At 63.7% G+C, this 114343-nt stretch carries 105 protein-coding genes, 2 tRNA genes, 1 other RNA gene and 1 pseudogene; 63 read left to right on the forward strand and 46 right to left on the reverse strand.

What is annotated here, in order from left to right; all coding sequences use genetic code 11:
* Positions 1-125 precede the first annotated feature (125 nt).
* A complete protein-coding gene (locus ISS97_RS05725) occupies positions 126-1280 on the reverse strand; it encodes a hypothetical protein (RefSeq protein ID WP_379987206.1) in 1155 nt (384 codons plus the stop codon).
* Between the two features lie 150 nt (positions 1281-1430).
* On the opposite strand from ISS97_RS05725, the gene trpE reads away from it, so the two are divergent.
* Entirely contained in the window at positions 1431-2906 is a 1476-nt protein-coding gene (gene trpE / locus ISS97_RS05730) for an anthranilate synthase component I (RefSeq protein ID WP_379987205.1), read from the forward strand.
* 34 nt (positions 2907-2940) lie between these two features.
* Positions 2941-3636 carry a hypothetical protein gene (locus ISS97_RS05735; RefSeq protein WP_379987204.1) on the forward strand — a complete coding sequence of 232 codons (696 nt, stop codon included), beginning with the start codon at positions 2941-2943 and terminating at the stop codon, positions 3634-3636.
* 588 nt (positions 3637-4224) lie between these two features.
* Here ISS97_RS05735 and ISS97_RS05740 read toward each other — a convergent pair.
* Together ISS97_RS05740 and ISS97_RS05745 are read right to left on the reverse strand one after the other, a co-directional pair.
* Positions 4225-4638: a DoxX family protein gene (locus ISS97_RS05740; RefSeq protein ID WP_379987203.1), complete on the reverse strand. Its 414-nt coding sequence runs from the start codon at positions 4636-4638 to the stop codon at positions 4225-4227.
* Between the two features lie 175 nt (positions 4639-4813).
* Positions 4814-5827 carry an alpha/beta fold hydrolase gene (locus ISS97_RS05745; protein ID WP_379987202.1) on the reverse strand — a complete coding sequence of 338 codons (1014 nt, stop codon included), beginning with the start codon at positions 5825-5827 and terminating at the stop codon, positions 4814-4816.
* Positions 5828-6044: 217 nt separating this feature from the next.
* Between ISS97_RS05745 and ISS97_RS05750 the strand changes: the two genes are divergently transcribed.
* From ISS97_RS05750 to ISS97_RS05770, 5 genes are all read left to right on the forward strand, one after another.
* On the forward strand, positions 6045-7763 hold the full coding sequence (locus tag ISS97_RS05750) for a type IV secretory system conjugative DNA transfer family protein (RefSeq protein ID WP_379987201.1): 1719 nt from the start codon (positions 6045-6047) through the stop codon (positions 7761-7763).
* Positions 7760-8119 carry a hypothetical protein gene (locus tag ISS97_RS05755; RefSeq protein ID WP_379987200.1) on the forward strand — a complete coding sequence of 120 codons (360 nt, stop codon included), beginning with the start codon at positions 7760-7762 and terminating at the stop codon, positions 8117-8119. Before ISS97_RS05750 ends, ISS97_RS05755 begins: the two co-directional genes overlap by 4 nt.
* Before the next feature lie 93 nt (positions 8120-8212).
* A complete protein-coding gene (locus tag ISS97_RS05760) occupies positions 8213-8776 on the forward strand; it encodes a hypothetical protein (protein WP_379987199.1) in 564 nt (187 codons plus the stop codon).
* Positions 8777-8793: 17 nt separating this feature from the next.
* Complete coding sequence (locus ISS97_RS05765) at positions 8794-11157, forward strand: phospholipase effector Tle1 domain-containing protein (RefSeq protein WP_379987198.1); 2364 nt, start codon at positions 8794-8796, stop codon at positions 11155-11157.
* Positions 11064-12284 (forward strand): XVIPCD domain-containing protein, encoded by a 1221-nt coding sequence (locus tag ISS97_RS05770; protein ID WP_379987197.1) that lies wholly within the window; start codon positions 11064-11066, stop codon positions 12282-12284. The genes ISS97_RS05765 and ISS97_RS05770 overlap by 94 nt, the downstream gene beginning before the upstream one ends.
* A gap of 70 nt (positions 12285-12354) precedes the next feature.
* Here ISS97_RS05770 and ISS97_RS05775 read toward each other — a convergent pair whose 3' ends face one another.
* Genes ISS97_RS05775 through ISS97_RS05805 form a run of 7 tightly spaced genes read right to left on the reverse strand, consistent with a single transcriptional unit; the run spans position 12355 to position 22772 of the window.
* Complete coding sequence (locus ISS97_RS05775) at positions 12355-13398, reverse strand: serine hydrolase domain-containing protein (RefSeq protein ID WP_379987196.1); 1044 nt, start codon at positions 13396-13398, stop codon at positions 12355-12357.
* A 9-nt stretch (positions 13399-13407) separates the two neighbouring features.
* On the reverse strand, positions 13408-14091 hold the full coding sequence (locus tag ISS97_RS05780; protein WP_379987230.1) for a M15 family metallopeptidase: 684 nt from the start codon (positions 14089-14091) through the stop codon (positions 13408-13410).
* Positions 14092-14125: 34 nt separating this feature from the next.
* Entirely contained in the window at positions 14126-15667 is a 1542-nt protein-coding gene (locus ISS97_RS05785; protein WP_379987195.1) for a serine hydrolase domain-containing protein, read from the reverse strand.
* Positions 15654-16880, reverse strand: coding sequence for a dipeptidase (locus ISS97_RS05790; RefSeq protein ID WP_379987194.1), 1227 nt, complete (start codon positions 16878-16880; stop codon positions 15654-15656). The genes ISS97_RS05785 and ISS97_RS05790 overlap by 14 nt, the downstream gene beginning before the upstream one ends.
* The gene (gene lysA / locus ISS97_RS05795) at positions 16877-18163 is read right to left on the reverse strand and encodes a diaminopimelate decarboxylase (RefSeq protein WP_379987193.1); all 1287 of its coding nucleotides are present in this window, start codon (positions 18161-18163) and stop codon (positions 16877-16879) included. The genes ISS97_RS05790 and lysA overlap by 4 nt, the downstream gene beginning before the upstream one ends.
* Positions 18164-18212: 49 nt before the next feature.
* The gene (locus ISS97_RS05800) at positions 18213-21239 is read right to left on the reverse strand and encodes a TonB-dependent receptor (protein WP_379987192.1); all 3027 of its coding nucleotides are present in this window, start codon (positions 21237-21239) and stop codon (positions 18213-18215) included.
* Positions 21240-21296: 57 nt separating this feature from the next.
* A complete protein-coding gene (locus tag ISS97_RS05805) occupies positions 21297-22772 on the reverse strand; it encodes a transglutaminase-like domain-containing protein (protein WP_379987191.1) in 1476 nt (491 codons plus the stop codon).
* Between the two features lie 180 nt (positions 22773-22952).
* On the opposite strand from ISS97_RS05805, the gene ISS97_RS05810 reads away from it, so the two are divergent.
* From ISS97_RS05810 to ISS97_RS05875, 14 genes are all read left to right on the forward strand, one after another.
* Entirely contained in the window at positions 22953-24104 is a 1152-nt protein-coding gene (locus tag ISS97_RS05810; protein ID WP_379987190.1) for a DUF819 family protein, read from the forward strand.
* A gap of 26 nt (positions 24105-24130) precedes the next feature.
* Positions 24131-25558, forward strand: a complete 1428-nt coding sequence (locus tag ISS97_RS05815) for a C40 family peptidase (protein ID WP_379987189.1) — start codon at positions 24131-24133, stop codon at positions 25556-25558.
* A 25-nt stretch (positions 25559-25583) separates the two neighbouring features.
* Positions 25584-26681: a dipeptide epimerase gene (locus ISS97_RS05820; protein WP_379987188.1), complete on the forward strand. Its 1098-nt coding sequence runs from the start codon at positions 25584-25586 to the stop codon at positions 26679-26681.
* 270 nt (positions 26682-26951) lie between these two features.
* Positions 26952-27797, forward strand: a complete 846-nt coding sequence (locus ISS97_RS05825; protein WP_379987187.1) for a MurR/RpiR family transcriptional regulator — start codon at positions 26952-26954, stop codon at positions 27795-27797.
* Positions 27798-27872: 75 nt separating this feature from the next.
* Entirely contained in the window at positions 27873-28604 is a 732-nt protein-coding gene (locus tag ISS97_RS05830) for a L,D-transpeptidase family protein (RefSeq protein ID WP_379987186.1), read from the forward strand.
* The gene (locus tag ISS97_RS05835; RefSeq protein ID WP_379987185.1) at positions 28601-29836 is read left to right on the forward strand and encodes a dicarboxylate/amino acid:cation symporter; all 1236 of its coding nucleotides are present in this window, start codon (positions 28601-28603) and stop codon (positions 29834-29836) included. Before ISS97_RS05830 ends, ISS97_RS05835 begins: the two co-directional genes overlap by 4 nt.
* Entirely contained in the window at positions 29833-30957 is a 1125-nt protein-coding gene (locus ISS97_RS05840; protein WP_379987184.1) for an NAD(P)/FAD-dependent oxidoreductase, read from the forward strand. The genes ISS97_RS05835 and ISS97_RS05840 overlap by 4 nt, the downstream gene beginning before the upstream one ends.
* 85 nt (positions 30958-31042) lie before the next feature.
* Positions 31043-31222, forward strand: a complete 180-nt coding sequence (locus tag ISS97_RS05845) for a type II toxin-antitoxin system HicA family toxin (RefSeq protein WP_379987183.1) — start codon at positions 31043-31045, stop codon at positions 31220-31222.
* A gap of 24 nt (positions 31223-31246) precedes the next feature.
* Positions 31247-31684 (forward strand): type II toxin-antitoxin system HicB family antitoxin, encoded by a 438-nt coding sequence (locus ISS97_RS05850; RefSeq protein WP_379987182.1) that lies wholly within the window; start codon positions 31247-31249, stop codon positions 31682-31684.
* 83 nt (positions 31685-31767) lie between these two features.
* The gene (locus tag ISS97_RS05855; RefSeq protein ID WP_379987181.1) at positions 31768-32364 is read left to right on the forward strand and encodes an anthranilate synthase component II; all 597 of its coding nucleotides are present in this window, start codon (positions 31768-31770) and stop codon (positions 32362-32364) included.
* A complete protein-coding gene (gene trpD, locus ISS97_RS05860) occupies positions 32361-33416 on the forward strand; it encodes an anthranilate phosphoribosyltransferase (RefSeq protein ID WP_379987180.1) in 1056 nt (351 codons plus the stop codon). Before ISS97_RS05855 ends, trpD begins: the two co-directional genes overlap by 4 nt.
* 104 nt (positions 33417-33520) lie before the next feature.
* Complete coding sequence (gene trpC, locus ISS97_RS05865; RefSeq protein ID WP_379987179.1) at positions 33521-34315, forward strand: indole-3-glycerol phosphate synthase TrpC; 795 nt, start codon at positions 33521-33523, stop codon at positions 34313-34315.
* A 5-nt stretch (positions 34316-34320) separates the two neighbouring features.
* Complete coding sequence (locus ISS97_RS05870) at positions 34321-35025, forward strand: haloacid dehalogenase-like hydrolase (protein WP_379987178.1); 705 nt, start codon at positions 34321-34323, stop codon at positions 35023-35025.
* Between the two features lie 117 nt (positions 35026-35142).
* Complete coding sequence (locus tag ISS97_RS05875) at positions 35143-36111, forward strand: bifunctional helix-turn-helix transcriptional regulator/GNAT family N-acetyltransferase (RefSeq protein ID WP_379987177.1); 969 nt, start codon at positions 35143-35145, stop codon at positions 36109-36111.
* Positions 36112-36183: 72 nt separating this feature from the next.
* Here ISS97_RS05875 and crp read toward each other — a convergent pair whose 3' ends face one another.
* Positions 36184-36879: a cAMP-activated global transcriptional regulator CRP gene (gene crp, locus ISS97_RS05880; RefSeq protein ID WP_090449252.1), complete on the reverse strand. Its 696-nt coding sequence runs from the start codon at positions 36877-36879 to the stop codon at positions 36184-36186.
* A gap of 281 nt (positions 36880-37160) precedes the next feature.
* Between crp and speD the strand changes: the two genes are divergently transcribed.
* On the forward strand, positions 37161-37946 hold the full coding sequence (speD, locus tag ISS97_RS05885) for an adenosylmethionine decarboxylase (protein ID WP_090449251.1): 786 nt from the start codon (positions 37161-37163) through the stop codon (positions 37944-37946).
* Between the two features lie 54 nt (positions 37947-38000).
* On the opposite strand, the gene coq7 is transcribed toward speD, so the two are convergent.
* On the reverse strand, positions 38001-38642 hold the full coding sequence (coq7, locus tag ISS97_RS05890; RefSeq protein WP_379987176.1) for a 2-polyprenyl-3-methyl-6-methoxy-1,4-benzoquinone monooxygenase: 642 nt from the start codon (positions 38640-38642) through the stop codon (positions 38001-38003).
* Positions 38643-38653: 11 nt separating this feature from the next.
* Complete coding sequence (locus tag ISS97_RS05895; protein WP_379987175.1) at positions 38654-39853, reverse strand: (Fe-S)-binding protein; 1200 nt, start codon at positions 39851-39853, stop codon at positions 38654-38656.
* A 131-nt stretch (positions 39854-39984) separates the two neighbouring features.
* On the opposite strand from ISS97_RS05895, the gene rplM reads away from it, so the two are divergent.
* From rplM to ISS97_RS05915, 4 genes are all read left to right on the forward strand, one after another.
* Positions 39985-40413, forward strand: coding sequence for a 50S ribosomal protein L13 (gene rplM / locus ISS97_RS05900; protein WP_379987174.1), 429 nt, complete (start codon positions 39985-39987; stop codon positions 40411-40413).
* A 9-nt stretch (positions 40414-40422) separates the two neighbouring features.
* Positions 40423-40815, forward strand: coding sequence for a 30S ribosomal protein S9 (gene rpsI / locus ISS97_RS05905; protein ID WP_379987173.1), 393 nt, complete (start codon positions 40423-40425; stop codon positions 40813-40815).
* Between the two features lie 57 nt (positions 40816-40872).
* Positions 40873-40946, forward strand: a tRNA-Gln gene (locus ISS97_RS05910).
* A 303-nt stretch (positions 40947-41249) separates the two neighbouring features.
* Positions 41250-41537 (forward strand): hypothetical protein, encoded by a 288-nt coding sequence (locus ISS97_RS05915; protein WP_090449245.1) that lies wholly within the window; start codon positions 41250-41252, stop codon positions 41535-41537.
* Between the two features lie 48 nt (positions 41538-41585).
* Here ISS97_RS05915 and rpiA read toward each other — a convergent pair whose 3' ends face one another.
* The 6 genes from rpiA to ISS97_RS05945 all read right to left on the reverse strand — a co-directional run bounded on the left by rpiA (position 41586) and on the right by ISS97_RS05945 (position 44175).
* Positions 41586-42227, reverse strand: coding sequence for a ribose-5-phosphate isomerase RpiA (gene rpiA / locus ISS97_RS05920; protein WP_379987172.1), 642 nt, complete (start codon positions 42225-42227; stop codon positions 41586-41588).
* A 28-nt stretch (positions 42228-42255) separates the two neighbouring features.
* The gene (locus ISS97_RS05925) at positions 42256-42708 is read right to left on the reverse strand and encodes an EVE domain-containing protein (protein ID WP_379987171.1); all 453 of its coding nucleotides are present in this window, start codon (positions 42706-42708) and stop codon (positions 42256-42258) included.
* Complete coding sequence (locus ISS97_RS05930; RefSeq protein ID WP_379987170.1) at positions 42705-43325, reverse strand: 5-formyltetrahydrofolate cyclo-ligase; 621 nt, start codon at positions 43323-43325, stop codon at positions 42705-42707. Before ISS97_RS05930 ends, ISS97_RS05925 begins: the two co-directional genes overlap by 4 nt.
* Positions 43326-43427: 102 nt before the next feature.
* A non-coding RNA gene (gene ssrS / locus ISS97_RS05935) (6S RNA) lies at positions 43428-43614 on the reverse strand.
* A 7-nt stretch (positions 43615-43621) separates the two neighbouring features.
* The gene (locus ISS97_RS05940) at positions 43622-43927 is read right to left on the reverse strand and encodes a cell division protein ZapA (RefSeq protein ID WP_379987169.1); all 306 of its coding nucleotides are present in this window, start codon (positions 43925-43927) and stop codon (positions 43622-43624) included.
* An 8-nt stretch (positions 43928-43935) separates the two neighbouring features.
* Positions 43936-44175 (reverse strand): TIGR02449 family protein, encoded by a 240-nt coding sequence (locus ISS97_RS05945; protein ID WP_090449236.1) that lies wholly within the window; start codon positions 44173-44175, stop codon positions 43936-43938.
* A gap of 102 nt (positions 44176-44277) precedes the next feature.
* Between ISS97_RS05945 and ISS97_RS05950 the strand changes: the two genes are divergently transcribed.
* Positions 44278-44847: a UPF0149 family protein gene (locus ISS97_RS05950; protein ID WP_379987168.1), complete on the forward strand. Its 570-nt coding sequence runs from the start codon at positions 44278-44280 to the stop codon at positions 44845-44847.
* On the forward strand, positions 44844-46154 hold the full coding sequence (locus tag ISS97_RS05955; RefSeq protein WP_379987167.1) for an aminopeptidase P N-terminal domain-containing protein: 1311 nt from the start codon (positions 44844-44846) through the stop codon (positions 46152-46154). Before ISS97_RS05950 ends, ISS97_RS05955 begins: the two co-directional genes overlap by 4 nt.
* A gap of 59 nt (positions 46155-46213) precedes the next feature.
* On the opposite strand, the gene cydX is transcribed toward ISS97_RS05955, so the two are convergent.
* The 11 genes from cydX to rph all read right to left on the reverse strand — a co-directional run bounded on the left by cydX (position 46214) and on the right by rph (position 57159).
* A complete protein-coding gene (gene cydX / locus ISS97_RS05960) occupies positions 46214-46345 on the reverse strand; it encodes a cytochrome bd-I oxidase subunit CydX (protein ID WP_379987166.1) in 132 nt (43 codons plus the stop codon).
* Between the two features lie 15 nt (positions 46346-46360).
* The gene (gene cydB / locus ISS97_RS05965) at positions 46361-47491 is read right to left on the reverse strand and encodes a cytochrome d ubiquinol oxidase subunit II (protein ID WP_379987165.1); all 1131 of its coding nucleotides are present in this window, start codon (positions 47489-47491) and stop codon (positions 46361-46363) included.
* 10 nt (positions 47492-47501) lie between these two features.
* Positions 47502-49055 carry a cytochrome ubiquinol oxidase subunit I gene (locus ISS97_RS05970; RefSeq protein ID WP_449757860.1) on the reverse strand — a complete coding sequence of 518 codons (1554 nt, stop codon included), beginning with the start codon at positions 49053-49055 and terminating at the stop codon, positions 47502-47504.
* Positions 49055-49279, reverse strand: coding sequence for a cytochrome oxidase putative small subunit CydP (gene cydP / locus ISS97_RS05975; RefSeq protein ID WP_379987163.1), 225 nt, complete (start codon positions 49277-49279; stop codon positions 49055-49057). Before cydP ends, ISS97_RS05970 begins: the two co-directional genes overlap by 1 nt.
* A gap of 658 nt (positions 49280-49937) precedes the next feature.
* Positions 49938-50297: a hypothetical protein gene (locus ISS97_RS05980; RefSeq protein WP_379987162.1), complete on the reverse strand. Its 360-nt coding sequence runs from the start codon at positions 50295-50297 to the stop codon at positions 49938-49940.
* Between the two features lie 86 nt (positions 50298-50383).
* Complete coding sequence (gene pepQ / locus ISS97_RS05985; protein ID WP_379987161.1) at positions 50384-51706, reverse strand: Xaa-Pro dipeptidase; 1323 nt, start codon at positions 51704-51706, stop codon at positions 50384-50386.
* Between the two features lie 221 nt (positions 51707-51927).
* The gene (locus tag ISS97_RS05990) at positions 51928-52290 is read right to left on the reverse strand and encodes a PilZ domain-containing protein (RefSeq protein ID WP_379987160.1); all 363 of its coding nucleotides are present in this window, start codon (positions 52288-52290) and stop codon (positions 51928-51930) included.
* On the reverse strand, positions 52287-54533 hold the full coding sequence (locus tag ISS97_RS05995) for a DUF1631 family protein (RefSeq protein ID WP_379987159.1): 2247 nt from the start codon (positions 54531-54533) through the stop codon (positions 52287-52289). Before ISS97_RS05995 ends, ISS97_RS05990 begins: the two co-directional genes overlap by 4 nt.
* Before the next feature lie 75 nt (positions 54534-54608).
* Positions 54609-55775, reverse strand: coding sequence for a radical SAM family heme chaperone HemW (hemW, locus tag ISS97_RS06000; RefSeq protein ID WP_379987158.1), 1167 nt, complete (start codon positions 55773-55775; stop codon positions 54609-54611).
* A gap of 2 nt (positions 55776-55777) precedes the next feature.
* Entirely contained in the window at positions 55778-56377 is a 600-nt protein-coding gene (gene rdgB / locus ISS97_RS06005) for an RdgB/HAM1 family non-canonical purine NTP pyrophosphatase (RefSeq protein ID WP_379987157.1), read from the reverse strand.
* 50 nt (positions 56378-56427) lie between these two features.
* A complete protein-coding gene (gene rph, locus ISS97_RS06010) occupies positions 56428-57159 on the reverse strand; it encodes a ribonuclease PH (protein WP_379987156.1) in 732 nt (243 codons plus the stop codon).
* 84 nt (positions 57160-57243) lie between these two features.
* Here rph and ISS97_RS06015 point away from each other — a divergent pair, with 84 nt between their 5' ends.
* The 7 genes from ISS97_RS06015 to ISS97_RS06045 all read left to right on the forward strand — a co-directional run bounded on the left by ISS97_RS06015 (position 57244) and on the right by ISS97_RS06045 (position 62512).
* On the forward strand, positions 57244-58104 hold the full coding sequence (locus ISS97_RS06015) for a YicC/YloC family endoribonuclease (RefSeq protein WP_379987155.1): 861 nt from the start codon (positions 57244-57246) through the stop codon (positions 58102-58104).
* Entirely contained in the window at positions 58101-58742 is a 642-nt protein-coding gene (gmk, locus tag ISS97_RS06020) for a guanylate kinase (protein WP_379987154.1), read from the forward strand. The genes ISS97_RS06015 and gmk overlap by 4 nt, the downstream gene beginning before the upstream one ends.
* 212 nt (positions 58743-58954) lie before the next feature.
* On the forward strand, positions 58955-59788 hold the full coding sequence (locus ISS97_RS06025) for an ABC transporter ATP-binding protein (RefSeq protein WP_379987153.1): 834 nt from the start codon (positions 58955-58957) through the stop codon (positions 59786-59788).
* Positions 59785-60558 carry a lipid asymmetry maintenance ABC transporter permease subunit MlaE gene (gene mlaE, locus ISS97_RS06030; RefSeq protein WP_379987152.1) on the forward strand — a complete coding sequence of 258 codons (774 nt, stop codon included), beginning with the start codon at positions 59785-59787 and terminating at the stop codon, positions 60556-60558. Before ISS97_RS06025 ends, mlaE begins: the two co-directional genes overlap by 4 nt.
* A gap of 48 nt (positions 60559-60606) precedes the next feature.
* On the forward strand, positions 60607-61479 hold the full coding sequence (gene mlaD / locus ISS97_RS06035) for an outer membrane lipid asymmetry maintenance protein MlaD (RefSeq protein WP_379987151.1): 873 nt from the start codon (positions 60607-60609) through the stop codon (positions 61477-61479).
* Between the two features lie 53 nt (positions 61480-61532).
* Positions 61533-62204, forward strand: coding sequence for an MlaC/ttg2D family ABC transporter substrate-binding protein (locus ISS97_RS06040; protein WP_379987229.1), 672 nt, complete (start codon positions 61533-61535; stop codon positions 62202-62204).
* The gene (locus tag ISS97_RS06045) at positions 62204-62512 is read left to right on the forward strand and encodes an STAS domain-containing protein (RefSeq protein ID WP_379987150.1); all 309 of its coding nucleotides are present in this window, start codon (positions 62204-62206) and stop codon (positions 62510-62512) included. Before ISS97_RS06040 ends, ISS97_RS06045 begins: the two co-directional genes overlap by 1 nt.
* 52 nt (positions 62513-62564) lie before the next feature.
* On the opposite strand, the gene ISS97_RS06050 is transcribed toward ISS97_RS06045, so the two are convergent.
* The gene (locus ISS97_RS06050) at positions 62565-63395 is read right to left on the reverse strand and encodes an MlaA family lipoprotein (protein WP_379987228.1); all 831 of its coding nucleotides are present in this window, start codon (positions 63393-63395) and stop codon (positions 62565-62567) included.
* A gap of 200 nt (positions 63396-63595) precedes the next feature.
* On the opposite strand from ISS97_RS06050, the gene rpoZ reads away from it, so the two are divergent.
* The 7 genes from rpoZ (at position 63596) to ISS97_RS06085 (ending at position 71755) form a co-directional block, all read left to right on the forward strand.
* Positions 63596-63886, forward strand: a complete 291-nt coding sequence (gene rpoZ / locus ISS97_RS06055; RefSeq protein ID WP_090449213.1) for a DNA-directed RNA polymerase subunit omega — start codon at positions 63596-63598, stop codon at positions 63884-63886.
* A 133-nt stretch (positions 63887-64019) separates the two neighbouring features.
* Positions 64020-66188 (forward strand): RelA/SpoT family protein, encoded by a 2169-nt coding sequence (locus ISS97_RS06060; protein WP_379987149.1) that lies wholly within the window; start codon positions 64020-64022, stop codon positions 66186-66188.
* A gap of 74 nt (positions 66189-66262) precedes the next feature.
* Positions 66263-66646 carry a RidA family protein gene (locus ISS97_RS06065; protein ID WP_379987148.1) on the forward strand — a complete coding sequence of 128 codons (384 nt, stop codon included), beginning with the start codon at positions 66263-66265 and terminating at the stop codon, positions 66644-66646.
* Positions 66647-66745: 99 nt separating this feature from the next.
* Positions 66746-68848: an ATP-dependent DNA helicase RecG gene (gene recG, locus ISS97_RS06070; protein WP_379987227.1), complete on the forward strand. Its 2103-nt coding sequence runs from the start codon at positions 66746-66748 to the stop codon at positions 68846-68848.
* Between the two features lie 88 nt (positions 68849-68936).
* On the forward strand, positions 68937-69869 hold the full coding sequence (locus ISS97_RS06075; protein ID WP_379987147.1) for a nucleoside hydrolase: 933 nt from the start codon (positions 68937-68939) through the stop codon (positions 69867-69869).
* Between the two features lie 94 nt (positions 69870-69963).
* The gene (locus tag ISS97_RS06080) at positions 69964-70209 is read left to right on the forward strand and encodes a type B 50S ribosomal protein L31 (RefSeq protein ID WP_379987146.1); all 246 of its coding nucleotides are present in this window, start codon (positions 69964-69966) and stop codon (positions 70207-70209) included.
* Positions 70210-70459: 250 nt separating this feature from the next.
* The gene (locus tag ISS97_RS06085) at positions 70460-71755 is read left to right on the forward strand and encodes a citrate synthase (protein ID WP_379987145.1); all 1296 of its coding nucleotides are present in this window, start codon (positions 70460-70462) and stop codon (positions 71753-71755) included.
* Positions 71756-71830: 75 nt separating this feature from the next.
* Here the strand turns inward: ISS97_RS06085 and ISS97_RS06090 are convergent, their stop codons facing one another.
* Together ISS97_RS06090 and ISS97_RS06095 are read right to left on the reverse strand one after the other, a co-directional pair.
* Complete coding sequence (locus ISS97_RS06090) at positions 71831-72505, reverse strand: hypothetical protein (protein ID WP_379987144.1); 675 nt, start codon at positions 72503-72505, stop codon at positions 71831-71833.
* A gap of 103 nt (positions 72506-72608) precedes the next feature.
* Positions 72609-75137, reverse strand: a complete 2529-nt coding sequence (locus ISS97_RS06095) for a penicillin-binding protein 1A (RefSeq protein WP_379987143.1) — start codon at positions 75135-75137, stop codon at positions 72609-72611.
* A 266-nt stretch (positions 75138-75403) separates the two neighbouring features.
* Here ISS97_RS06095 and ISS97_RS06100 point away from each other — a divergent pair, with 266 nt between their 5' ends.
* The 11 genes and pseudogenes from ISS97_RS06100 (at position 75404) to ISS97_RS06150 (ending at position 87790) form a co-directional block, all read left to right on the forward strand.
* Positions 75404-76462 (forward strand): pilus assembly protein PilM, encoded by a 1059-nt coding sequence (locus tag ISS97_RS06100; protein WP_090449204.1) that lies wholly within the window; start codon positions 75404-75406, stop codon positions 76460-76462.
* Positions 76462-77226 (forward strand): PilN domain-containing protein, encoded by a 765-nt coding sequence (locus tag ISS97_RS06105; protein WP_379987142.1) that lies wholly within the window; start codon positions 76462-76464, stop codon positions 77224-77226. The genes ISS97_RS06100 and ISS97_RS06105 overlap by 1 nt, the downstream gene beginning before the upstream one ends.
* Complete coding sequence (pilO, locus tag ISS97_RS06110; protein WP_379987141.1) at positions 77223-77876, forward strand: type IV pilus inner membrane component PilO; 654 nt, start codon at positions 77223-77225, stop codon at positions 77874-77876. The genes ISS97_RS06105 and pilO overlap by 4 nt, the downstream gene beginning before the upstream one ends.
* Positions 77873-78414 (forward strand): annotated as a pseudogene (locus ISS97_RS06115) (pilus assembly protein PilP). The gene pilO and the pseudogene ISS97_RS06115 overlap by 4 nt, the downstream one beginning before the upstream one ends.
* 56 nt (positions 78415-78470) lie before the next feature.
* Complete coding sequence (pilQ, locus tag ISS97_RS06120; protein WP_379987140.1) at positions 78471-80621, forward strand: type IV pilus secretin PilQ; 2151 nt, start codon at positions 78471-78473, stop codon at positions 80619-80621.
* A 161-nt stretch (positions 80622-80782) separates the two neighbouring features.
* Entirely contained in the window at positions 80783-81778 is a 996-nt protein-coding gene (locus ISS97_RS06125) for an AAA family ATPase (RefSeq protein ID WP_379987139.1), read from the forward strand.
* Positions 81775-82719, forward strand: a complete 945-nt coding sequence (locus ISS97_RS06130; RefSeq protein ID WP_379987138.1) for a DUF58 domain-containing protein — start codon at positions 81775-81777, stop codon at positions 82717-82719. The genes ISS97_RS06125 and ISS97_RS06130 overlap by 4 nt, the downstream gene beginning before the upstream one ends.
* A 2-nt stretch (positions 82720-82721) precedes the next feature.
* The gene (locus ISS97_RS06135; protein WP_379987137.1) at positions 82722-83222 is read left to right on the forward strand and encodes a DUF4381 domain-containing protein; all 501 of its coding nucleotides are present in this window, start codon (positions 82722-82724) and stop codon (positions 83220-83222) included.
* Entirely contained in the window at positions 83215-84201 is a 987-nt protein-coding gene (locus tag ISS97_RS06140; protein WP_379987136.1) for a VWA domain-containing protein, read from the forward strand. The genes ISS97_RS06135 and ISS97_RS06140 overlap by 8 nt, the downstream gene beginning before the upstream one ends.
* Positions 84198-86102: a VWA domain-containing protein gene (locus ISS97_RS06145; RefSeq protein WP_379987135.1), complete on the forward strand. Its 1905-nt coding sequence runs from the start codon at positions 84198-84200 to the stop codon at positions 86100-86102. Before ISS97_RS06140 ends, ISS97_RS06145 begins: the two co-directional genes overlap by 4 nt.
* Before the next feature lie 2 nt (positions 86103-86104).
* On the forward strand, positions 86105-87790 hold the full coding sequence (locus ISS97_RS06150) for a BatD family protein (protein ID WP_379987226.1): 1686 nt from the start codon (positions 86105-86107) through the stop codon (positions 87788-87790).
* On the opposite strand, the gene ISS97_RS06155 is transcribed toward ISS97_RS06150, so the two are convergent.
* Complete coding sequence (locus tag ISS97_RS06155) at positions 87777-88298, reverse strand: O-acetyl-ADP-ribose deacetylase (protein WP_379987134.1); 522 nt, start codon at positions 88296-88298, stop codon at positions 87777-87779. The genes ISS97_RS06150 and ISS97_RS06155 overlap by 14 nt on opposite strands.
* 65 nt (positions 88299-88363) lie before the next feature.
* Here ISS97_RS06155 and ISS97_RS06160 point away from each other — a divergent pair, with 65 nt between their 5' ends.
* The 3 genes from ISS97_RS06160 (at position 88364) to ISS97_RS06170 (ending at position 93265) form a co-directional block, all read left to right on the forward strand.
* Entirely contained in the window at positions 88364-88822 is a 459-nt protein-coding gene (locus tag ISS97_RS06160; protein WP_379987133.1) for a MarR family winged helix-turn-helix transcriptional regulator, read from the forward strand.
* Positions 88823-89028: 206 nt separating this feature from the next.
* Complete coding sequence (locus ISS97_RS06165) at positions 89029-90156, forward strand: efflux RND transporter periplasmic adaptor subunit (RefSeq protein ID WP_379987132.1); 1128 nt, start codon at positions 89029-89031, stop codon at positions 90154-90156.
* A gap of 4 nt (positions 90157-90160) precedes the next feature.
* Positions 90161-93265 (forward strand): efflux RND transporter permease subunit, encoded by a 3105-nt coding sequence (locus tag ISS97_RS06170; RefSeq protein WP_379987131.1) that lies wholly within the window; start codon positions 90161-90163, stop codon positions 93263-93265.
* Between the two features lie 455 nt (positions 93266-93720).
* Here the strand turns inward: ISS97_RS06170 and ISS97_RS06175 are convergent, their stop codons facing one another.
* The 3 genes from ISS97_RS06175 to ISS97_RS06185 form a co-directional block, all read right to left on the reverse strand.
* Positions 93721-95163: a M20/M25/M40 family metallo-hydrolase gene (locus tag ISS97_RS06175; RefSeq protein ID WP_379987130.1), complete on the reverse strand. Its 1443-nt coding sequence runs from the start codon at positions 95161-95163 to the stop codon at positions 93721-93723.
* A gap of 160 nt (positions 95164-95323) precedes the next feature.
* Complete coding sequence (gene mscL, locus ISS97_RS06180; protein ID WP_379987129.1) at positions 95324-95731, reverse strand: large-conductance mechanosensitive channel protein MscL; 408 nt, start codon at positions 95729-95731, stop codon at positions 95324-95326.
* An 84-nt stretch (positions 95732-95815) separates the two neighbouring features.
* Positions 95816-96502 (reverse strand): fumarylacetoacetate hydrolase family protein, encoded by a 687-nt coding sequence (locus tag ISS97_RS06185; protein WP_379987128.1) that lies wholly within the window; start codon positions 96500-96502, stop codon positions 95816-95818.
* 251 nt (positions 96503-96753) lie between these two features.
* On the opposite strand from ISS97_RS06185, the gene ISS97_RS06190 reads away from it, so the two are divergent.
* From ISS97_RS06190 to ISS97_RS06205, 4 genes are all read left to right on the forward strand, one after another.
* Positions 96754-97998 carry an efflux RND transporter periplasmic adaptor subunit gene (locus tag ISS97_RS06190; RefSeq protein WP_379987127.1) on the forward strand — a complete coding sequence of 415 codons (1245 nt, stop codon included), beginning with the start codon at positions 96754-96756 and terminating at the stop codon, positions 97996-97998.
* A gap of 65 nt (positions 97999-98063) precedes the next feature.
* Entirely contained in the window at positions 98064-98750 is a 687-nt protein-coding gene (locus ISS97_RS06195) for an ABC transporter ATP-binding protein (RefSeq protein WP_379987225.1), read from the forward strand.
* A gap of 10 nt (positions 98751-98760) precedes the next feature.
* On the forward strand, positions 98761-99921 hold the full coding sequence (locus tag ISS97_RS06200) for an ABC transporter permease (protein ID WP_379987126.1): 1161 nt from the start codon (positions 98761-98763) through the stop codon (positions 99919-99921).
* Positions 99922-99932: 11 nt separating this feature from the next.
* Entirely contained in the window at positions 99933-101252 is a 1320-nt protein-coding gene (locus tag ISS97_RS06205; RefSeq protein WP_379987125.1) for an ABC transporter permease, read from the forward strand.
* A gap of 134 nt (positions 101253-101386) precedes the next feature.
* Here ISS97_RS06205 and ISS97_RS06210 read toward each other — a convergent pair whose 3' ends face one another.
* Positions 101387-102829, reverse strand: coding sequence for an MFS transporter (locus tag ISS97_RS06210; RefSeq protein ID WP_379987124.1), 1443 nt, complete (start codon positions 102827-102829; stop codon positions 101387-101389).
* A gap of 111 nt (positions 102830-102940) precedes the next feature.
* Between ISS97_RS06210 and ISS97_RS06215 the strand changes: the two genes are divergently transcribed.
* Positions 102941-103816, forward strand: coding sequence for a LysR family transcriptional regulator (locus tag ISS97_RS06215; RefSeq protein ID WP_379987123.1), 876 nt, complete (start codon positions 102941-102943; stop codon positions 103814-103816).
* 47 nt (positions 103817-103863) lie between these two features.
* On the opposite strand, the gene ISS97_RS06220 is transcribed toward ISS97_RS06215, so the two are convergent.
* The 3 genes from ISS97_RS06220 to ISS97_RS06230 all read right to left on the reverse strand — a co-directional run bounded on the left by ISS97_RS06220 (position 103864) and on the right by ISS97_RS06230 (position 106943).
* Positions 103864-105276: a short-chain fatty acid transporter gene (locus ISS97_RS06220; RefSeq protein ID WP_379987122.1), complete on the reverse strand. Its 1413-nt coding sequence runs from the start codon at positions 105274-105276 to the stop codon at positions 103864-103866.
* A gap of 147 nt (positions 105277-105423) precedes the next feature.
* Positions 105424-106344: a drug/metabolite exporter YedA gene (gene yedA, locus ISS97_RS06225; RefSeq protein ID WP_379987121.1), complete on the reverse strand. Its 921-nt coding sequence runs from the start codon at positions 106342-106344 to the stop codon at positions 105424-105426.
* Positions 106345-106673: 329 nt separating this feature from the next.
* Positions 106674-106943, reverse strand: coding sequence for a hypothetical protein (locus tag ISS97_RS06230; RefSeq protein WP_379987120.1), 270 nt, complete (start codon positions 106941-106943; stop codon positions 106674-106676).
* Positions 106944-107021: 78 nt separating this feature from the next.
* Between ISS97_RS06230 and ISS97_RS06235 the strand changes: the two genes are divergently transcribed.
* Positions 107022-107363 carry a Rieske (2Fe-2S) protein gene (locus ISS97_RS06235; RefSeq protein ID WP_379987119.1) on the forward strand — a complete coding sequence of 114 codons (342 nt, stop codon included), beginning with the start codon at positions 107022-107024 and terminating at the stop codon, positions 107361-107363.
* A 4-nt stretch (positions 107364-107367) separates the two neighbouring features.
* Here ISS97_RS06235 and ISS97_RS06240 read toward each other — a convergent pair whose 3' ends face one another.
* The 5 genes from ISS97_RS06240 to ISS97_RS06260 all read right to left on the reverse strand — a co-directional run bounded on the left by ISS97_RS06240 (position 107368) and on the right by ISS97_RS06260 (position 114007).
* The gene (locus ISS97_RS06240) at positions 107368-109185 is read right to left on the reverse strand and encodes an SLC13 family permease (RefSeq protein ID WP_379987224.1); all 1818 of its coding nucleotides are present in this window, start codon (positions 109183-109185) and stop codon (positions 107368-107370) included.
* Between the two features lie 401 nt (positions 109186-109586).
* The gene (trmB, locus tag ISS97_RS06245; RefSeq protein ID WP_379987118.1) at positions 109587-110288 is read right to left on the reverse strand and encodes a tRNA (guanosine(46)-N7)-methyltransferase TrmB; all 702 of its coding nucleotides are present in this window, start codon (positions 110286-110288) and stop codon (positions 109587-109589) included.
* Between the two features lie 183 nt (positions 110289-110471).
* Positions 110472-111272: a thiazole synthase gene (locus ISS97_RS06250; RefSeq protein WP_379987117.1), complete on the reverse strand. Its 801-nt coding sequence runs from the start codon at positions 111270-111272 to the stop codon at positions 110472-110474.
* Positions 111273-111317: 45 nt separating this feature from the next.
* On the reverse strand, positions 111318-111518 hold the full coding sequence (gene thiS / locus ISS97_RS06255; protein WP_379987116.1) for a sulfur carrier protein ThiS: 201 nt from the start codon (positions 111516-111518) through the stop codon (positions 111318-111320).
* 77 nt (positions 111519-111595) lie between these two features.
* Complete coding sequence (locus tag ISS97_RS06260; RefSeq protein WP_379987115.1) at positions 111596-114007, reverse strand: DUF6600 domain-containing protein; 2412 nt, start codon at positions 114005-114007, stop codon at positions 111596-111598.
* A 260-nt stretch (positions 114008-114267) separates the two neighbouring features.
* Between ISS97_RS06260 and ISS97_RS06265 the strand changes: the two genes are divergently transcribed.
* Positions 114268-114341 (forward strand) — tRNA-Gly (locus ISS97_RS06265).
* Positions 114342-114343: the final 2 nt, after the last annotated feature.

The raw sequence follows: 114343 nt of genomic DNA on the forward strand, positions 1-114343 counted from the left end.
GGTGACGGGCTCGCTTCGCATCGCCCAGCAAAGATTAAAGAAAGAGCGGCTCCCTCTCCCCTCTGGGGAGAGGGTTGGGGTGAGGGGTGGGTGCTCGCGACGGCGTCGCTGAGGGGCGCTCTTGCCTACGGCGTCGGCAACGCCGCCCGTTTGATGATCCAGCCGCCTGCGTCATGCAGCAGTTCTATCTGCTTGATGTTCGGGGCTCCACAGTCACCTGCTTTTTCATGGCAGGCGGCGAGAGATACGCGCAGGTGTTGGTCGTCGCTGAGTTCGAAGTCGTTGAGGTGGGTGCTGGCCTGGCTGACGGCGTTTTCCAGGGCGGTGCCGATGAAGACGCCGCGGCGGAAGATGTAGAGCTGCAGGTTGTCGGGGTGGCAGGCGCTGTCGTGGCCGGAGGCGGCTTCGGCGACGTAGGTGTCGCCTTTGCGTTGGGCGCGGCCGGTGAGTTGGCGCTGGCCGCCGGTGAGCAGGAAGCGATCTTCGTCGTTGCGCGGTGTGGGGACCGCGGCGGGGCACTGTGTGGTGTCGGCGCGGACGGCGGTGGCGTCTTGTGCCGGCTCGGTGTGCAGTGGCTGCAGCGGGCGCGGGACATAAGGCTGTTGCGCCAGCTCGGTGGGAGCGGCGGCGGGGTGGTGCAGCCATAGTGCCAGCGCGGCGGCGCCGATCAACAGGCTTGTTGCCGCCCAGCCTCGGCCGCCAACCGTGGGGTGCCGCAGCAGCCATAGCAGGATGCCCAGTCCCAGCAGCAGGGCGATCGGTGCGAGAGCGTGCCAGAGCAGGGCGAGTACGGAGAGGCAGACGGCGGCGATGGCCCAGCGCGAAACGGCTGCACGCGAGTTGACGGGCAACGGTGGTGGCGTCGCCGCGGTGGTCGGCAGAGGTGGCGGCAGCGGGGCTTCGTGCGTGGCGGACGCGCCCTCCCACGGGAACCATTGCTGTCCGCCGTCGTGGCACCACTGGTCGCCGGCATGGGCATAGCGGGACAGCGCTGACTCGGGCAAGGGACCGCGCAGCTGACCTTCGCGCAGCAGCCAGACTAGCGGTGCGTCGTCGGGAATGACGTGGGCTTCGACACCCATCTGTTCCAGCTGGGTGGCCTGGGTCTGCGCGGTGGCTTCGTCCAGTCCGCGCCGGATCAGCAGCGGCGCGCGCTCGAATACGCGCTGGCGGAAGTCGGTGCCTTCCATGCCGAAAGCCGCCGCCATGCGTGCCTGCACGCTGGCGGAATCCTGGCCATCCAGCAGGCGGCCGGTAAGCACGAGGCAGTAAACGGTCATGCAGTTCCCCCAGGGCGCCGCATCCTGCGCCGATGCCACAAGGGTAGGTGTGGCATCGGGGACACACAAGCCGGATTTCGGTTCGTGGCCGGGGTATGCCTAAAATGGCTCTCTCAAGCTTCCCCGATTGGCTTTCTGGATCTCCGCTACGTGATCTCCCGAGACGAATTCGACGCGCTGGCTGCCCAGGGGCACACGCGCATCCCGCTGGTGCGCGAGGTATTTTCCGACCTCGATACTCCGCTGTCGGTGTACCTGAAACTGGCCGATGGCCCGTACACCTTTCTGTTCGAGTCGGTCGAGGGCGGCGCCACCTGGGGACGCTATTCGATCATCGGCCTGCCGGCGAAGCGCGTGTACCGCCTGCGCGGGCATGAGCTGGAGGTGGAGGACTCAGGCGAAGTCACCGAGCGCCGTCATCTCGACGATCCGCTGGGCGAGATCGAAAAGCTGCGCCAGCAGTACGACGTGCCGCGCCTGCCGCAGCTGCCGGCCTTCAGTGGCGGCCTGGTCGGCTACTTCGGTTTCGAGACCATCGGCTACATCGAGCCGCGCCTGGCGCGGTGGGATCGCGCCGACGAGCTGGGCACGCCGGACGTGCTGCTGATGCTGGCCGAAGAAGTGGCGGTGTTCGACAACCTCAAGGGCCGCCTATACCTGATCGTGCATGCCGATCCGTCGCAGCCGCATGCCTATGCCGAAGCGCAGCGCCGGCTGGATGCGCTGGTGTATCGCCTGCGCCAGGGCGGTGCCTCGTATCCGCAGCTCACGCAGTCCATCGCGCTGGATGAGGGCGACTTCAAATCGTCCTTCACCAAGGAAGAGTTCGAGGCGATGGTGGAGCGCGCGAAGGAATACATCCGCGCTGGCGATATTTTCCAGGTCGTGCCATCGCAGCGCCTGAGCATCGGTTTCCACGCGCGGCCGGTGGATGTGTACCGCGCGCTGCGCGCGCTCAATCCGTCGCCCTATATGTACTTCGTCGATCTCGGCGACACGCAGATCGTCGGCTCCTCGCCGGAAATCCTCGCCCGCCTCAAGGATGGCAAGGTCGTGGTGCGTCCACTCGCCGGCACGCGCAAGCGCGGCGCCACTGAAGAAGAAGACCAGGCGCTGGAAGCGGAGCTGTTGGCCGATCCGAAGGAACGCGCCGAGCACGTGATGCTGATCGATCTGGGCCGCAACGACATCGGCCGCATCAGCGAAACCGGCAGTGTGGAAGTGAGCGAATCCTTCGTCATCGAACGCTACTCGCACGTGATGCATATCGTGTCGCAGGTACAGGGCAAGGCGCGTCCCGGTCTCGGCTATATGGACGTGCTCAAGGCAACGTTCCCCGCCGGCACACTCAGCGGCGCGCCGAAGATCCGCGCGCTGGAAATCATCCAGGAGCTGGAGCCGTACAAGCGCAACATCTATGCCGGTGCAATCGGCTGGATCGGCTGGTGGGGCGATGCGGACACCGCCATCGCCATCCGCACCGCGGTGATCCAGGATGGCCGCCTGCATGTGCAGGCCGGCGCCGGCATCGTCTACGACTCCGATCCCTCGGCCGAGTGGGAAGAGACCATGAACAAAGGACGCGCGCTGTTCCGCGCGGTGGCACAAGCGGCGAAGGGGCTGTGACCGGAAGGTCCGGCCCGACTACAGGGATGACATCGTGAGCCTTTCCATCATGCGGTACGGCATCGTTGCATTGCCGTTGCTGTGTTCCCTCACCGCGAATGCGCGCGAACCCGTCGAGGTGCGCTGGACGGACGATCCGCTCAGCCGCCTCAAGGCGATGGCGATGCTGCAATCGCTCAATGCCGATCTGCTCAGCCATCCCAGCGCCACGCTGACGCTGGAGCGCTGGTGTGGCGCGCATCATCTGGCGCGCGACGCCAAGGTAGTGGCGCGGCTGGTGAAGGGTGTCGACAAGCCTTTGCCGGAAGGCGCGCGTGAGCAGCTTGGCATCGGTGCCGACGAAGCGGTGCGCTATCGGCAGGTGCAGTTGGTATGCGGCAATCTGGTGCTGTCCGAAGCCGACAACTGGTACGTGCCGTCGCGGCTCAGCGCGGACATGAATCGCGAACTGGACAGCACCGATGTGCCGTTCGGCAAGGTAGTGCAGTCGCTGCATTTCCGGCGCCAGACGCTATCGGCGGAGTTGTTGTGGTCGCCGTTGCCGCAGGGTTGGGACGAAGGGGCGGTGTTGCCGCCGGGTACGCATCGGCCGCTGGCGATTCCGGCCCATGTGTTGCAGCACCGGGCGGTGTTGGTGGGGCAGGATAATCGGGCGATCAGTCTGGTGGTGGAGAGTTATACGTCGAATGTGTTGGCTATGCCTTCGGCGGTGTTGGCGCCTACGCCTTGAGTTTTTCTTCCCTCTCTGGGGGAATGGGTCCGCTCTAGCGACATCCTTTCCTATTCGTCATCCCTGCGTAGGCAGGGATCCAGTGGCGTTGTCGCTGGGTTTTAGCGTCTGCGTGTTCTTGTCCGCCTGCGGCGGGGCTTCGTCTCGCTGCCGCGAGCCGAGTTACTTTTCTCTGCTTGCCCAGAGAAAAGTAACCAAAAGAGAGGGCACCCCTCTTGCGCGCCCTCCGGCTTCGCCTGCGGGTCCGTGAGGGTCGGCCGGGCTTTTCGACACGACATCCCTGTCGTGTCGAAAAGGCGCAGGCGTCCTGCCTGCGCCCCCTTCGGGGCCTGATCGTCCAACCCTCACCGCTCCACAGGGGACCCGGTTACGGGCTCGCTTCGCATTGCCTTTCAAAGCGAAGGAAGAGCAGCTCCCTCTCCCCTCCGGGGAGAGGGTTGGGGTGAGGGGTGGGTGCTCGGTCCAACGGTGCTATTGGCGGGTTTTTCTATAAGCGTGGGCTACAAAATTCCCGAATGAATGCCCCGGAGCATTCATTCGGCGCCATGGTGTCCGGCGCTGCTGCGCCTTACTTAGAGATGTGCGGCGTCAGCGCTTGTCGAGGGAATAACTTCCCGGTCCGGTCACACACAGCAACAGCAGTGCGCCCACGATGCTGATGTTCTTGTAGAAGTTGATCATCGCCATGTACTGGATGTCTCCCGACATGTTCCAGTACGGGTGGCCGATGAGTGCCGTGGCGAAGGTGTAGATCGCGAGGATGAGCGCCAGTGGCCGGGTGAAGTAGCCGAGCACCAGCGCGATGCCCACCGCGAACTCCATCACGATGGCGATGATCGTCGATAGCGTCGGCGCCGGCAGGCCGGCCGAGGCCATATAGGTCACGGTGCCTGAGAAGCCGATGATCTTGGACCAGCCGAACTTCACGAACAGGATCATCAGGAGAATGCGGGCGACGAGGATGAGCTCGTCCTTGTGTTTCTCGAATAACGTGTAGCGCATGATGTTCTCTCCAAGCCGTCGAAGTCGGTGCTGTGGATAGACATGCTGCTCGTCTGGGTTCGCCGGGCCCATCGTGGCGAAGCATCTGTCGAGGGCGTTGCCCCTCGATGGTGATGGTACGTCCGCGCGAGGTGAGTTTTCCATCGCTGGACGATGGATTTCGCTATGAGTTGGATCAGTTGCCCAAAGCGTCATCCAGCGCCCGGTAGAACCGGTCCGGTGCTTCCAGCATCGGCGAGTGGCCCAGACCGTCGAGCGGGACCAGGCGGGCGCCGGGAATCGCCTGCGCAGCCTGCTTTCCCAGCACTGGATAGTCACCCAGCGTGGCGGCGACGGCGGGTGGGGCGATATCCCTGCCAAGCGCAGTGCGGTCGCGCTGGCCGATGATCAGCACCGTAGGCACTTTGATCTGCGGGAACTCATAGATCACCGGCTGGGTGAAGATCATGTCGTAGGTAAGTGCGCCCGCCCAGGCGGAGGTCTCGCGACCTTCGCCTTCGTACTGCCCGGCCTGCAGGTTCACCCAGCGGTCGTACTCGGGTTTCCAGTGGCCGTCGTAGTAGCTCTTGAGCTGATAGGCCTCGATGCTTGCGGCGCTGGTCTTGAGCTCATTGCGGTACCAGTCGTCCACGCTGCGCCAGGGCACCCCTTTGGCCTTCCAGTCTTCCAGGCCGATCGGATCGACCAGGATCAGTTTTTCTACCGCCTGCGGAAACATCAGCGCGTAGCGCGAGCCGACCATGCCACCCATGGAATGCGCAATCACGATCACCTTGTCCAGGCCGCGGCTCGATAGCAGGGCATGGGTGTTCGCCGCCAGCTGGTGCAGGCTGTATTGATAGCCGCGCGGTTTGGAGGATTTGCAGAAGCCGATCTGGTCCGGCACCACCACGCGGTAGCCGCGATCGCGCAGGCGTTCGGCGGTGGCCGTCCAGTACGGCGCGCAAAAGTTCTTGCCGTGCAGCAGCACGACGGCGTGACCGTTGGGCTTCGCTGGCTGCAGATCCATATAGGCCATCTGCAGGGACTGGCCCTGGCTCTCCATCGCAAACCAGTGCACCGGGTAGGGATAGTCGTAACGCTCCAGGCGCGCGCCGAGATCGGCCACCTTGGGGGCGTTCTCCGCGTGGCTCGCCGAAGCGGCCGATAGCGCGGCGATCAGTGCGGCAGCGACAAGGGCGCGATGCATGGCGATGCTCCTGTGGGGACAGGTGATCGAGCGTAGCGCAAAGACCATTGCCATCCACGGATGTTGGTTGTCAGTTGGCGTGATCGTTATCAGCAGAATCCTTGCGAAAGTGGCGCGTTGCATCTCTGGAATCAGCGGAGCAAGTTAAAGCAATTCCCGCACTTTAAGTGTGGCGAAGTCGTGCAAGGGACATGGATGCAAGGGAGAGCATCAGGATATGCAGGCATGGAGAGCGGTATTCGTATCGGCCTTGGGGCTGGGCGCGGCAATGGCGGGAGCGTACTTGTCGGGCCGTGTGACCCATCTGGTACTGGGGCTGCATGGTGAGCCCTGGCGCTTGACTACCTACTGGCAGTATGTCCGTGCGCTCGATCAGCCACTGGTTGCGCCTTATGCCATGCGCATCAAGCTGGCCGGCATCATGGGTTTTGGTGTGCCGATGCTTGCATGGGTCTGCCTGCTGGTGGCTATGTTCAAATCAAAGAGGCCGTCGCTGCATGGCGAGGCGCGCTTCGCCACGGCCAGTGATCTGGCGAAGCAGCGCATGTTCAAGCCGACATCCACCAGTCTGGTCGTAGGCAAGATGCGCGGCAGGCTCGTCCATATGTCGGGCCAGCAATTTGCGCTACTGGCTGCACCCACACGCAGCGGCAAGGGTGTAGGCATTGTCATTCCGAACCTGCTGACCTATGCCGGCTCCATGGTAGTGCTGGATATCAAGCAGGAGAATTTTGACCTGACCAGTGGCTGGCGTAAGTCACAAGGGCAGAGCGTTTATCTCTTCAACCCCTTTGCAGAAGACATGCGCTCTGCTCGCTGGAACCCTCTGCATTACGTGTCCGAAGGCGTTTATCGGATTTCCGACCTCATGGCGCTGGCCGAGACCCTGTATCCCGATGGCTCGCCGGACCAGAAATTCTGGGTGAGTCAGGCGCGCAATGCCTTTGTGGCGTTCACGTTGTACCTGTTCGAGAAGCAAGACGCGCAGCGCAACGGTGGGCGCCGGCCAAAGCACATGACGGAGCCGACGCTCGGCCAGGTATTCCGCCTGTCCTCGGGCGATGGTGATGACCTGAAGATCTACCTGCGCCGCCTGGCACAAAAGCCATTCCTGAGCGGCGATGCCAGAAACGCCTTCAGCAACCTTATCTCGCAGGCAGACGACACCTTCTCCTCGATCATGGGCAGCTTCCGCGAGCCACTGAACATGTTCATCAATCCGGTGCTCGATGCCGCCACCAGCGGCAATGACTTTCTGTTGACCGATGTGCGCAAGAAGCCGATGACGATCTATATCGGCATCCAGCCCAACAAGCTGGCCGAGAGCCGCATCATCATCAACATGTTCTTCAGTCAGCTGATCAAGCTCAATACCAAGGAGCTGCCTTCGCAGAACCCCGAGTTGGCCCATCAGTGCCTGCTGCTGATGGACGAATTCACTGCCATCGGCCGGGTGGACATCCTTGCCAGCGCCGTGTCGTTCATTGCCGGCTACAACCTGCGGTTGCTGCCCATCATCCAGAGCGTCTCCCAGCTGGAGGCGGTATACGGCCGGGATGTGGCGCGCACCTTCGTCACCAACCATGCCCTGCAAATCGTCTACACCCCGCGTGAACAGCGCGACGCCAACGACTACTCGGAGATGCTCGGCTACACCACGGTGCGCAGGGAGAGCATTACGCGGGGGCGCGAAGTGAGTCGGAGCGAATCAGAGGAACGGCGCGCCCTCATGCTGCCGCAAGAACTCAAGGCGATGAGTGGCGACAAGGAGGTGTTCTTCTACGAAGGCATTCCGCACCCGGTGTTGTGCGACAAGATTCGGTATTACCAGGATAAGTTCTTTACCAGGCGGTTGTTGCCGAAGGTGGAGGTGGCGGCGCTGGCGATATCTGGGGGCGACATACGCCATTACTCAAAGGAGGGTGCAGGTAAATGAAATCACTTTCCGAGTTGCTAAGACTGAGTCCTGATATCCATGTGCCTGCATGGATGCCCATATATGACATTGATGCTGTGCTGCGCGCAGCCGATGATGGCTGCGGCTACGCCTCAGATATGATGGTTTACCGCTTCGTTCAGTCGGTTCATTTGCGTGAATGTCAGGCGGTCATCGATATGTGCGTTGTTTTTTCGCCTTATGACTTTGGTCTAGATACACACTATTTCCGAGGCGCCTTTTCTTGGTCTGTGATGGAGGATGTCATCGCAATGAATGCGCTGAATCCGGTGCCGAGCTACCACCTGCTTCTGATGCTTATGGTCGAGCGCGATATTTTGATCAAGAAGACATAGTTTGCTTAGGGCTCTGCACTTTGAGCCAAAGGATCAATGGCGGCTTCCTGGCAATTTGAAAACACTGGCCGTGAACACGAACAAGGAACTCTTATGACCATCAGCTTCAAACTTCCCCCCGGCTGGGCCGGCCCCCTGGAAGGCAAGGGCCCGTGGCCGTTGCGGTTCTATTCGCATAGTTTTGGCGCGCGCCATTTCCACACGCAGCGTTGCCAGATCATTTACAACAACAACAGCTTTACTCGCCTAACGGGTGACAAGCCCGCAGGGCCGCCACCGGTTCCGAACTGGCAGGACGATTGGAGTGCGCACTACGGGGTCGTGCCCAGCGATCATGGCGGACGCACCTTCCCTGGGCCGGTCGAGCTCTGGTGGACTTCGTTGGATGGTGTCACTCACGAAGCCACTCTCGATCTGGATGCCTTGTTCAAAGAGCGTCTGATATTGCACAGCCTCGCCAAGGACGAGATTCCCGAAGGTTGGTTGGCCGGCTGCTCGCGCGATCCGATATCTCCTGACATTTTGGTCGAAGTCAACGATCGCACCGTTAGCATTTACATGCGTGCCTTGGTTGCTACCAAGGAAGAGCAAATTCCTGGTAACCCGCATAGCAAAGGACGCAACGATCTGATGCTGGCCTGGACCCACACCTACTGAGCAAAGGAGTGCCGATCATGGGCGTACCCAAGGACTACATGAATGTAGATGGCCTGCCAAGCGATGGCGTGGGACACGACGTGGCTTCGCCGGAACAGCTAGCCAAGTTCGACGAAGCCCGCGAAACGTTATCGCGCTTTCGCACGCCGATCCTCGTGCATGCGGACAATCCACACGAGCGACTTTTTATTGCGGCCTTTGATGGCACGGGCAATGACAAATTCGCTGATCCCACGCATGCGACCAATGTGGCGAAGATCAGCGACCAGATCGAAGCTGCCCATGAGGCTGGAAATAAACAGGTCTACGTCAACTATCTGGAAGGCCCCGGCACCCAGAGCAATCCCCTCATGCGCACCTGGGACCTGGCGACAGGCTTCAGCTACGAAGATCGCTTGGAAAAAATGTACAAAGATCTCGTGAAACAAGCGTGGGAATGGCAGCAAGCCGACCCCCACGTACAAATCCGCGTACACAGCATCGGCTTCAGCCGTGGTGCCAGTCAGGCGGCGGGTTTCACCCAGCTTCTGCATGAGCGAGGCATCCGCGACATCACCAGTCGAACCATCGATGTCGAAGGCCGTGAAATTTACACTCGACACATCGCCCCACCCGGCCAAACTCTGCAAACCGTAGGCTTGTTCGACCCGGTCGCCACCGGCGAGCCCATGAACTATGACCGTCGCCCGGCACCGTCGGTGGTTTCCGGCCTGCAACTCACCGCACTCGACGAACACCGCGCCGCCTTTCCCTCCGATCAAGTCATGCAGCCCGGCTTGTCCGAGGATGGCCGCTTTCTCAATGTGATGGTGCCTGGAGCCCATTCGGACGTGGGTGGCAGTTATCACCGCGATGGTTTGGCGGCACGCAGCTGCAACCTGATGATCGATTACTGCAACGCGATGGGTGACAAGCCGTACTTGCACAAGTACTACGAGCCGAACGATCCGCGCCTTAACGTGGTGCATCGCTCGTGGGAAGGGATGCTGCCGTATCAACTCGATCCGCGTGAAGCGGTGCGCGGCGAACCCAGCGGCACCAATACGCAATTGGCGCCGATGCGGGTGACGGAAGCGGGCGAGCTGCCCCATAGTCCTTCGCCGCTAGCCCCGGAGTTGGCTGAAAGGGTGTACACCCTGCCGCGTCAAGGCGTGCCCATTGGCCCCGTGCCGGCAGCGCGCGACACGCGATTGCCGCTGGTCGCCGATCCGCATGCGGCCGCGCTCGAAGCAGGCCATTCTGTGTCTCTGGCACCGAAAGTGGCCGCCACCCTTGGCGCCGCCGCAGTGGCTTATGACGCCACCACGACCTTCCATCGCGCGGTGGATTTGCAGCACCAAGGCAATCTTGCCGGCAGCCAATCAACCATCGTGCATTTCGCCGGGCGTAACATCGGCATGCTGGCGGGTGCGGAACTCACCGCCACAGTAGGTGCCGTTCTCGGCGTCGAGTCTGGCCCCGGCATGCTAGTCACCGGCGCCCTCGGCGGCATCGCTGGTGCTGTCGGTGGTGACAAGGTGGCGGATGCCGTCGATACCTACCGCATCTATCATCAGGATGATCCGCACGGGCAGACGTGGCGCTACGACCCGAAACAGCCACAGCAAGGCTGGACGCGCGACCTGCCGCCACTGCCCGATACACCGCACGGTCAGCACATCCAGGCCGATCCCGCACTGAGCGACCGGCTCAACTACCAGGCCAGCAGCACCGCCGTGGAACTGCAACTGGCGCGGCCGTTCACTCCGGTCGATCCCTACACGCAGCCGGCCGGGCCGCACGACACGCCAAGCCAGATTGATGCACCCTGGACACGCGATGCGCAGACCAAGCAATGGTCGCGCACGGTCACCGATCAGGTGATGGAGCACGGCCTCAAAAGCGCGCATGCCGAAGTGGCTACACCACAACGGGCGGGGCAGCTCGATGTCGCCGCGCAAAACACCATCGCCGATAACCTCGCCCACTCCCAACGCGGCATGGCCGAGCGCTACCAGGCGGCGTATCAGCACTATGGGTGGCAACAGCACGGACCGATGCCGGCAGCGGTCGCCGATGCGCTGCGGGCGCCCGCCAACACCGTGCAGGCCTCCGACGGCCATACCTATACCCGCACAGCCGATGGACAGTGGACGACACCCAGCAGGGTCTTCGGTACCAACGCGGCCGAAGGCAACGTGCGTGATGAGCTCGACGCCACGCAGCTGGCCGGTAATGCGAATGCAGCGGCGGCGTCCAGCGAAGCTGCGGCGGCACCCCAAACACCGGTGGCCGCCAATCGCCGAGCATGCGTCCATCCGGACTGGAGGCGTACGCACGCACCCAGGCGGCGATGCACGGCGGCGATGCCGCCGCCCAACGGCAGGCGGCGAAGACGCTAAGCGACGAGGTGTCGCGCACCGCAGGCGGGCCTCGGGTCGTTGACCGCCTGCACGATCGGGACATCGGCAACATCCCGGTCTCCCGGGCGGCCCTCGATGCCCCCGAAACGATCAGTCCCCGCTCGCTGGCACCGGTCCATCGCGCAACACACCCGGACCGCGCGCACGAACAGCAGTTATTGCGTGATGTGGCGCTGATCAATGAGCGCACCGAACGGGAGCTGGGCAAGGCGCCGTTGCAACAGCGAGAGGTGACGGAGTTGACACGCACCCATGCACAGGAGCGCAAGGCACCCGATCACGCCATGCAGCGGACAGCACCGGCCGAAGCGATACAGCCCGATCATCCCGCCAAGCGTGTGGATGAAGCCAAACACGAGGCGGCGATGGCGGCACCGACAGCATCCGCACCGGCGCTACCGGTACAACCTGCTGCTGCGCCCGTGATGCGCGCTGCAGAACCAAGCCATGGCGTTTCACCGGCCGCCGATGCACTGCCCCCTGCGCCAGCGCTGCCCACGCAGATACCCGAGCCACACCACAGCGCCGGGCTTACACCGCCTCGCCAGCCGGAACCGGAAGCAGGGCATCTCCGCGAATCCATGGCAGCTCCAGGGTCTGTTCACACGTCGCCCTTTGCCGAGAACGCTCCCATGGCGTTTCGGGCGGAGGCCCGTCGCGATGAGCATCGTCTCGACCCCAATCATCCGGTACATCCCGATCACGCGATGCATCAAGGGATCCGCGATCATCTTGTCGCTCTCCATCGCGATGCCGGATTCACGCTGGCACCGGATCAGATGGAGCGCCTGACCGCCAGTGTGCTGGTCGAAGCCAAGCGGTCGGGCCTGACCGACGTCACGCATATGGAGTTCGGCGAAGCCGTGGCCTCTGGCATGGGCACGCCAACCATTCATGTGTTTCAGGCATTTCGCGGCGATCTCGACGATCCGCGCACGGAATGGGGCGCGGTGAACGCACAGCAGGCGATGGATGTTCCCTTGCAGCACTCGCATCAGCAATTGCAGGTCGTGAATCAGCAGCTCGAACAGCAATACCAATACAACCAGCAATGGCGCATGCAGGAACAACAGCAGCAGAGCATGGGGCCGACGATGACGGTGTAGCTCATCAGGTGACGGTGCGTTGCGGGCGGCATTTCAGGGGCGAGCGTGCCCCTGAAATGATCGCCGACTCTCAATCTCCAAGAAACGGTTGCGCGATCGACAGCGCGGTGCGATACGGCTCGGGATCGTTGCGATTGCTGAGCAGGATCACCGTCACATGCTGTTTCGGCCAGCGCACGATCACGTTGCGGAAGCCGATGCTTTCGCCGGAATGCCACCGCACGTCGCCGTGGACACGCCAGCCATAACCGTAGGCATCGACGTCGTCTTCGCCGGTGACCTTGTTCTGTGCGGCGAAGGCCAGCTTGCGCGAGGCGTCGCTGAGCAGGCGATCGTCGTAGAGCGCAGCGTCCCAGCGTGCGAGGTCGTCGATGGATGAGTAGATGCCGCCGTCGCCGCGTGTGGCGCTGGTCAGATCCTGGTCGGTGCGGGTCCACTTGCCGTCAACTTCGCTATAGCCGAAGGCGCGATGCGCGGGCTCGGGGCCGTTGGGTTCGCGTAGCAGGGTGTGGTCCATGTGCAGCGGTTCGAAGATGCGCTTGCGCAGAAAGTCCGGCAGGCGCTGGCCGGAGGCTCGCTCCACGATCAGCCCGAGCAGCACATAGCCGCTGTTGCTGTAGCGATAACTGGTACCGGGTGCGAAGTGGCTGCGGGTCTCGGTGGAGAGCATGCGCAGCACGTCGTTGTCGTTGAGCTGTGCTGTGGTGCCGGGCGGAATCAGGTCTTCGTAATCGATCAGGCCGGAGCTGTGCGAGAGCAGATGATGGAGGGTGATCGCCTGGTCGGTGGCGGGCAGTGACGGTAGCCAGTGGCGCACCGAATCATCGAGCTTCAGTTTGCCGTCCTGCGCCAGCAGCAGGATCGCCGCCGCGGTGAACTGCTTGCTGACCGAGGCCAGGCGGTAATGGGTGGCGGGTGTCGCTGCTTCGCCGCTTTCCAGGTTGGCGTAGCCATAGGCCTTGCGCAGCACCGGCTTGCCATCCTTGAGCACCAGTAGCGAGGCGCCCGGCACTTTGCCGGTGTAGCGCTGCATCAGCGTTTCGGTGTTGTCGGCATGGGCGCTGGCGGCGCCAAGGATGAGTAGCGGGGCGAGCAGGCGGACGAGAAAGCGCATGAGGTCCTCTTAGCGCACGGGCAGGTCGTAGTAAGTGTCCGGCGAGGGTTCGGGGTTGAGCGTGTAGTGCCACCACTCGAACGGGTAGTTGCGGAAGCCACCGTGCGTCATGGCATTGCGCAGACGGTCGCGGTTGGCGCGCTGCGTGGCGGTGACCGTGGGCGAATCGGTGTTGGCGAGCGGGTCGAAGTAGTCGAACGGCGTACCCATGTCGAGCGGTTCGCAGTGATCGCCGCCGGCATCGCATTGCATCAGGGTCAGGTCCAGCGTGGCGCCACGGCTGTGACCGGAGCGCGGCGCGATGTAGTCGCCGAGCAGCACGCGCTTGTCCAGGTGCGGATAGTGCGTAGCCTTGGTGCGCTGGTCGGCAAGGTCGCCGCCCCAGCGCACGAAATGCCGCACGGCGCGCGCAGGGCGATAGCAGTCCCACAACAGCAGGCGTTGATGGCTGGCGCGCAAGGCGAGTTCGACCCGTTGCAGCGCTTCCGCCGCGGGGCGAAGCAGATAGCACTTCGGCGCCTCGTAGCCTTCCACCGGCGCGCCGACGAAATTGTCGCTGCCGGCGTATTTGATGTCTTCAGCAATATCCGGCACGAGGCTGCGGACATCCACCAGTCCCGCCGCGGCCAGTGTGCCCGTGGCAAGCGGCGGTTTGTCGGCCTGCGTGGCGCAACCACAGGCAAGGGAGGCCATCGCTGCCGCAGCGAGCCAGCCTGATCGCGCGGACTTATTCACAGCCGCGTACGTGCTTGAAGGCGAGATCTTCATAGTCGTAGCTGAAATCCGCATCGGGATCGACCTTGCTCAAATGCAGGAGGCCATCCTTGCCGGTGGATGGCGAGAGCCAGGCCTCGGCGTCGCCATGCTCCCACTGCACCAGGTAGCGCTGGCCCACGCGCATCACCGGACCGCGCAAGCGGGGTGACTTGGCGGTGGCGAAAATCACGCCGCCATCGCGCGGGCAGAGCGTGATGTCGCCGAACCACGGATCGCGCCATGTACCCAGCTGGCTGCGCAACTCGTTGGCCGTGGCGGGGTGTCGGGCGGACGTGTCCGGTACGCGCGAGGTGCGCCGGGTATGTTCCTTGGCGGCGAGCTCGTCGGCATAGCTATCCACGCTGCGCGCCTTCTGGGGCGCGGTGAAATGCTTGAGCAGCACCTCCACCAGCACGGTGCGCGCGTCGTCGGCGTCGCCGTTGATCAGCACCACGAAGCCGCTCTGGCGATCCGGTAGCAGGTACAGCGCGGAATACATGCCGGACAGCGTGCCGGTGTGCGACACCGTGAGCGCGCCGTCGACGTCAGCGATGCGCCAGCCATAGCCGTAGGCATACAGGCGCGTGCCATCCCACGCGCGGCGCTGCGCGGAAATCGGCATCGGTGTGTACGGAGTCCACAAGGTGTCGCGTTGCGCCTGCGGCAGCCACGACAGTTGCTGCGGCGTAGGTGCAAGCCATTGATGCGCCCACGCCAGCATGTCGTTGAGGCTGCATTGCACGCCGCCCGCGGCTTCCATGGTGGTGGGATGTACGACTGGGTCATCCGGCATCGATGGTATGTAAGCGTCGTCGTGCTTCACATGCGGGAGCGCAACCGGCGCCATCGCATCGCGCCGCCACTCGCCAACCCGGCAGCGCGAGAGTCCCAGTGGCTCGAACACCTCGCGTTTCAGCAACGTCTCGTAAGGTGCACCGCCCGCGGCGGCTGCGACTTCCCCGGCGACGACGTAGAGCAGGTTGTCGTAGGCGTAGCCGGCGCGAAAGCTGTAGACCGGCCTCAGCCACGCCAGCGCGGAGACAATGTCCGTGCGGGTAAAGTGGTTCGGTTCGGGCCACAGCATCAGGTCACCGGCACCTTCGCGCAGGCCGCTGCGATGCGTCAGCAGATCGCCGACCTGCATGTGCTGCGTCACCCAGGGATCGAACATGCGGAAGGCGGGCAGGTAACGCGTCACCGGATCGTCCCAGCGCAGCTTGCCCTGCTCGACCAGTCGCGCGAGCAGGGTCGCAGTCATGGCCTTGCTGTTGGAGGCGATCTTGAACAGCGCATCGGGCGTCACCGGCTGGCCGGAGCCGCGCGCCAATTCGCCCGCCGTGCGCATGTAGATCACCTCGCCGTGGTCGATTACGCCGACGGCGAGGCCGGGCAGGCGATAGCGCGCCATCACGGCATCGATCAGCGGATCGAAGGTTTCTTTCGGCGTCTGCGCGTGAGCCAGCCCCATGGTCAGGGCCAGCGCGGCAGTCAGCCACCGCCTAGCGATGCGCATCGGCATCCTGTTCGACCGCACGCCACACGCGCAGCAGATTGCCGCCCCACAGCTTGGCGATGTCGTTGTCGCTAAAGCCATGGCGGCGCAGTGCCGCGGTTACGTTGCGGGTTTCGCTGGCATTCTGCCAGCCATCGATACCGCCGCCGCCATCGAAGTCGGAGGCGATGCCGACGTGGTCGATACCGGTCACGTCGACCATGTGGCGGATATGCGCGACGTAATCGTCCAGCGTGGGCAGCGGAAATGCCGCATCGATACGGCGCATGCCTTCCACATAGGCGGGCAGGAAATCATGCTTCTCGCTGTCGTAGGTCTTGTCGCCTGCCTGCTTCGCGACCTGTGCCTGCAAGGCCTTCTCCGCCAGTTCGCGGCCGGGATCCAGTTTCAGGAAGCCTTTGTACGCCACGGCCTGCACCACGCCGCCCTTGGCCGCGATGGCGCGCAGCAGGTCGTCAGGCAGATTGCGCGGATGATTGATCAACGCGTGGGCGGCGGAGTGCGAGGCGATGATGGGCGCCTTCGATACCTGCAGCACATCGCGCACGCAGGCGTCGGAGCTGTGCGAGATATCGACCATCATGCCGAGCTGGTTGGCGCGCTCGACCACGCTGCGGCCGAATGCGCTGAGTCCCGCATCGCTCAGCGGCGGATCGCCCAGGTCGGCGGTGGGCATGGAGCTGGTGCACAGGTCGTTGTGGCCGACGTGAGCCAGGCCGATATAGCGGGCGCCGCGCGCGAAGGCCGCGTCGAGGTTCTTCAGGTCGTGGCCCAGCGAGTAGCCGTTCTCGATGCCGATCATCGCTGAGAGCTTGCCGGCCTTGCGGTTCGCCATGACCTGATCGGGCGTGGTGGCCAGGCGGATGCGCTGCGGGTAGCGCTTCAGCATCAGGTCGATGTCGTCGTACTTCTGTTTTGCCTGCGCGACGGCATGGGCATAACCCTCGGCCGTCAGCGGGCCCTGTTCCACATAGATGACGAAGAATGCTGCATTCAGACCGCCGCGCTCCATCTTGCCGAGGTCGACGCGCAGCGGCGTGTCCTTGCCAACGTCGAAACGCGCTTCGCGCATATAGGCGAGTGGAATATCCACATGCGTGTCGATGGTGATGGGCGGATCTTGCTGGGCCCATGCCGCGCCGGCCCACAAGGTCAGCGCCAAAGTGAGCGCTGTGCTGGATAGTCGCCGTGTCTTCATGCGCCTGCTTTTCATGCCATGTCCCAGTCCCGAGCCGGTTGCTCGCCGGCCACCATGTCTTCGAAACGCTGCCTGTGCCGCACTATGGCATGCCGCCTCTGGTCGAGCAGCACCTCGGCGGCGAGCGGGCGCGAGTTGTAGGTGGAGGCCATGGAGGCGCCGTAGGCGCCGGTACCGCGGATCATCACCAGATCGCCGGGCCGCAGTTCGGGCAGCTCGCGATCGCGCGCGAAGGTGTCGCCGGTTTCGCAGACCGGTCCGACTACGTCGTAGCGCGTGCGCTCCCGCTGGCCGTCGACCAGGGGCACGATGTCGTGCCAGGCGTCGTAGAGGCTGGGGCGCAGCAGATCGTTCATGGCGGCGTCCAGCACCAGGAAGTTCTGTCGTTCGCCCTGCTTGATGCGGATCACACGCGTCAGCAGCACACCGGCCTCGGCCACCAGATAACGGCCGGGTTCGAGCAGGATGCGGCCGCGGAAACCGGCCAGCGCTTCACGGATCGCGGCGGCATAGTCGGCCGGCGCTACCGGATGATCCTGCCCGGCGCGATAGCACACGCCCAGGCCACCGCCGACATCGATGCTGGCGATGGCGTGGCCATTGGCTTCCAGCTCGCGCCAGAACGCGGCGACACGCTGCAACGCCAGACGGAATGGCTCGACGCTGAGAATCTGCGAGCCGATATGCACATGCAGACCATCCAGCCGTACGTGGGTGAGCCGGCCGGCTTCGGCAAACCAGCGCCGCGCTTCGGCGATGCTCACACCGAATTTGTTCTCGGCCTTGCCGGTGGAAATCTTGGCGTGGGTCTGCGCGTCCACATCCGGATTGATGCGTACAGCCGCGCGTGCCGCGATGTGCAGGTCGCTGGCGAGACGCTGCAGGGTATGCAGTTCGTCAGCCGATTCGACATTGAAACGCAGAATGCCGGCGGCCAGGGCTTCGGCGATTTCCTGTTCGGTCTTGCCAACGCCGGAGAACACGATGCGCTCCGCCGGGATGCCGGCGTGCAGACTGCGCCACAGTTCGCCGGAAGACACGATGTCGGCACCGACGCCGGCTTCAGCCATCAGATGCAGGATGGCCAGGGTTGAGTTGGCTTTCACCGCGTAGCAGAGGGTGGCGTCAAGCCCGTGCAGGGCTTGCTGCAGACCGTCGATGCGCTGGCGGATCGCATGGGCGGAATAGGCGTGGAAGGGAGTGGGCAGGCGTTCGGCGAGGCGGCGCAAGTCGACGCCGTCGAAGAAGGCATCGGCGTCCTGCGCGTCGGGAGGCGAAGAGGAAAGTATCTGGGGCATGGCCTAAAAGAAGGCGGCCCGCAACATGCGGGCCGCCGTGGGGAGGAACTCAGAAATCCACGGATACCGTCAGCTGCATGAAGCGCGGCGCCTGGAAGCGCAGCGGCTGACGGAAGGTGGAGTTGGTGCCGTCGCCGATGGACGTCTGCAGATCCTGGTCCACCGCTACCGTGCGCTGCTGGTTGAGCAGGTTGTACACGGCGAACTTCGCGCGCAGCTGACCCTTGTCGCCCAGTGGCATCAGGTAGGTGATGCTGGCGCCGAGGTTGTAGGTCCACGGCATGGTGCCGTACTTGCCGCGCGGCGAGCGCTCATAGACGCGATCTTCCGAGCGGTCCGACGAGCAGTTCTGCACACAGATGTAGTAGCTGTGATAGTTGGTGGCGTCGTAAGGGTTGCCCACGCCGAAGCCGGTGATCGGTCCACCGGACAGTACGGTCAGGTCGCCGCCCAGCTGCCAATGCGGGGTCAACGAATACGTGCCGCGCATCTTCAACTGATGGCGATGATCGTTAGGCAGGTAGCCGTTGCCGCCCAGGTTGACCCATGGATTGTCGAAGTTCTCGGTACGGCCGGTGTCGTCGAAGTTGGTGTCGGAATTGACCGGGCCTTCCGCGTTGCCGCGGTTCCACGACAAGGTGTACGAGGCGTTGAACGCCCATTTCGCATCCCACGCCCGGTCGATCTGGAATTCCAGCGCGGTATAGGTGCGCTTGGGCTTCACCCAGCCGCGCTGACCGAGGTAGTTGCCGTCGGCGTCGTACATCGCCCAGCCTTCTTTCGAGGTGTCGATGGTGACCCAGCCGTCGCGCTTGCCGGTGCAGTTGGTGTCGCCCCAGACCGTGACCTTCTTGCCGGGGTTGGCCATGACCCAGCCAATGTAGCCGTCGCCGCCGCACTTGCCAGTGGCGCTGATCTCCATGTCGTCGATGGCGTTGTGCAGGCGGCGATAGGTGCCCTTCACACCCCACGACCAGGCGGTGTTGATGAGCTGCTGAAAGCCGAGGATGGCTTCGTCCTGGTAGACCTGGTCCATGTCATGGTCCACCTGCGAGCGCAGGTCGCCGACCCTGCCGCTGCCTTGCGAGGTGTCCACGCCGCCGAGCTGCGGACCGAGCTTGGGGATCGCGTACTGGTTGCCGTTGCGATCCATGATCTGCCAGCCGTCGAACGCGTAGTAGGTACGCTCATCGAGCAGGCCGCCGGCCTGCTTGATGTTGATCACGTTGGCTACTGGCAGGAAGTAGCGGCCCAGGTTGCCGAACAGCTTGGTGGTGCCGTCGCCTTTGATGTCCCAGGAGAAGCCGAAGCGCGGCGCCCACATGTTCTTCATCTTGATGTAGCTGGAACCGTCCGCGGCCTTATTGTCGAAACCGTCGTTGCGGATGCCGGCGTTGAGCAACAGGGTAGGAGTGATCTGCCAGTTATCTTCGAGGTAGTAGGCGGAGTTGGTCGTTTCGAAGGTGCCGGCGATCTCATAGCGGCGCGCGCGCACATAGGCGGTATAGCCGGGCGGCAGCACGCCACCGGTATTGTTGATGGTAGAGCCGGGTGTGGCGAAATAGACGTTGTAGTAGATCGCTCCCGGGCCGGTGTAGTGGCGCTTGTAGTCCGACGTATCCTTCTCGTGGTCATAGCCGAAGCGCAGCAGGTGGTCGCCCAGTTTCCATTCGAAATCCGCGCGGGCCTCTTTGCGAGTGTCATTGCGCTTTTCCACCGTGGAATTGGTCGTGCAGCCCAGGGTGGCGCCGCCGGGGACGGGCACGGCATGGGTGACCTTGGTCTCCGCCACCACACGGTTGCATTCGAGATCGCTGAGCGAGCGGGTGTACGACTGGCGCGAGTTGCTGCCGTAGAGAAGCTTCATCGACAGATCGTCGGTGAAGTAATTGGTATAGGTCAGCGCCCAGTTCTTGCCGCCCGTGTCGGAAAAGATCTGGTTGGTCTTGGCACCGAGTGTGCGCGTATCGAAGGTGTAGTCGTAGACGTCGCCGGTGTTCTTGTTCTTGTCGGAGAAGGCCATCAACGACAGCAGGTTGTTGTCGTTGATACGCCAGTCGATAGTGGTGCCCCAGAAGCCGGTCTTGGCGCCGTTGCTGGTGAGGGTGGTGCCATCGTCGCTGGTGTTGCGCGGTGTGCTGCCGCGGGCCTCGTACATGGCGAAGAAGAACAGCTTGTCCTTCACGATGGGGCCGGACGCGTAGACGTTGGTCTTCATCATTCCGTCGCGATCCTCGCTTGAGGCGAGATAGCGATTGCCATTGGCGTCATAGCGGTTCTTGGGCCGGTAATGCCAGGCGCCCGGTTCGAGCGTGAATTCAGCGCCGTATTTGAACTCGTTGGTGCCAGAGCGTGCGACAGCGTTGATCACGCCGCCGGTGGTGCGGCCGAACTCCACCGAGTAGCCGCCGGTCTTGACCTGGAATTCCTGGTAGAACGCGAACGGTGCTTCGGAGTAACCGTTGCGGTTGTAGAAATCGGTGACGTTGAGGCCGTTGACGTAGATCGCGTTCTCGGCGATCGACGAGCCGCCAAAGGTGATGCCGCCGAACGAGGCGTTGCCCTTGTTGACGCCAGGCGCCAGCAGCGCCACCGAGGCAATGTTCTGGTCGACCGGCAGGCGGCGCAGTTCCTCGCGGCTGATATTGGTCGCCGACTCGGTGGAGCTCACATCCACCGCAGTGATCACACTGGTGGCGGTGACGCTGACACCTTCCAGATCCTTCACGCCAAGGTTCACCGTAGTGGCATTGCCCAGAGTGACGGTGACATCGGCGGGCTGCGTGGTGAGCTTGCCGTCCTTGCGGCTCTCCAGCACGTACTTGCCGACCGGCAGGAACGAAATGCGGTAGTTGCCTTTCTCGTCGGCGGTGACCGTGCGCGCGAAACCGGTGGCCGGGTCGCGGATGGTTACGGCGGCACCCGCCTGCGTGCGGCCGACTACTGTGCCATCGTTATTGGCCGCTTGTGCCACCGGTGCCAGCGAAGCCAGGGCGACGCCCATGGCCAAACAAAGCGCACTCTTGCGCGTGAATGTCATACACGGCGCACCCTTGCGCGCCAAGCGACTGCTCATCTCCCCCATCTCCCCGTCTCCCCGACGATGCTGTCGATGCGTGTGTTGTGGAAATCCCTACCTGCCGGTGCTCCCCTTCGTAGCCGGCAAAACGTCCCATTTGAAGCTGTAATCCCACTGGTCGAAGTACAGGTTGCCGCCCTTCCACTCGACCTCGCCGCGTTGCGAGTCGACGTTGTCGGAGCGGAAGTGCTGCTTGGGCGGCGCGAAGGACTGGCCGTAGTCGCTGTTGAAAGCGATGCGCCATGCGTCGAGGCCGCCGAGGTAAAACCATTGCAGCGGCGCATCGGCGGGCTGCGTGGGATACAGCTGGCCGGTGGTGACATCGATCGGCACCCAGCCATAAGGCGCGAGATAGACCTGGCCCCAATCGTGGATATTGCTGTAGCCGTTTTCCGCGAAGACCATGCCCGACTGCCAGCGCGCCGGAATGCCGTTGAGGCGCAGCAGGGTGATCAGCAGCAGCGTCTGCTGCCCGCAATCGCCGTGGCCGGTGTGCAAGGTGTAGTCGCTGATATTGGAGATGGTGGAGTACTCGCGCGCGCCGGCCCACGGGATCTGATCCACTGCGGCGAACAGCTTCTGTGTGATGCGATAGGGATTCTTTTCGTCACCCACGACCTTGCGCGAGAACGCGCGCATGGCATCGGTGAACACCACATGCGGCGGGTGCTCGGCGACGTAGGGTGCCAGTTCCGGCGTGATGCGCGGCGCGACCACTTTATCCGGATCGATCACGTGGTACTGCGCGGACAAGGTGAGTTCGTAGGTGACGGAGAACACCGTTTTCTGCCCTGCCTTGGCTGGCTGTTCCAGATATACGGTGCGCTGCATCGCCGACGTGGGCGCGATGTCGTGCTTCGCGGGCGCGCTGACGACATAGCGGATGTCGTCCTGCTGGCCGGGCAACTCACGGGGGTACGGAATCCAGGTGCGTACGGTTTCGCCGGCTGGCACAGCGTCGGCATCGACGGTGACGGTCTGCGTCATGCGCACGCGATGCGGCAGCACGCTGCTGCGATGTTCGGCCAGCGCCGCTTCCCGCACCTGCCGGTGGTACGCGTTGAGCGTTTCCATCGGGCCATCGGTGATCGGCGTCCGGTCTTTGCGCCGCGCGACCGCTTCCGCACTGAGGCGGAACAGGTTGCCGGGCGAGCGCTTGAAGTAGAGCGTTTTGCCGTCGATCACCTGATGTTCGAACAGGCCTGCTGCATTCCAGCGTGCGAACTCCGCGTCGCTGAGGTCGGGAATCTGTTTGCGCACGCGCGCCTTGACCGCGTCGGCGTCGAGGGTGAAATCGAGCAGGATGCGGCGCATGCGCTCGCGCTGGAACAGCCATGCCTCGCGTGTCTGTGGCGACAGGCCGGGTTGTTCGAGCGCGTGGCTGATCTCTTGTTCGGCGGCCTTGAACTGGCCGGCGTCGATCTGCGCCACGGTGTGATCGAGCGAGGCTGGCGCGGTCTGCGCGGCGAGGTGGCCCGCCAGCGACAGCGCGAGCGCAAAGGCCGTGACGCGAAGGCGCCGCCCTGTCATGGTGCGTCGTTTGGAGCGAGCCGTGATCACCGCGAAAACTCCCCGCAAGAAATCGCCGAAATCGCTGTGTAGCACGCTTGCAATCCGCGGTCAATAATTTATGCTTCAATTGAGCTTTGCAGGAATTAGCTATTCCGTGGGGACGGATCGGCGCCGGCGCAGAGCCACTGAGGGGGTGCAATGATCCAGACGGTCTGGCCTTACCTGGCAGTGATGTTGTTGGCCGCCGGGCTGTTTCCCGCGATCGAGCGGCGCTTCGGCTGGCGCATCTTCAATGTGCTGCCGCCGATCGTGCTGACCTACCTGCTGGTGACCGCCCTGGCCGTGACCGGGCTATGGCAGAACAACGCTGAGATCCAGGGCGCGCAGTCCACCCTGGTGACGCGGCTGGTGCCGGCGCTGCTGTTCCTGCTGATGATCAATTGCGATCTGCGCGCGATCTTCAAATTGGGGCCGCGCGTGCTTGGCGTGTTCGCCTGCACGTCGATCAGCCTGTTCGTGGCTTTCATCGCCACCTATCTGATGTTCCGCCGCTGGCTGCCCGGCGATGGCTGGCATCCGCTGGCCGCGCTCAGCGGAAGCTGGGTGGGCGGTACGGCCAACATGATCGCGGTGAAGCAGGCCATCGGCATGTCCGATACCCATCTCGCCATGAGTCTGCTCACCGATGCGTTGTGCTACTCGATGTGGGTGGTGGTGCTGTTTTCGGTGGCGAAGATGGCGCCGGCCTTCAACCGCTGGACGCGCGCGACGTCGAGCGGCGACCTCGATGTCGCCGAAACGCCAAGCACGGGTCCGACCACGCCGGACAGCGTGCTGTTGTGGCTGGGCATGGCGCTGCTGGTCGCGGCGGGATCGAGCCGGCTGGGCGAGCAACTGCCGACGTCGAGCATGGTGAGCGGCGCCACCTGGGCGATCCTGCTCGCCACGGCGGCGGGCCTCGTGGCCGCGCATACGCCGCTGGCACGGTTTCCGGGAGCGAGCAAAATTTCCAGCACACTGTTGATCAGTGTGGTGGCGGTGCTTGCCTCGCAAAGCAATTTCGAAGGCATTGCCTCGGCACCGGTGTACCTGATGTGCGGCGTCTGCATCATCGCTATCCACGCGGTGCTGCTGGCGATATTTGCGCGGCTGTTCCGCTTCGATCTGTACCTGTGCGGCATTTCCTCGCTGGCGCATATCGGCGGCGTGGCGGCGACGCCGGTGCTGGCCGCGACGTACTCGCGCTCGCTGGTGCCGGTGGGCATTCTGCTGGCGCTGCTGGGCTATATCCTCGGCACCGGCTATGGCCTGCTGGTGGCATCGGTGCTGTCGCGGCTGGCGCAGCCTTGAGCCTGTCTTTGTCTGGGAACCGAACGATGCGTTATCCACTTGCCGCCGCGATCGCCTTTGTCCTGCTGCTGGAGGCCGGCGCGCTGCATGCGCGCGAGGCAAACGCTACGCTGCCGGTGCCGCCCTCGGGAGTGATTGGTGTGACACAGCAGCAGCTCGATCCGGAGTTCTGGGTACGCCAGGCGTCCCAGCCGGATACCGTCGTACTGAGCGCCGACGCCATGGCGGCACAGAACGCCAGACTGCTGAAGATCGACCCCACCATGCACGACCTGCATGCCTTGCCGGCGACGCTGGGCCGGGCGCAGGTACTGGAGTGGATCAACGGCATTTCCAAACGCCCGAAGGGCGCGCTGTTCGATGTGGATGGCAAGCCGGTGCCAGTGGCCACGCTCGATGCATTAGGTGCGAATCTTGCCCTGAATCGCGTGCCCGAGCGACAGGCCACGCGCTATGGCATGGTGGTGCGCCGCGCCGATCTGCGCGCGTTTCCCACCGCGCTGCGCGTGTTCAGCAGCAAGGGCGATACCGACATCGATCGCTTCCAGGAAAGCGCGGAATTCCCCGGTACGCCGGTGGTGATCGCGCATACGAGCAACGATGGCCAATGGCTGTTCGTGGTGAGTCCGCGCTACGCGGCGTGGATGGCGCGCGAGGACGTGGCCGAAGGCACAGCGGCGCAGGTGTTCGGCTATGCCGACAAGGCGCCATATCGCGTGATTACCGGTGCCACCGAACGCACCGTATTCACCCGAGAGCAGCCTGGCGTTTCGCAGCTGCAGTTGGACATGGGCGTGCGCCTGCCGCTGGCGACGGGGCTGGCGCCGGACCAGCCGGTCAACGGTCAGTCTGGTTACACCTCGTATCCGATCGAGCTGCCGCTGCGTGCGGACGACGGCAGGCTGTCGTTTATGCCGGCCCTGCTCCAGCACAACACCGATACCGCGCCGGACTACCTGCCACTGACGCGGGCCAACATCATCCGCCAGGCCTTCAAGTTTCTGGGTGAGCGTTATGGCTGGGGCCACGCCTACGATGCGCGCGATTGCAGCGGCTTCACCTCCGACGTGTACCGCAGCATGGGCGTGCAGATGCCGCGCAACACCAGCGGGCAAGGCGTGAGCCCCGCGCTCGACCACACGCTGTTCACGGCGGCTGACGATCATGCCAAACGCGAGAGCGCCATCGACGTGCTGGAGGTAGGCGACCTGATCTACATTCCCGGCCACGTGATGATGATGATCGGCCGCATCGACGGCGAACCCTATGTGATCCACGACACCACCGGCATCAGCTACCGCGAGAGCGGCGGCGGGATGCGGCGGGTCAAGCTCAATGCCGTATCGGTGACGCCGCTGCGGCCGCTGATGTTCAACGGCACGCAGTCGTATATCGACCGCATGACCAGCATTGTGCGCATACGCCAGGCGCATGCAGAACCGCAACAACACTGACCAGACCATCAGCCAGACGGACCTCATGAAAATCACCGATATCCAGTTCGGCATGCTGCGGGTGCCACTGAAAACACCCTTCAAGACCGCGCTGCGCACGGTCGACCGGGTCGAAGACATCATCGTGATGGTGCATACCGACAGCGGCCACATCGGTTATGGCGAAGCACCGGCCACGGCGGTCATCACCGGCGATACGCACGGTTCCATCGTCGACGCCATCCGCCACTACATTTCGCCGCGCCTGATGGGGCAGGAGATTGCCAATCTCAACCGCATCACCCAACTGATCCAGGGCTCGATGGAGAAGAACTCCAGCGCCAAGGCGGCGGTGGAGATCGCCGTCTACGACCTGTGGGGCCAGCTCTACCAGGCGCCGCTGTACAAGCTGCTGGGCGGTGGCGACCCGGTGATCACCACCGACATCACCATCAGCGTGGATTACATCGACAAGATGGTGGCCGATTCGATCAGTGCGGTGGATCGCGGTTTCGAGTCACTGAAGATCAAGGTGGGCAAGGACATCGGCGTCGACATCGAACGGGTCAAGGCGATCTATGCCGCGGTGGAAGACCGTGCGCTGCTGCGCCTCGACGCCAACCAGGGCTGGACCGCAAAACAGGCGGTGTATGCGCTGCAGACGCTGGAAGATGCCGGCGTGAAGCTGGAGCTGGTCGAGCAGCCAGTGAAAGCGCGCGACCTGGAAGGCATGCGCTACGTTACCGAGCGCGTGCATACGCCGGTCATGGCTGACGAGAGCGTGTTCGGTCCGATGGAAGTGATCGAGCTGATCCGCCTGCGCGCGGCCGACATCATCAACATCAAGCTGATGAAGACCGGCGGTATTTCCAATGCCGTGCGCATCGCTGACATCGCCGGCATGCACGGCATCGAATGCATGATCGGCTGCATGCTGGAAACCAGCATCAGCGTGGCGGCGGCGGTACACCTGGCGGTGGCCAAGTCCGATGTGATCACCAAGGTGGATCTGGACGGCCCCTCGCTGTGCCAGTACAACCCGGTAGATGGCGGGGTGAACTTCAACGAATCGGAGATCTCGGTGAGCGATGCGCCGGGGCTGGGTATCCGTGAAATTCGCGGTTTGGAAAAGCTTGAGAGATGAGAGCCTGCTTATGATCTCCCCGTGGCCCGCGTTGCCGCTGAGTGGCCGCCAGGCGGTGGTGCGTGGCGCAGCGCCTGACTGGCCGTCAGGCCAAGCCGCGTGCCACCGCCTGGCGGCCACTCAGCGGCAACCCTTCGGGCCGGGTCTGTTTGCCCGCATGACGGCGTCATCACTCAGTCGTGTACGGACGTACACTCCTTCGTTCTTCCTTGGCCTGCGCGCAAACAGATCCCGGCGCGGGCTACGGGGAGATCATAAGCAGGCTCTCACATGTCTCCCTTGGTGAAAATCCGCTCCGAGCGCGACCAGATGTCGGCGGTGGAGCGGCGCATCGCCGATTTCATCCTGGAGAACGCGCAGCTGTTGCGCGACTACTCCTCGCAGCAGCTCGCCAACGCGCTGGGCATCAGTCAGTCCAGCGTGGTCAAGTTCACTCAGAAGCTGGGTTTCAAGGGTTACCCGGACCTGAAGTACTCGGTGGGCGAGGCGATCGCCCGCGCCGATAACGGCGATGCGGCGGTGGTGTCGCGGCATGTGGCCGATGACGCCGCCGCGCAGGCGGACAGCTTGTGGCGGCGCAAGTCGGAAGCGGAAGAGGCGACCCGGCTGATCAATCCACCGGAAACGTTAAGGGTGGCGCTCGACGCGCTTGCTGGCGCCGGCAAGGTCTTTGTGATTGGCGTGGGCGAAGACGATATCTATGCGCGCGGCTTTGCGTTGAAGCTGTCGATGCTGGGCATGGCCACGGTGCAGAGCTTCGACATTACGCGGATGACCGCCAGTATTTCCGCGGCGGGTGCGCGCGATGTGCTGCTGGTGTTCTCCGAGCACGGCAACCATCCGGCGTTGTGCAAGGTGGGGCGCTTCTTCCGCGAGCAGGGCGGCCGTCTGCTCACGGTGACGCGACATACGTCGAATCCGCTGCGCGCGCTGGCAAATATCGCGCTGCTGGTGTCGGCGCATGACGATCGTCCGTATATTCAATCGCTGCTGTATCAGTCCGCCCTGCAGCAGTTGCTCGATGGCATCTTCATTCAGTTGTGCGAAGGCGACGAACAGCGCCACGCGCAGTTGGTGGCCAATCTGGAACGCATGCAGTTGTTGCTCGAACCCTAGGTAATTTCTTCATATCGACAGGTCCGCATGTTCAACGCATTTTTTCGCTCCGCTCCGCGCTCGATCTTTTGCTTGATGTTGGTGGGTATCACGGCCGGCTGTGTGCAGCAGGTGCCCAAGGCTCCCGTGAACAGCACGCCCTGGCAGGATGCGCATCAGCTGGTGCTGGTGACGATTGCCGATTGGGACGCGGATCATGGTGACTTGCGCACCTATGAGCGCGGCGACGGTGCCTGGGAAGAGGTGAGCGAGGGCGTGCCAGTAAGCATTGGACGTTCCGGCGCCGCCTGGGGCGAGGGTCTGCAGCCGGCGCAAACGGGTGGACCGGTAAAGAAGGAGGGCGACGGGCGCAGTGCGGCTGGCGTTTTCCGCGTCGGCGAGGCTTTCGGTTATGCCGCGCGCTCGACCACAGCGCTGCCTTACCGCGGGCTGCAAGAGTCGGATTACTGCGTCGACGTGGACGGTTCGCCGCTCTACAACCGCATCGTCGATGCGCGCGAAGTCGGCCAGCAGGCCGTGGCCGATTCCACCGAGCCGATGCGGCGCGATCTGCATGCCGACGGCGACATGCGCTACAAGCTCGGCTTCGTGATCGAGCAGAACCCCATCGGCAAGCGCGGCGCGGGCTCCTGCATCTTCGCGCACCTGTGGCAGATGCCTATGGAAACCACGGCCGGCTGCACGGCGATGGACGAAGTGGAGATGCAGATGCTGTTGACCTGGCTGAAGCCGGAGGAAAACCCGGTCTTCATCCTGCTGCCGCAAAAGGAATACCTGCGCCTGCGCAAGGACTGGGCGCTGCCATGAACGCCACCACGCGGGTCCTGATCGGTCTGGCGGCCGGCGCGGCGCTTGGGTTGGCGCTGGATGCCTGGCATCCGGCCACCGCGCTGCGCGTGGCGGATGTGGCGCAGCCGTTTGGACGGCTATGGCTGAACGCGTTGCAGATGACCGTGGTGCCGCTGGTGTTCGCGCTGGTGATCGTCGGCGTCAACACGGCGACCGATGCGGCGGCCTCGGGCAGGGTGGCCCGGCGCTCGATCGTGGTGTTCGTGGTGTTGCTGGTGGCAGGGGCCTTGTTCGCGGCGCTTGCCGCACCGCTCTTGTTCGCACTGTTTCCGCGCAGCCCTGCGTTGACCGAGGCGCTCGGCCGAGCCGTGGCCACACCAGTGACGGCGGCTCCCATGGGCTGGGCCGACTGGTTCAACGGCATCGTGCCCAGCAACGCGATCATGGCCGCGGCGCAGAGCGCGATGCTGCCGCTGGTGGTATTCGCGCTGTTCTTCGGCTTTGCACTGACCCGCATCGAGGCGAAGCGCCGGGCGCTGATCGTGGAGTTCTTCCAGGCCGTGGCCGATGCGATGATTGTGGTGGTGCGCTGGGTGTTGTGGGTCGCGCCGCTGGGTGTGTTCGCGCTGATCCTCGCGGTATGCGCGCGGGCCGGGTTGCACATGCTGGGCGCGCTGGGCATCTACGTGCTGGTGGAATGCCTGCTTTATCTTGCGGTGACGGCGATGATGCTGCCGGTGGCGCTGGTGTGGGGTGGAGAGCGCACACGGCGTTTTATCGCCGCGCTCGTGCCGGCGCAGATCGTGGCGGCCAGTACGCAGTCGTCGCTGGCATCGATGCCGGCGATGCTCGATAGCGCGGGTGGGCGGCTGGGTTATCCCCCCCATGTCACTGCGTTGGTGCTGCCCATGGCGGTGAGCCTGTTCCGGCTTACCAGCCCGGTGCAGTACGTCACCTCGGCCTGCTTTATTGCCTGGGCTTTCGGCATGGATCTGGGCGTGGCGCAGTTGGTGGCCGGTGCACTGCTGGCGGTGGTGATCAGCCTGGGCTCGGTGGGCTTGCCGGGGCAGGTGAGTTTCATGGCCACCAATCTGCCGGTGGCGCAGGCGATGGGCGTGCCGGTGGGGCCGCTGGGTCTGATGCTGGCGGTGGACACGCTGCCGGATGCGCTCGCGACGCTGGGCAATGTCACCGCCGATCTGACCGCGACGAGTGTGGTGGCGAAACAATCGATGGCGGATGCATCGTGAGTCGGGTGACGGATATCGAAGCCATCGTGATTGGCGCCGGCATGGCTGGCGCCTCGGCGGCTTATTTCATGGCGCCGCACGCGCAGGTGTTGGTGCTGGAACGCGAAGCGCATGCGGGCGTGCACGCCACCGGGCGATCGGCGGCGCTGTTCTCCGAGACGTACGGTTCGCCGCAGGTGCGCGCACTGACGCGCGCGACGCGACCGTTTCTCGACCATCCGCCGGCTGGCTTTGCGTCACAGTCCATCCTTACGCCACGCGGTGCCGCGATCATCGGCACGGAGGCGCAGGTCGAGCGGGTGATGGCGATGCATGCGGCGATGCTGCCGTTCACGCCGGACCTCAGCCTGCGGACGGGGCGCGAGCTGCGCGAACAGGTGCCGGTACTGCGACCGGAGGCGGCGCATATCGGCCTGCTGGAACCCGGCGCGGCGGATATCGACGTCAACGAACTGCATCAGGGTTTCCTGCGCGGGCTGCGTGCGCGCGGCGGGCAGTTGCGCGTGAATGTCGAGATCGCGGCGATCGAACGCGGGCCGGGACATTGGTATGTGGATACCGGCGAGCAGGTCTATCGCACACCGCTGCTGCTCAACGCGGCCGGCGCCTGGGTGGATCAGGTGGCGATGCTGGCCGGGGTGGCGCCGCTGGGTATCGAGCCGCGGCGGCGCTCCGCCTTCCTGTTTGAGCCGCCACCGGAACTGCCGACCGCGCACTGGCCGTTCGTGATCGACGTGGACGAAAGTTTCTACTTCAAACCCGACGCCGGCCTCTTGCTCGGCTCAGCCGCCAATGCCGATCCAGTGCTTCCTCACGACGTGCAGCCGGAGGAGCTGGATATCGCCCTCGGCATCTATCGCATCGAGGAAGCGACCACGTTGAGCATCCGCCGCCCGACCCGCACCTGGGCCGGCCTGCGCTCCTTTGTCGCTGACGGCGACCTGGTCGGTGGCTTTGCCAAAGATGCGGATGGGTTCTTCTGGGTCGCCGCGCAGGGCGGCTACGGGATCCAGACCAGCGCGGCGATGGGAGAAGCTTGCGCCAGTCTGGCGCTGGGCCGGGCGCTGCCGGGGCATCTGGCCGACGCCGGGTTGTCGGCGGCGATACTGGCGCCGCGCTAAGGGGTTCGTTGCGCACAACAGAGCTGTTGTGTACAACATATTTGTTGTTATAGTGCCGGCGGCTTGGCGACGTGGCAGGGACGCCATGAAATACAGCGAGTTCATCCGGTGGCTCAAGGCACAGGGAGTGGTATTCGAGCGCCAGCGGGGGAGTCATCAGTTCGCCAGATTCAACGGGAAAACCTCGGTGGTTCCCAATCACGGCTCCAAAGAGATTGTGGAGTCGCTGCGAAAAAAGATCCTGAAAGATCTTGGCCTGAAATAAGGTTTGGCATCCGCGGAGCGAAACATGCGCTATGCAATCAAGTTGACCCTGGATGACGGTGCCTACGTCGCCTCCTGCCGTGACCTGCCGGCCTTCAATAGCGTGGGCGACTCGGTGGAGGAGGCCTTGCGCGAGTCGGTAGACGGGATCGCGCTGGTCTTGCAGTCGTATATGGATGAGCGGCAGTCGATTCCTCGCGCGACGGAAAAGAAGCGCGGGGAGCACTACGTCAGCCTGCCGGCGCTCGATGTGGCCAAGATCGGCCTGTACGAGGCGATGCGGGCGAAGGGTCTGCGCAAGTCTGGCCTGGCCCGGTTACTCGGAGTGCATGGGCCGCAGGTGGACCGCCTGTTGAGCCTTACCCACAAATCGAAGCTGGAACAGGTCGAGGAGGCGCTGGCCAGGCTCGGCTACCGGGTGAATGTCTCTGTCGAGCCTGATACCGGGCGGCGGGCGGCCTAGTCGGATACAGCCATCCAAATGAGTGGCTACAATGCGACTCTCCTCTTGATCCACCCCAGACGAATTGAGCGATTGGCGCGCCTATGTTGCTGATGATCGACAACTACGACAGCTTCACCTTCAACCTCGTGCAGTATCTGGGCGAGTTGGGACAGGAGGTGAAGGTGGTGCGCAACGATGCGCTGGACGTGGCCGGCATCCGTGCGCTGCGGCCGTCGCACATCATGATTTCGCCAGGGCCGGGTACGCCGGACGATGCGGGTGTGTCGCTGGATGTGCTGCGCGAGCTGGCGGGCGAGATTCCGGTGTTCGGTGTGTGCCTGGGCCATCAGGCGATCGGGCAGGCGTTCGGCGGCAAGGTGATCCGCGCCAAGCAGATCATGCATGGCAAGACGTCTCCGGTGCGCCATCGCGGCCAGGGCGTGTTCGCCGGGTTGCCGAATCCGTTCGAGGCGACGCGCTACCACTCGCTGGTGGTGGAGCAGTCTTCGCTGCCGGATTGCCTTGAAGTGACGGCGTGGACCGAGAACGCCGACGGCTCCATTGACGAGATCATGGGGTTGCGCCACAAGACGCTGGCGGTGGAGGGCGTGCAGTTCCATCCGGAGTCGATCCTGACCCAGCACGGCCATGATTTGCTGCGCAACTTCCTCGGCCTGCCGCTGATGCTGGCTGCATGAACGGACAGGGGCGCAGTATCACCATCACCCCGCAGGAAGCGCTGCAACGGACCATCGAGCATCGCGAGATCTTCCACGACGAGATGATCGAGCTGATGCGGCAGATCATGCGCGGCGAAGTGAGCCCGCTGATGACGGCGGCGATCATCACCGGCCTGCGCGTGAAGAAAGAAACCATTGGCGAGATCACCGGCGCGGCGCGCGTGATGCGCGAGCTGGCCTCCAAGGTGGATGCGCCACCGCACGATCATTTCTTGGACATCGTCGGTACCGGTGGTGACGGGGCTTCCAGTTTCAATATTTCGACCGCATCGATGTTTGTCGCGGCGGCGGCGGGTGCGCGGATCGCCAAGCATGGCGGGCGCAGCGTGTCGTCCAAATCGGGCAGCGCGGATGTGCTGGAGGCGCTGGGTGCGTCGATCGATCTGCCGTCGGCCAAGGTGGCGCAATGCATGGCCGAGACCGATATCGGCTTTATGTTTGCGCCCAATCACCATCCGGCGATGAAGGTGGTGGCGCCGGTGCGCAAGGAAATGGGTGTGCGCACCCTGTTCAATATCCTCGGGCCGCTGACCAATCCGGCTGGCGCGCCCAACATCCTGATGGGCGTGTTCCATCCCGACCTGGTGGGCATTCAGGTGCGCGTTCTGCAGCAGCTGGGCGCGAAGCATGCGCTGGTGGTGTGGGGACGCGACGGCATGGATGAGATCTCGCTGGGCGCGGCGACCCTGGTCGGCGAGCTGCGCGACGGCGAAGTGCGTGAATACGAGGTGGAGCCGGAGGATTTCGGCTTGGCGATGGCATCCAGCCGCAATCTGCGGGTGGAGAACGCGGCGGAATCGCGCGCGATGCTGCTGGATGCGCTGGAAGGGCGCCGCGGCGTGCCGCACGACATCGTTTGCCTCAACGCGGGCGCGGCGCTCTATGCGGCCGACGTGGCCGGTTCCATCGACGATGGTATCGAACTGGCGCGCGTCACCATTGCCAGCGGCGCGGCTCGTGCAAAAATGGACGCATTCGTGGCGACTACCCAGCGCCTCGCTCAGGCATAGACCGAAGGCAGTAGGCGCGCACGCTGTGCGCGATACGCCAACGGAGTGGCTACGCTGTAACCTTGTTCGCGCACAAGGTGCGCTCCTACCGAACACAGACCATCATGACTGACATCCTGCAACGCATCCTGACGCGGAAGACGGAAGAAATCGCCGAACGCAGCGCCAGGCTGCCGCTGGCCGAGCTCACGGCGCGCGCCGCCGACGCGCCCGAGACGCGCGGCTTTGCCGCCGCCATCGAGGCGAAGATCGATGCTGGCCTGTCGGCGGTGATTGCCGAGGTGAAGAAGGCCAGTCCGAGCAAGGGTGTGATCCGTCCGGATTTCGATCCGGCGGCGATCGCGCGCAGCTACGAAAAGGGCGGGGCGGCCTGTCTCTCGGTGCTGACGGACAAGGATTTCTTTCAGGGCAGCGAAGATTTTCTGCGTCAGGCGCGCAATGCCTGCTCCTTGCCGGTGCTGCGCAAGGATTTCGTGATCGATCCGTATCAGGTGTATGAGGCGCGCGCGATCGGCGCGGACTGCATCCTGCTGATTGTCGCGGCGCTGGGCGATGCCGCCCTGCTGGAGCTGTCGCTGCTGGCGGCCGATCTGGACCTGGACGTGCTGTGCGAAGTGCATGACGCCGAGGAACTGGAGCGCGCGCTGGCCCTGCCGGTGCCGCTGATCGGTGTGAACAACCGCAACCTGCGTACCTTCGAAACCAATCTGGATACCTCGATCGAATTGCAGGCGCTGATGGAGTATGACCGCATTCTGGTCAGCGAATCGGGCATCCACAGCCCCGATGACGTGGAGCGCCTGCGTGATGCGGGCATCAACGCATTCCTGGTGGGCGAGGCTTTCATGCGTGCCGAGGATCCCGGCAGCGAACTGAAGAAGTTGTTCGCTACGCGCTGACGTTCATGGTGACAGGGGATAAGGTGGAGATGGAGCCGGAAACGGTGGAGGCGGCTGTGTGTGCGCCGCGAACCGTGTTGTTCGATTTCGATGGTGTGCTGTTTCGCGGCGATGCGTTCAGTGTGTTCATGCGCGAGCGTTTTCGCGGCTCGCTGCTGCGTCGCCTGCTGTTGCTGCCGATGCTGCCGTGGATGCTGCTGACGTGGCCGATTTCGTGGCGTATCCCCGTCCGCACGGCGGTGCATGTCGGCCTGCTTGGACTGAGTGAGCGCCGCTATAGCCAGGCGGCGACCGATTTCGCCACGTCGCTGGTGCGCCGGCCGGGCCAGTTCTTCCGCGACGGGCTGAGCACGCTGCGTCGGCATCAGGCGGAGGGCGATCGGGTGATTGTGGTCACCGGCTGTGAGCAGACCGTAGTGAAGACGATCCTTGGGCAGTTGGGTCTGGACAGGCTGGAAGTGCTCGCCTCGGAGTTCAAGCCGGGGATGCTGGGCATGCGCGTCAAGTTCCATAACGTGGGGCGGCGCAAGCTGGTGAAGCTCAAGGCTGCCGGCGTGACCGAGTGGCAACTGGCCTATAGCGACTCGCTGCAGGACATCCCGATGCTGAAGCCGGCTGCCGAGGCGGTGCTGGTCAACGGCACGCCCAAGGTGTGCAAGCGGCTGGAGAAGGCGCTGGGGCGAAGCGTGACGCGCGTCGACTGGTTCTGACCGATCCGTCTGGGCGGGGGTTGTATGCATGAGTGGCCGGGCTTGCCCCGGCCACTTGTTTTTCTGGTCTCCGACTAATTATGTTAGTGCTTACATAATTTTCTGAGGATCGTCCCCATGTACCTCGCTTCGCTGGCCGAGCTGGCGCTCGGCAGCCGCCTCAAGGCACTCAGCGATCATTTCTATGGCGCGGCCGACGAGGTCTACCGTGCCTGTGGCGCGCAGATCGAATCGCGCTGGTTTCCGGTGCTGCGCTATCTGTGGGAGAACGGGCCGAGCACAGTGGGCGACGTCGCCGCTGCGATCGGCCAGACCCATTCGGCCGTCAGCCAGCTCGCCGACCGGCTGGCGCGAGCCGGGATGATCCGCCGCAAGCGCGATCCGGCCGATGGCCGTCGCAGCGTGCTCACCCTGGCCGCCAAGGGCACGGATTCGCTGTCGCAACTTGGCCTGATTTGGTGCTCGATCCGGCGCGGCGCTGTGGCGGCGCTGGGCGATGATGGCGAGCGTTTGCTGGTGGCGATGGCGGCTTGCGAGAAGGCGCTGCAGGAGCGGCCCATCGTCGAGGCGATTTTGGCTGAGCATGCTGCCTTGCGTGCCGCGCCGCTGGAGATCGTGCCTTACGAGCCGGCGCTGGCCGAGGACTTTTATCGCCTCAACGCGCAATGGCTGCAGAAATACTTCCGGCTGGAAGAGATCGACAAGCAGATGCTGCGCGATCCCGAGCGCTACGTACTTGGCCCGGGCGGCGCGCTGTTGTTCGCGCGGCTGGGCGGGGAAGTTATCGGCACCTGCGCGCTGTTGCAGGAGTCGCCGGGCGTTTATGAGCTTTCCAAGATGTGCGTGGACGAAAGCTTTCGCGGGCTTGGTGCCGGCCGCAAACTGCTGGATGCCGCCGTCGCCGAATTCCACCAGCGCGGTGGCAAGGAGTTGTTCCTGGAATCCAACAGCCGCCTGAGGACGGCGCTGCGCATGTACGAACAGGCGGGCTTTGTGCTTCAGCCGGGGACGTGGTCCGGCTCGCATTACGAGCGGGCGGACGTCTACATGATCTACGAGGCGCCGAAGAAAATGCGCAAGCGCTGAATCCGCTCCCCTGAAAGCAAACATCCCGGCTTGCGCCGGGATGTTTGGGGGAGGCGAGATGATGGCGTTGCCTCAGCGGGTGCCGCGCACCACGATGGTCTTGCCGGCCACGTCGATCATGCCCTGCTCTTCCAGCTGCTTGAGCACACGACCCACCATTTCGCGGGAGCAGCCGACGATGCGGCTCACTTCCTGGCGCGAGATGCGGATCTGGGTGCCTTCCGGGTGGCTCATGGCGTCCGGCTCCTGGCACAGGTCCAGCAGGGTGCGGGAGATGCGGTTGGTGACGTCCATGAACGCCATGCGGCTGACCTGGCGCGAGGTGCGCAGCAGGCGATGAGTCAGCTGCGAGCCGATGGCGAACAGGATCTTGGGGCATTCCTCGCGCAGAGGGCCTTCCATCAGATGGAACAGGCGCTCGTAGCTGATTTCGGCCATTTCGCAGGGGGTGCGGGTGCGCACCATGGATTCGCGCTGCGCCTGTTCGACGAACAGGCCCATTTCGCCGATGAACTGGCCGCGGCTCAGGTAGGCCAGGATCAGTTCGCGGCCCTGCTCGTCCTCGGTGCAGACCGCGAGTGAGCCGTCGACGATGTAATACAAGGTGTTGGCCGGATCGCCGGGACGGATGATGGCCGTCTTGCCCGGATAGCGACGGCGGTGGCAAAGGGCGAGAAAGCGCTCCATTGACGCGGGGTCGGGAGCGAAATTGGCGGGTGCCTGGGAGCGTTCAAAAGCTTGTTGGAGTTGGTATTTGAGTTGCGCCACGGTCTGTCCCAGCTAAGTAGGGTCGGGCCCTCCGCAAAGGCGGAAGGCTGGCAGGTCTTAAAGCAGTCCCCGCGGCATTATGGCAAACAAGTCCGGCCTGCCAAGGTTCAGTTTTTCCAAATTTTGCCGCATACTTCACGATCTTTCGGTTGCGACCCCCTGTCGCACGCCGGTCACAAGGGTCGCGGAAGCTTGATGCTTTCGCGTCGTATTATCCAGCGGGGACCCTTGTCGCTAACCCGCCTCTACTGCTGGCCGAGCAACGGCCATGGAGAGTCGCTGTGGTGAAACCACTCCCGCGCCTGCGTCTGCAAGGCTTCAACAACCTGACCAAGGCCCTGAGCTTCAATATCTACGATATCTGCTATGCGGTGTCGGAAGAGCAGCGCCAGCGCTATATCGAATACATCGATGAGCAGTATGACGCCGATCGCCTCACCCAGATCCTGACGGATGTGGCGGAGATCATCGGCGCCAACATCCTCAACATTGCGCGTCAGGACTACGATCCGCAAGGTGCATCGGTCACGATCCTCATTTCCGAGGAGCCGGTGATCGAAAAGCTCGGCCGCGACACCATCTCCGGTGCCGTGGTGGCGCACATGGACAAGAGCCACATCACCGTCCATACGTATCCGGAAACGCATCCGCACAACGGCATCGCGACCTTCCGCGCGGACATCGACGTGGCCACCTGCGGCGTGATCTCGCCGCTGAAGGCCCTGAACTACCTGATCGACAGCTTCGAGTCGGACATCGTGGTTACCGATTACCGCGTGCGCGGCTTCACCCGCGACGTGAAGGGCAAGAAGCACTTCATCGACCACAAGATCAACTCGGTGCAGGACTACCTGGCCAAGCACATCCGCCAGAAGTACGAGATGTTCGACGTCAACGTGTACCAGGAAAACATGTTCCACACGAAGATGCACATCAAGGACTTCGACCTTGATACGTACCTGTTCGAGGCGCATGCGGACGATCTCTCGTTCAAGGAACGCCAGCGCATCGAATCGCTGTTGCGCCGCGAGATCGAAGAGCTCTTCCACGGACGCAACCTGATGTAATGAAAAACCCGCCGAAAGGCGGGTTTTTTTATGGGCACACGGATTTGCGTCGCGTCAGATGCGATAGGCGACGGTCTTCATCACCAGCGAGCTCACATGCATCAGCGAGGGAATCGGGAACGGCAGATCGATGCCGCCGCGCTCCTTCGCGTTCTCGGCGTGGCGCACTTCGTCGGCCTGCATCTGCGCCAGCACGGCGCGCGAGCGATCGTCCTGCGGCGGCAGGCGATCCAGATGTTCTTCCAGGTGCGCTTCTACCTGGCGTTCGGTTTCCACCACGAAGCCAAGGCTGACCGGATCGCCCGCGAGTGCGGCCAGCGCACCGATGGCGTAGCTGCCGGCGTACCACAGCGGGTTGAGCAGGCTGGGGCGGCTGTCCAGTTCCTTCAGGCGTTCGGCGCACCAGGCGAGGTGATCGGTTTCCTCGGCCGCGGCGTGCTGCAGGTGTTCGCGGTTTTCTTCGCTGCGCGCCAGGGCGGCCTGGCCGTCGTACAGCGCCTGCGCGCATACCTCGCCGGTATGGTTGATGCGCATCAGGCCGGCGGCGTGGCGGCGTTCGGTGTCATCCATCTCGGCTTCGTCGACATCGGCAGCTGGCGAGGGGCGAGCCGCTTCGGGGTTGCCGGCCACCGTTTCCAGGGCGCGCTCCAGGCCGATCAGCAGGCGATCGAGGGGCGAAAGGATGCGGGCGTTCATGGCGGCCTCCATCAGGTTTCCAGTTGCCGGGCGAGCAGGACCAGTGGGTGTTGGTGCGGCCAGCTTCGGCCCGCATCGTCCATGCCGGCGGCGAGATGCAGCCGGCAACCGATATTGGACGACAACAGACGTTGCGGCGCCAAGGTGGCGGCCTGCCGCAGGGTCTCGTTGCGCAGGCGGGCGGCGCGCTCGGGGAATTCCAGCATGTGGGTGCCGGCGGCGCCGCAACAGTGGGGCGGGCGCGGTAGTGTTTTTGCGTCGAGTCCGGGAATGCGTTGCAGCAGTTTCAGTAGTGAGGCGTCGCTGCGTGCCACATTGCTCTGTGTGCAGGGCAAGTGCACGGCGATACGTTCCTGCAGGGGGCGGAATGACAGGCGATCGACGCGGATGGCGAGCAGGGTGACCGGGTCGATGACATCTACATCAGGAAGCGCGCGGCGCAGGGTGCCGATGCATCCGGGTGTGATGGATACGAGGTGATCTGCGCCGGCTTTCTTCCAGGTGGCGCGTACCTGCTGGGTCGCCTGTTCTGCGCGGTCGGCGTCTCCTCCGTGTAGATCCATGGCGCCACAGCAGAAGGCCGGCAGCTCGGTCACCCGGTAGCCGGCCGCGCGCAATAGAGTGATGGCGGCCTGCTGTGCCTCGGCATCTTCGACGCTGGCAATGCAGCCGGGAAAGAGGGCTATTGTCTCGCCGGCCGTTGGATTAGTAAGCGGAGATGGCTGCGTGTTCGGAAGGGGCTGCCTGGGCCAGATTGCCAGGGCGGTGCGCATCGGGGAGTTCGATGGCAGAAGGCTTTGTAGCAGTGGCTTCCAGCGGGTAAAGCCGGTCCATCCGGCGATCCGCCGCAGGCGTCGCCAGCGGGCGGGCTGGCGAATCAGCGCAAGTTCGCGTTCCGGCCGCGTGGGCGACGGCCCCAGCATGGCCCGTGTTTCCACCAGCAGCTCGCCATATTGCACGTTGGCCGGGCACACCTTTTCGCAATTCAGACAGCCCAGGCAGTGATCCATATGTTCGCGTAGCGCCGGGGTGGCGGAGGCTTGCCCGCGGGCAAGCGCAGCAGCGATAGCGATGCGACCCCGCGGCGATTCCGCCTCATTCCGGTCCAGCGCATAGGTAGGGCACACCGGTAGGCACAGACCACACTGCACGCACTGGTCGGCCAGTGCCGCGATCCGTATGGGGGGCTTTTCATCGAGCATGCCGATCATGCTATCATCGCCAGCTCGCAGCCCGCCGGTCGGTGGGCTTGCGCGATAGATGAAAGCTCCGCTATCATCTCGCGCCTTTGCTCCACCGATTATGCCAACCGCCACTTTGGCGGCAGACTAGGTATTCCGAAATGAAAACGTTCAGCGCCAAGCCGGAAAGCGTCAAGCGCGACTGGTTCGTGATCGACGCCACGGACAAGACGCTCGGTCGTCTTTCGACCGAGATCGCCCGCCGTCTGCGCGGCAAGCACAAGCCGGAGTTCACCCCGCACGTCGACACCGGCGATTACATCGTCGTGGTCAACGCCGAGAAGGTGGCCGTCACGGGTGCCAAGCTGGACGACAAGATGTACCACCGTTTCACCGGCTACGTCGGCAACCTGAAGACCACCAGTCTGAAGGATCTGCTGGCTACCCACCCGGAGCGCGTGATCGAGATCGCCGTGAAGGGCATGCTGCCGAAGAACCCGCTGGGCCGCGCCATGTACCGCAAGCTCAAGGTCTATGGTGGCTCCGAGCATCCGCATACCGCACAGCAGCCGCAGGCGCTGGAACTCTAAGGAATCATCATGGCGATCCAGCAGAACTACGGCACCGGCCGCCGCAAGACCTCCGCCGCTCGCGTCTTCCTGCGCAAGGGCAAGGGCGACATCACCGTCAACGGCAAGACCCTCGACCAGTTCTTCGGTCGTGAGACGTCGCGCATGATCGTGCGTCAGCCGCTTGAGCTGATCGAAGCGACCGACAAGTTTGACATCAACGTGACGGTCGCCGGTGGCGGCATTACCGGCCAGGCCGGTGCGATCCGCCTCGGTATCGCCCGCGCGCTGATCGAGTACGACGAAAGCCTGAAGTCGCAGCTCCGCAAGGCTGGCTTCGTGACCCGCGACGCCCGTGAAGTCGAGCGTAAGAAGGTCGGTCTGCACAAGGCACGTCGCGCTACCCAGTTCTCGAAGCGCTAATCATCGCGCTTCGACAGTCCGGCGCCCCAGGTCAGAGCGCGCCGTACTGCGAGTTATTGGGAGATCGTCTAACGGTAGGACAACGGACTCTGACTCCGTTTATCTAGGTTCGAATCCTAGTCTCCCAGCCAAAACAAAAAACCCGCCCTTGTGGCGGTTTTTTTGTTTTGGACTGTGGATACAGGAGTCGGACCACGTTCGACAAATTTGTCTGGAACAAATTTGGACAGCGCGTAAGCGCTGGCCCCCGCGACGCGGGGGTTTGCCCCATGGATGGGGCAAACAATCCTAGTCCCGCACGCCAAGAAGGCCTCCCTCAAGATTAAGGGGGCGTCAGGCTGAGGTTCTCGCCCCCTCATCACATGTAATGCGCATCGCCCCGGAGTAATGTTCCCGTTTGCCGCTCGCGCATGGTGCGCGACAAGGAGGCAAACATGGCTACGCGAAAGAGGGTGGTTCCGAACCAGGCCCTGACGCTTGAGGGCCTGATCGAGAAGTACGGCATTGCTGCCCTGGGGGCGCTACGCAATCCGGCATTGTGGGATGTGATCGTCCCGATGGGGCCGGGCAAGAACGGGGTGCTCTCGGCGGCGGCGAAGAAGCAGCTGCAAGGCGAGTTGAACGCTGTCTATGGTGTTCTGCTTAACAACGCCAAGGCAGGCGATGCCATTTCGGGGGCTTTCGCTGCTCAGGTGGCGATGAGCAAGGCGGTCATCCACTGATGCCGCGCGGGTCGCGTCCGCGCATATGGCGGACGCGACCTTACGGCATCACATCTCGCGATCGCCGATCAGCACCACATCCGCCGCGCGCTGCGCGAACAAGCCAACCGTCACGATACCCGGGATCTGATTGAGATCCTTCTCCAGCGCTACGGGATCGGCGATCTGCCAGCCGTGCACGTCAATGATCCAGTTGCCATTGTCAGTGACCACGCCATCGCGCCACACCGGATTGCCGCCGCGCTTGACGATTTCGCGGCCGACCAGGCTGCGCGCCATCGGGATCACTTCGATCGGCAACGGAAACTTGCCGAGCAGGTCCACAAGCTTGCTCGAATCGATGATGCACACGAACTTGTCGCTCGCCGCGGCCACGATCTTTTCGCGTGTCAGTGCCGCGCCACCACCCTTGATCAGGCGCTTGTGCGGATCGCACTCATCGGCGCCGTCCACGTAGAGCGACAGTGGGCCTGTGGCATTGAGGTCCAGTACCGGGATGCCGAGTTTCTTCAGCTGAGCGGTGGACTGCTCGGAGCTGGAAACGGCACCCTGGATGCGATCTTTCAGATCGGCCAGTGCGTCGATGAAGAACGCCACGGTGGAACCGGTGCCGACGCCGACAATGGCGCCGTCTTCAACATAGCGGATGGCGGCTTCACCAGCCTGGCGTTTCTCGTTTGCGTTGCTCATGGTGCGGATTCCAGAAATCAGGGAAAGATCATTCGAGCGTGAGGATGTGTCGCCATTCCGCGGCACCGACAGGCATTACCGAAAGGCGATTGCCCTTGCGCACCAGCGGCATCTCGACCAGCGCAGGATCGCCCTGCAGCTCCTTCAGCGAGATGGTGCGCTTGAGCTTCTTCACGAACTTCACCTCCACCAGCATCCAGCGCGGGTTGTCGCGCGAGCTGGCGGGGTCGAAGTACTTGCTCTTGGGGTCGAACTGGCTGGGGTCGGGGTAGGCGTCGGTAGCTACCTGGGCGACGCCGACAATGCCGGGCTCGGCACAGTTGGAGTGATAGAAAAACACCTTGTCGCCGACGCGCATGCCGTCGCGCATGAAATTGCGCGCCTGATAGTTGCGTACGCCGTCCCAGGCTTCCTGCCCTTTGCGCTTGAGGTCGTCGATGGAAAAGGCGTCCGGCTCGGACTTCATCAGCCAATGATTCATGCGTGTGCTTCTCCGTCCTCGCCGTTGGCGTGGCAGTCGATCAATTCCTGGTCGGTGGCGATGAAGTCCAGCGGCACATCCCAGCGTTCGGCCTCGATCTCCGGCAACTCCTGAAAGGCGTAGCCGATGCCGACCAGAAGCGGTTCGGTGGGGCGTACCTGGTCTTTCAGAAAGGCGAAGCTGCGGTCGTAGTAGCCGCCGCCGTAACCAAGGCGATGGCCGCGACGGTCGAAGGCCATCAGTGGCACGAGCACCAGGTCGAGCTGGAACGGCTCAAGCAGCTCTTTCGGCGATACCGGCTCGGGGATGCCAAAGCGGTTCGGTTGCACGTCTTCGCCGGACTGCCAGGGAGCAAAACGCAGATGCGTGCCTGGGCCGATCACCGGCAGCAGAAACTGCTGGCCGCGTGTCGCCAGCGGCGGAATCACCAGGTTCAAAGGCAGTTCGCCATTGCTGGCCCAGTAGCCGGCAACGCGTAGATCGGTGAAGTATTCGGGGAGTTGCTCCAGGCTGCGCCGCAGCCCTTGGGCGGCGGCAATGCGCTGGGGCGGCGTGAGTGAGCGCCGGCGTTCGGCCAGCTGCTGGCGCAGTTCGCGGCGCTGGGCGGTGGCGTCCACGGTGACGCGTCTCCTCAAGAGAACGCCCGCAGCGGCTGCTGCGGGCGGTTCCGCGGGCCCGGCCGATGTCGGAACAAACTCGGCCGTAGCGGTAAAGGGGTGGCGTCAACCGCGATGCCGCTGCCCACCAAACGACCTTGATCCACGATGGATCAGGTGGGAGGGCCACATGGTCTCAAGGCTTTCCGCACGCAGCGGACATGCACAACAACCGATGAAAAGCCGACCCGGGGCCGTATTTAGGAACAAGGCAAATGTAAGAGTGTGCTGGCGCACACCGCAGTAAACGCCGAGGGCTATTTTAGAGGTGCGTCGAGCGCGGCAGCAAGCTTATGTCGCAATGCGGCCAGGCTGTCGCTAACGCTCTGGTCATGACCACTGTGCTGCTTGCGCAGTGCCAGGAACTCATGCGTGATGCTGATGGCCGCCAGCACGGCCAGGCGGTCGAAGCCCGGCGTCTTCGCGTTGGCACGAAGTTCGCGCATCTTGCGATCCAGGTAGGCCGCCGATTCCAGCAAGCCCTCGCGTTCTTCCGGCGCGCAGGCGATGAGGAATTCGCGGTCGATCAGTCGCAGGGCGACCGGTTCACTGGGAGTGCTCATCGGGATACTCAGCCGTTGTTCTCGAGCGCCTTCAGGCGCTGGATCATTGCTTCGACGCGACTGCGCGCCTGCTCGTTGCGGGCCATCAGGCCGGCGCGTTCGCTGGCCAGCTGTTCCTGGCTATGCCGCAGGCTGCGGTTTTCCTCGTTGAGCCGGCGCACCATGTCGAGCAGGCGGTCGAGCTGCTCGCCCAAAGCGGCGATTTCTTGCTTGACGGGGTCTGGCTTGACGGTATCAGGCGTGCTCATGCAAGGAACTATAACAGGAGGTTTGGCGAAGTCAGCAGGGGCTCTCGGCGGTTTGCGAAGCACTGCATTAAACTGCCCACTTGCCCTTTAAGGAGTACCGCCATGGCGCCTATGGAGCTGATTGGCCACGAGGATCTGGACGCCGTCGCAAGGCGCCTGCAACTCGGCGTGGATGCCAGCGAACTGCACGGTTCCCTGTGCGGTTATCTATCCGCCGGCGGACGTCCCGGCAAGCAATCGCCGCTTGCCCTGCTGGAGCTGGAGGGGGCTGAGCCGGTGACGCCGTCGCCACTCGACCAGGCGTTCCTGGCTCGCCTGGTTCAGCAATGCGAAGCCGAACTGGCCGATCCCGAACTGGGTTTCGAACCCCTGCTGCCCGCCGACGATCGCCCGCTCGCGGAGCGCGTCGAAGCATTGGTGGATTGGTGCCGCGGTTTTCTTGGGGGCTTCGGCCTGGCCGGTTCGGACAAGCACGGCAAGCTGTCCGAGGATGCGCAGGAAATCCTCAATGACCTTGGTTCCATCGCCAAATCCGAGTTCGAGTTCGGTAACGAAGCCGAAGACGAAGATGCCCTGATCGAAGTGCATGAATTCGTGCGCGTCGGCGCCATGCTGCTGCACGCCGAATGCGTCGGAGGCCGCAACAAACCCAATAGCGATACCGTGCATTGAATATCCTGCCCGACGAGTTCGCCCGCCGTCGGCGCCAGCTGATGAAGATGGCTGGCGAAGACGCCGTCCTGTTGATCGCCGCCGCACCCGAGCGCATCCGCAATGCCGACGCTACCTGGCCTTATCGCCAGGACTCGGACCTGCATTACCTCTCCGGTTTCCCCGAGTCAGGTGCTGTGCTGGCGTTGTTGCCCGGGCGCCGGCACGGCGAAACTGTGCTGTTCTGTCGTGAGCGCGATGTGGAGCATGAGCGCTGGCACGGCGAATCCATCGGTACCGAACGTGCCGTCAGCGACCACGGCATGGACGACGCGTTTCCCATCGACGACATCGACGACATCTTGCCCGGCATGATTGAAGGCCGGGCACGTGTGTACTGCCACTTCGGTCGCGAGCCGGAATTCGACGCGCAGTTGCTAGGCTGGATGCGCCGCCTGCGCCAGCTACGCGGCGGTGGCGTGGTGCCGAAGGAGTTCGTTGTGCTGGGGCATCTGTTGCACGACTTGCGCCTGTACAAGTCGCGGGCGGAACTGAAGTTGATGCGCGCCTCGGCAGCTATCGCAGCGGAAGCGCATCTGGCGGCGATGCGGATTGCGACACCTGGACGTCATGAATATGAAGTGGAGGCGGAGCTGACGCGCGTCATGCGCAGTCACGGTGCGGTGCCGGCCTTCCCACCGATCGTCGCATCCGGCCCAAACGCCTGCGTGATGCATTACCAGGCGAATCGCGCACCGTTGCGCGAGGGTGATTTGCTACTGATCGATGCGGGCGCCGAGCTGGAATGCTATGCCTCGGACATCAGCCGCAGCTTTCCCGTCAGTGGCCGTTACAGCCGTGAACAGCGTGCGCTCTACGAAGTGGTGCTGGCCGCGCAACAGGCCGCCATCGACGAAGTACGTCCCGGGCAATCCTTCAGCGCCGCGCATGAAGTAGCGGTACGAATGATTGCGGAAGGCCTGTGTTCGCTCGGTTTGCTTAAGGGCGATGCGGATACGGCGATCGCGGAAGGCAGCTACAAACTGTTCTTTCCCGCCAAGACCGGCCACTGGCTGGGCCTAGACGTGCACGACGTGGGCGACTACCGCGTGGATGGCGAGCCGCGTCTACTCGAGCCGGGCATGGTAGTGACAGTGGAGCCGGGCATCTACGTGCCGGTCAACGAGCGCTCCGTGGCCGAGCGTTGGCGCGGTATCGGCATCCGTATCGAGGATGATGTGGCGGTGACGCGCGATGGGCATGAGGTGCTGACGGCTGCCGTGCCCAGCGATCCCGAAGTTATTGAAGCGCTGCTCGCACAGCGCTGAGGCCTCCAGCATTTGGACATCCGAACGGCCCGCATCAGGCGATGCGGGCCGTGGTGCTTTCAGGCGTCGGTTTCACTGCGGTCACTGCGCCGATCCGCTTCATCCGTCGCATGCACCTCGTACCACATTGCGTTGAGGATGCCGAAGGCGCAGGCCAGGCCGAGACCTAGAATCCAGGAGAAGTACCACATGGTTGCAGGCTCCGGTCAGTAGGTGTGGCTGGAATCGCGGACATGATCGAGCGTCACGCGCCCGCGCAGTACGCGATAGACCCAGCTGGTGTAGAGGATGATCAACGGCATGAAGATCGCCGTGGCGCCGAGCATCAGGCCCAGCGTGCCGCGGCTGGATGAGGCATCCCACACCGTGAGGCTGGAGCGTGGGTCGAGGCTGGATGGCAGCAAGAACGGAAACAGCGCGAAGCCGGCGGAGAGGATGGTGCCCGCCACCATCAGGCTGCTGCTGGCGAAAGCAGCCAGGCCGGTTTTCGCCACTGTCAGCTGCACGCCTATCGCGCCGAGCAGGGCCAGCACCGGCGCCAACCAGAACCATGGGTACTGCATATAGCTGGCGAACCAACTGCTGCCGCGGGCCACTTCCTTGAACAGCGGATTGGAGACGCCGTCGGTCACCACCGGCCCCACGATGGCGTAGCCAGACACGCCGTACGCAAGCCAGATGCCGGCAAGCACGTAGAGCACGACATAGACGAGCGTGAGCCAACGGGCCAGTTTGGCCGCCCTTACAGCGATGGTTTGATCGGCTTTCATGGCCGCCCAGCAGGCGCCGTGCGCCAGCAGCATGCTCAGCGACACCAGGCCGGCGACCAGCGCGAATGGATGCAACAGTTCGAAGAAGCTGCCGTGCCAGCTCATGCGCAGGTCGCCGTCGAACTGGAACGGCACGCCAAGGAACAGGTTGCCGAAGGCCACGCCAGAAATCAGCATCACCACCACGCCGGAGGCGACCAGCACCCAGTCCCACAGATTCCGCCAGCGCGCGTCATGGATCTTGCCGCGGAAGTTGAAGCCGACCGGCCGCAGGATGAAAGCGACCAATACCAGGAAGATCGCCAGGTACATGCCGGAGAACGACACCGCATAGAGCATCGGCCATGCGGCGAAGGCGGCGCCGCCACCGAGGATGAACCACACCTGGTTGCCTTCCCAGGTAGGTTCGATGGTTTCGAGCAGTACCAGCCGCTCTTCGTCGTTACGACCAAGCACGCGCAGAAGCGCAGCGATGCCGAAATCGAAGCCGTCCATGATGGCGAAGCCGATCAGCAGCACACCGAGCAACGCCCACCAGATCACTCGCAGGGATTCGTAATCGAACATGGCGTTCTCCTCAGCCCTTGGTCGCACTGGTGGATGGCCAGAGGCCAAGGCCGTCCGGTCCCTTGCGCGCGAACTTCACCATCAATGTCGCGTCGATCACCGCCAGTGCGGTGTAGAACAGCACAAAGCCGCCGAGTGAGGTCCATACCTGTCCGGACGTCACTGAAGACACGCCCAGCGCCGTCGGCAAGATGCCTTCGATCGCCCACGGCTGGCGTCCGTACTCGGCCACGATCCAGCCCAGCTCCGCCGCTACCCATGGCAACGGCAAGCTCCACAGCGCGAGCTTGAGATACCAGCGCTTGTCGTCGAGCTTGCGCTTGCTGGACAGCCAGAACGAATACGCGAACAGCGCGATGAAGTAGAAGCCGCAGGCCACCATGATGCGGAACGACCAGAACAGCACGGGCACATTGGGAATGGTGCTATCCGCCGCCTTCTGGATATCCGCCGGCGTGGCCTGGCGTGGATCGTCGATGAAGTGCTTCAGCAGCAGCGCGTAACCCAGGTCCTTGTCATGTGCCGCGAGAATCGCCTTGGCCTGTGCGTTGTTCTTGTCCTCGCGCAACACCAACATTGCGTCATAAGCCTGAATGCCGTTATCTATCTTGCCCTTGGTCTCCTCGACCAGATTGGCGATGCCGGGAATCGGCTTGTCGATCGAGCGTGTGCCGATCAGGCCCATCACCCAGGGCAGGCGCAACGCATAGTGCGTAGTGCGGTTCTGCACGTCGGGGATGCCAAACACCGTGAAGGAAGCGGGTGCAGGCTCGGTTTTCCACATGGCCTCGATCGCGGCCATCTTCATCTTCTGGTTTTCGGAAACCGCGTAACCGGATTCGTCACCCAGCACCACCACCGACAGTGCTGCGGCCAGGCCGAAGCTCGCGGCCACGGTCATCGAGCGCTTGGCGAAATCCACATTGCGTCCACGCAGCAGATACCAGGCGCTGATGGAGAGCACGAACATCGCACCCATCACATAGCCCGCGCTCACCGTATGCACAAACTTGGCCTGTGCCACTGGGTTGAACACCACCTCGCTGAAAGAGGTGACTTCCATGCGCATGGTTTCGGCGTTGAAGGCCGAGCCCACCGGATTCTGCATCCAGCCGTTGGCGATCAGGATCCACAGCGCGGAAAGGCTGGTGGCCAGCGCCAGGAACCAGGTGACCAGCAGATGCTTCACTTTGGAGATGCGCTTCCAGCCCATGAAGAACAGGCCGACCAGCGTGCCTTCCAGGAAGAACGCCATCAGTCCCTCGATGGCCAGCGGCGTGCCGAACACATCGCCCACGTAGTGCGCGTAGTAAGCCCAGTTCATGCCGAACTGGAACTCCATGGTGACGCCCGTGGCAACACCCATCGCAAAGTTGATGCCGAACAACACGCCCCAGAACTGGGTCATGCGTTTCCATACTTCGCGGCCGGTCATCACGTAGACGCTTTCCATGATGGCGAGCATCCACACCAGGCCCAGCGTGAGCGGTACGAACAGGAAGTGATAGAGCGCTGTCAGCGCGAATTGCAGGCGTGACAGGGTGACGACATCGGCATCGATGATCATGGATGGCCTTTGTGCGCAGCGGAGGATGAGGTGGCGGGAGCGAGCAGTTGTTCGATCGCGGCCGGACGGGTATCGGGGCGTGGATGCGGAGCGATGGCGATCCACCAGATCAGCGTGAGCAGCACGATCTTGGCAATCACGATAAGGATCAGTTCGCGCGCCAGCCGTCTCAGGGGGCGGCCTTGAGGTGCGCTGCTGGGTTGGGCAGACGACGTGGACATCTGGTGTTCCCCTGGATCAGCTGCGGGGCAGGATAACCAGTGGGGGTGTGGATGTCGCGCGAAGTGTTGTCGCAGAGGTGGGGTGTCGCAGGGGGATGATCTGGATCAGGTCTGCGGGTGGCCTTCTTTCTCTTACTTCGGTGGGGCGTAGGTAGTCACCATGGGAGTGAGGGTTCGGCTCTGCGACAACATCTCTACTTCGTCATCCCTGCGTAGGCAGGGATCCAGTGGCGTTGTCGCTCGGTTGTGGCGTTGGCGCGACCGGGTTCGCCTGCGGCGGGTTTCGTCCTCCTGCCGGAGGCCGAGTTACTTTTCTCTGTTTGCCCAGAGAAAAGTAACCAAAAGAGAGGGCACCCCTCTTACGCGCCCTCCGGCTTCGCCTGCGGGTCCGTGAGGGTTGGCCGGGCTTTTCGACACGACATCCCTGTCGTGTCGAAAAGGCATCGACGTCCTGTCGATGCCCCCTTCGGGGCCTGATCGTCCAACCCTCACCGCTCCACAGGGGACCCGTTACGGGCTCGCTTCGCATCGCCCAGCAAGATCAGAAAAGCATTGCTCCCTCTCCCCTCCGGGGGAGAGGGTTGGGGTGAGGGGTGGGTGCTCGGGATGGCGTTGCTACTTAGAGGGAGTGAATCAACAAACCTCGTGGCGCGCTACATCAACGCGCGCCGTCTTCAACAGTTTCAACATCCAACGCCAGATCAACGCTCGAACCATCCGCCATCACCAGTCTTCCACCGTCGATGCGCTCATGGTCGTCGTCTTCGGTGAGGAAGCGCGCTATGACGGTGCCGTTGCCGCGATCGCCGGTGACGTGGAAGGCGAAGGTGTCGTCGTCCGGTTCGTCGGTGGTGGTGGACCAGTCGACGTCGACGCGGCGGATGTGGCCGATGTGTTGGGCGACGACGGGGTGTTCGTTCATCGCTGCGGTGGCCTGGATGACGAATTGGTGCCAGCCCCACCATGCGATGCCGCCGATGGTGATGGCGAGGCCGAGCAGGAGGCCGACGGCAAGCATGATCCACGGCAGTGCGCGGCTTCGTTTGGTTGCGTGTGGTGGCAGCGGGGCAGGGCCGAGCAGTGGGGGCATGTTCGCCGGCATGGTCAGAGTTGCGCGAAGGCGTCGCGGGTGAGGTTTTCGGGGGCGTCGGTGGTGCAGACCAGGTCGTCTTCGATGCGGATGCCGCCGTAGGGGCGGAAGGTCTGTACTTTGGTCCAGTCGATGTCTGCGGCGAATGGCTTGTCGCGCAGTTCGTCGAGCAGCATATCGATGAAGTAGAGGCCGGGTTCGATGGTGACCACCATGCCGGGTTCGAGCACGCGCGTCATGCGCAGATAGGGGTGGCCGTCGGGGCGGGGAATGTTGCCGCCGTGTTCGTTTCGCTGGAAGCCGGCGACGTCGTGCACTTGCAGGCCGATGGGGTGGCCCAGTCCGTGTGGGAAGAAGGCGGCGGTGACGCCGGACTCGACCGCGCTTTCGGCACTCATGCGGATAAGGCCGTGTTCGCGCAGCACGTCGGCTAGTACGTGGTGAGCATGGATGTGCAGCTCGGGGTAGCTTTGCCCGGCGCGCACTTTCGCGACGAAGCTGAGCTGGGCGGCTTCGACGCTGTTGATCAAGGCCTGGAACTCGTCCTCGCCTTTGCCAGCGTAGGTGCGCGTGATGTCGCTGGCGTAACCCGCCGCGCTGGCGCCGGCGTCGATCAGGAACGAGCGGCTGTAATCGGGGGCCGTGCGATCGAAATGGGTGTAGTGGAGTACGGCGCCGTGTTCGTTGAGGCCGACGATGCTTGCGTAGGGGAGTTCCGCGTCGATGGCGCCAGCCGCGGCAAGGTAAGCCTGATGGATGCCGAGTTCGCTCTCGCCGTTGCGGAATGCATGCTCCGCCGCGCGGTGCGCGCGTGCGCCGGTACGGCTAGCGGCGCGCATCAACTCCAGTTCGTAGGGTGTCTTGTACGAACGGTGCCAGTGCAGGTAGTCGACCACGGGCTGCGGGTTGTTGGCTTCGACACCGGGCACGCTTGGGCATTCGGGAGCGATCACCGCGCGGCGCGTGGTGGCGCCAGGCAGCTGGGCTACGGCTTCGACAGCGCTACGCACGATCACGATGTCGAAGTGCTCCACCCAATAGCCGCGCGGCGCCTCCGGCACCACGTGCCAGTAGTCGCGCGGCTGCAGGAACACCAGCTTGGTCTTTTGCCCCGGCGTGTGCACGATCCAGCTGCCTGGTGCATCGGTCAGTGGCAGCCAGTGCTTGAAATGCGGGCTGGCGACGAAGGGGTAGTCCTGGTCGTCGAGGAACTTGCGCAGCGGCGTGCCGGCGGCGATCACCAGGTGGTCGTAGCCACCGAGTACCAACGCCCGGTCGGCGCGTTCGCGCAAGGTGGCGAGGTGCTGGGGATAAAGTGGGGCGAGGCGATCGGTCATGGAGGTTCCTGGCTTGGGCCCACCTCGCGGTCATGGCGGAGGCAAGCCAATGAGTGCGCCGCATGGGTGGCGCATGGGACTAGCCCTACATGATCGCGCGCAGGTGTTGTGCTGCCAACCTCGCTCGCCAGCACTCTTGTTCTGTAGGAGCGCACCCTGTGCGCGAAGTTGGCGCCAGCCAGCGACGTTGCGACAACGCCAATCGCCCACAGGGTGGGCTCCTACCCGTGCCCACCCGGGAGTGACAGCCACGCGTCGAGCAGGGCGGCATCGGACTGGCTGATCGCCACAATGCGATAGCCGGACCAGATCTGGCCTGGGTTGGCCGCGGCCTCGTGCCATTGCTCCTGGATGCCCAGCTCGATGGTCTGCGGCTGCATACCCAGCCCCGGCAGTGGCAGGCTCACCTGGTAGATCGCCTCGCTGCGCGGCGGGTACACGCTGATCAGCAGCATGCCGGTGGCGGAGAGATTGCCGAGATGGCCGATGGGTCGATCATTGATCGCGTCAGTGACGACCACGGTGAAGTTGGCGCGTTTGCGTTGGGCCCGGCGCTGATCGATGGAGCTGACGTTCGGATTCATGACCGGTCACCCTCCGGGCGATTAGCAGGTGGATGGCGCAGATTGCCGCTGAGTGCATGCATGGCGCGGTCAAGCAGGCTATCGCGACTGGGAGGAGCCTCACGTACACGGCCGCAGGCGATTTCGTGGGCGAGCTTCTCCAGTGAGATTTCCTCGCTGCGCAGGCCGCGCCGGGTCACAAACAGACTGTTGCCTGAAATCGGCGAAAACCACGCGAGCTTGCGTGGCGTGATGCGGCCGCTGGCGGGGTCGATGAACTCAAACCAGCTGCCGAAGGGCAATTTGCGCAGGTGGTCGTGGATGCGTTGCTCTTGCGGAGTCAGGTGATGCGCGGCCAGTACTGGTGTTTCTGGCGTCGCCGCCGGCTCCGCGCCCTGGTGTTCGCCAAGGCGCTGGTGCTGCTTGAGTTTCATGGCCAGGCCGGTTGCAGTGGGCGCGTTTTCACCCAGGCTGGCTGGCTCGGGTGTGCCGAGTAGCCGCTGCGCCACCTGATTGGCTTCGTCGACGTGCATGCCGATCTGCTGCAGGCCGGTTTCTACTTCGAACAGCAGCAGCTCACGATCATCCACGGGTATGCGCCCAAGCAGCTGATCGGTGATGCGCAGGCGTGCGGCGAAGACTTCACTGTCTTCGCCATTGCGCAGCAGGGTCAGGGCAAGCACGTCCGACCAGGCGCGCTCCAGCAGGGTGCGCAGCAGGCCGCGCGGCGGCGAGGTCTCGAAGCGTTCGGCGATGAGCTTGGCGGCCTGGCGGCGCGCCTGTTCCAGCCGTTCGCGGCCTTGCATGGCTTCGACCTGGCGACGCTCGGCGACCTGCGCTTTGCGATGGAGCACGGCCAGATGGTGTTCGATATCGGCGAGCAGGCTGGTGTACAGCCCCGCGCTGGGCGGCTCGCGCCGTGCGCGCTCCACCAGCTGGCTGAGCTTGGCGGCCAGCGAGCGGTCCGGATCGCCTTCGCCGCCGTCGAGCCAGTCATTGGCGGCTTCGGCTACGGTGCCGAGCAGGCGGCGTGCCGGGTGCTCGTGCTGGTCGAAGAAACCGCGGTCGCTTACCGCCACGCGCAGCAGCGGCAGTTGCAGATCGCTCAGCAAGGTGTGTGCGTTGCTGCCTTGCTGCAGTTGCTGCGCCACCTGTTCGACCAGCATGGCGAACAGTTCCACTGTGTCGCCTTGTTCGGGTGAAAGCTGCGTGCGTTGTGCTTCCGCGCTTTTGCCGGCATTGAGCTGCATTAGTAGCTCTTCGCGCAGTCGCTGCGCGCTGCGTAGTTCGCGAGTGGCCTGGTGCGTTACATCGGTCAGATGTTGTTGCAGGGCGCCGAGGGCGAGCTGTAGTTCCTCGGCCGTGGCCGGCCGGTCGCCGGAGGGGCTGACGCCATAGCCGGCACGCTGCTGGGCGAGCAGGTTGCGCAGGGTCTCGAGGACAGCAATGGGTTCGCTGCGTTGGGTCGCCGCCGCCGTGTTGTCTGGTGTGGCAGCGCGCTCTGGTTCGCGTGACGCGGCCGCAGCTGTCGCAGTGCGGATGCGGTCGTTGCCGCTGCGCGCCACGCGGAACGCGCGCAGCTGCGGCAGGATGCCGTCGCAGCTCAAGTGCTGGTTGACCGTTTCGTAGAGCGTCGCCAGCTGGCGGATCACCAGACTGTCAAAACTTTCCAGCATCAGCAGGCGATGCCGTACCGGCATGTCCAACGTGTGACTGGCTTCGAGAAAGGCGCGTGCGAGGGCTTGTGGCCCGAGCGGCAGAGTCTCGCCTTCGAGCGGCGGCTGGCTTACTAGTACGGCGAAGCGATAGCCCAGTTCGAACAGCAGCGTTCCATGGCGTGCTTCGCTGCGCGCGCCGGCTTTTTCCAGCGCCGCGGCTTGTTCGTGCTCGGTCTGGTCGAGCAGCGCGAGGGGATGTTGCTGCGCACTGGTCACATCCTCCGCGGCGGCACCCAGGCGACCGAAGCGCCGGCGTACCGCGTTGAAGAAACTCTGCTCGAGTTGCGCGCGATGCAGTTGCAATTGCTGGCGCACGCCCATGTGCAGCTGCTGATCGAGATGGCTGTGGCTGCGTTCGGCGAGCGTGTAGAGCCGCTGCTCGGCATCGCTGAGGCAGCTGCGCAGCGGCGCTTCCAGCCAGCTATTGCACAAAGCGTGCGTTTCTTCGATCAGGCGACGTACACGCGGGCTCCAACGTTCGTTGTCGAGACGATCGTTGCGTCCGGATGCAAGCGGCTGACGTCGACCCTGCTGTTCGACATCCATGGCAGTTCCGCCGGTTTCCCCCTGGAGGTTCCAGTCTATGCCCGGTCGTACCCCGACGGCCATCGGCCGGACGCGCTAGTCGAGGAAGCTGGCGATCACGTCGTTAAGGAAGCGCTGCCCCAGCGGCGTGGTTTGAAGCCGCCGTAGGTCCTGCGTAAGCCAGCCGCGCTGGCGGGCCTGGGCCAGTGGCTCAGCGATGCGTTCGAGGGGCAGGCCCGTGCGCTGGGCGAATTCGGCCATGGGCACGCCGTCGATCAGGCGCAGCGCGTTGAGCATGTATTCGAAGGGCAACTCGTCCCCGGCGACGGGGTTATCGCCACCGATGCGGCCGGGGCCGCCCGCTGCATCCAGCCATGCGCGCGGGTGGCGCGTCTTCCAGCGGCGCTGGACCTTGCTGCCGGTCGCGTCGCTGAGTTTGCCGTGGGCACCGGCGCCGATGCCCAGGTAGTCGCCGAACTGCCAGTAGTTGAGGTTATGGACACAGCGGCGGCCATGCCGCGCGTAGGCAGAGATCTCGTACTGGCCGTAGCCGGTGGCGGCCAGGCGCTGCTCGCAGGCTTCCTGCATGGCCCAGGCATGGTCATCGTCAGGCAGCGGCGGCGGATTGGCGGCAAAGGCGGTGTTGGGTTCCAGGGTGAGCTGGTAGTGGGAGATATGCGTGGGCTGCAGGGCGATGGCGCGTTCGACATCGGCCAGTGCGCCTTCCTGCGTCTGCTCCGGCAGCGCGTACATCAGGTCGAGATTGAAGTTGTCGTAGCCGGCATCCTGGGCCGACTTCACGGCGGCCTCTGCCTCGGCGGCGGAATGGATGCGGCCGAGGCGTTTGAGCTTGTCGTCGTCGAAGCTCTGGATGCCGAAGGAGAGGCGGTTTACGCCGGCAGCGAGGTAGCCATCGAAGCGGCCGTGCTCGACCGTGCCAGGGTTGGTTTCCAGGGTGATTTCGGCGTTGTCGGCGAGCGGCAAACGCTCGCGCACACCATCAAGGAAGCGTGCGATCAGCTCCGGGGCGAACAAGCTCGGCGTGCCGCCGCCGAAAAAGATGCTTTGCACGGTGCGGCCTTCCAGCGCGGCGCCGAAGTCGATGCGGTCGGCATCCAGGTCAGCCAGCAGCAGATCGGTGTAGAGCGCGTACGGTGGCGGTTCGCTGCGCAGGCCGTGCGAGTTGAAATCACAGTAGGGGCACTTCTTCACGCACCACGGCATGTGTACGTACAGCGATAGCGGTGGCGCGAGCAGTGACATGATCAGGCGTGCAGCTCGGCCAGTCGCGCATGCAGTGCGGTGAGCGCCTGGCCGCGGTGGCTGAGACGGTTTTTCACAGCGGGTTCCAGTTCGGCGGCACTGCTGGTGTGGCCGTGCGGAAGGAACAGCGGGTCATAGCCGAAACCTTGCGTGCCGCGCTGTTCGGTGAGTACGCGCCCGTGCCAGCGGCCTTCGGCGATCAGCGGTGCCGGATCGTCGGCGTGCCGCACCAGTACCAGTACGCAAATAAAGAAGGCTTCGCGCTGTTCGGTCGGCACGCCCTCCATTTCGCAGAGCAGCTTGGCGTTGTTGGCCGCGGCATCGCCGTGGACGCCGCTGTAGCGCGCGGAGTACAGGCCGGGCGCGCCGCGCAGATGATCCACGCACAGGCCCGAGTCGTCGCCCAGTGCGGGAAGGCCCGTGGCTTGTGCCGCGTTGCGTGCTTTCAGCAGAGCGTTCTCGACAAAGGTCAGGCCGGTTTCTTCAGCGTCCTCGACACCCAGGCTGCCCTGGGTGATGACCTCAAAGCCGCCGTCGGCGAACAGATGGTTGAACTCGGCAAGTTTGCCGCGGTTGCTGCTGGCGAGAACGATGCGTGACATGGATTCGATCGACAAGGGCGGAGATTCGGGATTGAGCGGCAGAGGCATGATCAATTTTGTTCGAGCGCGGCGCGTTGCGCGGCGACCAGTTCGCTGATGCCCTTTTCGGCCAGGCCGAGCAAGGCGTCCATTTCGTCGCGGCGGAAAGCATGGCCTTCGGCGGTTCCCTGCACTTCGATAAAGCCGCCGCCGTCGTTCATGACGACATTCATGTCAGTGTCGCAATTGGAGTCCTCGGCATAATCGAGGTCTAGCACTGGCAGACCTTGATAGATGCCGACGGAGACGGCCGCCACGGCGCCGAGGATGGGGTTGCGGCGCAGGTTCTCGCGCTTCATCAGCAGGTTCACGGCATCGACCAGGGCCACGTAGGCACCCGTGATAGCGGCGGTGCGGGTGCCGCCGTCGGCCTGAAGCACGTCGCAGTCGAGGGTGATGACGCGCTCGCCCAGGGCCTGGCGATCCACACAGGCGCGCAGGCTGCGGCCGATCAGGCGCTGGATTTCCATGGTGCGACCGCCCTGGCCGCCGCGCGCGGCTTCGCGCTGGGTGCGGCTGGAGGTGGCGCGTGGCAGCATGCCGTACTCGGCGGTGACCCAGCCCTCGCCCTTGCCGCGCAGCCATGGCGGCACACGGTCTTCGACGCTGGCGGTGCAGAGCACGCGGGTGTCGCCAAAGCTCACCAGTACCGAACCTTCGGCATGGCGGGTGTAGTGGCGCTCAATGGTGACGGTGCGCAGCTGGTCGGCGGCGCGGCCGCTAGGGCGGCTGACGGAATTCATGGGATATGAAGGCCTGATTGGGCAAGGCAGGGCGGGAGAGTTTACCATTGCGCCCTTTCAAGCCGTCCGCAGACTCAGGTTTCCATGATCCGCAGCATGACCGCCTACGCTTTCGCCGAGACCGCCGGTCCGGTCGGCACGCTCAGTTGCGAGCTGCGCACGGTGAACCACCGCTACCTGGAGCTCAGCCCGCGCCTGCCGGACGACTTGCGCAATTTCGAGTCGGCCCTGCGCGAACGCATCGCCGCCCGGCTGTCGCGCGGCAAGGTGGACCTTACGGTGCGCCTGCGCAGTGAGGCCAAGGGCGACAGCCTGCAGGTCAATCACGCGGTGCTTGGGCGGCTGTCCGAGCTGGCGCTGGATCTGGAATCGCGCTTTCCCAGTCTGCGCATCGAATTCACCGAATTGCTGCGTTTTCCCGGTGTGATGCAGCAGGCAGAGGTGGATCAGGACACCTTGCAGGCCGCTTTGTTCGGCGTGCTAGACGATGCGCTTGCCGCGCTCACCGCGACGCGTGAGCGCGAGGGCGCCAAGCTGGGCGAGCTGTTGAAGGAGCGCTTGGATGGCATCGAGCGCATCGTCGCCGATGTGCGCGGTTGGATGCCGCAGATCCGCGAAGGCCTGCGTACCCGGTTGGAAACGCGCCTGGCTGACCTGAAGCAGCCGGCCGACCCTGGCCGCCTGGAGCAGGAGCTGGTGCTGCAGATCACCCGCGTCGATGTGGACGAGGAGCTGGATCGTCTCACCACCCATATTTCCGAGGCCCGCCGCGTGTTGGGCTTGAAGGAGCCGGTCGGCCGTCGCCTGGATTTCCTGATGCAGGAATTCAATCGCGAGGCGAACACGCTCGGTTCCAAGTCGATCGATGCGCGCAGCACCAATGCGGCGGTGGAGCTGAAAGTGCTGATCGAGCAGATGCGCGAACAGGTGCAGAACATCGAATGAGTACGCCTGCTTCCGACGCTGGCACGCTGGAAGGCACCCTGTTCGTGGTGGCGGCGCCTTCGGGTGCGGGCAAATCCACCCTGGTCAATGCGCTGCTCGAGCGTGAGCCGGCGATTTCGCTGTCTGTGTCGCACACGACGCGCCCGCCGCGTCCGGGCGAGGAGTATGGGCGGCACTATTACTTCGTCGAGCGCGTGGAGTTCGAGCGCGAGATTGCCGAAGGCATTTTTCTCGAGCACGCCGAAGTGCATGGCAATCTCTATGGCACCTCGCGCACTACGGTGGCGGAGTTGCTATGCCAGGGTAAGGATGTGCTGCTGGAGATCGATTGGCAGGGTGCGCGGCAGATCCGCAAGAGCAAGCCTGACTGCGTCAGCGTATTTATCCTGCCGCCATCCCGGATAGAGCTGGAGCGGCGGTTGCGCGGCCGCGCGTCGGACAGCGCCGAAGTGATCGAGCGCCGGCTGCACAATTCGCGTGAGGAAATCGCGCACGCGCATGAGTTCGACTACATCATCGTCAACGATCGTTTCGAGGATGCGCTGGGCGACCTGCAATCGATCGTGCGCGCGGTACGCCAGCGAAGTGCCCTTCAGTGGCGCCGGCATGAGACGCTGATCGCCGAACTGCTGGCCTGACGACCTCGTGGGTAGGAGCCCACCCTGTGGGCGACTCATGGTGGCAACCACACTTCGTCGGTTGGTCGCGCACAGGGTGCGCTCCTACATAGATGATTTATGTCCGGATGTATGTGGGCATGAACCGTCGCCAAGCGGCAAAGCGGCGCCTCGCATAGCCTTCGGGGCCGTCTTCGGCTACTTTGATCGCCTTTCGACTGGCCATTCCGCCCATGACTGACTCCGTTCGCGCCAAGCCCGATGACAGCGCCATCGTGCGCGTCCGTGGCCTGACCACGGTGCTCAACGGCAAGACCATTTTCGATGCGCTGGATCTGGATATTCCGCGCGGCAAGGTCACTGCCATCATGGGCCCCAGCGGCACCGGCAAGACCACCCTGCTCAAACACATCACCGGGCAGATGCGCGGCCAGGCTGGTGAGGTACTGGTCGACGGACAGAATGTGGCGACGCTGAGCCGCGAGCAATTGTTCGAGCTGCGTGAGCGCATTGGCTATCTGTTCCAGAACTCAGCCTTGCTGACGGACTTCGATGTGTTCGAGAACGTGGCGTTCCCGCTGCGCCAGCACACCGAGTTGCCGGAAGTGCTGATCCGCAACATCGTGCTTACCAAGTTGCAGGCGGTAGGCCTGCGCGGTGCGGCGAAGCTGATGCCGAGCGAGCTTTCCGGCGGCATGGCGCGGCGTGTGGCGCTGGCGCGCGCGATCGTGTTCGATCCCATGCTGATCCTGTACGACGAACCGTTTGTGGGTCTTGATCCGATCGCGTTGAACCAGGTGCTCAAGCTGATCCGCACGCTCAACCAGACCCTGGGTATCACCAGTGTGCTGGTGGCGCACGAACTGGCGGCGGTGCAGCAGGTGGCGGATCACGTGTACTTGATCGCCAACGGCAAGGTCGTCGCGCACGGCGATCCCAAGACCATCGCCAATGATGGTTCGCCGTGGACGCGGCAGTTCTTTGGCGGCGAGGCCGATGGCCCGGTGCCGTTCCAGTACCCGGCGGGCGACTACGCCACCTCGCTCGGCTTTAAGGGGGGCGCATGAGCGCGCAGCTGGCACGCGACAATATCGTTATCCGATCGCTGCGCCAGATTGGCGAGTGCGCTCTGTTCTTGCTGCAGATTCTGGCTTCCGTACCGCGCAGCCTGAGGCACGTGCGCGAGACGGTGCGCCAGCTGTGGTTCGTCGGTGCGATGAGCCTGATCATCATCATGGTCTGCGGCCTGTTCGTCGGTATGGTGCTGGGGCTGCAGCTGTATGACGTGCTGTCGATCTTCGGTGGTACCTCGGCTACCGGCACGGTGGTGGCTATCGCGATCTACCGCGAATTGGGTCCGGTGGTGACGGCACTATTGTTTGCCGGCCGTGCTGGCACGTCAGTTACCGCAGAGATCGGTCTGATGCGCGCCACTGACCAGATCGCCGCGATGGAAATGATGGCGGTCGATCCTATTGCTTACGTTGTCGCGCCACGTTTCCTCGCTGGCGTGATCGCCATGCCTTTGCTGTGCTGCGTGTTCTGCGCGCTGGGCATTTTCGGCGGTCATCTGGTCGGCGTGAGCTGGCTGGGCATCGATAACGGCACGTTCTGGTCGAACATGACCGCGACCGTGGATCTGGTGAAGGACGTGATCAATGGCGTGCTGTGGAAGAGTGTGGTGTTCGGCGCCGTGGTTTCGCTGATCGCCGTGTACCAGGGTTACACCACGCCGCCGACCAGCGAGGGTGTGGCGTATGCCACGACCCGTACCGTCGTGGCTTCGTCGATCGCCATCCTGGCGCTCGATTTCGTGCTCACCGCGTTCCTGATGTGAGCCCCGAATGACAACCGTATTCCATCACTTCCTACTGAGGATCGTGCCGTGAGCCAGAGACAATCCTATGCCGTCGGCACCGGCCTGTTCATCGTGCTCGGCTTCGCCGCGCTCGGCTATCTCGCCACCCAGACCACCTCTGTGGCCAACACCAGCCGTGGTCCGAGCTATACGGTGGAGGCGCACTTCGCCAACATCGGCCAGCTCAAAGAGCGTGCGCCGGTGAAGGTGGCGGGCGTGCGCATCGGTCAGGTGCAGTCGATCGTGCTCGATCCGGGCAAGGAGACGGCCGACGTGAAGCTGGCCATCGACAAGCGTTACGACAAGATTCCCGATGACTCCGTGGCCACGATCTTCACCAGCGGCCTGCTGGGCGATCAGTACGTGGGTATCCAGTACGGCGGTTCGAGCAAGGCGGTCGCTGATGGCGGCACCCTGGCCCTGACGCGCCCGGCGCAGCAGTTGGAGGAGATGCTCGGCAAATTCTTCGGTGCCGGCGGTGCGGCGGACAATCTGTCGGGCAGCTATACCGTCAAGGCGCGCTTCACCAACGTTGGTGCTCTCTCTGTGGGGGCGCCGGTGAAGATGGCTGGCGTGGCTATCGGCAGCGTGCAGTCGGTGAAGGCCGATCCGGTGAAACTGGACGCCGAAGTGGTGCTGGCCATCGACAAGAAATACAGCCAGATTCCCGACGATTCGGCCGCGGCGGTGTTCACCAGCGGTTTGATCGGTACTCAGTATGTTGCGATCCAGCCCGGCGGCTCGCCGGACATGCTCAAGAACGGTGACGAGTTGGTGTTGACGCAGTCGGCCCTGCAGCTCGAAGACCTGATCGGCAAATTCCTGGTCAACGGCTCGCCCAGCGACAAGAAGCCCGCCGACAACGCCAGTTCTTCCAATCCCCCGGCCGGCAAGCATTGAGCCGGCCTTCCCCAAGGTTGATCCCAGGCCGATTTTTAGGAGTGTCCCCCATGATGTTGCGTAGTCTGGCTCTTGCCACCGCCATCGCTTTCAGCGGCGTGATCGCCGCACCGGTTTTCGCTCAGGACGCCGCCCAGGCGCCTGCCGCGGGTCAGTCTCCTGTGCAGGTGGCGCAGAGCATTGTCGACCAGCTGGGTAATGCCATCGATGGGCATCAGGCCGAGCTGAAGAAGGATCAGGAGAAGCTGATCTCGGTCATCGACGACGTTTTTCTTCCGCATTTCGACATCGATTACGCCTCGATCCTCGTCCTCGGCCAGCACGCGCGCGAAGCCTCGCCGCAGCAGCGCGAGCGCTTCGCCAAGGCGTTCTACAACTCCATTACCCATCGCTATGCCGAGGGTCTGGTCAACTACACCCGCGGTCGCGTGAAGGTGTTGCCGTTCAGTGGCGACCTCAATGACAAGCGCACGGTGGTACGCACCCAGGTGGTGCTGGACGACGGCAAGACCGTGGCCGTGGATTACGCTTTCCGCAAGAGCCGCACCGGCGACTGGAAGGCTTACGACGTGATCATCGAAGGCATTTCCTACGTTACCAACTATCGCAACCAGGTCGATGCCGAGATTCGCAAAGTGGGCCTCGACAAGCTGATCACGAACCTGGAGACCCAGGGCTCGAAGGCGCTGGAAACGCTGGAAAAGGACAGCAAGGCCACGCAGTGATGACGACAGCCCCAAGCGCTTCGTTCCAGTTGAACGCCGCTGCACCGGATACTTTGAGCGTATCCGGTGCGTTGACGTTTGCCACGGCGGCGAATGCGCTGTCGGCGATCACTGCCGCGGTGGCGGGTAATGGCCATACGCAGCTCGATCTGGCTGGCGTCCAGCACAGCGACAGCGCGGGTCTGGCCTGCGTGCTGGCGGTGCTGTCCAAGGCGGTAGAGCAGGGGCGCCGGCTTCATGTGCGCAATGTGCCCGAGGGCATGCGTGTGCTGGCGCAGGTCTGCGAGGTGGATTCGCTGCTGGCGTAAAGGCTGGCGGTGGGACATGAAAAAGGGGCCTTGCGGCCCCTTTTTCGTATCTTCAGTTCTTGGTCGGTTGCGGCTGCTCGGACTGACTCTTTTCCCATTTGTGCTGCTCGTCCAGCAGTTCCTCGGGATCGAAGTTCTTGTCCTTGAGGCCCTGCATCTGCTCGATCACATCGGTGGGCGGGTTGCCGTCGTAGATCTGGTAGATGCGCTGCTGGCGATAGGCGTCACGCAGGAAGGCGTACGGATCGTAGGCCGATTGCAGGAAACTCTCCGCGTCGATGGCACGGGCGCGCAACGTGACCAGGTACAGCACCGACGGCAGGTAGTACTGGCCAGCCTTGAAGCTGTGGTTGCGCGAGTAGTAGCTCAGCGGATCGAAGAAATAGCTGTCCACCGGCAGGCGCCATACGTCGCGCACCGTGGTGGGGCCGATCAGCGGCAGCATCAGGAAGTCGCCCTCCGGCACGCCCCAGCGGGCGAGGGTGATGCCGAAGTCGTTGTCTTCCAGCGGCAGGCCCAGCTGGCTGGCGGGATCGAAGAAGCCGCCGATGCCCAGCGTCAGGTTGACCAGGAAGCGCCCGGTACTGCGCGCTGCCTGCATCGGGCGAGCCTGTAGCAGGTCGTTCGCCACGGTGATCGGCATGCGGATATTGGTGAAAAAGTCGCTCACCGCACGGCGTACCGGCGGATTGGTGACCTTACGGTAGCCCACCGCCACCGGACGGATCACGGCCTTATCGACCGAGTCGTTGAAGGCGTAGACCTTGCGGTTGAACTGTTCGTGTGGATCGTCCGTGCGCGGTTTGGCGATGCTGCAGCCGGCCAGAAGCGCCACGGCCAGCAACGGCAGGCAGCGCAGGGAAAGTCGAATAAGGGACTGCATCGGCATCAAGGGGTCCGCTGGGGTGCAAAAAGTGTACTTCCTAGTACTTGAATTGTGTACCGTCCGGCAGTCTGGCAGCTTGGCCGGCTGGCGCTGCAGGCCTGCTGAACCGCGCATCATACGGGCATGCTGCATTGCCAGCAAAGCACACGATAGCTACACTGGTGACCTATAAGTCGTTTATTCCCTAAGGATTTCACATGGCACGCATTACCGTGGAAGACTGCCTCGAGGTGGTCGACAACCGATTCGAATTGGTGTTGATGGCGACCAAGCGCGCCCGCCAGCTCTCCAAGGGTGCCGAGCCGGCGGTCAATCCCGACCATGACAAGCCCACCGTACTCGCCCTGCGCGAGATCGCGGATCGCCGCATCGACCAGGCCACCATCGACGAGATCGACAAGGCCGAGCGCGAGCGTGCTGAGCGCGAGGCGTTGGAATGGGCTGCGGCTGAGGTCGATGACGACCTTTCCAAGGGCGGTGACGACTGATGGATGGCGCCGGCTGTAAACGATGCTCCGTGCGCGCCGGCTCCGCCGGCGCCAAGCGATGGTGCGTCGAAGCCGGCCTTCTGCAGTCCCTGCCGCATTGTGAGGTGGCTGCCTGAGCGGCGGCCAACCTACCATGCCGGCGGCCACGCATCCCGAGACTGTGGATACGTCGGCCCTGCCACCCTATGTGCTGGCCCTGAAGGAACGCGTGGCCTACCTGCCCGAGCCTCAGGTGATGCGCGTGATCCGCGCCTACGAGGTTGGCGCGCAGGCCCATGAGGGGCAGGCGCGCAAAAGTGGCGAACCCTATATCACCCATCCGGTTGCTGTGGCCGGCATCCTCGCCGAGCTGGGTCTGGATGCCGAGACCATCATCGCGGCGATCCTGCACGACACGCTCGAAGACACCGAGCTGAGCCGCACTGAGCTTGCCAGCGAATTCGGCGAGACCGTGGCCGAGCTGGTCGATGGTGTCACCAAGCTGGACAAGATGCGCTTCAGCAGTCGCCAGGAGGCGGACGCGGAAAGCTTCCGCAAAATGCTGTTGGCGATGGCGCGCGATCTGCGCGTGATCCTGATCAAGCTGGCCGACCGTCTGCACAATATGCGCACGCTGGGTGCGAAAGATGCGCCATCGCGCCGCCGTATTGCGAGCGAGACGCTGGAGATCTACGCGCCTATCGCGCAGCGCCTGGGCATGAACAAGTTCAAGGCGGAGCTGCAGGACCTGGGCTTTCGTGCATTGCACCCGGACCGCTATCGCGTGATCAGCGAGCGCATCCGCGCTGCGCTGGGGAATCGTCGCGAGGCCATGGGCAAGATCGAGGCGGCACTGTCCACGCGCCTCACCGCCGAACATATCGGTTCGAAGGTGATCGGCCGCATCAAGTCGCCGTGGAGCATCTATTCCAAGATGCGCAATGAGCACAAGAGCTTCGCGCAGTTGATGGATGTCTACGGTTTCCGCGTGGTGGTGGACAACGCGATGAGCTGCTACATGGCGCTGGGCGCAGTGCACTCGCTGTACAAGCCGGTGGATCGCCGCTTCAAGGATTTTATTGCCATTCCGAAGGCCAACGGCTACCAGTCGCTGCACACCGTGTTGCTCGGGCCGTTCGGGGCGCCGATCGAAGTACAGATCCGCACGGCGGAGATGGATTCGGTGGCCGAGCGCGGCGTAGCCGCGCACTGGGCTTACAAGACCGACAGCGGTCCGGCCAACAGCGCGCAGGCGCGGGCGCGCGAATGGCTGTCGTCGCTGGCCGATAGCCAGGCGAACACGGCGTCGTCGTCCGAGTTCATCGAGAACGTCAAGATCGATCTGTTCCCGGACGAGGTCTATCTGTTCACACCGCGCGGCGACATTCTCTCGCTGCCGCGCAATGCGACCGCGCTCGATTTTGCCTATGCGGTGCACACCGATGTGGGTGATCACGCGGTAGCTGCGCGCGTGGACAAGAAACTGTTGCCGCTGCGCACGAGGCTCGAATCCGGGCAACTGGTGGAGATCATCACCGCGCCGTCCGCCGTACCGAATCCCGCCTGGCTGGAATCGGTAGTTACCGGCAAGGCGCGCACTGCGATCCGTCAGTATCTGAAACATCTGCAGCACGAGGATGCCGTGGACTTCGGCCACCGCATGCTTGACCGCGCGCTCGACGCGCAAGGCAGCAGTCTCGATGCGATTCCGGCCGCGGTGCTGGATCGTTTCCTGGAGGCGTCCAAGCTCAAGCGTCTGGAAGAGCTGCTTTCCGACATCGCCCTAGGCAACCGCATGCCGGATGTCGTCGCTGGCCAGTTGCTGGCAGCGCGCGGCAAGCAGAAGGGTGGTGCTGCGGTACAGGCGCCACATGTGACGGAGAAGATCCGCATCACCGGCGCCGAGCGTGGTGTGTTGAGCTTTGGCAACTGCTGCCATCCGCTGCCGGGCGACGAGATCATTGGTTATCTGTCGTCGGGCAAGGGCATCGTGGTGCACCGGGTCGAATGCCCGAACGTGGTGGAGCTGCGCAAGTCGCCGGAACGCTGTGTTGCGATTGAATGGGATCGCGACGTGCAGGGTGACTATCGCGCCGAATTGCGCATCGAGGTCATCAACCGTCCGGGCGTGCTGGCCACGGTGGCTGCCGCGATCGCCGCAGCCAACTCGAACATCGAGAACGTGGAGTATGTCGAGCGCGACGCCGCGGCGGCGACCCTGCTGTTTGCGCTGGAAGTGAAGAACCGCAAGCACCTGGCCGATGTGATCCGGCGCGTACGGCGCACCGGCGTAGTCAGCGGCGCCTATCGCTATCCGCTCTGAGCAAAGGGCGAAATCCCCTTACACTTCACTCTTGGCCGTTTGCGCAGCAAACGAACTTACCCAGGAGTCCTCATATGTCCCGCAGCATCATCACCACCGACAAGGCCCCGGCAGCCATCGGTCCTTATTCCCAGGCGGTGCGCGCCGGCAACACGGTGTATTTCTCCGGGCAGATCCCGCTGGATCCGGCCACCGGCACTCTGGTCGACGGCGATATCGCCGCGCAGACCCGCCGGGTGTTCGATAACTTGAAGGCGGTGGCTGAGGCGGCAGGCGGTTCGTTGGCGAAGATCGTGCGCGTAGGCATCTATGTCACCGACCTGGCGAACTTCGCTACCGTGAACACCGTGATGGCCGACTATTTCCAGGCGCCCTATCCGGCGCGCTCCACCATCGAAGTCTCGGGTCTGCCGAAGGGCGCCGAGGTGGAGGTGGATGCGGTAATGGTGCTGGACTGATCCAGCTATCCGGCCGGCGCTGACGCGGATTGCCGCAGCGCCGGCTACGCGAGCGCCATGTGCTCGGGTAGGCTTGCGGCAATGTCCATTTCAACTGACATGCCATCTGACAAGCTTCTTATCGCTGACGCTGCCGGCTTGAGGCCGGTCGGCTCGCTACCCGGTATCGGGCCGGCTCTGGCCGATGCGCTGTCGCGGCTGGGGCTCGAGCGTGTGCAGGACCTGTGGTTCCACCTACCGTTGCGCTATGAGGATCGCACGCGCATCAGCACCATCGCTGAGTTGCGCGCTGGCGATCGGGTGCAGGTGCAGGGTGTGGTGGAGGCGGTCGAGCGCGGTTTTCGCTATCGGCCGCAGCTGAAAGTTGCCGTCAGTGACGACTCGCGGCAAACGCTGCTGCTGCGCTTCTTTCATTTTCATCGCGCCCAGGTCGATCAGTTGCAGCCTGGTCGCCGCTTGCTGATTTATGGCGAAGTGCGTCTTGGCTCGCAGGGGCTGGAAATGGTGCATCCGCAATATCAGCGCCTGGCCGATGACGCGGAACCTGCGATGGAAGATCGCCTCACGCCGGTGTATCCCACCACTGAAGGCTTGGGCCAGAAGCGCATTGCTGGTGTGATTGCCAAGGCGCTGGCGTTGCTTCCACCCGCGGAGCAGCTGGAGTTGATACCTCCGGAGCTGGCTGCGGCCCACGGGCTCACCTCGTTGCGCGATGCCTTGCTATACGTCCATCGGCCGCCGGCAGATGCGCACGTGGAGCAACTCACGCTCGGCCGCCATCCCGCGCAGCAGCGCCTGGCCTTCGAGGAGCTGCTTACGCAGCATCTGAGCCTCAAGCGGATGCGTGCGGCGGTGCGTCGCCGGCATGCGCCGGCACTGGGCGGCGATGGCACGCTGCGCAAGCAGTTATTGAACGGCTTGCCGTTTGCTTTGACCGGTGCGCAGCAGCGCGTATCGGACGATGTCGCCGTCGATATCGCGAAGTCACGTCCGATGCTTCGTCTGGTGCAGGGCGATGTGGGCAGTGGCAAGACCGTGGTCGCTGCATTGGCTGCGCTGGCCGCAGCGGAGACGGGTTATCAGGTCGCATTGATGGCGCCTACCGAATTGCTGGCCGAGCAACATCTGCGCAACTTCCGTCATTGGTTGCAGCCGTTGGGTGTCGAGGTTGAGTGGCTTGCCGGAAAGGTCACGGGCAAGGCGCGGCAACAAGCCCTCTCTCGCGTCGCTTTGGGTGCGCCGATCGTCGTGGGCACGCACGCGTTGATGCAGGAGGGCGTGGCTTTCGCGCGGCTCGGATTGGTCATCGTGGACGAGCAGCATCGCTTTGGCGTGCAACAGCGCCTTGCCTTGCGCGACAAGGGGCTGGAGGGCGATCAGGTGCCGCATCAATTGGTGCTCACCGCCACGCCGATCCCGCGCACGCTGGCGATGAGCGCGTATGCGGATCTGGATGTTTCCTCCATCGACGAGCTGCCGCCAGGAAGAACGCCGGTACAGACCATCGCCATTTCCAATGCGCGCCGTGTCGAGGTGATCGAGCGGATCCATGCGGCCTGCAGTGAGGGGCGGCAGGTGTACTGGGTGTGTACCTTGATCGAGGAGTCCGAACAGTTGCGCGCGCAGGCGGCCGAGGTGGCGCATGCCGAGCTATCCGCGGCGCTGTCTGACTGCAAGGTGGGTCTGATCCACGGCCGCATGAAGCCGAAGGAAAAGCAGGCGGTGATGGATGCCTTCACGGCGGGCGAGCTGGCCGTGCTGGTGGCAACGACAGTGATCGAGGTCGGCGTGGACGTGCCCAATGCCAGCCTGATGGTGATCGAGAACAGCGAGCGGCTGGGCTTGGCCCAGCTCCACCAGCTACGCGGGCGGGTGGGGCGAGGCGCTGTCGCCTCTAACTGCGTGTTGCTTTACCAGCCGCCGCTGGGCCAGCTTGCACGCGAGCGCCTGCAGGTGATGCGAGACACCAATGACGGCTTCCGCATTGCCGAGAAAGATTTAGAGCTGCGTGGCCCGGGTGAAGTGCTCGGCACGCGCCAGACCGGTCAGCTCAGTTTCCGCATCGCCGATCTGTCCCGCGATGCGCATTTGCTGCCTGCCGTGCAGCAGGTAGGAGCGGAGATGCTGCGGCACCATGCGAAGCGTGCCGAGCAGTTGATTGAACGCTGGGTGGGCGGTGCCGCGCGCTATGCACACGCGTGAGGCGGAACTGCACTGCCTGCCACTTCCTTGTTGCCTGTTCCCCGTTCCCTAATCCCAATAAGCTACATGGCTCACCCAAGGAGCCTTCATGACCAAGCCGCAACTCCTCATCGATACCGATCCGGGCGTGGACGACGCGCTGGCTATTCTCATGGCGCATGCGCATGCCGATATTGCTGGTCTCAGCATTGCGGCCGGCAACGTAGGACTGGAGCACACCGTGCGCAACGCCCGTACGTTGATGGACCTGGTGGGCGGGGCGGCGCCGGTGTTCGGCGGTTGTCCGACACCGCTGGTGCGCGCGCCGGAGGAAGATGCGGCATTCGTGCACGGCATGGACGGCTTCGGTGACGTTGGTTTTCCCGAGCCCAAGGTCACCGCGTCTGACGAGCAGGCCGCCCTGGCGTTGTTGCGCCTGACCCGCGAGCGTCCCGGTGAATTGACCCTGGTCGCGTTGGCGCCACTCACCAATGTCGCGCTGGCCCTACGGCTTGATCCCAGTCTGCCGCAACGCGTAAAGCGTTTGGTGGTGATGGGCGGTGCGGTGACCGGTCATGGCAATACCGGCAAGATACCTGCCGAATTCAATATCGGCTTCGATCCCGAGGCGGCGCATGTTGTGTTCGAGGCCTTCCCGCATTTCGATCTGGTCGATTGGGAAGCGACGCTCCGTCATGCCTTGGACGAAACCGAGTTCGACGGCTGGCTCGCGGCCGGTGATCATCGTGCGGCGTTCTTCGGGCAGGTGTTTCGCACGGCGCGTTCGTTCAATGCGAAGAGCAAGCGGCGCGGCATCATCGCGGCGGACGCGCTGGCCATGGCGGTGGCGATCGATCCCTCTATCGTTACCCGCAGCGAAGAACGGCATGCGGCCGTGGAGCTGGATGGACGCCTGACCCGGGGCGCCACAATAGTTGACTGGGCGGGGCGCCTGGGACATCGGGCCAATGCCCGGATTGTGCTGGAGGTGGACCAGGCGCGGTTCGCAGCCATGGTGAGACGGGCGCTGGGCGCTGCTTGAGGCCCGCGGTATCGACAAGTCCCTGACCGACTTGCCAATGCAGGCCAGTCGTCGTTACAATGCCGCTCTTTTCACCCACCGCTTTGAGTCCGTCATGAAGCCCGATACCCATCCGAATTACCGCCCGGTGGTGTTCCAGGACCTGTCGTCCGACTTCGCGTTCCTTACGCGTTCGACGATTGCCACCAAGGAAACCGTCAAGTGGGAAGACGGCAACGAGTACCCGCTGATCAAGGTGGATATCTCGAGCCATTCGCACCCGTTCTACACCGGCAAGCAGAAGACGCTGGACGTGGGCGGCCGCGTCGACAAGTTCCGTCGTCGCTACGCGCAGAAGTAATTCGCGCTAGACGCGTTCGCCAGGCCTGACGGTCCGGCGTTCTGTCATACGGACATGGGGCGAGCGTGAGCTCGCCCCATGTTTTTTCGTGTTCGCCATCCGACCATGCGCTAGGGGATGTTCGCCGGATCGATGTGCGATAATGGTCGGCGTTGCATCGCCGCCATCCCCCAGGCGCGATGTCTCTACATTCCCTCGCCGGCCGGCGCCGCCAGGTGCCCCGGTGGTGACATTCGTGAAGGAGGTTTCCGTGTCCGATACCAAGATCGTCAAGCTGGTGGATGAGTCGACCAATCGCAGCAGCGAGCTGCCCCTGCTGAGCGGTACGCTCGGCCCGGCCTGCATCGACATCGGCACGCTGTACAAGGACACCGGCCACTTCACTTACGACCCGGGCTACGGCAGCACCGCCAGCACCAAGAGTGCCATCACCTATATCGACGGCGACCAGGGCGTGTTGCTGTATCGCGGCTACCCCATCGAGCAGTTGGCCGAGAAGTCGAGCTTCCTCGAAGTGGCTTACCTGCTGCTCAATGGCGAGCTGCCGAACAAGGCGCAGTTCGACAACTTCGAACACCAGATCACGCATCACACGATGATGCACGAGTCGCAGAAGGACTTCTTCAAGGGTTTCCATCACGATGCCCATCCGATGGCCATGCTGGCCGCTTCGGTGGCTTCGCTGTCGGCGTTCTATCACGACGACCTGGACGTGGATAACGCCGAGGATCGCAAGCTCGCGGCAGTGCGCCTGATCGCCAAGATGCCCACCATCGCTGCAGCCTGCTATCGCTATTCGATCGGCTGGCCGATGCGTTATCCGCGCAACAACCTCGAGTACGTCGACCGCTTCCTGCACATGATGTTCGAGGTGCCGAGCGAGCCGCTCGAAATGAGTCCGGTCGCCGCCAAGGCGCTGGATCTGCTGTTCATCCTGCACGCTGATCACGAGCAGAACGCTTCGACCTCGACGGTGCGTCTGGTCGGTTCCACTGGTGCCAATCCGTACGCCTCGATTGCCGCGGGTATCACCGCGTTGTGGGGCCCGGCACATGGCGGCGCCAACGAAGCTGTGCTGAAAATGCTGGAAGAGATCGGCACGCCGGACAAGGTGGAAACCGCTGTCCTGCGCGCGAAGGATAAGAACGACAATTTCCGCCTGATGGGCTTCGGCCATCGCGTCTACAAGAACTTCGATCCGCGCGCAAAGATCATCCGCGAAATGTGTCACAAAGTGCTCGCCGAGCTGGGCGTCAACGACCCGCTGCTCGACGTCGCCATGAAGCTGGAAGAGGCTGCGCTGAAGGACGATTACTTCGTCGAGCGCAAGCTGTATCCGAACGTCGACTTCTACTCCGGCATCATCTACAAGGCGCTGGGCATTCCGACCGAGATGTTCACCGTGATGTTCGCCATTGCCCGTACCGCCGGTTGGATCGCGCACTGGATCGAACAGCATGAAACCCCCGGTTCGCGCATCGGCCGTCCGCGCCAGATCTACACCGGTGCAGACGTGCGCGACTACGTGCCGGCGAGCAAGCGCTAAGCCACACGCATCGATACAACAAAAAAGCCCGGCCTTGGCCGGGCTTTTTTGTTGTTGGGCTTTGCGGGATGCCAATCAGCGTAGTGCGGCGGCCAGTTTGCGTTCGAAGTCGTCCCCGTCTTCGCCTTCGGCGAGCAACGTCTCCACGGTTGCCAGCGATGCGCGCCGCATCGGTTTCTCATCAATGCGATCCAATGGAGGTTGGCGAAGGGCATCGCGCGGTAGCACGGTAATGTCGAAGGGGAGCTGGTCGGCGGCGAACAGCAGCACCGGATATTCGACCTGCTCATCGCGGCTGGTGCGCAGCCGACGGGTTTGCGTTTCGACCGGCACGCCATGCTCGCGCAGGAACAGAGTGACGGCTTCGGGATCGTCGCTGAATACGTGCAGGCAGATTGCCGAATGGCTATCCGCAGTACCGTCGAGCACGGCTCCTACCAGGCGTGGTTCGTATGCATGCAGGAAACGCATGGCTTCAACGGCGGCCTCACGCCGCTCCTGCAGCAATTGGGGTTGGCTCTCCGCGTGAAAGATACGCTGATGCTCGCGCAGCGCGTCCTCGATCTCGTTGTTGCGGGGCAGGGCTTGCGCGTCGAGGATGCCGAGCCGCTCAGCGGCCTTGAGTTTGGCGTGGTGGAAGTCACGGATACCGTGTTCGCTCATCAGTCGCGCCGCTTCCTGGGCGATACGCAAGCGATTGCGCTGAACGCGGTCCTGTGCGTGGATGCGATGGTGTTCGCCTCGCGCCATGGTCGTAGTCCCTCCTCGGTCAATATTGCGGACGTCTGTATGGGAGGTGCGGCCGCTGTGCGGCCTTGCGTCGAGCCGGCAGCGTCACTGCCGGCCGTCGCCGTCAAAAGATGTCGTAGGCGTGTTGCTGGTCAGAGTCCTCCTGCTGCTGGCTGGCCTGCTGGCGCAGGCGGTCCACGTCTTCTACTTTGAACATCTCGGGCATGCTGTTGGGATCGCCGGCGCCTGAGGGCAGGCCGCTGGCCCGGTTGATCTGCACCGTACTGATACCGGGCGGCATCGACAAGGTGGCGGAGGGCACATCTTTGAGCGCGGCGCCCATATAGCCCATCCAGATCGGCAGGGCGGCCTTGGCGCCGAATTCGCCCCGACCCAGCGAGCTGAAGTCGTCGAAGCCGACCCATACCGCAGTGGACAGGTCGCCGTTGAAGCCGACGAACCAGGCGTCGCGATGCTCGTTGGTGGAGCCGGTCTTGCCAGCGAGGTCGTCGCGGCCGAGGGCCATGGCGGCCGAGCCGGTGCCGCGCTTGATCACGTCCTGCATCAGCGAGGTGACCAGATAGTCGTTGCGTACGTCGATCACCTGGGGCGCCAGTACCGGCGGGTGAGCGCCGTTGCCGTGGGCGTCAGCCGGGAGAACAACGCCACCGATGTCGCTGCTTGCCGCAGTGGCCGGTGCGCCAGCCGTGCCGGCGCTTGCCACCGAGTTGGTGGGTGCCATGCTGGTGGTGGGCGGCGGGCCCGGCGGACGCGTGTCGAGCAGGCGCTCCTGGCAGGTGCGGCAGGCGCGTGCGGGGTTGGCCTGGTACACCGGCTTGCCGTCGCGGTCATCGATTTCGCTGATGAAGTACGGCGTGACCAAGTAGCCGCCGTTGGCGAACACGGCATAACCGCGCGCCATGCTCATCGGCGACACCGATGCCGTGCCGAGCGCCATGGATAGGTTGCTAGGCAGCGCATCGAGCGAGAAACCAAAGCGGGTGATGTAGTCGCGGGCGAAGCGCACGCCGATGGCGTCGAGCAGACGCACCGAGACCAGGTTCTTCGACTTCACCAGCGCTTCGCGAAGGCGAATCGGACCGTCGAACTTGTCGTCGTCATTGGACGGCGTCCACAGCCCATCCGGACGTGATGGGTCGGGCAGGGCCAGCGGCGCATCGTTGACGATCGAGGCCGGAGTAAAGCCACGTTCGAACGATGCCGAATAGATATAGGGCTTGAAGCTCGAGCCCGGTTGGCGCGCCGCCATCACGGCGCGGTTGAACTTGCTGCGCAGGAAATTGAAACCGCCAACCAGGGCCTGCAGCGAGCCATCTTCCGGATTGACCGAGGCGAGCGCGCCTTGCACTTTCGGGATCTGGGTCAGCTGCCACTCGCCCTTCTCGTCGCGCGACAGGCGGATGACGTCGCCGCGCTTGAGCACGGCGCCGACGTTCTTCGGCGCAGCCCCAATGCGGGTCTCGCTGATGTAGGGGCGTGCCCATTCCACGGAACTGAAGCCAAGCTTGGTCTGTTCGCGGCTGGACAGGTATACCGATGCTTCGTTGCCGGTTACCGCGGTAACAATGCCCGGATGCATGCCGGCGATGTCGGTATAGCTCGACAGCACGCGATCGTAGTCCTCGTTGCCGGCGTTGTCGGCGAGCTCCTGATGATCCTCCGGGCCGCGCCAGCCGTGGCGCCGGTCGTAGTCGATCAGCCCGGCGCGCAATGCATCAACGGCCGCCTGCTGGCGGGTGCTCTGCACCGTGGTCTTGATCACATAGCCTTCGGTCAGGGCATCGTTGCCCAGGCGGTCCAATGCCTGCAGGCGCACCATTTCGGCCAGATAGGGCGCATCCACCTCGATCGGCGGCTCATGCGGATAGGCATTGTTGGGTTCGGCAATAGCCTGGTCGTACTCGACCTTGCTGATGTAGCGGTTCTGCAGCATCTGGCCCAGCACCCAGTTACGGCGCGTAATCGCCCGTTTGGGGTTGTTGAGCGGATTGACCACGGACGGCAGCTGAAAGGTGGAGGCGATCAGCGCGCACTCGGCCACGCTCAGCTGGTCCAGCGTCTTGCCGTAGTAATACGAGGCCGCCGCCGCCACGCCGTAGGAGCGGTGGCCCAGGAACATCTTGTTGAGATAGAGCTCGAGGATCTGATCCTTGCTCAGCTCGTTCTCCATGCGCAGGGCGATGAAGATCTCGGTCAGCTTGCGCGAATACAACTTCTCGGGGCTAAGGAAGAAGTTTCTCGCAACCTGTTGGGTAATGGTCGAGCCGCCAGGGCCTTTGTCGCCGCCCGAAACGATCACATGCCAGCCAGCGCGCGCGATGCCGTGCCAGTCCACGCCCGGATGGCTATAGAAGTCCGCATCCTCGGCGGAGAGCACCGCGTGCTTGAGCCGCTCGGGTACGTCGGCAATGCCAACCGGGATGCGTCGGGTTTCGCCGAAACTTGCGATCAGTTTTCCGTCCGCGCTGAGTACGCGCAGCGGAACCTGCATGTGATAGTCCTTCAGTGCGGCGACCGAAGGCATGCGGGGGGAAACCAGCCAATAAGCCACACCGACCGCGGCAACGGCCAGCAGCAATCCGGTAAAGGCGAGAATCAGCACCCAGCGCAGCAGACGCTTGAGAATTTGCATGGTGTGGATATTGCGAGACCTGAGTCAAAACACGACAGAGTATAGATGTAGCAGTATCTGCAGAACGGGTGCTGACCGGCACATTAGAAGAACGGCGAGCAAGAACCGGGCCACCGGGGGCGATGCCCCTAAGTGTGCAAGCCGTCACGCCAATCAGTCGAGAAAGTTGTCGTAGGCCGTTGCCAATACGTTAATTTTTGGATTTAATGCCGTAGCGCACTCGCCACACATACGGTGCAGGCGCACAGGGGCAAGGGGGAAAAACCGTGGGGCTCTTTACACCCAAGAAGCCGCCGCTTGTTGGGGTCGACATTAGCTCGACCGCCGTCAAGTTGCTGCAGCTCAGTCAGGCCGGTGGCCGCTATCGCGTGGAGCACTACGCGGTGGAGCCACTGCCCCCTAATGCCGTGGTCGAGAAGAACATCGTCGAGGTCGAGGCGGTGGGCGAGGCGATTCGACGCGCGCTCGCGCGATCCGGCTCCAAGCTCAAGCACGCGGCGGCGGCTGTCGCTGGTTCGGCGGTGATCACGCGTATCATTCCGATGTCGAGCGATCTCTCCGACGACGACCTCGAAGGCCAGATCCAGGTTGAGGCCAATCAGTACATCCCGTACCCGATCGAAGAAGTGAGCCTCGATTTCGAGGTACTCGGTCCGGTACGCGACAACCCTGAAATGAATAACGTGCTGCTCGCGGCCTCGCGCACCGAGAACGTCGACATGCGTGTTGCCGCGCTGGATCTGGGCGGGCTTTCTGCCAAGGTCGTCGATGTTGAGGCGTTCGCGATGGAAAACGCCTTCGCGATGGTGGCTGATCAGCTCAATGTCGGCCGCGACGCGCTGGTGGCGGTGGTCGACATCGGTGCCACCATGACGACGCTGTCGGTGCTGCGCAATCAGCGCACCATCTATTCGCGCGAGCAGGTTTTCGGCGGCAAGCAGCTCACCGACGAGATTATGCGCCGCTACGGTCTTTCTTATGAGGAAGCCGGCCGCGCCAAGCGCAAGGGCGGTCTGCCCGAGTCTTACGAAAGCGAGGCGCTGGAGCCGTTCAAGGAGTCGTTGATCCAGCAGATCAGCCGACTGCTGCAGTTTTTCTTCGCCGGTAGCGAATACAGCAAGGTCGACCAGGTTGTGTTGGCTGGCGGTTGCGCTTCCATCGAAGGCATCGGACCGATGCTCGAGGAACAGCTTGGCGTGCCCTGTGTGGTGGCCAACCCGTTGGCGCGCATGTCGCTCTCGCCGCGGGTGCAGGCGCAGCAGCTGGCCCAGGACGCACCCGCGTTGATGATCGCGGTCGGCCTCGCCATGAGGAGCTTCGACTGATGGCACGCATCAACCTACTTCCCTGGCGTAACGAACGCCGCAAGCAGCGCGAGCGCGAGTTCTTCATGCAGCTCGGCGCGGCGTTCGTCGCCGCCGTATTGTTTGTGCTGCTGTGGGTGTTCTGGATGGATCAGCGCATCGACAACCAGAACGAGCGCAACGCCTACTTGCAGGGCGAGATCAAGCAACTCGACGACCGCATCGCCAAGATCAAGGATCTCGAGAAGGTGCGCGAACGCCTGTTGGCCCGCAAGCAGATCATCGAGCAGCTGCAGGCCAATCGCTCTCAGATGGTCCATCTGTTCGACGAGTTGGTGAAGACCATTCCGGCCAGCGCGCGCCTTAGCGGCCTCAAGCAGAGTGGCGAATCGATGACGCTCGACGGCGTGGCGCAATCCAACGCCAGCGTCGCCGAGTACATGCGCAACATCGAGTCGTCGCCGTGGATGGGTCATGCCGACCTGCGCAAGACCGAAAACACCCATGGCGATTCGCGCATGCCGTACTCCTTCGGCCTGGATGTCGCGCTCAGCCGGCCCAAGGCTGACGAGAACGCTGATGCTGGTCACACTCCGATTCTGCCCGCAAGCGGCAGTACTGCAGCTGCGCCGGCAACCCCTGCTGCCGCAGGATCGGTCGCCGCACGTCAGGCCCTGACGGTCGCAGCACAGGCCGTCACTGCACCGCCGGCCAAGCCCACACCGGCGGCTAAGGAAGCGCCGAAGCCGGCGAGCACGGCAGGTAACGGAGGAGCCAAGCCATGAAGTTCCTCAATGACCTGCGCAGTCTCGACCGCAATAACGTTGGCGGTTGGCCGAAATCGATCAAATTGTTCTTCACTGCGCTGCTTTTTGGCCTCGTGGTACTTGCGGGCTGGTACTTCGTCGTAAGCGATCAGCAGGATTCGCTGGCACAGCTGGCCAACAAGGAAGATCAGCTCAAGCAGGAATTCGCGACGAAACAGGCCAAGGCGGTCAATCTCGAAGCCTTGCAGCAACAGCTCGACGAAATGCAGGACATGCTGCGCCAGTTGCTGCGCCAGCTGCCGAGCAAGACCGAGATGCCGGAGCTGCTGGTGGATATCTCGCAAACCGCGCTGTCGGCGGGTCTCGAGACCGAACTGTTCCAGCCGGGCGCCGAGGTGCCGAAGGATTTCTACGCTGAGAAGCCGATCCAGCTGCGCATGGTGGGTACCTATCACCAGTTCGGCACCTTCATCAGTGGTGTGGCTTCGCTGCCGCGGGTGGTGATTTTGACCCTGCACGATGTCTCGTTGACGCCCAAGGACAAGAACGGTCAGCTGGTGTTGCAAGGCACAGTCAAGACCTATCGCTATCTGGAAGATGATGAGAGTGCCGAGGCCAAGGCGGCTAACGCGAGGCCGGCAAGTGCGAAGAACGGGGGGCAGAAATGAGCAAGTCGATAGCCCTCAGGCCTTCACAGGTAGCGCGCGTCGCGCTGGTGATTGGCGCGGTTCTAGTGCTCGGTGGTTGCACTCGCGGTATGTCCGATGTGCGCGACTGGGTGGCACAGGAGAAGCAGAAGAAAGGTGCGCCGATTCCGCCGCTGCCGGTAATTAAGACCTTCGAAACGTTCCTGTACAACGATCAGGACAAGCGCGATCCATTCAGTCCGAGTACGGCCGAACTAGACAACGGCAATGCCAATGCCGGTCCGCGTCCCGATCAAGACCGCACCAAGGAGCCGCTGGAGGTGTTCGCGCTGGACAGCCTCAAGATGGTCGGCACCGTGGGGGCGGCGGGGGGATGGAAGTGTTGATCAAAGATCCGGGTGGCGTGATCCATCGCGTCCATCGCGGCGAATACATGGGCCAGAACTACGGTCACGTCACCGCTATCAGCGAAGACCACATTGAATTGGTCGAGCTGGTTTCCAACGGAAACGGCGGCTGGATGGAACGCTCAGCCAGCATCGCGCTTGGCGAGAAATAAGAATCACAGGGGCTGATGCAATGACCAACCTTATCCAACCTGTTCGGGGCCGTGTCATGCGCCAAGCGAGTCGTCGAGTGGTCACCGGATTGCTGATCGCCAGCGTCGCGTGGTCCGGCATCGTGGCCGCCGCTACCAACACGCTGAAGGACATCAGCTACGACACGCTGCCTGGTGGCCGTATCGAGCTGCATCTGAACTTCAACGGGCCGGCGCCCGAGCCGAAGATCTTCACCACTGGTAACCCGCCGCGCATCGCGATCGATTTCGCCGATACCGATAACTCGGCCGCCCGTCATCTCGACATCGGCAAGGGTTCGACCTCGGGCGTGTCTGCGGTAGCTGCCGGTGGACGTACCCGCGTGATCGTGGAGTTGATGCGCGATTCCACCTACCGCACTCGCACCGACGGCAACAGCCTCGTGTTCACCGTCAACAACGGTACTGAGGCGCAGACCACGACCACGGCTTCCACCATCGATCCGTCGAAGGCGTTGCCGTCGTCGGCGAGCGGTCCGGCGGTGTCCAACATCGACTTTCGCCGCGGTCCGAACGGTGAGGGGCGTGTACTGATTAACTTCAGTAGCGCCGGTGCCAACGCCGACATGAAGCGCGAAGGCGACAAGGTGGTGGTTAATCTCGACCACGTGAACCTGCCCCAGAACCTGGCACAGCGTCTCGACGTACTCGACTTCGCCACGCCGGTGCAGTCCATCGTGACCAAGGCCGGTCCGCGCGGCGGCGCTCGCATGGAAATCGCCACCAAGGGCACCATCGAAACATCTGCCTACCAGACTGCCGACCAATATGTGGTCGAAGTCGCGCAGAAGAAGAAGGATCCCAATGTGGGTCCCAACGGCAAGCCGCTGCGTGGCCAGGATCCGGTCTACAACGGTAATCGCGTCACCTTCAATTTCCAGGACATCCCGGTCCGCTCGGTATTGCAGCTGATCGCCGACATGTCCGGCCAGAACCTGGTGGCCTCCGATACCGTGGGTGGCGCCATCACGCTGCGCCTCATCAATGTGCCGTGGGATCAGGCACTGGATGTGGTGCTGCGCGCCAAGGGCCTGGACAAGCGCCGCAACGGCAACGTGATCTGGATCGCGCCACAGGAAGAGTTGGCGAAGTACGAGCAGAACGTGGCTGACGCACGCATCAAGGCAGAGGATAGTGCGGAGCTGGTTACCGACTACGTGCCGATCAGTTACGGCAAGGCTCAGGACATCGCAAAATTGCTGACTCAGGGCAGCATGGCAAGCGGCGGCGGCGGTGGCGGGGCTGGTAGCGGCTCGCATGGCTTCCTGTCTGCGCGCGGCAGCGTTTCGTTCGACGAGCGTACGAACACCCTTCTGATCAACGATAACCCTCAGAAGATCCGCGAACTGCGCGACCTGATCGCGGTACTTGATAAGCCGGTGCAGCAGGTGTTGATCGAATCGCGCATCGTGGTGGCAACGGACACTTTCACTCGTGAATTGGGTGCAAAGTTCGGTGTCAGTGGTCGTCGCACCAACCCGAGCGGACAGGTGCTACAGACTGGCGGCAAGCTGGGTGATCCCATTGGTAGCAATGGCGCGCCGGGTGTGCTTGGTAACGGTGGCCTTAATGTGAATCTTCCTACGGCAACTCAGGGTGGCAATTTCGGCCTGGCGATTCTTGGCGCGAACTATGCGATCGACCTGGAGCTGTCGGCTGCACAGACCGAAGGTCGTGGCGAGGTGGTTTCCAGCCCCCGTGTGATCACAGCGAACCAGCAGGAGGCGGTTATTCGCCAAGGCCAGCAGATTGGCTATGTCACTTATCAGAATGGTGGCACCACCGGCGGCGCGCCGACCGCTTCCGTGCAGTTCAAGGATGCTGTGCTTGAACTGAAGGTGACACCGACAATCACCGCCGATGGTCGTGTGTATCTCGCTATCAACGTTAAGAAGGACGCCCTGGCCCAGTTCGTCGATACGCCGAATGGCAAGGTGCCACAGATCGACACGCGCGAGATCAATACCTCGGTGTTGGTGGACAACGGCCAGACCGTGGTGCTCGGTGGCATCTACGAAATCACTAAGGCGAACGCGATCACCAAGGTGCCGGGTCTGGGCGATATCCCCGGTGTTGGCATGCTGTTCCGCAAGACATCGCGCCAGAGCGACAAGGCGGAGCTGCTGATCTTTGTGACTCCACGCATCCTGAGCGAAAGTCTGCGCTGATCAATGCGCAGAGCAGGAAGAAAAGGGCGGCCCAGGCCGCCCTTTTTGTTTGTGCGAGGCATTGGTCTATGCCATCAGTTGCCGGGTGGATCCGGTCGCAAAGGGTAAACTTCCGGGAGAAACTGCGGTCTGTAGCCGCACGAAACACAACGGATTCCCTGATGGACATGCCCCAGGCTCATTCCTCATCGCGCCTGCAACAGGCCTTCACCAAGCTGCGCGACGAGTTGCAGCGAAGCATCATTGGCCAGCCGCATCTGATCGATTGCCTGCTGGTGGCGCTGCTGGCGGATGGGCATTTATTGGTCGAAGGTGCGCCGGGATTGGCCAAGACCACTGCGGTAAAGGCGCTGGCCGCCTGCATCGAGGCGGATTTCCATCGCGTGCAGTTCACCCCTGACTTGCTGCCGGCCGATCTCACCGGCACCGATATCTTCCGTCCGCAGTCCGGCAGTTTCGAGTTCGAGCGCGGTCCGCTATTCCACAACATCGTGCTGGCTGACGAAATCAACCGCGCGCCGGCCAAGGTGCAATCCGCGCTGCTGGAGGCGATGGCGGAGCGGCAGATCACCATCGGCCGCAGCACCTGGCGGCTGCCGGAACTGTTCATGGTGATGGCGACGCAGAATCCGATCGAGCAGGAGGGCACGTTCGCCCTGCCCGAGGCGCAGCTGGACCGCTTCGTCATGCACGTCACTATCGGCTATCCGGATGCTTCGTCCGAACTCGCCATCCTGCAATTGGCGCGTGAGCAGGCACGCCGCAGCCTGCATCCGCAGCCGCCGGAGCGTGCCACGCTGAGTCAGGCGGACGTGTTTGCCGCGCGCGAAGCCGTGCTTTCCGTGCATATGGCGCCAGCGCTGGAGTCGTATCTGGCACAAGTCGTACTGGCCAGCCGCGATGCGGGCGTCTATGGCCCGGAACTGAAGCGCTGGATTGCCTGGGGCGCCAGTCCGCGCGCCACCATCGCGCTGGATCGCTGTTCGCGTGCGCATGCCTGGCTGGCCGGGCGCGACTACGTATTGCCGGAAGACGTCCATGCGATCGCGCACGATGTGCTGCGCCATCGCGTCTTGCTCAGCTACGAAGCGGAAGCGGAAGGTGTGCGCAGCGACCAGGTGGTCTCACGTCTCCTGGATCTCGTGCCGCTGCCGTGAATGCCGTGCTGTCACCACACATATTGTCATCAGGTGGCGATGGCGACGGGCGCGTCAGCGTTTCCTTGTCCGAATTGCTGGCGCTGCGCGCCCGGGTGGCGCGCGTCGCCTTGCCCACGCGCGAGAGCAGGGTAGCGTCAGCCGGACAACAGTCCAGCCGTCTCTACGGTCGTGGCATGGATTACGCGGAGTCCCGCGCCTATCAACCCGGCGACGATGTACGTCGGCTTGACTGGCGACTCACCGCACGCAGCGGCAAGCTGCATACCAAGTTATTCCAGGAAGAACGCGAAGGTCGCGTGCTGGTGCTGCTGGACACGCACGCCAGCATGCGCTTCGGCACCCGCTCTCGTTTCAAATCGGTGCAGGCGGCGCGCGCGGCGGCGATGGCTGCCTGGCTGGCGGTACGCGCAGGCGAACGCATCGGCGCCGTGGCTTTCGGCGAGCGTACTCATATATTGCGGCCTCAGGGCGGCACGCGCGGAGCCCTGGCGTTTTGCGGCGCTCTCGCAGATAGAAGTGCGGGCGCTGAGGGTCGCAGCGAATCATTGTCGGAAGCGTTGCTGCGCGCTGGCCGATTGGTACGTAGCGCCGGCCGGGTGTTGCTGATTAGCGATGGCCTCAGTTGCGACGATCTTGCGCGCGGCCGCCTGCTCGATCTGCGCCGACACGCCGATATCGGCGTGCTGATCGTCGGTGATGTGCTCGAACTAGCCACGGCGCCAGTGGGGCGCTACCCGCTTGAACATGATGGCGTGCGTCGTGAAGTGGTGCTGCAGGCGGAGCGCCAGCGGCGTGAATTTCAGCAGGCCCTTGGCGCTGGTCAGGCAAGGCTTGCGGCGCTGGCACAGGCACTCGGCTTGCGTCAGCGAACCATCGATACGGTGGTCGATCCGCTTGATGCGGTGGTCGGTCTGCTCGGCGCTTCGGGGCAGCGATGATGATGCCTGCTGCTCCCGTTTCCGCGCCGGCCAATGGTCCGGTGCTGCGCGATATCCATCTGCCACCCGATCCATCCTGGTGGCCGCTGGCGCCAGGATGGTGGGCAATCGCTGCGCTGGCTGTGCTTGCCTTGTGTGTCATGGCGTGGATGGGCTGGCGTCGCCGACGCTGGCGCCGTCGCATCGACGCAGTGCTGGCGGATATCGAGGCTCTGGAGCAACGCTACGCCCAACAACCCGCAGTGCTGGCTGCCGCCTTGCATCAATGGCTGCGGCGAGCGGCTCGCACCTACGATGCGCAGGCGATCCATCATCGTGGTGATCGTTGGCGCGATTGCCTGGCGAGGGTTCCCGTCGACGCTTCCACGCTGGATCGGCTGATGACGCTGGAAACGGCCATGTACCGCCCTGCGGTTGGCGCAGATATGGATGGTGTTGCCGATGCCGTGCGCCGCTGGCTTTCGCTGGCATTGAAGCCGCGGGGAGAGCGCGCTCATGCCTGAGTTCGCCTGGCCCTGGATCGCTTTGGTTTTGCCGCTACCGTGGCTGTTACGCCGGTGGCTGCGTCCGGCAGCGCCGGAGCAGGCATTGCACCTGCCGCATCCGGGCCTGCATCTCGCCAGCGTGGCGGAGCAGACGCCGACCGGCTCACGCACCTGGCTACTCGTGCTCGCCTGGTTATGCCTGGTGGTTGCGGCGGCGCGGCCGCAATGGGTGGGGCCGCCGCAGGCGCAGCAACGCAGTGGTCGCGCGATGATGCTTGCGGTGGATCTCTCCGGCAGTATGCGCACAGATGATATGGAGCTCGCCGGCCAGCCGGTCAGCCGTTTTGGCGCGGTCGAAGCGATCGCCGGCGATTTCATTACGCGGCGTGCGGGTGATGAGCTGGGGCTCATTTTGTTCGGCAGCCGCGCCTTCCTGGTCACGCCGCTTACTTATGACCTGTCCGCGGTAAGTGCCCAACTGCAGGGGGCGACCGTTGGCCTGGCCGGTACCGAGACGGCCATCGGTGATGCCGTGGCGGTAGCGGTGAAACGCCTTTCTGCCTTGCCGGAGCCGGCGCGCGTGCTGGTGCTGCTTACCGATGGCGTGAACAACGCAGGCAACATTGCGCCGCTCGATGCGGCGCGTGCAGCCAAGGCGGCCGGTGTCCGGGTGTACACCATCGGCATCGGCGCTACGGAAATGCGCGTACCGGACTTATTCGGCACGCGCACCGTCAATCCGTCCGCCGATCTGGACGAAGGCATGCTGCGCACCATGGCGACGCAAACCGGCGGCCGCTACTTCCGCGCTACCGATACGAATGAGCTGGCCTCGGCCTATCGCGCCATCGACGCGCTGGAGCCGATGCCGCAACAGGGGCCGGAGTTGCGGCCGCGGCACGAATTGTTCCGCTGGCCGTTGCTGGTGGGTGCGTTGTGTCTCCTGCTCGCCATGCTTCCCCAAGCGCGTCGCCGCACGCAGGCGGTGAGTGCATGAGCGAGTTCTGGCAGCAGTTTCATTTTCTGCGGCCCTGGTGGCTGCTGGCATTGCTGGCCGTTCCCGTGCTGTGGGCGATAGCCGCACGCGGTAGCCGGGCGCAACGGGAACTGTCGCGACTGGTCGATCCCGAGTTGTTGCCGCATCTACTGCAGGGAAGGGCCGGACATCGTCGTCTGCCGTCGCTGCTGCTCGCGCTGGGTTGGACGCTGTGCGCGCTGGCGTTGGCAGGTCCGACCTGGAGCCGGGTTGCGTCGCCGTTGTATGCGAATCGCGCGGCTCAGGTCATCGCGATCTCGTTGTCACAACACATGCTGTCGAAGGATGTCGCCCCGTCGCGTCTGGATCGCGCGCGCTACAAGGCACGCGATCTGCTGGCAGCCAATCGCGATGGGCTGAATGGCCTGATTGCTTATGCGGGTGAGGCCTACGTGGTCGCGCCGCTCACCTCCGACGCCAGCAGCCTCGACGATCTGCTCGATGCCCTTTCGCCGGACACCATGCCCACCGACGGCAATGATGCGGCGCAGGCCATTCAACGCAGCGTCGCGTTGATTCGCGACGCGAAGGCAGGCGGCGGTTCCGTGGTCCTGATGACTGATAGCGCCGATGCCGCCGCCGTAGCGGCAGCGCGCAAGGCACGCGCCGAAGGTGTCAGCGTGTCCGTACTCGCCGTCGGTACCGCGCAAGGCGGGCCGGTACCCATGGGTGACGGTGGATTGTTGCGCAACGAACATGGCGATGTGGTGCTGGCACAGCGTGACGACGCATCGCTGCAAGCCGTGGCCGAGGCTGGTGACGGACGCTTCGTGCCAATGAGCGACAATAACCGTGACATTGAGGCGTTGCGTCCGTCGACGCGTGCGGCGGGTCAGGACGCGCTGGCAAGTGGTCTGGTCAGCGACCAGTGGCAGGATCGTGGCCCTTGGTTGTTGCTGCCTCTGCTGCCCATCGTCGCGCTGGCGTTCCGTCGCGGTTGGCTGCTGTTGTTGCCGCTGATCCTGTTGCCGGTATGGCCAGGTACCGCACAGGCCAGTAGCTGGAGCGATCTGTGGCAACGTCCGGATCAGCAGGCGGCGCGGGCGCTGCAACAAGGGCAGGCGAAACAGGCACAACAACTGGCGCACGATCCGGCACTGCGGGGTGCGGCTGCCTATCGTGCTGGCGATTACGGTGCTGCTGCGCAGGCACTGCAGGACGCACCGGGCGCAGATGCCACCTATAACCTCGGCAATGCGTTGGCCAAGCAAGGCCACTATCAGGAAGCCATAGCGGCTTACGATCGCGCGCTGAAGTTGAACCCGGCGAACGAAGACGCCAAGGCTAACCGCAAGGCGGTGGAAGACTGGCTGCGCAAGCAGCCGCCACAGCCGCCAGAGAACAAGCAGGGCGGCAAAGACAAGTCGGCCAAAGACAAGTCAGGCAAGGGCGAGGATCAGTCCTCGTCGCAACCCAAGAACGGCGAGCAGGGGCAAAAGCCCTCCTCCGGCGAGCAGGGTCAGGGAGAGTCCGGCCAGCAAGGTCAGCCGTCCGATCAGTCACATGATCCCTCCGGCAAGGGCAAGGACGAAGCACAGCCGGCGGGTGCCTCGTCATCCGGCGCAGCCAAGCCGATGTCGGCGCAGGAGCAGGCAAAGCAACAGGCGCGCACCGAGCAGGCGAAACAGGCCTTGCAGCAGCAGATGGATCGCGCGCTTCAGGCGCAGGACAAGGCAGCGGACAAGAAGGATGGCCACCACGAACTGGGTGAAGTCGCCGCTGACGATCCGCAAGCCAAGTTGCCAGCCGACGTCCGCCGCGCCCTGCAGCGCGTACCCGACGACCCGGGTGCGCTGCTGCGGCGCAAGTTCGAACTGGAATACCGGCAGCGCCATGGCGCCAGCGCCGGAGAGGGTGATTGATCGTGCTTGCTCACCGCGTAGCCCGTTACCTGCTGCTTCTACTGTGCTGCCTGCCATGCTGGGTCGCGGCTGCCGAAGTGCAGGCGACGCTGGATCGCAACAAGGTCGAACTCGGTGAAACCGTAACCTTGAATCTACGCGTCGCTGGCGGCGGTGCCTTTAGTGCGCCGGATCTCAGCGCGCTGTCCAACGACTTCGCCGTGCTCGGCACGTCGAACAACACCAGTCTGAGCATCATCAATGGCAGGCGTAGTGCGGAACTCACCTTTGGCATTGCGTTGCGCCCGAAGCACATCGGCCACCTGACCATTCCCTCACTGGACTTCGCTGGCGGTACGACAGCGCCCTTGCCACTGGAAGTCGTGGCACCGGATGACCAGGCCGCCGCGGCCGGAAACAAGGATGTATTCGTCGATGCTTCGGTCGATCCGCAGCGCGCTTATGTCGGCGAGCAGATGACGTATGTGGTGCGTCTCTACTTTGCCACCAGCCTCAGCAATGGCGGCATGGACGAGCCGCAGGCGAACGGCGTGGAACTGAGCAAGCTGGGCGACGACCTGAATTACCAGGCTGAGCGCGGTGGTCGCCGTTTCAACGTGATCGAGCGGCGCTATGCGCTGATTCCGCAGCATGCTGGCCATATCGAGATCGCGCCCGTGTCATTCCAGGGCGAGCTGATCGACATGGCCGACCCCAACAGCTTCTTCGGAAGCACACGGCCGGTATCCGCCGTCTCGCCCGCGGTATCGATCGACGTGCGTCCCGTGCCTGACAATGCGGGCAAAACCACCTGGCTGCCGGCGCGCGAGCTCCAGCTCAGCTTGGATGGTGGCCCGGCGCAGAAGGACGTGCGCGTGGGTCAGTCGATCAGCCTCACCATGAATCTGCAGGCTACTGGCCTGCCTTATGAAGCCTTGCCGGCGCTCAGCATGCCGGCGCTCGACAGCGCCACGGTATATCCGGACAAGCCAGTAACCGGCACTCACGTCAGTGGTCCCTGGTTGATCGGGCGACGCCAGCAATCGTTCGCTGTCGTACCCAACCGGCCTGGCGAGCTGATCATTCCCGAGACCACCTTGACCTGGTGGAACGTGCTGACCGACAAGCCTGAAGTCGCGCGCATTCCGGCCCGTCACTACACCGTCTTGCCCGCGGTGGGTGCGGCCTCGGCGCAGGCGAACACAGCAGCGGCAAAGCCCGCCGACGAACCGGCAGCTGTCGCACCTGCTGCGCAGCACGGAACGCCATGGCGATGGATAGCTTTGGGCAGCGTCGGACTCTGGCTGCTCAGTGTGCTTGGGTGGCTTGCCTGGCGCCGTCGCAAACCCGCCTCGAAGGTGGCGGTGAAAACCGCCGTCGTACCGACGACGGCGCGCGAACTGCGTGCGGCTTTCCTGCTTGCGGCGCGTAGCGATGATGCAGCCGCCCAGGCGCATACCCTGCTGGCATGGGCGCGTGCGGAACAACCGGGGTTGGCGAATCTTGGCGCGCTGGCGGCAGTGCTATCGCCGGCATCGCAGCGCGAAGCGATCGATGCGCTGCAACGCAGGTGTTATGCCGGCGATGCGGAGCCTGCGCTGGGCGAGCGTCTGGCTACCGCCTTCCGCGATGGCTTCCAATGGCGTGAGTCCGCTGGTGATCGGACATCGTCCGTACTGCCGCCGCTTTATCCGTTCAAGCTGGATTGAATGCCTGCCGCCAGATGGCGGCCATGCGCATATCGAAACAGCACAGCTGCACTTGTAGATCGACGTGCTCCAGCAGGGTTTCGCGTAGCGCGGCCAGCGCCACCGCTGCGGCACGTTCGGGCGGATAGCCGTAAATACCGCAACTGATCGCCGGGAAGGCCACACTGCGCAAACCATGCATTGCAGCGAGCTGCAGGCTTTGCCGATAGCAACTCGCCAGCAAGGCGGGCTCGCCGCGATCGCCGCCGTGCCACACCGGCCCTACCGTATGGATAATGTATCGCGCCGGCAGTGCAAAGCCCCCGGTGATCCGTGCCTCGCCTACGGGGCAGCGTATGCCGGGACTGCTCTCCGGCAGCTGGCGGCAGGCCTCCAGCAACGCCAGGCCGGCTGCGCGATGGATAGCGCCATCGACCCCGCCACCGCCCAGCAGGGTCGGATTGGCCGCATTCACAACGGCGTCCACGTCCAGTCGGGTAATGTCGGCGGTGATGATCTCGATAGGCATGGCGTGGTGTCGTGGTTTCTTGCGCCGTATGCTTGCCGATGGGGCGCTAGAGGGTTCAACACGTCATGACCAAGACAGAAGACATCTCGTTCGGCTATCTGCTCAACGACGTGACCTTGCTGTTCCGCAAGCATTTCGACCGGCGGGCCGTGAAGTTCGGCCTGACCCGCGCGCAATGGCGCGCGACCAAGGTGTTGTACCACCGCGAAGGGCTGCGCCAAACCGAGCTGGCCGAATTTCTGGAAATGGAGCCGATTGCGGTGGGGCGGGTGATCGACCGCCTGCAGTCCGCCGGCTTCGTCGAGCGCCGGCCTGACCCGCGCGACCGACGCGCCTGGCGTCTCTATGTCACCGAGCAGGCCCGCGACGTGATCGCCGACATGGAGCTGATCGGGCGGGGGCTGCGCAAGGATGCCACCAAGGGCATCGAGCTGGCCGAGATGCAGCAGGCCATGGATGTGCTGAACCGCATTAAAGAGAATCTGCAGGCGCTCGATCAGCCTGCCGACGACGAAGCCATCTGAGCCGGAATGGGGATGGTCTGGTTCTGACCAGTGCCATCAGTCCCTGCCATGGCCATGAATTCTCCCGGCATAGTACGGTCATTTGTCCTGCGCGGAGATGCGCGGACGGGTCCCTAAGCGCTTGGTGAAGGAACGCGGGCATCCTTGCACCTCCCCGTGCGTGCCATGTAGGCGTTGCCGGTCGAACAGCCTGAAAACGAGTTCCCATGTCCTGGAAGAAATTGCTTCTGATCGTGCTGGTGTTGGCGCTGCTTGCGGTGGCGATGCTGGTATTCCGCAACGGCCACGATGCGGCATCGATGCCGAAGGCCGCGTCGTCGGCCAGTGCCGAAGTACCAGTGCAGGTCGCCAACGCGACCCGCGGCGATGTGGATCTCAGTCTGAAACTGGTGGGGCGTGCGGAGGCCTGGTCCACCGTCACTCTGCGCTCGCGTGTGTCGGGTCAGCTCGAGTCGCTGGGGTTTACTCCCGGCGCACAGGTAAAGAAGGGCTCTCTCCTGGTGCAGATCGATACGCGCCTGCTCAAGGCTCAGCTGGATCAGGCACGCGGCTCCGTGGCGCGCGACCAGGCGCAATTGCTCAAGGCGCAGGCGGACCAGCAACGCTATAGCGACATGCTGGCCAAAGGCTTCGTCTCCAAGGCCGACTACGACACTTATCAGGCCAACCTCGGTGTAGCGAAAGCGGTTCTGCAAAGCGATATCGCTGCGCAGGAGCTGGCCCAGACCCAGCTGGAATATGCACGCATCGTGGCACCGTTCGACGGCGTCACCGGTTCGCCGCTGGTATGGCCCGGCGCGCAGGTCACCGCCGACAGCACCGATCTGCTGGTACTCAACCAGATCCATCCGATCCGCGTGGCCTTCAATATTCCAGAGGACAGCCTCGCCGCCGTGCGCGCCGCGCAGGCGCGCGGCGATGTGCCGGTAACCGCCGCCATTCCTGGCGACAAGGGCACGCCGCTGAGCGGCGCGCTGGAGTTCATCGACAACGCCGTGGATGCCACCACCGGCACCATCGTGCTGAAGGGCCGCTTCGACAACGCCGATGCGCGCCTCACACCGGGCCAGTTCGTGCAGGTGACCCTGCCCACCGCGCGTATCGCCAACGCGATCAGCGTGCCGGTGGAAGCCCTGCAAAGCTCATCCAAGGGCAGTTTTGTGTTTGTGCTGGGCCACGACGGCAAGGTGCAGCAACGCTATATCACGCCGGGCCCGACGGCGGCTGGGCGCGCGGTGATCGATAAGGGACTGGAAGCAGGCGAGCAGGTGGTGACCGAAGGCCAGATGCTGCTGATCGACGGCAGTCGTGCCCGGGTGAAGTCGGGCGGTTGATGTCATGAACCTGCCCGAGCTCTGTATCCGCCGACCGGTGATGACCACGCTGCTGATGGCAGCACTGCTGGTGTTCGGTATCGCCGCTTACCCGCGCTTGCCGGTGAATGAGCTGCCGAACGTTGATTTTCCCACTATCAATATCAGTGCCAGTCTTCCCGGCGCTTCGCCGGAGACGATGGCCTCGGCGGTGGCTACGCCGCTGGAGGCACAGCTATCGACCATCGCCGGCATCAGCTCGATGAGTTCGACCAGTGCGCTGGGTTCCACCAACATCACGCTCACCTTCGAGCTGGAGCGCAACATCGACGGTGCCGCGCAGGACGTGCAGTCCGCCATCTCCGCCGCGCTGCGCCAATTGCCGAAAGAGATGACCACGCCGCCGACCTTCCGCAAGGTGAACCCGGCGGACGCACCGATTCTGTTCCTCACCATGACTTCATCCACTTTGCCGTTGTCGCAAGTGGACGAGTACGCAGAGACCGAACTCGCACAGCGCTTGTCGATGGTGGACGGCGTGGCGCAGGTGAACGTATACGGCTCGCAGAAGTACGCGGTGCGTGTGAGTGTGAATCCGGAGCGACTGGTTGGCAGCGGCGTGGGCATCGACGAAGTGCAGAGCGCCATCGCCAATGCCAACGTCAATCAGGCCACCGGTTCGCTATACGGCAGCCGCCAGCAATTGCCGATCCGCAGCGAAGGCCAGTTGATGCGTGCGGACGCGTACAACGATGTCGTGGTGGCCTATCGCAATGGCGCGCCGGTGCGTATCGCCGACCTCGGCCGTGCTTTCGACAGCGTGCAGAACGATCAGGCGGCCAGCTGGTACAACGGCGAGCGTGCGATCGTGCTCGCGATCCAGCGCCAGCCCGGCGCCAATACCGTGGAAACCGTCAATCGCATCAAGGCGCTGCTGCCTGGGTTCACGGCGGGCCTCCCGCCCTCGGTCAAGCTCAACACCCTGTACGACCGCTCGCTATCCATTCGCGCCTCGGTGGACGACGTGCAGTTCACCCTGCTGTTGGCTGGCGTGCTGGTGGTGCTGGTGATCTACCTCTTCCTGGGCAATCTGTCGGCCACGCTCATTCCCGCGGTGGCCCTGCCGATCTCGGTGATCGGCACCTTCGGCGTGATGTTTGCGCTGGGTTACAGCCTAGACAATCTCTCATTGCTCGCGCTGACCCTCGCGGTGGGTTTCGTCGTGGACGATGCCATCGTGATGCTGGAAAACATCGTGCGGCACATGGAGGCAGGTCTGCCGCCGTATGAGGCGGCGTTGAAGGGCGCCAGCGAAATCGGCTTCACCATTTTCTCCATGACCTTGTCGCTGATCGCCGTGTTCATCCCGGTGATGTTCATGGGCGGCATCGTGGGGCGCCTGTTCCACGAATTCGCGGTGACCATCAGTGTCTCCATCCTGATCTCCGGCATCGTGGCGATCACGCTCACGCCGATGCTGTGCAGCCGTTTCATCAAGGCTCACGATCACGAGAAGAAGAACTGGCTGATCGCTGGTTTCGATCGTGGCTTCGGCGCCGTGCAGCAGGGCTATGCCAGCAGTCTGCGCTGGTGCATGGATCGCCCGCGCGTGGTGCTGGTGGGTTTTGCCCTGAGCCTCGCGGCGACGGTGCTGCTGTTCTACATCGCGCCGAAGGATTTCATTCCCGCGGGTGATACCGGCCAGCTGCGTGTCACAACGGAAGGTCCGCAGGACGTTTCCTTCGACAGCATGGTGGCGCGCCAGCAGAAGCTGGCGGAGATTGTCACAGACGATCCGAATATCGCCGCCTATATGTCCAGTGTGGGCGCCGGTGGTCCGCGCAGCACGGTCAACAACGGCTCGCTGCTCCTGCTGTTGAAGCCGGCCAGTGAACGCAAGCTCGATCCGGACGGCATCATCCAGGAGCTGCGCAAGAAGTTCGCGCAGGTGCCGGGCATCCGCACTTACATCCAGAACCCGCCATCGATCCAGATCGGCGGCCGTCAATCGAAGGCGCAGTATCAATACACGCTGCAGTCGATCGATCTCTCGCTGCTGTACGACTGGAGTGGTCGGGTCACGCAGGCCTTCCAGCAGATTCCGGGCTTCCAGGACGTTACTAACGATCTGGATCTCAACAGCCCGGCGATCATGGTGGAGGTCAATCGCGAAAAGCTGGCGCCGCTGGGGCTCACCATGGCGCAGGTGCAGTCCGCGCTGGGCTCGGCATTCGGACAGAACCAGATTTCCACCATCTACGGTGCGGCGACCCAGTACTGGGTGATCCTGCAGGTGTCGCGCTCGCTGCAGAGCGATCCCAACGTGCTCTCGCAGCTCTACGTCACCTCCGGCAACGGCAAGCTGATTCCGCTGGATACGGTGGCGACCTTCAAGCGCAAGCCGCAGGTGTTGACGGTGAACCATCAGGGCCAGCTGCCCGCGGTCACGGTGTCGTTCAACCTGGCGCCTGGCGTGAGCCTGAGCGAAGCGGTGACGCGCATCGACGCGGCCATGAGCAAGATGGGTCTGCCGGCGACCATCACCGGCAGCGTGCAGGGCACGGCGCAGGCGTTCCAGGATTCCATGCAGGGCATGGGTCTGCTGTTGTTGTTGGCGGTGTTCGTGATCTACCTGGTGTTGGGCATCCTGTACGAAAGCTTCATCCATCCGCTCACGATTCTTTCGGGTCTGCCCGCGGCGGCAGTGGGTGCGTTGCTGACATTGGTGTTGTTCAACGCCTCGCTGGACCTGTTCGCCTTCGTCGGCATCGTGATGCTGATCGGTATCGTGAAGAAGAACGCGATCATGATGATCGACTTCGCGCTGGAGCGTCAGCGGGATGAAGGGATGGCTCCTGCGATCGCGATCTATGAGGCGTGTCGTGTGCGTTTTCGGCCGATCATGATGACGACGATGGCGGCGTTCGCGGGGACGTTGCCGATTGCGCTGGGGATGGGTGCGGGGGCGGAGACGCGGCGGCCGTTGGGGTTGGCGGTGGTGGGTGGTTTGGCGGTGTCGCAGGTGTTGACGTTGTATTTGACGCCGGTGATTTATTTGTATTTGGATCGGGTGCAGCGGCGGTTTTCTAAGGGTGGGAAGGGGGCTTCTGTGGAGGCTCACGCGAGCTGACGCTTTAGCTCCTTCCTCTCTGCGAGAGAGGGTTCGGCTCTTGCGACGCCCTTCCTACTTCGTCACCCCTGCGCAGGCAGGGGTCCAGTAGTGGTGCGCTCGATTGTCGCGTCAGCGTGCCCTGGCCGCTTATGCAGCGGGCATTTCGGACGCCTGCCGGCGCCCGAGTTACTTTCTCTTTGCTGGCCCAAAGAGAAAGTAACCAAAGAGAAATGGCCTGAAGAGCAGGCGGCACGCTTTGTAGCTGCGCCTATTCCAGTGCCAGACCTCGGGATGGTTTTCTCCGAGGCGCCTTCACTGCTCCAGCGGGGACCTGAAGCTCGAGAGCTTCTTGCTTCTGCCCCCTCCCCTGCTCGCAGGGGAGGGTTGAGGGGTGAGTGCTTGAGAAAGCGCTTCAATCACGCGCAATAAAAAAGGCGGCCATGGGCCGCCTTTTTTTGGTGCGGTGAAACCGCTCAGTCGCTCGCGCCATCCTTCGCAAACGCACCCGGTGCCGAACCGAAATCGCCATCGGCCTGTGCGGCCATATACGAGAAGGCTGCGTAGACGGCTACGTTCTGGGCCAGTTCTTTCGGGTCGATTTTGTCGAGGGTGTCGTTGGCGGTGTGGTGGTAGTCGAAGTAGTCGGTGCCGTCCTGGGTGAGGGTGAGGGCGGCCATGCCTTTGCCGTGCATCTGCGACAGGTCGGAGCCGCCGCCGCCGGGGCGCTTGGCATCGTAGGCGACGCCGACGGGTTCGATCACCTTGGCGATTTGCTCGATCGCACCGACAGCGCTGGGTTTGACGCTGGCGGTCATGCGCCAGATCTTGCGTGCGCCGAAGTCGGATTCGGTGCCGAGCTGGTGCTTGCCGACGTCTGCCGCATGTTTGTCGGCGTAGGCGCGGCCGCCCCACAGACCCATTTCCTCGTTGGCGAAGGCGATGACGCGGATGGTGCGGTCAGGGCGCTGCGGCAGGTCGCGGATCATTTTGCCGGCGGCCATGGCGATGGCGACGCCTGCGCCGTCGTCGATGGCGCCGGTGCCCGGATCCCACGAATCGAGATGGCCGCCGATGGCGACGACCTGATCTGGATGCTTCTTGCCGGTGATCTCGCCGATGACGTTGGCGCCGGTGTAGCTGCCATTGAAGCCAACGTCGAGATCGAGCTTCACCTTGACCGGCTTGCCGTAGGCCAGCACGCGATCGAGCTGGTCAGCATCCGGGTTGGAGAGTGCGGCGGCGGGGATCGCGTCCTTCGGATCGCGGAAGCCGGTGACGCCGGTGTGCGGCGTGCGGCTGTGTGCGTCGGTGCCGGCGGAGCGCAGCAGGAAGCCGGCAGCGCCCATCTTGGCGGCGATCACCGGGCCGCCCACGCGCACGCCGGAACCCATGCCGTAGTCATGGCCGTCCTTGTGGCGCTCCATATGCACCGTGACGTAGACGATCTTGCCCTTCACGCTGGCGGGGTCGGCTTTCTTCAGCGCATCCAGGCTGTCGAACTTCACCACTTCGGCGGTGAGGCCGCCCTTGGGTGTGCCGGCGGAGTAACCCAGTGCGATCAGCGACAGCGATTGCGGGAACGGGGCGACGATTTCCGCGTGCTCGCTACGGCGCTCCCACAGCGGATAGGTCACGGTCTCGGTGTAGACCTTGTCGTAGCCCAGCTCCTTGAACTTGGCCACGGCCCAGTCGCGGGCGCGCTGGTCGTTCGGGCCGCCGGCGATGCGGGCGCCGACTTCGGTGGTGAGCGACTCGACGATCTTGTAACCGGTGTTGTCGTCCATCGCCTTGTCGCGCAGCTGCTCGGCGGTCTTCACCGCGGCCTGCGGAATCACGGTGGCCTTGTCGGCGGCGCTGGCGATGCCAGTGGCGAGAGCGAGACTGGCGGCAAGCAGGGTAAGAGGCAGACGGCGCATCGGGGACTCCTCGGGGGAAACCACGATTATGGCGCCGGACTGTTCAGGCGCTTAGGCCAGAAGTCATGGAGAGGGGATAGGGAACGGGGAATGGGGAACAAAACCTGCCAGCGCGCACCGCTTTTGCCGTTCCCCGTTCCCCGTTCCCCGTTCCCCGCAATTACTGCTTCTTCAGCAGATCGCGGATTTCGGTCAGCAGCACCTCGGTCGGCGGCGGCGCGGCGGGCGCGGCCTCCTGCTTGCGGGTGAGCCTGTTGATGGCCTTGACTACCAGGAAGATGGCAAAGGCGATGATGACGAACTGGATCAGCACGTTGATGAAGGAGCCGTACTGAATCGCCACCTCGGCGATCTTGTGTTTCGGATCGCTGTCGTCCCCGGGCTTGAGCACCCACTTCATGGCGGAGAAATCGACGCCGCCGGTGAGCATGCCGATCGGCGGCATGATGATCTGGTCGACCAGCGACGTGACGATCTTGCCGAACGCACCGCCGATGACCACACCGACCGCCAGGTCGATGACATTCCCGCGCATGGCGAATTCTTTGAACTCTTTAATCATGCTCATGCTGCTCTCCCTTTGTTTGCCCCGTATGGCGGGGCGACTTTAACGCAGTGGTCTCGCATGCGGACAGCAGTCCGAGAGACGGATTCAGCTAACCCGACCGTCCAGTGTGGCGATCCCTTCCAGCTCGGCATGAAAGCGGTCACCGCGTTGCAGTGCGGCCACGCCGGCCGGTGTGCCGGTGAAGATCAGGTCGCCGGCCTTCAGCTCGAACAAGGTCGAGAGGATGGCGATGATCTCCGCCACGCCATGCACCATGTCGCCGAGCCGGGTCTGCTGGCGCACGCTGCCGTTGATGCTCAGGCTAAGCAAGGTGTCTGCGTTCGGCTGGGCTTCCGTCGCCGGGCGCAGGGCCGAGACAGGGGCAGAGTGATCGAAAGCTTTTGCGACGTCCCAGGGATGGCTTTTGGCTTTGGCGATCGCCTGCAGGTCGCGACGGGTCAGGTCCAGGCCTACGCCGTAACCCCAGATCAGCGAAGATGCGCGGTCGACTGGCACATCGCGTCCGCCCGTACCCAGCGCTACCACCATTTCGACTTCATGATGCAGATCGGAGGTGGCTTGCGGGTAGGGTACGTCGGCACCGTCGGTGACGACGGCATCAGCCGGTTTGCAGAAGAACAGCGGTGTGTCCTTGTCCACCGTGGCCCCCATTTCGCGGGCGTGCTCGGCGTAATTGCGGCCGATGCAGAACACGCGGCGCAGCGGAAAGCGTTGGTCGCTGCCGATAATCGGCAGGCTCGGAACGTTGGGGGCGGGGATGACGTATGACATAGAAACAAAGGTTAGCAGCCGGGCGAGCTGAAAGGATGTCGCGGCAGGTATCGCTCTTTGTGCTTTATCGATGTCGATTCCGGGGGTACAAGTTCGACGATAAGGAGACAGCTGCTGCATGAGTGCGCGTCCTGCCTCTCGTGTGACACCTGTCATCGCCAACGGTTGATGCGGTGCTCTGGCTGCCATGCGGCCCGTCCATCATCGTGTCGGCCATCGTGCAACTGGCTGGAGCCAGGTGGGGAGCAGGTGTGAAGAACGCGGATCTTTTGAAGGAACTACGCATTGAACGCCACCAGCGCGAGGACCACGCGCAGGGACCGGGCCGTTGGCCCTGGATCGTGGCGGCGGTGCTGGTAGTGCTGGCCGTACTTGGCGGTGGCGCCTGGCTATGGCTCGGCAGCGCCAGCGCGGTCGAAGTGCAGACGGCCACAGCGATCGCCCCCAGCGCGAATACCGGCGCTGGCGCGGTGCTGCAGGCCACCGGCTATGTCACGGCGCGTCGCCAGGCCACGGTCTCAGCGCAGATTACCGGTACGCTGACCGAGGTGCTGATCGAGGAAGGCGACCACGTAGAGAAAGGCCAGATACTGGCCCGCCTGGATGACAACGCCTATCGCGCCGGGCTGGATTCGGCCAAGGCCAGTGCTTTGGCAGCACATGCACAGATCCTGCAGTTGCAGGCGCAACTGGATCAGGCACAGCACGATGCGGCACGCATGCACACCCTGGTGGCCACCGGCCTGGTGAGTAAGCAGCAGGATGAGCAGGCGCGCACCCTGGTGTCGAGCACGGCGGCGCAGCTCAATTCACAGCGCAAGCTGGCGGCTGCGGCCGATGCGCAGACCACGCAGGCGCAGGTGAATTTCGACTACACCGTGGTGCGCGCTCCGTTCACTGGGGTGATTACGCAGAAGGCCGCGCAGGTCGGCGAGATCATCTCGCCGCTGTCCGCGGGTGGCGGCTTCACCCGCACCGGCGTGGGCACCATCGTCGATATGGATTCGCTGGAAATCGACGTGGATGTCAACGAGGCCTATATCGGTCGCGTGAAAGCCCGCATGCCGGCCGAGGCCGTGCTCGACGCTTACCCCGACTGGAAGATTCCCGCCCACGTTATCGCCATCGTGCCGGCCGCCGATCGCGGCAAGGCCACGGTGAAAGTGCGCGTGGCGCTGGATCAGAAAGACCCGCGCATCGTGCCCGACATGGGTGTGCGCGTGTCCTTCCTGGAGCAGGCCGCCAAGCAAGAGAACGCACAGCTGCCGAAAGGTGTGCTGGTGCCAGCCAATGCCATTGCGCAGCGCGATGGGCACACGGCGATATTTGTAGTGAGCGACGAACGCGCGCATCAACGCGCGGTAGAGCCATCGGCGCAGGCATTCGGCGATCTGCGATTGCTGCCTGCGGCAGTACAGGCGGGCGAAACGGTAGTGGTCTCGCCCCCGGCAGCATTGAAAGACGGCATGCGCGTGAAGCCGGCCGGCAAACCGTAAACGTCAACGCACGGCATTCGCACGATATTGAAGGTCAACGAAGTATCAGGAGAGCAGGCATGGGTATGGGCACGCTGATTGAAGTCCGCGATCTTTCCAAGGTGTACGAGCGCGGCAAGCAGAAAGTGGAAGTACTGCATCACATCAATCTCGACATCGCCGAGGGTGATTTCCTCGCGCTGATGGGGCCGTCGGGCTCGGGCAAGACGACCTTGCTCAACCTGATCGGCGGGCTGGATACGCCCAGCGGCGGCAGCATCAGCGTGGGCGGTCAGCGCATCGACCAGCTCGGCGCAGGTGCGCTCGCCAAATGGCGCGCGTCCAACGTGGGCTTTGTGTTCCAGTTCTACAACCTGATGCCGATGCTGTCGGCGCAGCGCAACGTGGAGCTGCCGCTGCTGCTGACCAAGTTGTCGGCCGCGCAACGTCGCAAGAACGCCAGCATCGCATTGCAGCTGGTGGACCTGGACGAACGTGGCACGCACAAGCCATCCGAACTCTCCGGCGGCCAGCAACAGCGCGTGGCGATCGCGCGCGCCATCGTGTCCGACCCGACCTTGCTGGTGTGCGACGAGCCCACCGGCGATCTGGACCGCCAGTCCGCCGAGGATGTGCTCGGCCTGCTGCGCACACTCAATCGGGAGCACGGCAAGACCATCGTGATGGTCACCCATGACCCGAAGGCGGCGGAGTACGCCAACCACACCCTGCATCTCGACAAGGGCACGCTGGTCGAGCAGGTCACGGCGTGAGGATGCAGCGATGAAATATCTTCATCTCATCTGGGCGGCGCTGTTCCGGCGCAAGACCCGCACCATCCTGACGCTGGTTTCGATCATCGCGGCGTTCCTGCTGTTCGGTTTGCTCGACGCGGTGCGTGTTTCGTTCGCCGAAGCCGGGCAGTCGGCGAATGGCGCCGAACGTTTGCAGACCGGTGCACGCCTGTCCTTTATCCAGCCGCTGCCGCAGGGGCTCGGTGCACAGATAGCGCAGGTCAATGGCGTCAAGGATGTGGCCTACGTCAACTGGTTCGGTGGTGCCTACCAGGATCCGCACAACCAGGTCTTCACTTTCGCGGCGAGTCCGAACTATCTGGACCTTTACCCGGAGGTTGAGGTTGCGCCAGAGCAGCGGCAGGCATTCGACAAGAGCCTCAACGGCATCCTGGCGGGTGAGGTCATTGTCAAGAAGTACGGCTGGAAGGTCGGCGACAAGATTCCGTTGCAGTCGCAGATTTTCCCCAACAAGGACGGTAGCAAGAACTGGAACTTCGAACTGGTCGGCGTCATGAGTTCCAAGAATCAAAGCGCCTTCCAGAGTCAGATGATCCTGATGCACTGGAAGAACTTTGACGAATCCACGCCCTATAACCGGGGCATGGTTGGCTGGTACGTCAGTCGCGTCACCGACATCAATCAGGCCGATCGCGTGGCCAAGAGCATCGATGCGTTGTCTGCCAATTCCGATCACGAGACCAAGACGCAAACCGAACAGGCCGCGACCAGGAACTGGATCAAGCAGATGGCTGATGTCGGCCTGATCGTGACGTCGATCATGGGTGCGGTGTTCTTCACCCTGGTGCTGTTGACCGGCAATACGATGATGCAGGCGGTGCGCGAGCGCACCTCGGAGCTCGGCGTGCTCAAGACGATTGGTTTTTCCAGTCAGAGCGTGCTCGCCATGGTGCTGGCGGAGTCCGTGCTGTTGCTGTTGCTCGGTGGTGTGATCGGGCTGGGGCTGGTGAGTTTGCTTGCGCCGATCCTGACCTCGTCGAGCGGCGGCATGATCACGCACGCCAGCGTCGGCCCCAAGAGCTGGGCACTGGGCATCGGGCTGGCTGTGGCGATCGGATTGATTATTGGCGGCCTTCCCGCATGGCGTGCGATGCGCCTGAATATCGTCGACGCATTGGCCGGGCGCTAAGGAGCGATGCCATGAAATTTTTGATCGGTCTTCTTACCTTCGTGGTCGTCATCGCCGGCGTGGCCTTGTTCCTCTGGCTGCCTTGGCCGGGTCTGCTGATCCTGCTGGTCCTGCTCGGCTTGTGGCTATGGCTGACCCGGCGTGGCCAGCAGACGGCGTCGATCACCGCCGTTGGTGTCAGCACCATGGCGCAGCGCCTGGGTTCTTCTGCCGTCATTGTCATCGGTATTGCCGGTGTGGTCGGTGTGTTGGTGGCGATGTTCGCGATGGCGGAGGGGTATCGCGAAACCCTGCGCCGCACTGGCTCCGAAGACACCGCGATCGTGATGCGCGGTGCTTCGTCGGCGGAGGTTTCCTCCGTGCTCGACCACGACAGCGCCGTGGTTATCGCGCAGGCACCCGGCATCGCCAAAGACGCTAAAGGCAAGCCGATTGCTTCGCCGGAGCTGGTCGTCGCTGCCAACCTGCCGATGAAGGGAGGCAATCCGGAAGAGGATTTCGGCAGCGTGCAGTTGCGCGGCATCGGCGACGAGGCGTGGGAGCTTCGCCCCAACGCGAAGATCATTGCCGGACGCAAGTTCGAACCGGGCAAGTACGAACTGGTCGCCGGTAAGGGCGCACAGCGTCAGTTCGCCGGGCTTGAGCCAGGAAAGGAGATCAAGCTGGGCAACCAGACCTGGACGGTCACGGGCATCTTCGCGTCGAACGACGCCATGGATTCCGAGTTGTGGGGCGATGCGGGTGTGATCGGTCCTGCGTATCGACGCGGTTCCAGTGTGACCACGGTGTTTGCGCGTCTTACCGGTCCTGCCGCCTTCGATCAGTTCAAGGCGGCGCTGACTTCGGATCCGCGTCTGCAAGTGGATGTAACGACGACGCTGGATTACTTCAGCAAGCAGTCCGAAGGCACCTCCAAGGCGATCACCGTCATCGGTATTGTGGTTGGCGCGATCATGGCGATTGGTGCAGTGTTCGGCGCGCTCAATACGATGTTCGCGGCGATCGCCGCACGTGCGCGCGAAATTGCCACGTTGCGGGCGATCGGCTTCCGCGGTCTGCCGGTGGTCATGGCGGTCATGCTGGAGACGATGTTGCTCGCGTTGATCGGCGGTGCGCTCGGTGGTGCGATCGCGTGGCTGGTCTTCAACGGCTATACCGCGTCGACACTGGCGGCTGGTACCACGGGTCAGTTGACGTTCGAGTTCAGGGTGACGCCGGCGTTGCTGTGGGTCGGCCTGAAATGGGCATTGGCGATCGGTTTTATCGGTGGCCTGTACCCGGCCTTGCGCGCGGCGCGATTGCCGGTGACCACCGCTTTGCGCGAGCTGTGACTGAGAACGTTGTGATCGAGAAAGGGGCCGCCGCAAAGCGGCCCCTTTTTTTGTAGGAGCGCATCCTGTGCGCGATAACCAGGCGGAGCGCCGCCTTCAGCGTAGCGAATCGCGCACAGGGTGCGCTCCTACTTTCAATGCTGGCGTGCTGTGGCCGGTATAGGGGCGGCAACCGCCGTTTTCGCTCGCCCAAGCGCCAGCGACAACAGTGTATTGAGCACCAGTGCCGCCACATTGCAGCCCAGCCCCACCGTAAAGGCGTGGGCATAAGCTTCTTCACCAGTGCGCTCGCCCAGCACGCTGTAGAACACGCCACCGATGATCGCTACACCCAAGGCAGCACTGATCTGCAACGCGGTGATCACCATGCCGGAAGCGAGTCCCGCATGGCGTGTATCCACACCGCTGATCACCACACGCATCAAGGACGGCATCGCGATGCCAAAGCCCAGTCCGGCGATCACCAGGCCGGGGATGAGTAGAGCCTCGGGAATCGCGTGCGTCACCGCGGCTACGGCGATACCGAAGCCCCAGGCTTGGCAGGCACAGGACAGCGGCAGTGCGCGATGCTCCAGCTTGTTCATCAGCGGCGCGGCACTCATCGAGCCGACGAAGTAGCCGAGGGTGAAGGGAAGGGTGGCGAGCCCAGTCTCCAGGGCGGTGCGTTGCAGGCCGCTCTGCAGATACACCGCGTATGTCAGAAAGAACGCAGAGGTCAGATAGAAACCCAGCGTGATGAGAATGCCCAGGGAGAAATCACCATGGCGGAACAGTTGTACGTCGATCAACGGTGTTCCGCCACGTCGTGCTACCCGCGCTTCAAAACGGAAGAAGATCGCAAACATCGACAGAGAGGCCGCGAGCATCACGTAGGTCCATGCTGGCCAGCCTTGTTCGCGCCCTTCCACCAGCGGATACACCAGCAGTCCCAATGCCAGCGAGAGCAGGCCAACACCACCCAGATCCAGACGCATCGCCTGTGTTGCACGTGACTCACGCAGCAACCAGGCGCCACCGATCAGCGCCAGGATGCCCACCGGCAGATTGACCAGAAAGATCAACTGCCAGCTCAGGCCCCACCAGTGGGCTGAGATCAGTACGCCTCCCAACAGCTGACCGAGCGTGGCGGCCATACCGAACGTGGCGGCATACAGGCCGAGCGCAATGGGTTGTTCCGCCGCAGGGAACATCACACGGATCGAAGCCAACACCTGGGGCGCCAGCGCGGCGGCAGCGATGCCTTGCAGCATGCGGCCGGCGAGCAGGGCATGCGGCGACCAGGCCAGGCCGCACAACAGCGAAGCCAGGGTGAACCCGGTGATGCCGAGCAGAAACATCCGTCGGCGACCGAACAGATCACCCAGGCGACCGCCGGTGATCAGGAACACTGCATAGATCGCGGAGTAGGCGGAAATCACAAATTGCAGTTGTGCCGCGCTGGTGTGGAGTGCGGTGCGGATGGACGGCAGCGCCACGTTCACGATGAAGAAATCCAGCGGCGGCAGGAAGGCGCCGATCAGCAAAACAGGCAAAGCCAGCCAGCGCCGCGGGTCGCCCGCAGCGTCATGCGTCGTCATGGTGTTCTCCGGTGAGGGGCGGGCCGTTTCAGCGGGTGCCCATTCAAAGTCATGGCGGGGATGCTAGTCCCGGCCTAAGATAAGAAAAACTCATGGTCGGATATTTCAGTCATGAATATCGAAAATGGATCGCTCGCTCGGCCGCTGGATCTGGATGCCGTGCAGGCCTTCGTCCTGGTGGCCGATCTGAACAGCTTTACCCGTGCCGCCGAGGCGCTGGACACCACCCAATCCGCCGTCAGCCTGAAGCTGAAACGGCTGGAAGATCGCCTCGGCCGGCGTCTGCTCGAACGCACACCGCGCCGCGTGCGGTTATCGACGGAGGGCGCCGAATTTCTCGGCGCGGCGCGTGCGCTGCTCGATGCGCACGAGCGCGCGGTGAACGGCCACGTCGGCACGCGCATGAGTCTGCGTATTGGCATCAGCGATCAGGCGGCGGGCACCGATCTGCCGACCTTGCTCGCGAAAGTAGGTGCCTACGATCGGACCTTGCGGATCGAGGTGCGCATCGGTCCGTCTTACGGCCTGGTCAATGCTTTCGATCGCGGTGAAGTGGATGCTGCGTTCGTGTGTCGCGATGGCGGGCGCACCGATGGCGAACGCCTGTTCGTGGAGCCGTATGCCTGGTACGCCGTGCCGGACTGGGAGCAGCGCGCGGATGAGCCCTTGCGTATCGCTTCATTGGCGGCACCGTGCACGGTGCGGGCAGGGGCGCTGAAGACGCTGGACGATGCCGGCATTCCCTGGACTGAAGTGTTCGTGGGTGGCGGCTTGCCCGCCGTGGTTGCGGCTGCGTCAGCTGGACTTGCCGTGGCGCCGCTGCCGCGGCGCGTCTGTCCCCCGAATATTGTCGAGGTCGGTGAGCGCCTAGGCTTGCCGCGTCTGCCGTTGACCGAAGTGGTGCTCTATAACCGTGCAAGCGATGTGCGCACGCGGGAGGCGGTGCGGATTCTCGCGGCTGCGTTGCGCGCGGCGACGGGTGGATAAGGGCGTGGTGTCTGGTTAATCGCGCTCCCTGTGCGCGAACCACATCATCAAGGCATCACCGGCGGCACATAAGTCAGCGTCAATCCGAGCAGCCACAGCAGACCAAGCACCAGCGGCACATGCACCACCAGTTGCATAAAGGTGAAGCCGACCACATCGCGTGCTTTCAATCCCAGCACACCAAGCAGCGGCAACATCCAGAACGGGTTGATCAGGTTCGGAAGCGCCTCGGCGGCGTTGTACACCTGTACCGCCCAGCCGAGATGCACGTGAAGATCATTTGCCGCCTGCATCACATAGGGCGCTTCCACCAGCCATTTGCCGCCGCCCGAAGGCACGAAGAAGCCGAGCACGGCCGAGTAGATACCCATCACCAGCGAGAAGGTGTCGGTCGAAGCAATATGCACGAACAGGCCTGACAGCCGATGCGCCAGTGTTTCGTCGGCAAAACCCGGCGCATGCGTAAGCAATGAGGCAATGCCGCCGTACAACGGAAACTGGATCAGCACGCCGGCCGTACTTGGCACTGCGCGCGCCACAGCATTGAGAAAGCTGCGCGGCCGCCAGTGCAGCAACAGGCCTACAGTCAGAAACAGAAAGTTGTAGGTGTTGAGGTTGGCGATCGCGGTCACCGCAGGCTTGGTCGCGAACTCGTAGCCCAGCCAGCCAAGACCGAGCAGGCCGATCAATACCGACAGCAGCGGGCTGTATTCCAGCCACTCGCCGGGTCGTGTGCGCGGTGGCAGCGGTGGAGTGGCGCTCTCGGTGACACCGAAGTCCTGCGCGGTGCGCGCACTTGCGCCCGAGGGTGCGGTGAACCAGCAGATCAATAGCGATACCGCAATCAGCGTGGCGGTCAGCACGATCGACTGCCACAGGAAAATCGTCTGGCTAAATGGCAGGACGCCAGTGATGTTGAGCAGGCCCGGCGGCATGCTCTTCGGGTTTGCCTGCAGCTGCGCTGCCGATGAGGAAAGGCCCATCGCCCATACCGCACCGAGGCCAAGATAGGCTGCCGCGCCAGCCGCACGGTAATCCATGCGCAGGTCTTCGCGTCGCGCGAGTGCACGCACCAGCAAGCCGCCGAATACCAGCGAGAAGCCCCACGACAGCAGTGACGCCAGCATGCTGACCAGGCCGACGTAGCAGATCGCGCCGCGACCGGTGCGCGGCACGCGCGCGAGCAGATCGATGAAGCGCGCGACCACGGGCGCGGTCGCTACCACGTAGCCGCCGATCACCACGAAAGCCATCTGCATGGTGAAGGGGATCAGGCTCCAGAAGCCATCGCCAAAAGCATTCACCGTTACCGTTGGTGTGGCGCCGAAACCTAAGGCTGCAGCCGCCACCACGATCACGCCAAGTGCCGCAAACACCCAGGCGTCGGGAAACCAGCGCTCAGCCCAGGCTGAACTGCGCAATGCCGCGCGCGCCAGTGCACCTTCTTTAGCCGTTTGCATAAGCCGCCTCCCCAAATGGGGCGATGGTCGGCCAATGCCTTGGTGCGGGCAATACGATTTTGGTCGCAAGTAGACGGTAAGCCGCGATAGATGGCTAGTCCTCTTCCCAGGTGGGATTTGACGTCATCTACCGCGGGACGGCGGCTGCTACGTCTTGGTGCGCTGCTTGAACATCGTGATGATGCCGACGCCGACCAGGATGATCGCCATGCCTGCGAGGTCATACGGTCCGACGTGTTCGCCTGCGAACATCACACCGAACAGCACGGCGACCGGTGGATTGACGTACGCGTAGCTGGTCGCCACGGCAGGCCGTGCGTGCTTCAGCACATAGAGATAGGCGCTGAACGCAACGAGCGAACCGAAGACCACCAGATAACCTGCCGCCAGTGTGGCGCGCAGCGTCGGCTGTGCTGGCAGGTGTTCGCCGGTGCCGAAGCCCACCAGCAATAACGCGATACTGGCGCAAAGCATTTGTGCGGCGGTGTTCATCGGTCCCGCTGGCATGTCCTGGCGCTTGCTCCAGATCGAGCCGAAAGCCCAGCTGCCAGCCGCGACGATCAGCGCGATCGCACCCAGCCGCGATGCCGACAGCCCGGTGCCAAGATTCAGGACCACGACACCGGCAAAACCAATCAGCAGGCCGATGCTTTCGCGCCGGCTGGGCCATTGCCCGTACATGCCCGAGAACAGTGCGGCAAATAGCGGCATGCTGGCGACCGCGACCGCCGAGATGCCAGAACTCACACTCTGCTCCGCGAAACACACCAGGCCGTTACCGAAGCCAAGCAGGAGCACGCCGGTAATCGCCGCATTGCGCCATTGAAGCGGCGTTGGAGTGGCAACACCGCGCAGTCGCAGAAAGCCAAACAGCAGCACGCCGGCGCAGAGGAAGCGCACACCTGCGAGCAGGAACGGCGGGTAGCTTTCCAGCGCGTAGCGAATGCCCAGGTAGGTCGAGCCCCAGATGACGTACAGCGCAAACAGCGCGAGCGGAATCAACACGCGCGGATCGGCGAGGGGAGCTGACACCGCGCTGGCGGCGGGTGTGGGAGACGAGTCGGTCATGAGCGAGGACTGGGGAGTAGACATCGCGGCGCGGATGCTCGGACTAGTCTAACGGCTGTCCAAGATAATTCGTGGCGAAGCCCGGCAGTAGTGAGCTCTTTGCAAGACAGACTTGAGATGCGATCAAGGCAGGACGCGTCCCCAGCACGCGGGAGCGTTATTTCCTCGGACTCTATGTGCGGAGTCATCGCTACCCGGAGTCACGCGGCGAATACTGCGCGTGACGGCAATTCGGGGGAGGCTTAGCTGGTTACCTTTGATCTTGCGCCGTCGTGCAGCACCGCGGCTCGGATGCCATCAGGCTAGCAACAGAGATGGAGGGTAGCGGCTTAGTGAGCGGCCGGGCCGGTCTGGCGCAGCACCACGAACTCGCCTTCCAACACTTCCGGCTTGTGCACGCCCGCCGCGGTACGCTTCGCATCACGGCCGCGTGTCCACTGGCGCAGAGCCAGTAGCAAACCGCCGCCGACCAGCAGCACGCTGACCACCACCAGCCCGAACACCAACAGCACGCCTATCACGGCCACGCCCACCAGCAGGGACAGGGCACGGACCAGCGGGTGGCGGGAACGACGCGGAGAAGGCAGCACGAAACGCATGTGTTAAAAATCCGTGTGGTAAAATCAACGACTTACGCGTGCAACGATGGGGCTTTCGGGCCTGAGAGACAAGTGCCGATGGATACAGTAATCCCGATACAGCCCCTTTGCCGACTGGACGATATTCCCGATGGCGAGGCCATTGCCGTAGACGCTTCCCTGCCCGAGGGCGAGGAAAGTCTCATCCTTGTTCGCCGAGGCGAGGCCGCACATGCCTACCTCAATATTTGTCCGCACGCGGGGCGCAGGTTGGACTGGGCGCCCGGGAAATTCCTGTTGAAGGACGGCATCCTGATCTGCGCCGCGCATGGCGCGAGCTTCCAGGCGGGAGATGGTTTGTGTGTGGGCGGACCGTGTCGCGGCGATCGTCTGCGCGCAGTGGATGTGGCCGTAGTGGACGGCGAAGTGCGCCTGGTGTGATTCGTCAGCGGAACATCAGGTTGATCGCCACCAGGGTGATCAACAGCACGATGGCGGTCAGCGGCAGGCCGACGCGCAGGAAGTCCTTGCCGCGATAGCCGCCGGGACCCGCCACCATCATCAGGGCCGGGTGGCCGGAGCTGAGCAGGAAGGTGTTGGACGAGGACACCGCGACGATCAGCGCGTAAGCCGAAGGATTGCCGCCCGTGGCCACCGCCACACTGATCGCGATCGGCACCATCATCACGGTGGCGCCGACGTTCGACATCACCTGCGAGAACATCAGGGTCAGTATCGCCAGTGACAATTGCAGCAGCCACGGTGAGGCGCTGCCCAGATGCTGCAGCACTTCCTGTGCGATCCATGCGGCGGTGCCGGTGGCATCCATCGACCAGCCCAGCGGAATCAGGCAGGCGGTGACGAAGATGGTCTTCCAGTTGATCGCTTTGTAAGCCTCGTCCATGTTCAGCACGCCGGTGAGCAGCATGCCGATGGCGCCGGTCATCATCGCCACGGAAAGGTCGAGGTGAGTGAACAAGGCCAGGCACTTGGCCAGTACAAAGAAGCCCACGGCCTGCCAGATCTTGCCGGGGCGTTGCTCTTCTTTCGGGATGTCGGTGACGACCACCAGGTCCTTATCTTCCGTAGCCAGCCCCAGATCGCGCCAGCTGCTGTGCAGCACCAGCGTGTCACCGGCGCGCAGGCTCACCGAACGCACATCGTCGCGGAACACTTGATCGCCACGATTCACCGCCAGCACCGAGATGCCATAGCGTTTGCGCAGTCGCAGCTCGCCGACACTCTGCTTGATGAAGCGCGAGCTCGGGGGGATCACTGCCTCGGAAATACCGGCGCGAGTCGGGTTGAACAGCTCGCCCAATTGCCGCATGCGTGGCGAGAGTTTGCACAACTGATTGTTGGCGAACTGATTGAGCTGCTCGCGCGGGCCCAGCACACCCAGTACCGAACCCACCCAGATCACATGGTCGACCGGCGGTGCCATGCGCGACTCGGTGCCGCTCTTGATCGCCAGGATCAGTGGTGCGCCGTACAACTGCTCGACTTCACCGATACTCATGCCGACCAGCGGGCTCTCCGCGGTGACCGTCAGCTCGGCCGTTTCGCCGACGATGCCGTAGGTCTCGGCAAAGTAGCTCTCGGTACGACCGGGCGTGACTTTGAGACGCTCGTCCTCACGCTCCGGCAGCAGCTTGCGCGAGAACAGGTAGAAAAACAGCACGCCCGTCAGCGCCAGCACCAGGCCGACCGGGGTAACGCTGAAAAGGCCGAACTTGGGAATCGTGTGCGCGCCCGGTGGCAGGTTCGCGTTGGCGCTGGCGATCAGATCGTTGAGTACGATCAGCGGCGAGTTCGCGATCAGCGTGGTGTTGGTGGCGGTGAGGATGCAGAACGCCATCGGCAGCAACAGCCGCGATATCGGCACGCCGGTACGCGCGGCGAGTCGGCTGGTCACCGGGATCATCAGCGCTGCTAGCGCCTGACTGGGAATCACCGCGCTGAACAGGCTGGTAACCAGGTTGATCACCACGCCCAGGCGCGACTCGACGCCGCGCGCCATGCGCATCACAAAGTTGGCGGTAAGGCCGAGCACGCCGGCGCGGTCCAGTCCCGCGCCCATGATCATGATGGCGATGATCGCGATAACCGCGTTACCGGCGAAGCCGTTGAACACCCGTTCGGAGGGAATCAGGCCGGTGAGGCCGATCACCACCACCACCAGCAAGGCCACCATGTCGGCGCGGATCCACTCCAGCACCAGCATCAGCATGGTGAAGCCCACCAGCCCGAGTACCAGGATCATTTCGGGGGTGAGCGAGAGTCCCACTAGCTGGCGCCCTTGAGAGCCAGCGAACTAAGGTGGATGCGATTGTGCAGTGGTTGCTTCACGCTGCGACGGCTCGTCCCTGTTTAAGCGGCGAGTATAAGCGTGGTGGCGCAAGAGCTGGTGAATCGATGCCTACGCTGTGAGGCGTTGTGCAGTTGCGGCGACGCGTTCGATAGGCATGGTTGCCGGTAGGGGCCCACCCTGTGGGCGACAAATCGGCGGGATCGCCGATTTGCACAGCGAAGCAGCCAAACGGGCGAGGGCCATGCATGGCCGAGTGAAGCGGACGCAAGGGCCGCGCGTGATGTGCAACATCGTGGATTGGCGTCGATACGAAGGCGGTCGCGCACAGGGTGCGCTCGTACCGTCGATAGTGACTATGCCTTGCGGTACAGCAGATCCCACACGCCATGCCCCAGTTTCAGTCCGCGCCGCTCGAAGTGGGTCTCGATGCGCCACTCAGGCTTCTCGGCGTACTGGCCTGGACCAAGTTGATTGCGCCAGTCCGGCGCGGCTTCCATCACTTCAAGCATGTACTCGGCGTACGGCTGCCAGTCGGTGGCCAGATGCAGCAGGCCATCCGGCGCCATGCGCGAAGCGAGCAGAGCGACGAATTCGGGCTGGATGATGCGGCGCTTGTTGTGGCGCTTCTTGTGCCAGGGGTCGGGAAACCAGATGCGCGCCTCGGCCAGTGTGCCGGGGGCGATCTCGTGCTCCAGCACCTCGACGGCATCGTGTTTGTAGAGGCGCACATTGCTCGCATCGCGGGCGGCGAGCGCGTTCATCAGGCGGCCCACGCCGGGGCCATGCACTTCGATGCCGAGATAGTCGCGCGCCTGGTCGTGCTCGCTGGCCCATGCAAGCGCCTCGCCGTTGCCGAAGCCGATCTCCATCACCAGTGGCGCCTGGCGGCCGAAGCGGGCGGCGTAGTCCTGCGCCGTACCGGTGTAGTCGATGCCGAAGCGGGCCCAATGCTCGTCGAACGCCCGCTGCTGAGCAGGTGTCATGCGGCCCTCGCGGAGCACGAAGCTGCGGATGCGGCGCATGTATTCGGGCTTGCTGGCGTCGTCGTGGGTCATGGGAATTCCGGGAGGGAAGCTATAGCTTTTTTGCTCCTCCCCCTGCTCGCGACGCAAAGCTAGTCCCGTGGGACAGGGGGAGGTTGGGAGGGGTAAGCCCTGGAGCCGAGCTTTCACGATTTACGTGAGGGGCTTGACCCCACCCCGACCCTCCCCTGCTGCACGCAGGGGAGGGAGGAATACTCAACCAATCGTGCCGTCGATCGGGCTCGATGCGGAGGCGAAGCGCTTGCGCGGAATGCGCCCGGCGCGGAACGCAGCGCGGCCGGCCTGGATCGCCAGCTTCATCGCATGCGCCATCAGCACCGGATCTTTCGCGCCAGCGATGGCGGTATTCATCAGCACGCCATCGCAGCCCAGCTCCATCGCAATTGCCGCGTCCGAAGCGGTGCCCACGCCAGCGTCGACGATGATCGGTACCTTGGCGTTCTCGATGATCTCGAGCAGGTTGTAGCGGTTCTGGATGCCCAGGCCCGAGCCAATCGGCGCGGCCAGCGGCATCACGGCGACACAGCCGATCTCTTCCAGGCGCTTGGCCAGGATCGGGTCGTCGCTGGTGTAGACCATCACGTCGAAGCCGTCGGCGACCAGGGTCTCTGCCGCCTTGAGGGTTTCCACCACGTCGGGGAACAGCGTGCGCTGGTCGCCCAGCACTTCCAGCTTCACCAGCTTGTGGCCGTCCAGCAGCTCACGCGCGAGCTTGCAGGTGCGTACAGCGTCGACCGCGTTGTAGCAGCCGGCGGTGTTGGGCAGCAGGGTGAATTCTTCCGGCGGCAGTGCATCCAGCAGGTTGGGCTGGCTGGCATCCTGGCCGATGTTCACGCGGCGGATCGCCACGGTGACGATCTCGGCGCCGGCAGCCTGCGAGGCGCGGCGGGTCTCGTCGAAATCCTTGTACTTGCCGGTGCCAGTGAGCAGGCGCGAGCCGTAACTCTGGCCGGCAATGATCAACGGGTCGGTGGTGTCGGGGGTTTTGGTATTCATTACGAGGCCTTGGGGCTGGCGGCGTGGCACGGACAAACGCGAAGATCAGCCACCGCCGATGGCGTGGACGATCTCGATCTGGTCGCCTTCGGCCAGCACCCATGTGATGTGCATGCTGCGAGGGACGATCTCACGGTTCACTTCCACCGCCACGCGGCGGTCGCCGTAGCCGGCTTCCTGCAGCAGTTGGGCGACGGTGGTTCCGTTGGCGCAGTCACGGGGGCTGCCATTGAGCGTGATTTGCATCCGCCTATTGTAGCTGCTGCGGCCTGAGATGCCGGTTCCCCAAAGAAAAAAGGCCCGGCGTGGGCCGGGCCTTTATCTCAGTTGTGCTGTTCGTCCTTGTTGCGTGGACGATGCTCGTCGCGGTTCGCGGGTGGGTTGTTGTGGGGCTGCTCGCGAGGCTGCGGGTTGTTTTGCGGCATGGGCTGCGGGCGCGGCGGCGGCTGATAGGCACGGGGTTCGGGCTGCGGCTCGCGCATGCGGGGCATCGGCTGTTCCATGCGTTGCGGCTGGGGCTGGGGCTCCATGCGCGGTTGCGGCTCGGGACGCTGCTGGGCCTGATAGGCCGGACGCGGCGCCGGGCGTTCGATGCGCTGGTTGTCGAAAGGCGCCGCGTTGCCGATATCACGGCCACGGGGTTGCGGTACCGGCTCGTTGCGAGGTGCGGCCGGGGCTGGCCTCTGCTCAGGCGCGCTTTCCAAACGCGGGTTGCGGGCCTGCGGGTTGTCCTGCGCGCGGTTGTAGTGCGGCACGTCTGGCAGGTTGCCGCGCTGTTGCTGCTCCTGGGCGGCCTGTTGTGCCGCGCGGGCGCGGTCCTCCTGCGCATTGGGTATGTAGCTCACGCCCGGTCGCGGTGCCTGATTTTGTGGGAGTGGCGCGCGGTCGCCGCGATTCGGCAATGCCTCGCGCCCCGCGGCATCCAGGTTGGCGTTCGGATGAGCGAAGCGGGCCGAAGGCAGTTCATTCGGGCGCATGGTCGGGCGATTGCCCGCCGCGTCCTCGGCGCGGCGCATGTCCGCAGCGTTGGGGACGGGCGGCTGTGCCGCAGTGTTGGGCATCTGACGATTACCCACTGGCGGCAGGCGAGCCGGCACCGTGGCTACATTGCCGGCTGCGGGTGCGGTGTTGCCTGGCGCCGGGCGGCCGGGGTTCGCCTGGGTATTGAGCAGGCGAACGTTGGTGGGTGCGGCTATGGCTGCAGGACGCTCAAAGCGGTTGGGGCGTGCATTGTCCGGCCCAGCCAGCGGACGGGTGGCGGCACTCGGCGGCGGGGCGCGGCGGGCGACGACTTCACGCTGAAAGCCGGCAGCCGGCAATGGCCGTGCCTGCGGATTGCGTGGCGGCGCAAAGCTGGCTTGATTCGGACGGATGGCGATACCTCGCGGCAGCACTGGCGCGGCGGCCAGCTGGTGCGGATCGACCTGCACCAGATTGCGCTGCACGTTCTTCGCCGAAGCGAAATTCTGCCCGGACATCGCGGTCAGGCCGCGCGGCGCATCGCGATTCACGTAGGCCATGCGCGGCTGCGGTTGTCCGTTGCGGAAGTAGTTGTACTGGTTGTTGATGTTGTTGATGATCGTGGTGTGGTTGTAGGTGTTGTGGACGTTGATGTTGGTGACGTTGACGTTGGTGTAATAGTTGCGGCTCGCGCGGTACCAAGGGTTGTAGACCTCGCGCGGACCCAGCGGGAACCAGCCCACCGGTGCGCCGCCGCCGATCCCGATCGACACGCTCCAGTTGTTGCCGCCGACAAAGGCCACCAGCGCCGGCGCATAGACCGGACGCACTGCGATCGGTCCCGGTACCCAACCCCAATTGCCGCGCACATAGGCCCAGCGTCCGTAGTGATAAGGCGCGAAGCCCCACGGTGAGTCGTCCACCCAGGTCCAACCCCATGGCCCCACATAGGCCCAGTGGCCGGTGCGGTAGGGCGCCCAGTCGACGGCAACGTGGGCCGGGTACCAGACGGCGCCGTAGTCGGGGTCGTCGCGCCAGTCGCCGTAGTTGTCCAGATCCTGATAGCCCACGACTTCTTCCGAAACATAGCGGCGGGTCGGCGACTGCTCGTAGCGTTGATCGCGCTGGTAGCACCAGTCGTCGAAGGCATCGCCGCGGCCACCCATATCGCTGAGCGTCACATTGTTGAGGGAGGAGTCGCCGAACTCATAGCGCGTACCGGCATCCACCTGGCGCTGAGCATTGTTCTCGCCGTAAACCATGGCGTGACCGCGGAAGGCGGTGACTTCCGTCGTGCGGCCATCGCGGTCGACGTCCACACGAAAGGTGCCGGGCTGGTCGACCACCAGGGCCACGGTCGGCGTGTCGATTTCGTAGCTCTGCCCCTGGCTCAGATTGCGTATGGCGAGATTGAGCGAGCCCTGGGTCAGTTCGACCTGGGCCATCTGATCGTTGAGATCGAGAAAGCCGAAATCGGTGCCCTCGGCCATGCGCAGGCTGCCGCCGCCGAGCTCAAGCTCGGCCCGGCCGCCCTGGCCGGTGGAAAGACGGTCGCCGGTAGTCAGCGGGCGATTGACGCTGGCGTCGCTCCAGTCCTTGGACCCGGAGGGAAGCAGGCCCAGATCGCCGGACATATAGGAAAGACGCGCGACGCGCGACGGCGGGTCGCCCGCGTCGCTATCCGTTTGTGCCTGCGCCAGGCCGGCCGCGCAGCACAGAAGTGACGTGGCCAGCAGCGGCAGGGCGCGCAGAAGAGTACGGGAGTAGATGCGCATGACGTGCTCCATGAACGCGATGCATTTGGTGAGGTCCGTCCGGAGAAACGTGTGTGGGGTACCGGGCGCTGACGGCCCGATTATGCGCACGCGTTTTTCTGTGCAGCGCGTGTTGACCCGCTTCGTCGGAGGAGCGATTCAGCCGGCCGCCATGTGCGGTTCACCACGCATTAGGCTGTGCCTCAGCGATGGCAAAGCATCAGTACCGGCGAGGGATGGTTCCAAACTCCGCGGGTCCCGGGTTACCATCCGCCGACGTTGCGGGTGTAGCTCAATGGTAGAGCTGTAGCTTCCCAAGCTACTGACGAGGGTTCGATTCCCTTCACCCGCTCCAGC

This window comes from Dyella koreensis, assembly GCF_044904565.1.
Classification (GTDB): Bacteria; Pseudomonadota; Gammaproteobacteria; order Xanthomonadales; family Rhodanobacteraceae; genus Dyella_D; species Dyella_D koreensis.

Bases quoted from the DNA above. Each gene is read 5' to 3' on its own strand.
- ISS97_RS05725 (WP_379987206.1), bottom strand. From the start codon at position 1,280: ATGACCGTTTACTGCCTCGTGCTTACCGGCCGCCTGCTGGATGGCCAG.
- ISS97_RS05740 (WP_379987203.1), bottom strand. From the start codon at position 4,638: ATGCGCTACACGTTATTCGAGAAACACAAGGACGAGCTCATCCTCGTC.
- ISS97_RS05745 (WP_379987202.1), bottom strand. From the start codon at position 5,827: ATGCATCGCGCCCTTGTCGCTGCCGCACTGATCGCCGCGCTATCGGCC.
- ISS97_RS05750 (WP_379987201.1), top strand. From the start codon at position 6,045: ATGCAGGCATGGAGAGCGGTATTCGTATCGGCCTTGGGGCTGGGCGCG.
- ISS97_RS05755 (WP_379987200.1), top strand. From the start codon at position 7,760: ATGAAATCACTTTCCGAGTTGCTAAGACTGAGTCCTGATATCCATGTG.
- ISS97_RS05760 (WP_379987199.1), top strand. From the start codon at position 8,213: ATGACCATCAGCTTCAAACTTCCCCCCGGCTGGGCCGGCCCCCTGGAA.
- ISS97_RS05765 (WP_379987198.1), top strand. From the start codon at position 8,794: ATGGGCGTACCCAAGGACTACATGAATGTAGATGGCCTGCCAAGCGAT.
- ISS97_RS05770 (WP_379987197.1), top strand. From the start codon at position 11,064: ATGCGTCCATCCGGACTGGAGGCGTACGCACGCACCCAGGCGGCGATG.
- ISS97_RS05775 (WP_379987196.1), bottom strand. From the start codon at position 13,398: ATGCGCTTTCTCGTCCGCCTGCTCGCCCCGCTACTCATCCTTGGCGCC.
- ISS97_RS05780 (WP_379987230.1), bottom strand. From the start codon at position 14,091: ATGGCCTCCCTTGCCTGTGGTTGCGCCACGCAGGCCGACAAACCGCCG.
- ISS97_RS05785 (WP_379987195.1), bottom strand. From the start codon at position 15,667: ATGCGCATCGCTAGGCGGTGGCTGACTGCCGCGCTGGCCCTGACCATG.
- ISS97_RS05790 (WP_379987194.1), bottom strand. From the start codon at position 16,880: ATGAAAAGCAGGCGCATGAAGACACGGCGACTATCCAGCACAGCGCTC.
- lysA (WP_379987193.1), bottom strand. From the start codon at position 18,163: ATGCCCCAGATACTTTCCTCTTCGCCTCCCGACGCGCAGGACGCCGAT.
- ISS97_RS05800 (WP_379987192.1), bottom strand. From the start codon at position 21,239: ATGAGCAGTCGCTTGGCGCGCAAGGGTGCGCCGTGTATGACATTCACG.
- ISS97_RS05805 (WP_379987191.1), bottom strand. From the start codon at position 22,772: ATGACAGGGCGGCGCCTTCGCGTCACGGCCTTTGCGCTCGCGCTGTCG.
- ISS97_RS05810 (WP_379987190.1), top strand. From the start codon at position 22,953: ATGATCCAGACGGTCTGGCCTTACCTGGCAGTGATGTTGTTGGCCGCC.
- ISS97_RS05815 (WP_379987189.1), top strand. From the start codon at position 24,131: ATGCGTTATCCACTTGCCGCCGCGATCGCCTTTGTCCTGCTGCTGGAG.
- ISS97_RS05820 (WP_379987188.1), top strand. From the start codon at position 25,584: ATGAAAATCACCGATATCCAGTTCGGCATGCTGCGGGTGCCACTGAAA.
- ISS97_RS05825 (WP_379987187.1), top strand. From the start codon at position 26,952: ATGTCTCCCTTGGTGAAAATCCGCTCCGAGCGCGACCAGATGTCGGCG.
- ISS97_RS05830 (WP_379987186.1), top strand. From the start codon at position 27,873: ATGTTGGTGGGTATCACGGCCGGCTGTGTGCAGCAGGTGCCCAAGGCT.
- ISS97_RS05835 (WP_379987185.1), top strand. From the start codon at position 28,601: ATGAACGCCACCACGCGGGTCCTGATCGGTCTGGCGGCCGGCGCGGCG.
- ISS97_RS05845 (WP_379987183.1), top strand. From the start codon at position 31,043: ATGAAATACAGCGAGTTCATCCGGTGGCTCAAGGCACAGGGAGTGGTA.
- ISS97_RS05850 (WP_379987182.1), top strand. From the start codon at position 31,247: ATGCGCTATGCAATCAAGTTGACCCTGGATGACGGTGCCTACGTCGCC.
- ISS97_RS05855 (WP_379987181.1), top strand. From the start codon at position 31,768: ATGTTGCTGATGATCGACAACTACGACAGCTTCACCTTCAACCTCGTG.
- trpD (WP_379987180.1), top strand. From the start codon at position 32,361: ATGAACGGACAGGGGCGCAGTATCACCATCACCCCGCAGGAAGCGCTG.
- trpC (WP_379987179.1), top strand. From the start codon at position 33,521: ATGACTGACATCCTGCAACGCATCCTGACGCGGAAGACGGAAGAAATC.
- ISS97_RS05870 (WP_379987178.1), top strand. From the start codon at position 34,321: ATGGTGACAGGGGATAAGGTGGAGATGGAGCCGGAAACGGTGGAGGCG.
- ISS97_RS05875 (WP_379987177.1), top strand. From the start codon at position 35,143: ATGTACCTCGCTTCGCTGGCCGAGCTGGCGCTCGGCAGCCGCCTCAAG.
- coq7 (WP_379987176.1), bottom strand. From the start codon at position 38,642: ATGAACGCCCGCATCCTTTCGCCCCTCGATCGCCTGCTGATCGGCCTG.
- ISS97_RS05895 (WP_379987175.1), bottom strand. From the start codon at position 39,853: ATGATCGGCATGCTCGATGAAAAGCCCCCCATACGGATCGCGGCACTG.
- rplM (WP_379987174.1), top strand. From the start codon at position 39,985: ATGAAAACGTTCAGCGCCAAGCCGGAAAGCGTCAAGCGCGACTGGTTC.
- rpsI (WP_379987173.1), top strand. From the start codon at position 40,423: ATGGCGATCCAGCAGAACTACGGCACCGGCCGCCGCAAGACCTCCGCC.
- ISS97_RS05915 (WP_090449245.1), top strand. From the start codon at position 41,250: ATGGCTACGCGAAAGAGGGTGGTTCCGAACCAGGCCCTGACGCTTGAG.
- rpiA (WP_379987172.1), bottom strand. From the start codon at position 42,227: ATGAGCAACGCAAACGAGAAACGCCAGGCTGGTGAAGCCGCCATCCGC.
- ISS97_RS05925 (WP_379987171.1), bottom strand. From the start codon at position 42,708: ATGAATCATTGGCTGATGAAGTCCGAGCCGGACGCCTTTTCCATCGAC.
- ISS97_RS05940 (WP_379987169.1), bottom strand. From the start codon at position 43,927: ATGAGCACTCCCAGTGAACCGGTCGCCCTGCGACTGATCGACCGCGAA.
- ISS97_RS05945 (WP_090449236.1), bottom strand. From the start codon at position 44,175: ATGAGCACGCCTGATACCGTCAAGCCAGACCCCGTCAAGCAAGAAATC.
- ISS97_RS05950 (WP_379987168.1), top strand. From the start codon at position 44,278: ATGGCGCCTATGGAGCTGATTGGCCACGAGGATCTGGACGCCGTCGCA.
- cydX (WP_379987166.1), bottom strand. From the start codon at position 46,345: ATGTGGTACTTCTCCTGGATTCTAGGTCTCGGCCTGGCCTGCGCCTTC.
- cydB (WP_379987165.1), bottom strand. From the start codon at position 47,491: ATGTTCGATTACGAATCCCTGCGAGTGATCTGGTGGGCGTTGCTCGGT.
- cydP (WP_379987163.1), bottom strand. From the start codon at position 49,279: ATGTCCACGTCGTCTGCCCAACCCAGCAGCGCACCTCAAGGCCGCCCC.
- ISS97_RS05980 (WP_379987162.1), bottom strand. From the start codon at position 50,297: ATGCTTGCCGTCGGCCTCCTGCTCGGCCTCGCCATCACCATCGGCGGC.
- pepQ (WP_379987161.1), bottom strand. From the start codon at position 51,706: ATGACCGATCGCCTCGCCCCACTTTATCCCCAGCACCTCGCCACCTTG.
- ISS97_RS05990 (WP_379987160.1), bottom strand. From the start codon at position 52,290: ATGAATCCGAACGTCAGCTCCATCGATCAGCGCCGGGCCCAACGCAAA.
- ISS97_RS05995 (WP_379987159.1), bottom strand. From the start codon at position 54,533: ATGGATGTCGAACAGCAGGGTCGACGTCAGCCGCTTGCATCCGGACGC.
- hemW (WP_379987158.1), bottom strand. From the start codon at position 55,775: ATGTCACTGCTCGCGCCACCGCTATCGCTGTACGTACACATGCCGTGG.
- rdgB (WP_379987157.1), bottom strand. From the start codon at position 56,377: ATGTCACGCATCGTTCTCGCCAGCAGCAACCGCGGCAAACTTGCCGAG.
- rph (WP_379987156.1), bottom strand. From the start codon at position 57,159: ATGAATTCCGTCAGCCGCCCTAGCGGCCGCGCCGCCGACCAGCTGCGC.
- ISS97_RS06015 (WP_379987155.1), top strand. From the start codon at position 57,244: ATGATCCGCAGCATGACCGCCTACGCTTTCGCCGAGACCGCCGGTCCG.
- gmk (WP_379987154.1), top strand. From the start codon at position 58,101: ATGAGTACGCCTGCTTCCGACGCTGGCACGCTGGAAGGCACCCTGTTC.
- ISS97_RS06025 (WP_379987153.1), top strand. From the start codon at position 58,955: ATGACTGACTCCGTTCGCGCCAAGCCCGATGACAGCGCCATCGTGCGC.
- mlaE (WP_379987152.1), top strand. From the start codon at position 59,785: ATGAGCGCGCAGCTGGCACGCGACAATATCGTTATCCGATCGCTGCGC.
- ISS97_RS06040 (WP_379987229.1), top strand. From the start codon at position 61,533: ATGTTGCGTAGTCTGGCTCTTGCCACCGCCATCGCTTTCAGCGGCGTG.
- ISS97_RS06045 (WP_379987150.1), top strand. From the start codon at position 62,204: ATGACGACAGCCCCAAGCGCTTCGTTCCAGTTGAACGCCGCTGCACCG.
- ISS97_RS06050 (WP_379987228.1), bottom strand. From the start codon at position 63,395: ATGCAGTCCCTTATTCGACTTTCCCTGCGCTGCCTGCCGTTGCTGGCC.
- rpoZ (WP_090449213.1), top strand. From the start codon at position 63,596: ATGGCACGCATTACCGTGGAAGACTGCCTCGAGGTGGTCGACAACCGA.
- ISS97_RS06060 (WP_379987149.1), top strand. From the start codon at position 64,020: ATGCCGGCGGCCACGCATCCCGAGACTGTGGATACGTCGGCCCTGCCA.
- ISS97_RS06065 (WP_379987148.1), top strand. From the start codon at position 66,263: ATGTCCCGCAGCATCATCACCACCGACAAGGCCCCGGCAGCCATCGGT.
- recG (WP_379987227.1), top strand. From the start codon at position 66,746: ATGCCATCTGACAAGCTTCTTATCGCTGACGCTGCCGGCTTGAGGCCG.
- ISS97_RS06075 (WP_379987147.1), top strand. From the start codon at position 68,937: ATGACCAAGCCGCAACTCCTCATCGATACCGATCCGGGCGTGGACGAC.
- ISS97_RS06080 (WP_379987146.1), top strand. From the start codon at position 69,964: ATGAAGCCCGATACCCATCCGAATTACCGCCCGGTGGTGTTCCAGGAC.
- ISS97_RS06090 (WP_379987144.1), bottom strand. From the start codon at position 72,505: ATGGCGCGAGGCGAACACCATCGCATCCACGCACAGGACCGCGTTCAG.
- ISS97_RS06095 (WP_379987143.1), bottom strand. From the start codon at position 75,137: ATGCAAATTCTCAAGCGTCTGCTGCGCTGGGTGCTGATTCTCGCCTTT.
- ISS97_RS06105 (WP_379987142.1), top strand. From the start codon at position 76,462: ATGGCACGCATCAACCTACTTCCCTGGCGTAACGAACGCCGCAAGCAG.
- pilO (WP_379987141.1), top strand. From the start codon at position 77,223: ATGAAGTTCCTCAATGACCTGCGCAGTCTCGACCGCAATAACGTTGGC.
- pilQ (WP_379987140.1), top strand. From the start codon at position 78,471: ATGCGCCAAGCGAGTCGTCGAGTGGTCACCGGATTGCTGATCGCCAGC.
- ISS97_RS06125 (WP_379987139.1), top strand. From the start codon at position 80,783: ATGGACATGCCCCAGGCTCATTCCTCATCGCGCCTGCAACAGGCCTTC.
- ISS97_RS06135 (WP_379987137.1), top strand. From the start codon at position 82,722: ATGCCTGCTGCTCCCGTTTCCGCGCCGGCCAATGGTCCGGTGCTGCGC.
- ISS97_RS06140 (WP_379987136.1), top strand. From the start codon at position 83,215: ATGCCTGAGTTCGCCTGGCCCTGGATCGCTTTGGTTTTGCCGCTACCG.
- ISS97_RS06145 (WP_379987135.1), top strand. From the start codon at position 84,198: ATGAGCGAGTTCTGGCAGCAGTTTCATTTTCTGCGGCCCTGGTGGCTG.
- ISS97_RS06155 (WP_379987134.1), bottom strand. From the start codon at position 88,298: ATGCCTATCGAGATCATCACCGCCGACATTACCCGACTGGACGTGGAC.
- ISS97_RS06160 (WP_379987133.1), top strand. From the start codon at position 88,364: ATGACCAAGACAGAAGACATCTCGTTCGGCTATCTGCTCAACGACGTG.
- ISS97_RS06165 (WP_379987132.1), top strand. From the start codon at position 89,029: ATGTCCTGGAAGAAATTGCTTCTGATCGTGCTGGTGTTGGCGCTGCTT.
- ISS97_RS06170 (WP_379987131.1), top strand. From the start codon at position 90,161: ATGAACCTGCCCGAGCTCTGTATCCGCCGACCGGTGATGACCACGCTG.
- ISS97_RS06175 (WP_379987130.1), bottom strand. From the start codon at position 95,163: ATGCGCCGTCTGCCTCTTACCCTGCTTGCCGCCAGTCTCGCTCTCGCC.
- mscL (WP_379987129.1), bottom strand. From the start codon at position 95,731: ATGAGCATGATTAAAGAGTTCAAAGAATTCGCCATGCGCGGGAATGTC.
- ISS97_RS06185 (WP_379987128.1), bottom strand. From the start codon at position 96,502: ATGTCATACGTCATCCCCGCCCCCAACGTTCCGAGCCTGCCGATTATC.
- ISS97_RS06195 (WP_379987225.1), top strand. From the start codon at position 98,064: ATGGGCACGCTGATTGAAGTCCGCGATCTTTCCAAGGTGTACGAGCGC.
- ISS97_RS06200 (WP_379987126.1), top strand. From the start codon at position 98,761: ATGAAATATCTTCATCTCATCTGGGCGGCGCTGTTCCGGCGCAAGACC.
- ISS97_RS06205 (WP_379987125.1), top strand. From the start codon at position 99,933: ATGAAATTTTTGATCGGTCTTCTTACCTTCGTGGTCGTCATCGCCGGC.
- ISS97_RS06210 (WP_379987124.1), bottom strand. From the start codon at position 102,829: ATGACGACGCATGACGCTGCGGGCGACCCGCGGCGCTGGCTGGCTTTG.
- ISS97_RS06215 (WP_379987123.1), top strand. From the start codon at position 102,941: ATGAATATCGAAAATGGATCGCTCGCTCGGCCGCTGGATCTGGATGCC.
- ISS97_RS06220 (WP_379987122.1), bottom strand. From the start codon at position 105,276: ATGCAAACGGCTAAAGAAGGTGCACTGGCGCGCGCGGCATTGCGCAGT.
- yedA (WP_379987121.1), bottom strand. From the start codon at position 106,344: ATGACCGACTCGTCTCCCACACCCGCCGCCAGCGCGGTGTCAGCTCCC.
- ISS97_RS06230 (WP_379987120.1), bottom strand. From the start codon at position 106,943: ATGCGTTTCGTGCTGCCTTCTCCGCGTCGTTCCCGCCACCCGCTGGTC.
- ISS97_RS06235 (WP_379987119.1), top strand. From the start codon at position 107,022: ATGGATACAGTAATCCCGATACAGCCCCTTTGCCGACTGGACGATATT.
- ISS97_RS06240 (WP_379987224.1), bottom strand. From the start codon at position 109,185: ATGATCCTGGTACTCGGGCTGGTGGGCTTCACCATGCTGATGCTGGTG.
- trmB (WP_379987118.1), bottom strand. From the start codon at position 110,288: ATGACCCACGACGACGCCAGCAAGCCCGAATACATGCGCCGCATCCGC.
- ISS97_RS06250 (WP_379987117.1), bottom strand. From the start codon at position 111,272: ATGAATACCAAAACCCCCGACACCACCGACCCGTTGATCATTGCCGGC.
- thiS (WP_379987116.1), bottom strand. From the start codon at position 111,518: ATGCAAATCACGCTCAATGGCAGCCCCCGTGACTGCGCCAACGGAACC.
- ISS97_RS06260 (WP_379987115.1), bottom strand. From the start codon at position 114,007: ATGCGCATCTACTCCCGTACTCTTCTGCGCGCCCTGCCGCTGCTGGCC.